Below are 114590 nucleotides of genomic sequence, written 5' to 3'. Positions count from 1 at the left end.
TGCTATTTTAACCGATTCCCTGCCTAATTAATAAGCACTATTTTTTTTGGCTCAGTGCGTCATAGTGACGATGGGGCCGCTTATACGGCTTAGCCCAGCTCGTCCATCGCCGGCGCGCTCAGGTGTTCGATATTTCCCCAGTGCACCAAATGCAGCTTGCCGTCCGCGTAAGAAAAACGGTTGACGCTGGCATTTTTGACCTGGAAGTCGCGCGGACTGTCGAGCGTCATGCCGACCGCCTCGCGGTAGGCGCACTCGAGCACGCCGCCGTGGGCCACGATGGCGATCGTCTGGCCGTCGTACTGCCGGGCCCAGCGGGCGATGGCGCCATTCGCGCGCGCATAAAACTGGCGGAAACTTTCGGCCTGGCGCTCGCCCGACGGCATCACGGCGTCGATCTGGCGCGATTGCCATTGCGCATACTCGTGCGGATAGCGCGCGGCAATGTCCGCATACAGCAAGCCTTCGAAAACGCCGTAGCAGCGCTCGCGCAGCAAGGGGTCCGTCTGCACGGGCAAGTCTTTCACATCGGCCACGGCTTGCGCCGTCTGCCGCGCGCGCTGCAAATCGCTGGCGAGGATGGCGGCCAGCGGTTCGTCCGCCAGCGCCTGCCCCAGCGCGCAAGCTTGCGCCAGGCCAGCCTCGTTCAAGGCGATGTCGATATGGCCCTGCAGGCGGCGGCCCGCATTCCAGGCCGTTTCGCCATGGCGTATCAATAAAATCGTGGTGCTCATGCTTTATTTCTTCAGGGTAATTGCCAACTCGGGATTGAGCGAATAGGCGACGACGAGCTGGGCTTCGTCGAGGATGTGGCCGTACAGGGCGGCATGCGCTTGCTGCCCTGTAAAACGCTCGGGCAAGGCCAACTGTGGCACGTCGAGCGCATACAGGCGGAAGATATAGTGGTGGATGCGCTCGTCATTCCACGGCGGGCACGGGCCATCATAGCCGTAATAATCGCCAGCCATGGCGGCATCGCCGGCAAACCAGCCCGTGTAATCGTTGAGGCCCTGGCGCAGGCCAGAACTCGCAGCCTTGCCGCGCGGCGTGATGCCACTGGAAAACTCTCCGGCGGCAATCGCGCGCATGGCCAGGGGAATATCGAGCAAGCTCCAATGATAAAAATCGCCGCGCAGCGCCGTCAGCGACAGGGCCTGGCCTTCAACATTGGCCAGGCTGGCGTCTTGCGGCGCATCAGGGTCGATGCAAAAGAGGGCCAGAGACTCGGTGCCGTTGGGCACCTCGTCCCAGGCCAGATGGGGATTGCGGTTGCCGGCGAGGCGCACGCGGCTGGCCGGATCGATCTCGGCAAAAGCATAGTCGGCCGGCATCAGGCCGCCATCACGAAACGTCTCGCTCCACAATTTCATCGCTTGCTCCTCTTTATAGTTATTGCTTTGCGTTCACTTGCAGCCAGAAGGTCACCGGACCGTCGTTCGTCAGCGACACTTGCATGTCGGCGCCGAACTGCCCCGTTTGCACGGTCGCATGGCGGCTGCGCGCCTGGTCCACGAAATGCGTGAACAGGCGCAAGCCGTCCTGCGGCGCGGCCGCCGGCGTAAACGAAGGGCGCGTGCCGGACTTGGTGTCGGCCGCCAGTGTGAACTGGGGCACCAGCAGCAGGCCGCCGGCCACGTCCGTCACGCTGCGGTTCATCTTGCCCGCCTCGTCGGCAAACACGCGGTAACCGAGCAGCTTGGCCAGCAGGGCGTCCGCTTCCTTCTCCGTATCGCCCCGCTCCGCGCACACGAGCACCATCAGGCCGGCGTCGATGGCGCCGATGGTGGCGCCGGTAACATCGACCTTCGCCTGGGTCACGCGCTGCAGCAGCGCGATCATGCCGTCAAGGTGACGCGCGCGAAACTGCGCTTGCCAACTTGCAACACGAACTGGCCGGCGGCCACTTGCAAGCCCTTGTCGCTGATGACGGTGCCATCGATGCGCACGCCGCCCTGGTCGATCTTGCGCATGGCTTCCGACGTGGACGGGCACAGGCCAGCCTGTTTCAGCAGTTGCGGGATGCCCAGCGGCGCGCCAGCCAGGCTCACTTCCGGAATATCGTCGGGGATGCCGCCCTTCGAGCGGTTGACGAAGTCGGCCAGCGCATCTTCGGCCGCCTGCTGCGAGTGGAAGCGGGCGACGATCTCTTGCGCCAGCGCAACCTTGGCATCGCGCGGATTGCGGCCTTCCTCGACTTCGCGCTTCAGCTGCGCCAGTTCGGCGATCGAGCGCCACGACAGCAGCTCGTAGTAGCGCCACATCATGACGTCGGAAATGCTCATCAGCTTGGCGAACATGGTGTTGCCCGGTTCCGTGATGCCGATGTAGTTATTCTTCGACTTGGACATTTTTTCCACGCCGTCCAAACCTTCCAGCAGCGGCATGGTCAAAATACACTGCTGCTCCTGTCCATACTGCTTTTGCAGTTCGCGGCCTACCAGCAGGTTGAACTTCTGGTCCGTGCCGCCCAGTTCCAGGTCCGATTTCAGGGCCACCGAGTCGTAACCTTGCATCAGCGGGTACAGGAATTCATGGACGGAAATAGGAATGCCGCCCTGGAAGCGCTTGGTGAAGTCGTCGCGCTCGATCATGCGCGCCACCGTGTAGTGGGAAGCGAGCTGGATGATGCCGCGCGCGCCCAGCGGATCGCACCACTCGGAGTTATAGCGAATTTCCGTCTTGCTGGCGTCCAGCACTAAAGATGCTTGCGCGAAATACGTCATCGCGTTAATCTCGATCTGTTCCTTGGTCAACGGCGGGCGCGTGACGTTGCGGCCCGAAGGGTCGCCGATCATGGACGTGAAGTCGCCGATGAGGAAAATGACTTGATGGCCGAGGTTTTGCAGCTGGCGCATCTTGTTCAGCACGACAGTGTGACCCAGATGCAAGTCGGGTGCAGTCGGGTCCAGGCCCAGTTTGATGCGCAGTGGAACACCGGTTTTCTCGGAGCGGGCTAATTTTTGCGCAAATTCGCTTTCGATCAAGAGTTCGTCGACGCCACGCTTGGTAATCGCGAGGGCTTCTTGTACTCTGTCCGACAGCACAAGCGCGGTCTGAGCGGCGTTAGCCTTTGTAGGCGATGCGGTGGTGTTGATTTCCATAAAATTTGACTGTAGATCTCAAAATGGTAGTAGGTTTGCGGAGTTTGCTATAATGCTCGATCCCATCAATCTTGCCGTATGAAAACGAACCAAAATAACAATAACAAAGAGCACTAGTTCACGAATCGTTCAAGGGCAAATTTTAACTGATTGCATGAACCCTATACATAAAATCACAGGCTCACGCTTGTACACACAGCTGACGACGACCCGCAAGGCACGCATTATTGGTGCTTCCGCGGTGCTGCTCGCCGTGGCCGCCTTCGGCGCGGTCGCTGTGTCGCCCATGGCGCCCGACGCATCCGACTTGCCGGTCACGTCCATCGCCCAGAACCTGGAAATGCCTGATCTCGCTTCGCAAATTTCCGCGATGGAACAGGTCGACCAGAATTTCACCCACGAAGAAAAAGTCCGCGCTGGCGATACCCTCGCCACCTTGCTGACCCGTCTCGGCGTGGATGATCCGGCGGCTGCCAATTTCATCAAAACCGACAAGATCGCGCGCGGCGTGATGTTGCTGAAATCGGGCAAGCGCGTGCAAGCGCAAACGTCCGAAAACGGCGACCTCAACTGGATGCGCGCCACCCTCGTCGACGGCACGGACAAATCGGTCAAGAACATCCTGATCACCCGCAAGGGCGACAAGTTCGTGGCCACGGAAGTGGCAGCCCAGCTGGAACGCCGCGTTGAAATGCACGCGCGCAAGATTACTTCCACCCTGTTCGCCGCCACCGACTCCAGCCTGGACGGCACCCGCCTGCCAGACTCGATTTCCGCGCAAATCGTGGAAATGTTCTCCACCAATATCGATTTCCGCTCCGACCTGAAACGCGGCGACTCGTTCAATGTTGTCTACGAAACATTCTGGCAAGATGGCGAATTCGTCCGAGCGGGCCGCATCCTGGCCGGTGAATTCACCAACCGCGGCACGACTTACCAGTCCGTTTGGTTCGAAGACCCAGCCAGCAAGCAAGGCGGCGGTTACTACAGTTTCGACGGCAAGTCCCTCAAAAAAGCCTTCCTGAAATCCCCCCTCGAATTCTCCCGCATCTCGTCCGGCTTCTCCATGCGCGTGCACCCGATTTCCGGCAACTGGAAAGCGCACAAGGGTATCGATTTCGCTGCAGCAACGGGCACCCCTATCCGCGCTTCGGGCGACGGCGTGGTCGATTCCGTCGGCAGCCAAAACGGCTATGGCAATGTTGTTGTCCTGAAACACTGGGCCAACTACACCACCGCCTACGCACACATGAGCCGCTTCGCTTCGGGCCTGAAAAAAGGTCAAAAAGTCAGCCAGGGCGATGTGATTGGCTACGTCGGCACCACCGGCTGGTCGACGGGCGCCCATTTGCACTATGAATTCCGCGTTGGTGGCGTGGCACAAGACCCAAGCAAGCTGAACGTACAAGCCCAGGCGCCATTGACGGCCGCTGAGCTGAGCCGCTTCCGCATGGTGTCGGCTGACATGATGCACCGCTTCACCCTGCTGCGTCCGAACGACACGGCACTGGCTTCGCGCTAAGCAACACCGCCTTCGGGCAATAAGCAAAGGCACCGCCCATGCAAATGGCCGGTGCCTTTGTTTTATGTGTGCAGGAAAATCCGGCACAATGTATCCATCACTGACGCACTCAAGGAACACTCCATGCTGTATATCGGTTTAATGTCGGGCACCAGCCTCGATGGCGTCGACGGCGCGCTGGTCGACTTTGCCGACGATGGCGGCACGCGCAGCCTGGGCGACGCGTATATTCCCTTCCCCGCCAGCCTGCGCGCCGACCTGATGGCGTTGCAAAGTGCCGGCCAGAATGAAATCGAACGCGAAGCGCTGGCCGCAAATCAACTCGTGCGCCATTACGCGGATTGCGTCGCCATGCTCCTGAGCAACGCGGGGATCGGCCCGGACGCCGTTGCCGCCATCGGCGCGCATGGCCAGACCATCCGCCACCGCCCCGAGCTGGGCTTTACGCGCCAGCTGAACAACCCAGCCCTGCTGGCTGAACTGACGGGCATCGACGTCATCGCCGACTTGCGCAGCCGCGACGTGGCGGCCGGCGGCCAGGGCGCGCCGCTGGTCCCCGCTTTTCACCAGGCCATTTTCAATGTACCAGGCCACACGCGCGTGCTGGCCAATATCGGCGGCATCAGCAATATCAGCGTGCTGCACGCGGACGGCACGGTGACGGGCTACGACACGGGGCCCGGCAATGCGCTGATGGATGGATGGGTTTTGCAACACCTGGGCCAGCCTTACGACGCCGATGGCGCCTGGGCAGCGACAGGCCAGGTCATCCCCGCCCTGCTGGCGGAACTGCTCAACGATCCGTATTTTGAACTGCCGGCGCCAAAAAGCACGGGCCGCGACCTGTTCCATGCCGAGTGGCTGAATAGCAAGCTGAGCAAGTATCCGCAGGCCAAGCCTGCCGACGTGCAGGCGACCCTGACGCAGCTGACGGCCGCCAGCCTGGCGCACGCCATCCTGCGCGACGGTGCGCAGGCGGAAACGCTCTATGTATGTGGCGGCGGCGCGCAAAACGCCAGCCTGATGGCGGCGCTGGCCCTTGCATTGCCGGGCATGGCGGTGAAGTCGACCGAAGCGCTGGGCGTGGCACCGAGCCAGGTCGAGGCGCTGGCCTTTGCGTGGCTGGCCTGGCGTTTTATGCAGCGCAAGCCGGGCAATTTGCCGGCAGTGACGGGAGCGGCGGGCTTACGCGTGCTGGGTGCGCTGTATCCGCGTTGAGCCGATGTAGAAACACAAATAGCGGATCGATGATCCGCTATTTTCTTGCTTGCCCCGTTTAGTACTTAAACGGAGAAGGACGAACCGCAACCGCAGGTGGACGTCGCGGTAGGATTCTTGATCACGAACTGCGCACCTTCCAGGTCATCCTTGTAGTCGATTTCCGCGCCGACCAGGTACTGGTAGCTCATGGAATCGATCAACAGCTGGACGCCGTTCTTGACCATGGTGGTGTCATCTTCGTTGACGATTTCATCGAAGGTGAAGCCATACTGGAAGCCGGAGCAGCCGCCGCCCTGCACGAATACGCGCAATTTCAGGTCGGGATTGCCTTCTTCTTCGATCAGCTGCGCGACTTTTTCAGCGGCGCTATCGGTAAAGATAATAGGGGAAGGGATCACATCTTGCATTTCAGCGACGGCATTCATATCAGGCACTCCTACTAGAAAACATTAAGTCATTATAGACTGTTGGCGCAACTCGCGCTGCGGCCGCCGCTGATGCGGCTGGACGGTGTTGTTCCTGCTCACATTTCCGATACGGCCAGGTGCAGCACGGGGTCGGCGCTGTCGTGCCGGCTGAGCTTGCCCTGCACCAGGGCGCCGCTGTGCATTTCCAGCACCTTGTAATAGACCTCTCCTACAATGCGGGCTTTTGGCTGGATTTCAAGCATTTCGGACACATACACGGGACCATTGATCTCGCCGCTGACGACCAGGCTCGAGCAGCGCACTTCGCCATCGATGCGACCCGCCTCGCCCAGCACCACGTACGTGGGCTCGCCCGGCTCGCCCGTGACATTGCCGCGCACATGGCCGTCGATGCGCAAGCCGCCGCAAAACAGCAAGTCGCCCTCGATCCGCGTGGCAGCGCCGATCAAGGTGTCGATGGGGTTTTTCGCGTTGCGCTCGAACATGAACGTCATCCTGTCGGGGTACGTGGCAGTCCAATTTATCACAGGTCCGGCAAAAAGGCGCCGGACCCGCGCAAGCACCGTCGCCTATCGTTACGGCATCACGGCGATGTGTTGCAAACCGGCCGTTTCTTTCAAGCCAAACATCAAGTTCATGCATTGCACGGCCTGGCCCGACGCGCCCTTGACCAGATTGTCCTGCACCACCAGCACGATGACGGTATTGCCGCCTTCAGGACGGTGCAAGGCCAGGCGCAGCATGTTCGAGCCGCGCGTGGAGCGGGTTTCCGGGTGCGAGCCGAAAGGCATCACGTCGACGAAAGGCTCGTCCTTGTATTGCGCTTCGAACAAGGCTTGCAATTCTTCATTGCTGACATCCTTGTTCAGCTGCGCATACAAGGTCGAATGCATGCCGCGTATCATCGGCACCAGGTGCGGCGTGAAGGTCAGCGCCACTTTCTCATCCGTGAAACGCTGCAATTGCGCCGTCGTTTCCGGCAGGTGGCGGTGGCCAGCCACCCCGTAGGCCTTGAAACTGTCGCTGCTTTCCGAGAACAGGATGCCGATTTCCGCCTTGCGGCCGGCGCCGGACACGCCCGACTTGCAGTCGGCGATCAGGCTGCCCGCGTTGACCAGGCCAGCCTTGAGCAGCGGATAAAAGCCCAGCTGCATGGTGGTCGGGTAGCAACCGGGGTTGGCGATCAGCGTGGCTTGCTTGATGTCTTCACGGTTCAGTTCCGGCAAGCCGTACACGGCTTGCTCGATCAATTCAGGCGCCGTATGGGGAATCTTGTACCACTGCTCGAACTTGGCCTGGTCTTTCAGGCGGAAGTCGGCGGCCAGGTCGATGACTTTCGCGCCGGCGGCCAGCAGGGCTGGCGCTTGCGCCATGGCAACACCATGCGGGGTGGCAAAGAAGACCACGTCGCACCGCTCCAGATTCGCCTTGTCCGGCGAGGAAAACGCCAGTTTCACATGGCCACGCAGGGAAGGATACATGTCAGCAACGGGCAAGCCATCTTCCTTGCGCGAGGTAATCGCCGTCAACTCGACATCTGGATGGGTAGCGAGCAAGCGCAGCAATTCCACGCCCGTGTATCCAGTGCCGCCGACGATGCCAACTTTGATCATGTTCTTTCCTTGTGTATAGATTGCATAAGATTGCATAAAGATGAGGGGAAACGCTGCCCCTGCGGGTTTTCGCGTATTTTACAGCGCAACGGCGCATCCCGCTGAAATGCAAAAAAGCCGCGGGACCGAAGTCCAGCGGCTTTTCGACCAGCACCCCGGAAGGTGCTGTAGCGTAGAAATTAACGCTTCGAGAATTGCTTTGCGCGACGTGCTTTGCGCAGACCAACTTTTTTACGCTCGACTTCACGTGCATCGCGGGTCACGAAGCCGGCTTTCGCCAGTTCCGGTTTCAACGCTGCATCGTAGTCGATCAGAGCGCGGGTGATGCCGTGACGAACTGCACCAGCCTGGCCCGACTCACCGCCGCCATGGACGTTGACTTTGATGTCGAAACGCTCGACATTGCCGGTCAGTTCCAGTGGTTGACGGATGACCATCAGACCCGTTTCGCGCGAAAAGTATTCGTTTGCTGGTTTGCCGTTAACAACGATCAAGCCTGTGCCAACTTTGATAAAAACCCGAGCCACTGCACTTTTGCGACGGCCGGTTCCATAATTGTAATTACCGATCATGTCAGTTCCTTAGAGAACAAGTGCTTTAGGTTGCTGAGCAGCGTGCGGATGGGAACCTTCCGCGTACACTTTCAGCTTCTTGATCATTGCGTAGCCGAGTGGGCCTTTAGGCAGCATGCCCTTGACCGCTTTCTCAAGCGCGCGACCTGGAAAACGCTGTTGCATTTTCTGGAAGTTGGTTTCGTAGATGCCGCCTGGATAGCCAGAGTGACGGTAGTAAATTTTCTCAGTAGCTTTGGTACCGGTCACACGCAGTTTGCCTGCGTTGATGACGACGATAAAGTCGCCGGTATCGACGTGAGGAGTAAATTCTGGTTTGTGTTTGCCGCGCAGTCGGAGTGCCACTTCGCTGGCAACACGTCCGAGGACTTTGTCCGTCGCGTCAACCACGAACCAATCGCGCTGGACTTCATGTCCTTTAGCGGAAAATGTTTTCATGTTGACTTCCTAATAGATTACACGCTCAAATGGTGGTTCCGCCGATGCTGCTATGCGGACTCTGCCTTATTTACTTTTCCTGAGCGAACGGAAAGCCGACAAGTATAAGCGGCTTTGCCTTGCCGCGTCAAGCCGCAATCGAGGCCGGCTGCGGGCCGGCGGCCGGCACATGGATGAGCATTCCTCTATTACAATACAAAACGCTTACAATTTTCGGAGAGTACGATGGAATGCAAAGTCAGCTGGAATGGCCCGTCGGGCATGAGTTTTCGGGCAGAAACGGGTTCCGGCCACCTGGTGACCATGGATGGCGCGCCCGATGGCGGCGGCCACAACCTGGCGCCACGCCCCATGGAAATGGTCTTGCTGGGCACGGGCGGCTGCACCGCCTATGACGTGGTGCTGATCCTGAAACGCGGACGCGAAGACATCAAAGGCTGCGAAGTGACCCTGAAGGCCGAGCGCGCCGACACCGATCCGAAAGTGTTTACCAAGATCCACTTCCATTTCACCGTGCGGGGCAAGGCCCTGAAACCGACGGCCGTGGAACGGGCCGTGGCCTTGTCGCATGACAAATATTGCTCGGCGTCGATCATGCTGGCCAAGACGGCGGAAATCACCCACTCCTTCGAAATCATCGAGGAGTAGGTCGGATTAGCGCGCAAGCGCGTAATCCGACGATACCGGTAGCGCCAACAATGTTGTCGGATTACGGCCTGCGGCCTAATCCGACCTACCCGACCTGTCAAATGTAATACGCGGTTTTCGTCATCACTTTCCCCATGATGCCCATCAGCGCCTTCACCGGTGCCGGGGTATCGATGGCGCCCAGGCGCTGGGCGGCGGCGCCGTGTTCCACTTCGTCGATGGCCATCTGTTTCACAATGGCGCGCGACTTGGCGTCCTGCGGCGGCAATTCCTGCAAGTGGCTGGCCAGGTGCGCTTCCACCTGGCGTTCCGTTTCCACCACAAAACCCAGGCTGCGGCCGTCGCCCATGCGCGCGGCGATGGTGCCCAGCGCAAACGAACCCGCATACCACAGGGGATTGAGCAGGCTCAGACGCGAGCCCAGCTCCGTCAGGCGCTGCGCCGTCCAGGCCAGATGATCTTCCTCTTCGCGTCCCGCTTCGTCGAACTGGGCGCGGATGGCCGGGCTGTGCGCATAGCGCGCCTGCGAGTTGTACAGGGCTTGCGCGCACACTTCGCCCACATGATTGACGCGCATCAAGCCGGCGCTGTGGCGCTGTTCGGCCGGGCTCAGTTCCGCATCGGGCGCATGCGCGGCCGGCGTGGGGCGCGAGGCCGAGGCCACGCCCGCCATGACGCGCAGGGCCTTGTCGGCGCCAACAATCAAACGATCCAGGGGGTCAAAATGGCGGTTCGCGGTCATCGTGGCTATGCTCATGAGTAGTAAAGCATGAATTATAGGACGATCAGGGCCGGCAGTCCCCACGCCGCGCGCAGGGTGAACGGGGCTTTATTGACTTGTGCGCGCTTTTTCCTGCTCGATCCAGTCCACCACGGGGCCGACGGCGTCCAGGCCGGACAGGCTTTTCGCCACGCCCAGGTTCAGTGAAATCAGGAAAGAAATGCTGTCGACGGGGATGTCCGGGCAGAACTCGGCAAACGCGGCGCGAAAACGCTCCGATTGCAGCACGCGCAAGACTTTCTCGCCGCTCATGAATTGCAGCACGCTGGCGATGCTGTGCCCGCCACCGAGCGAGTGGTAAATGAAACGGTTGTATTTCGCGTCTATCTCTTTGAAGTCGAGCGCTTCCTCCGTCATCAGGCCGGCCAGGTAATACAGCCCCAGGCTGACGCGGAAGAAACCGATGGCTTCGGCACTGGTCATACCGGCGCGGGCCACGGCCAGTACCTTGTCCTGCATCGCCTGATCGATCGTTCGCATTGCGCTCTCCCGCGCCGTCCGCCGGCGCCCACCGGGCCAGCTTGCATGAAGATGCTGTTTTTTTCAATAGACCAAACGATATTTCCACCTTGCAAGTTACATTTTTTGCATGCTACTCTCGTTCTTCACCGTTAAATGGATGAAGCACATGATTGAGGTCAAGCACCTGGCAAAACGTTTCCGCATGCCGCCCCACAAAGGCAAGGCCATGCACGTCAGCGATCCGCGCGAACATGAGGGCTGGTTTCACGCCGTGCGCGACGTCAGTTTCAGCTGCGCCCCCGGCGAAGTGCTGGGACTGCTGGGGCCGAATGGCGCCGGCAAGACCACCACCCTGCGCCTGCTGTCGACGGCCTTGCAAGCGGACGCGGGCAGCGCCCTCGTCAATGGCGTCGATGTCCTGCAGCAACCGCTGGTGGCGCGCCAGAGCATCGGTTTCCTGTCCGGCTCGACGGGACTGTACGGCCGCCTGACGGCGCGCGAGAACGTGGAATACTTTGGCCGCCTGCACGGCATGCCGGCCGACAAGCTGAAACGCCGCTGCGACGAACTGTTCTCCCTGCTGCAGATGGAGGAATACGGCGCCAAGCGGGCCGATCAATTATCGACGGGCATGAAGCAGAAGTGCGCAATCGCCCGCACCGTCGTGCACGAGCCGCAAGTGGTGATCCTCGACGAGCCGACCACCGGGCTGGACGTGATGTCGGCCAAGATCCTGCTCGACTTCATCGCCAGCTACAAGGCGCTGCGCGTGCCGCTGATCTTTTCCACGCACCACCTGCACGAAGTGGAAAAGCTGTGCGACCGCGTCTGCATCATCAACCGCGGCACCACCGCCTTCAATGGCACGGTCGACGAACTGCGCCACCTGGGCGGCAGCGCGGACTTGTACGACGCCTTTGTCAGCGTCATCAACCAGGGAGCCTGATCCATGTGGACCATTTATCTGAAAGAGTTGCTGGAACTCACGCGCGACCGCAAGACGCTGATTTTCACCATCCTCATCCCCATCTTTGCCATGCCGCTGATCTTTGGCGGCTTCGCTTATGTTTCCAGCAATATGTTCAAGAACGCCAAGACGGCGGAAATGCGCTATGCGCTGTTCGGCAAGGACCATTCGCCGGGCCTGAGCGCGCGTTTTGCCCAGCAGCACAACTTGCGCGAAGTGCCGCTGGCCAGCGAGGGCGACATCCGCCGCGCCATCGGCGACGACACGATCAAGTTCGCCGTCGTCATTCCGCCCCGGTTTGAAGAGGCGCTGCAGCAACAGCAGCAAGCCAAGGTGGTGTTGCACTACAACAGCGCCAGCACGGTCGACGTGACCCAGCAGCGGGTACGCGAGATCGTCGAGGCGTATAACGCCAGCCTGCGCGAAAGCGCGCTGTCGGCCCTGAACCTGAGCCCGGCCCAGCTGGCCTTTGCCCTCAATCCCATCGTGCTCGACAAGCAATCGACGGCCAACGAACGCGAGCAGATGGGCGCCATCGTCGGCGGCATGCTGCCGTATCTGCTGCTGATGGTGTGCCTGACGGCGGCCATGTATCCGGCCATCGACCTGGGCGCCGGCGAAAAGGAACGGGGCACCCTGGAAACCCTGCTGCTGGCGCCCGTGCCGCGCAGCGCCATCGTGCTGGCCAAGTTCCTCGTGCTGTTTACGGTGGGCATGACCTCGGCCGTGCTGATGGTGGGTAGCATGGGCGCCCTGCTGGCCATCTTCGGCAGTTCGCTCGAAGGCAACATGGCCGTCATGGTGCGCAGCATCGGCTTGCCCGACCTGGCAATGGTGACCCTGATGCTGGTGCCGACGGCCGCCATCTTCGCCTCGCTGCTGTTGTCGATTTCGATCTACGCAAAAAGCTACAAGGAAGCGGCCGGCATGATCACGCCATTGATGCTGTTCGTCATCCTGCCCACGGTGGCGGCCATGCTGCCCGGCGTCGAGCTGAACTGGATGTGGGCCATGGTACCGCTGACCAACGTGTCGCTGGCCATGAAGGAACTGGTCAAGGGCACTATGGATTACCGCATGTTCGGCGTGATCCTGGCCTCGACCACGGTGATCGCGGGCGCCCTGCTGATGCTGTGCCGCTGGTGGTTTAACCGCGAATCGGTACTTTTCCGAAATTAAACCTGCAAATGGCTTGCGGCGGGGTGCCGTCCACCCCGCCCATCCGCACTCTGGGCACGTGAAAATGCCGTGTATCGCATGCAACTGCCCAGCACGTCTTAAATTCAATACAATGCCAGCATAGATAAGCTCCGCAGCATGGGGCCGCAACAGCATGAGCAAGGAGTTGTATGGAATTGCAGATTCGCAAATTGTCGAAGACCTACGCGAATGGCGTGGTGGCGCTGGATAACGTGTCGCTGACGATACCGCCCGGAATGTTTGGCTTGCTGGGCCCGAATGGCGCCGGCAAGTCGACCCTGATGCGCACCCTGGCCACCTTGCAGGAATGCGATTCCGGCTCCATCTTCTTCGGCGACTACGACGTGCTCGACGACAAGGACGAGATCCGCCGCATGCTGGGCTACCTGCCGCAAGACTTCGGCCTGTACCCGAAAGTGACGGCCTACGAGCTGCTCGACCACTTCGCCACGTTAAAAGGGCTGTCGCAGCGGGCGCGCCGGCGCGAGGTCGTCGATGGCCTGTTGCAGCAAACCAATTTGTTCGACGTGCGCCACCAGCGCCTGGGCAGCTTTTCCGGCGGCATGCGCCAGCGCTTCGGCATCGCGCAAGCGCTGCTGGGCGACCCGAAACTGATCATCGTCGACGAGCCGACCGCCGGCCTCGACCCGCAGGAGCGCGTGCGCTTCCACAATCTGCTGTCCGACATCGGCGAAGACAAGACGGTGATCCTGTCGACCCACATCGTGTCCGACGTGGCCGACCTGTGCGCCAACATGGCCATCATCAACAAGGGCCATTTGTTGCTATGCGGCAAGACTCAGGAACTGATCGACGAAGTCAGCTGCAAGATCTGGGCGCGTTTTGTCGAAAAGAAAGAACTGGCCAGCTTCCAGCAGCGCCACGCCGTCATTTCCACGCGCTTGCTGTCGGGCCGCACCCTGATCCACGTCTACAGCGACGACGACCCGGGCGACGGCTTCGAGGAAGCCATCGGCGACCTGGAAGACCTGTATTTCGCCACCATTGCCGGGCGCCACCGCGTCGCCCCGCAGTGCGACTGAGGGGACGGCCATGTTTGCCATCGCCCGCTTTGAAGCGCGACAGCGGCTCAAGCTGCTGTCCACCTGGGTGTATTTCATCATGTTTTTGGCGCTGGCCATGCTGTGGATGGCTGCCGCCGGCGGCGTCTTCAAGGAAGCGAGCATCAGTTTCGGCGGCAAGTTCCTGATCAACGCACCGCGCTCGCTGGCATTTACGTGCAGCGTGCTGGGCTGCTTCGGCGCCGTGGTCGTGGCCGCCATGATGGGCCGCTCGGTGCAGCAGGATTTCGAATACGGCATGCAGCATTTCTTCTTCAGCGCGCCGATCAAAAAATACCAGTACGTGTTTGGCCGCTTCCTCGGCGCCTGGCTGGTGCTGGCGGTGGTGTTTTCCAGCATCGTCATCGGCGCCTGGCTGGGCGCCTGGCTGCCCGGCATCGACCCGGAACGGCTGGGGCCGCAACGGGCGCTGGCCTACCTGATGCCGTATGTGTTTACCCTGCTGCCGAATCTATTCATCTTCGGCGCTATCTTCTTCGTCATCGCGGCCCTGACGCGGCGCATGCTGCCCGTGTACATCAGCTCGGTAGTCATGCTGATCGGCTATCTGGTGGCGCCGTCGCTGGCGCGCGACCTCGACTACAAGACCCTGGCCGCCCTGATCGACCCCTTCGGCACCACGGCGCTGATACGCCTGACGGAATACTGGCCGAATGCGGAGCGCAACACGCGCCTCGTCACCCTGGAAGGCGTGTACCTGCTGAATCGCGCCATCTGGTCCGGCTTCGCCCTCGTGGCCTTGCTGCTCGGCTACTGGCGCTTCCAGTTCCACGCCACGACGGACGCGGGCGCCGGCAAGCGCCGCAGCGAAGGCGAGGCGCCGCAGCGCCTGTCGAACGCCTCGCTGTCGACGCAAGAAACACCGGACTTCGCGCAGCGCAATCTGGCCGCCCTGCTCGTCAAGATGAGCTGGCTGAACCTGCGCGAAACCATCAAGAACATCTATTTTGTCGTCATCGTGCTGGCCGGCGTGCTGACCATGTATGCGGGCGCGCTCGACATGGGCTCCATTTACGGCACGAATACCTATCCCGTGACGGAAAAGGTGCTGGACATGGTCAACGCCTCGTTCGCCCTGTTCATGCTGGTCATTACCACTTTCTATGCGGGCGAGCTGGTGTGGCGCGAACGCGAGGCGGGCACGTATCTGATGCTCGACGCCCTGCCCGTGCCGAACTGGCTGCCCCTGCTGTCGAAACTGTTTGCGCTGATCAGCCTGCAAGCCTTGCTGAGCCTGGTCATCATGCTGTGCGGCATGTCGATCCAGGTCTTCAAGGGCTATTACCGCCTCGACCCCGGCCTGTACCTGGAATCGCTGTTCCTGTCGCACCTGCCCTACTATGCGCTGATCGCCGTGCTGGCCATCTTTTTGCAGGTGTTGATCAATCACAAGTACCTGGCGTATTTCGCCATGATCCTGTACCACATCGCCAGCATCAGCTTTTCCTCGCTGGGCCTGGGCGACCCGCTGCTGCTGTACGCCAGCACGCCGGACTTCGTGTATTCGGCCATGAACGGCGCCGGCCACTATCTGTTGCGCGAACGCTGGTACTTGCTGTACTGGAGCGGCGCGGCCGTCATGCTGACGGTGCTGTCGCTGCTGTTCTGGCCCCGCGGCGCGCAGGACAGCTGGCGCATCCGCCTGCGCCTGGCGCGCCACGGCCTGACGCACGGCGTGCTGGCCAGCTTTGCCGGCGGCGCCCTGATCTTCGTCAGCGCCGGCGGCGTGCTGTTCTACGTTTTCCACGTGGCCAACGATTACCAGTCCGAATTTTCCCGCGATGCGGACCGCGCCAGCATCGAGCGCCAGTACCGCAAGTTTGCCGCCACGCCGCAGCCGAGAATCACCGACGTGAAACTCGACGTGGCGATCTACCCGGCGCAGCGCACCCTCACCGTCACGGGCCGCTATGTGCTGCAAAACAAGACCAGCCTGCCGATCAGCCACATTTTTGTGCAGCAAGACCCGACCTCCAGCATGCGCCTGCGTTTCGATGCCCGCGTGCATCCCGGCCTCGATGACGGCAAGCTGGGCTTTTACAGCTACCGCCTGGCCGCGCCGCTGGCGCCGGGCGCCAGCCTGGGCCTCGATTTCGACATTCGCTACGCGCCGCGCGGCATCTTTGGCCTGGGCCAGGACACGCCCGTGGTGGCCAACGGCACCTTCTTCACGAATGCCGTGCTGCCGCACATCGGTTACCAGCCGCAGCAGGAGTTGACGGATCCGCGCGACCGCAAGAAACACGGCTTGCCCGCGCGCGAACGGGCCTTGCCGCGCGACGATGCGAAGGGACTGGCCGACAATTACGTCAGCAACGACGCCGACCGCATCAACTTTGACGCCACCGTCAGCACCGTCGACGGCCAGACGGCCATCGCGCCGGGCATGCTGGACAACGACTGGATCGCCAAGGGTCGCCATTACTTCCACTACACGATGGAGCAGCCGATCCTGAATTTCTACGCCTTCCAGTCGGCCCGCTACGCCGTCAGGCACGAGCGCTGGCAAGACGTGGCCATCGACGTGTACTACCATCCTGGCCATGAGTACAACCTCGATCGCTTCGTGCGCGGCAGCAAGGAAGCGCTCGAGTACTACACGAAGAACTTCGGCCCCTACCAGCACAAGATCCTGCGCATCGTCGAATTCCCCCGCTACGCCACGTTCGCGCAATCGTTCCCGAACACGATACCGTACTCGGAAGGGCTGGGCTTCATCGCCAGGGTGGACGACAAGAACCCCAAGGACCTCGACTATCCGTTCTACGTCACGGCGCATGAAGTGGCGCACCAGTGGTGGGCACATCAATTGGTGGGTGGCAATACGCGGGGTGCTACCGTGCTCAGCGAAACCCTGGCCGAATATTCGGCCCTGATGGTGGTGAAAAAAAGCGTGGGGCCAGCCAAGATGCGCCGCTTCCTGCGCTATGACCTGAATCAATACCTGATGGGGCGCAGCGAAGAGCGCAAGAAGGAATTGCCGCTGGCCGAGAATGAAAACCAGGCCTACATCCACTACCACAAGGGCAGCCTGGCCATGTACTTGCTGCAAGATATCATCGGCGAAGACAAGGTCAACGGCGTGCTGCGCGACTTGCTCAAGACCCATGGCCAGAAAGGCCCGCCGTATGCCAGCGTGACCGCCGTGATTGCCGGCTTGCGCCTGGTCACGCCGCCCGAGCAGGCTTACCTGATCGACGATCTGTTCGAGAAAATCGTGCTGTTCGACAATCGCGCCCTGTCGGCCACGGCCACCAAACGCAGCGATGGCAAGTACGCCGTCACCGTCAAGGTGCAGGCCAGCAAATTGACGGCGGGCGAACAGGGAGAGGAACACGATGCGCCCCTGCACGACTGGATCGAGATCGGCGTCGACGACGCGAACGACCATCCGCTGCTGCGCGAACGCCTGCGCATGACGGCGCGCGAGGCGAGCTATACCGTCATCGTCGGCAGCCGGCCCGGCAAGGCGGGCATCGATCCCGACAACAAGCTGATCGACCGCAAGCCGGACGACAATATGGTCACCGTCGAGCTCGAAGAACCATGACGAAAAATGGCCACCCTGAACAGGTGGCCATTTTTTTGAATATCAGGCGTTCATCAGACTGCGGCGCGGCGCGTCACCAGGCTCAGGCTGATGCCCATTTCCGTCAGATGCTGCATGTCGGCCAGGCTTAGGTCCAGCGGCGAGTCGAGCGTATCGTCGCCGTTCAGTTCCAGTTGCAGCTCGGCCACGATGCGCGGCATCGTGAAGCTGACGCCGCGCGAACGGCATTCAGCCAGATAGCTGCGTATGCGCGAGGGCAACACTTGCGATTTGGGCGCCTGCGCGATCAGCACGTCAAAGCCGGAATCGAGATGCACGCGATTCGCGCCCTTCGCCTCGCCCTTGCGCCATTGCCGCTCCGGATCCGTGGGCAAGACTTCGAGGATGGATTTGAGCGTGGGGTCGTCCCCATGCACCGACAGCTTCGCCATATTCATATTGCAAGACTCTCTAGTCAGGACGCCGCCAGGAAGGCGGCGCGATCATCAGACCAACAAGTCTACGCATGGAAGGCAAATATGTCCATACGGCAATATTTGATATCCCATTCTAATTTGTGCTGCATCAACAACAGGCAGAACACACTTGTTCCGCCTGCCACATCCACATCCGCTTACACGGTCACGCCGCGTGCCTGCAAGGCGGCGCGCACGCCGGCGCCGTAGGCCGCATCGGCCCGGTCGAAGTGGCCGAGTTGACGCTGCAAGGTTTCCGGGCGCACCTGGCTCAGGGGACCGGCCAGATTGTCGAACAGGTTTTGCTTCGCCTGGTCAGACATCAAGCGGAACAGATTGCCAGCCTGCGTAAAGTCGTCTTCCACACCGCGCCCATCGTAGCGCGCCGCGCCGCCATCGAGCGCCAGCGCCGGTTCACCATGGCCCAGCCCTTGCGGCTGCGTGCCCGCCGCCGCCACGTTGGCGTAATTGCGCGCCGCGCCGCCATTGTGAATCGCCATGCCGCCGTCGCGCTGCTGGTTGTGGAAGGGGCAGCGGGCCGCATTCACGGGCAGATGCTGGTGGTTCGTGCCGACGCGGTACAGCTGGGCGTCATGGTAGGCGAACAAGCGGCCTTGCAGCATCTTGTCGGGCGAGTAACCCATGCCCGGCACGGCGTTGGCCGGCGAAAAGGCTGCTTGCTCGACTTCCGCGTGGTAATTGTCCGGGTTGCGGTTCAGCTCGAAAATACCCACGGGCAGCAGCGGGAAGTCCGCGTGCGGCCACACTTTCGTCAAGTCGAACGGGTTCCAGCCCGTGCGCTGCTCCCATGCATCAAGTTGTTCCTGCGTCGCCACCTGCAGCTTGACTTCCCACTGGGGGAAATCGCCGCGTTCGATGGCGCCGAACAGGTCGCGCTGGGCGTAATCGGGATCGGCGCCGGCCAGGCGGCCCGCTTCCGCCGCAGGCAAATTCTTGATGCCCTGGCGCGTCTTGAAGTGCCATTTCACGTACACGCGCTGGCCGTCGGCATTGATCAGGCTATACGTGTGGCTGCCGAAGCCATCCATATGACGGTAGCCGTCCGGCGTGCCGCGGTCCGAGAACAGCATGGTGACCTGGTGCAGGCTTTCCGGCGCATGGCTCCAGAAATCGAACATCATTTCGGCCGATTTCAAATTGCTTTGCGGATCGCGCTTTTGCGTGTGGACGAAATCGGGGAACTTGATCGGGTCCTTGATGAAGAACATCGGCGTGTTGTTGCCAACCAAGTCCCAATTGCCCTCTTCCGTGTAGAAACGCACGGCGAAACCGCGCGGGTCGCGTTCCGTGTCTGCACTGCCGCGTTCGCCACCGACGGTGGAAAAGCGCGCGAAGGTGGACGTCTGCTTGCCCACTTCAGCAAACAATTTGGCCTTGGTGTAGCGCGAAATGTCGTGCGTGACGGTAAAGGTGCCGTAGGCGCCCGAACCTTTCGCGTGCACGACGCGCTCAGGGATGCGCTCGCGGTTGAAATGCTGGAGTTTTTCGATCAGGTGGAAGTCTTGCAGCAGCAGCGGGCCGCGAGGACCGGCGCTGAGGGAATTCTGGTTGTCGGCGACGGGAATGCCCGAGGCGGTACTGAATGGCGGCTGTTGGCTCATGGCTGCTTTTCCTTCGTTGTTGACTAATGGATGCAGTGTAACGAGGTCAACAACAAAGGAAAAGCTAATTGATTTTATCGATCCGATAGATATTTACAATGCACAACCTTGTGCATCGCACACGCCACCGAGCTGCGCCTGCAACTTCGCCGGCTGGCCCAAAAAGCCGCCGATATCGATCACGGACAATTTTCCGCCGCCATCGTCGAGCACGAAGGTGGGAAAGCCCTGTCCGCCCACCTGCGCCAGCAAGGCGCGGCTGGCGTCGATATGCCGCTGCGTGGCGGCGCCCGCCTGGCGCGCATACTCGGCCTGGAAGGCGGCGCCATCCATGTCCAGCTCTTGCGCCAGGGTCACCAGCACAGGCAGGTCGGCGATGCGCAAGCCGTCCACGTAATGGGCGCGCTGCACGCGCTGCAGCATGTCCAGGCCCTTGCCAGCCAGGACTTCCGCCGCCAGGATGGCCGTGATCGGCGGTTCGGAATCCATCATGGCCGTCGTGTCGTTCAGCAAGCCATTCATATAAGCATCGCCGAATGGCTGGCCTGACAATTGCTCGATGCGCCGGTCATGCGGCAGCACATAGCCGCGCCACTCGGGCGTGATCTGGCGGCGATTGCTGCCCGTCATCATGCCGCCGCCGTGGAAGGCCACTGTCAGGCCAGGCACGGCGCGCGCCGCCTCGACCAGCGGCGCGGCGCCGTAGCACCAGCCGCACAGAGGATCGAAAATGTAGTGCAGTGTGGGCATGCCGGCCTCCGGCTTGCCGCTTACCATTTCATCTCACCCTTCGCCACTTTCGCGCTGGTTTCCAGGGCGCCATCGAGGCCCAGCTTCGGATAGCGCATTTTCATCGCCTCGATCAGGGCGGCCGAATTGGCGGCCTTGGCCGTTTCCGCTTCAAACGTCACCAGGTAGTCGCGCGTAAAACCAATGCTGTCCGGCGTCAGGGGCGAACCGACCTTGAAGTGGCCAGGCACGACGGTGACGGGCTTCAGGGCGGCGATGCCGTCCAGGGTCTTGAGCCAGTCCTGGCGCGATTGCAGGCTTTGCGTATCGGCCGTCCACACGTGCAAGTTGCCAAACAGCACCACGCCACCGACGACGGCCTTGATCGATGGTATCCACACATAGGTGCGCGCTGGGGTCGGGCCGGCGATGTCCAGCGACCGGCCTTCCAGGCTGATGCGCTTGCCCGTCAACGCTTCCGGAATGACGATGCCGTGCGGCGCATTGTCCTTCAAAATCGGGCCCCAGTAGGCGACCTTGGCGTCGGCCTTGCGGCGAATTTCCGCGACCGTTTCCGGCGTGGCAACGATCTTTGCCTGCGGGAAAGCCGCCTTGATCACGTCGAGGCCAAAGTAAAAATCGGGATCGCTGTGGCTGATGTACACCGTCGTCAGTTTCTTGCCGCTGGCGCGAATCTTTTCCACCAGCTTTTGCGCTTCGGCGCGCGAAAACTGCGCATCGATCAGCACGGCGTCATGCTTGCCCGCAACCAATACAGAAGCGACGGGAAAGATGGCCGCTTCGCCCGGGTTGAAGACTTCCAGGGTCAGGGGGGCACTGGCGGCGGCCGAGGCGGCGCCGGCGGCAAACACGGTGGAAACGAGAACGCTGCTGATGGTTTTGGTGAACATGATCTGCCTTCACAAGATGATTAGGATGACTGCATCTTACGTTGCTCGGTTCGGTAGAAAAACCCGTTAAAGCGCAATAGTTTATTGCTTAATTCGGATGAATGAAAACTGCCGTGCCACTGCATGCCGCCATTACTCCGCCAGTTCGCCATGCCACATCAGCAGCACCTGCTCGTTGCACTCGACGGCGTCAGCAAGATTGTCCGGCGTGCGCGGCGTCTGATCAATTAATCAATGCGTACATGTGACGGTTTAAAAACTTCATAGTAACTTTCGGGTCAAAGCATCCTGATGTTTTGGAGCGATTGACGATGTGGACGCAAGAGAATCGAAGCCGGCATCAGCAGGTGAGGACGGCACTCAAACGTGGCTATCCCACGGATGTGAAAGATGAAGAGTGGCGCCTGATCGCGCCGCTGTTGCCAAAGCAAGCGAAGACGGGAAGGCCTCGCAAGACGGATTTGCGCGCAGTGATCAATGCGCTGCGTTACATGTTGCGATCCGGGTGCGAGTGGCGCATGCTGCCTAATGATTTCCCGCCGTATCAGACAGTTTATTACTGGTTTCGGCGGCTGATGCGACGCATGCTGTTTCGTACCATTCATGACTTGGCGCTGATGCGGGATCGCTTGTGCAATGAGCGGGAGGTGCTGCCAAGTGCTGGCATTATCGATAGCCAGAGCGTGAAGGCCCCCGGCGCGCGAACGAGGTTATGACGCCAACAAGAAACTCAGCGGGCGCAAACGTCATATTGCAGTCACACTGCAGTCACACAGATGGCCGCTTGCTGGCGATCAACTTGACGCCAGCCGACATTGCCGACTCCACTGGTGCACAGATGGTGCTTGATGGTTTGATCAAACGCTGGCCATGGGTAAATCATCTGTTTGGGGATGCAGCATACGATCGCAGACAGTTGATGGACAAGGCCGCGTTTCTCGACTTTACTGTCGAAGTCGTGCGCCGCCTGCAGGGGCAGCAAGGTTTCACTGTTCAGCCAACGCGCTGGGTGGTCGAGCGAACGTTCGCGTGGCTGATGCGTTACCGGCGCCTGGTGCACGACTACGAACAGCGCATTGACGTGTCGGAAACATGATTTACCTGGCCATGGGATGGTTGCTGCTGCATCCGCTAACTTTCCGTCAAGTTATTAAACCCGCTGTTAGAAAATTATAACTATCTAATTAAATGTAAGTGCAAATTTATATATGAATATCGCCAAAATAGAAAGGAATGCAGAGATCGATAAATTTATAAAAAAAATCTTGCCAAAAATTAATGCTTCATCATCCACTTTTTTATTTTTTGGCTTTATGTAATGTGGCAAGCTGCTAAGAATCACCATTACAAATATCAACATCGGAGATACCGTGACTGCTTTCCCAAATATAGCGGGAAGACTAGCAGATGAAAATACAATGATTAAAATGAATATAACGAATCCTGAAATGTTATGTTTTTTTAAATCATTGTCAATCATTTATTTCTCCTAAAATGAGCATGCCCTGCAGCATGCTCACCGTGCAACTTCGTTAATTATATTAGTTTGCTATACGATAAGCGATGTAACCAATTCCACCACCAATGACAGCACCACCAATCATACCTAACGCGCCCAAACCAAGTCCGGCCCGCATACCATAACCAGCACCACGTGCGATAGCATAACTGGCGCCAGCACCAGCCGCAGCACCATTAACAGCGCCTCCAGCAGTTGCATCGCCACGATCACCGCCAGACACCATCATTACTTCATCCATAGTCAATACTTGCATCTTTAATCCTTTTTTAACACCTTCACTTGAAGGAGTAATCCCATAAAATTAACGAAAATTTAAATCAGACTTAAACCATTAAAATATAATTACATCTGATGCACTGATCAATTTATTTAAAATGGTCGACCTACAAAGAATGATTTAAGCGCCCACTTTTGCATGAAGCATGAAAATCACTTACTTTCATGCCACTCTTCGGATGTTAAAACGGCATTACAAGAAAAAAGCACTTGCAGTTCTATCTTGCCTCACATCCCCTATATTGAAAATAAGACTAGTCCTAAATTTCTTCAAAATACTGTGTTGTTACGGAATATAGATATCGACTGCCCACCACCACCTCGCGGCCAGCCCTGCGCTCACAGGCGGGCAGCGGCGGCCTTACGCGGTACGATGTACTTTTCTATCGAGGACGTGCGCTAAAACAACACGACCGGGGGACGCGCACCGGCGTGGCCAAATGTGTCACAGCGTCATGATGGCGTCACATTGGATTGTTATCTTGCCAGCTCTTTCCAACCTAGCCGGATGAACCACATGACACGCAGAAAAATTTCCGTCGCTGGCTGCAGCGTCGCCATCACCCTGATGCTGGCCGCCTGCGGCAGCGATGCAAAAAAAGAAGAGGCAGTGGTCGAAGCGCCACCGAAAAACGTCATTTTCTTCCTCGGCGATGGCATGGGCCTGACCACCATGACGGCCGCGCGCATCTATTCGGTGGGCGAAGAAGGTGCGCTGACCATGGATACCCTGCCGGAAACGGCCTTCGTGAAAACCTTCTCGAACGACGCGCAAGTGACGGACAGCGCGCCATCGATGGCCGCCTACATGACCGGCGTCAAGATGAACAATGAAGTCATCTCGATGTCGGCCAATACGGTCGCCATCGATCCGGGCACGGATGCGAACGGCAACAAGCTGGTCAACAAATGCGGCACCGGCAACGGCACGCCCGCCACCACGCTGCTGGAACTGGCCAAGGCCAAGGGCTTTGCCGCCGGCGTCGTCAGCACGGCGCGCGTGACGCACGCCACGCCGGCCGCCACCTACTCGCACATCTGCCACCGCGACCTGGAAAACGATATCGCCGCGGCCCTGGTACCGGGCGGCACGGGCTACAACAGCGCGCTGGGCACCGCTGGCCTGGACGTGATCCTCGGCGGCGGCGCGCAATTCTTCAAGCCGTTCAAGGATGGCGGCAAGCGTTCCGACGGGCGCGACCTGGTCGCCGAACTGAAGGCCAAAAGCTACACGGTCGCCAACAACGCCACCGACTTCAAGGCCGTCGATGCGGCCAAGACGGAGCGTTTGTTCGGCGTGTTCACGTCCAGCCACATGAGCTACGACCTGGACCGCGATGCAGCCAAGGAACCTAGCCTGGCGGAAATGACCACCAAGGCCATGGACGTATTGGCCAAGAACAAGAAGGGTTACTTCCTGATGGTCGAAGGCGGCCGCATCGACCATGCACTGCACGAAACGACGGCCAAGAAAGCGCTGCAAGACACCGTTGCGTTCGACAACGCCATCAAGGCCGCCATCGAGAAAGCCAAGCTCACCGACCCGAACCTGGCCAATACCCTGATCGTCGTCACGGCCGACCATGACCACACCCTGGTACTGAACGGCTACGCCAAGCGCACGGGCAAGACGGCGGCCGGCAACCCTGGCGTGCTGGGCGTGGTGAAGAACTACGTCACCGGCGCGGTCGAAAAAGACCTGGACGGCGCACCGTATTCAATCATCGGCTTCGGCAATGGCGAAAACCGCACCCAATCGAGCCGCGCCGCCATGGCCAGCCTCGATGAAACCGTCACCAGCGCCAATAATTACCATCAGGAAGCGGTGATCCGCACGGCCATCGGCAATGAAACCCACGGCGGCACCGACGTCTTCCTGGGCGCCATCGGCAAGGGTTCGGAAACCTTCCTGGGCACCATCGACAACACCAAAGTATTCGGCCTGGTCAAGACGGCCGGCGGTCTGTAATCCCCAAGACATCAACATTGGACAAGCATATGAAATTCACCTTGAAACCCGTTGCATTGAAACTGTCGCTGCTGACCACGCTCGTGGCCGCCAGCGTTGCCAGCGCCTACGCCGCCGACGCCAAGAACGTCATCTTCTTCCTCGGCGACGGCATGGGCCCGTCCGTCGTGACGGCGTCGCGCATCTACCAATACGGCGAAAACGGCAGCCTGACGATGGACACGCTGGAGCGCACGGCGCGCATCAAGACGTTCTCGAACGATGCGCAAACGACGGACAGCGCGCCATCGATGGCCGCCTACATGACCGGCGTCAAGATGAACAATGAAGTCATCTCGATGGCGCAGGAGACGATCGCCAAAGAGCCCGGCCGCGACGCCAACGGCAACCTGGGCGTGGACAATTGCCCGACCGGCGGCAAGAGCGCGCCGACCATCCTGGAACTGGCGAAAGCCAAGGGCAAGGCCGTGGGCGCCATCACCACCACGGAACTGACGCATGCCACGCCGGCGACGACGTTCTCGCACATCTGCAACCGCAATGCGCAATACGCGATCGCCGCGCAAGCGACGCCAGGCGGCGCGGGCTACAACACGGCGCTGGGCGACGGCGTCGACGTGCTGATGGGCGGCGGCCGCAACCACTTCACGCCTTGGTCGGCAAGCAACAAGTATGGCCGCGCCGATGGCCGCAACCTGTTGACGGAATTTGCCGCCAAGGGCTACACCGTGGCCGCGACGAAAGCGGAAATGGCGGCGGCGCCTGGCGGGAAAAAATTCATCGGCCTGTACAGCACCCGCAGCCACCTGGAGTATGAACTGGACCGTACGGCCACGCCACCGCTGGGCGAAGGCGCGACCCAGCCTAGCCTGTCGGAAATGACCCTCAAGGCCATCGACTTGCTGTCGAAAAACGCGAACGGCTATTTCCTGATGGTTGAAGGCGGCCGCATCGACCACGCCTTGCACGGCATCAACGCCAAGCGCGCGCTGACGGACACCATCGCCTTCGACGACGCCATCAAGGCCGCCATCGCCAAGATCAAGGAAACCGATCCGACCCTGGCCAATACCCTGATCGTCGTCACGGCCGACCATGACCACACCCTGGCCTTCAACGGCTATGGCAAGCGCGGCAACAATATCCTCGACATCAACCGCGGCTACAAGGATAACCAGCCGAGCAAGGATGCCGATGGCAATACCTACACCACCCTGGTGTTCGGCAATGGCCCGAACCGCCCTGCCCTGCGCAGCAACGTCGACAGCGCCACGGCCCTGAAAGACAACTACCTGCAAGAAACAGGCGTGCGTCTGGCCAGCGAAACCCACGGCGGCGGCGACGTCAAGCTGCTGGCCACGGGCGCCGGCGCAAAACCCTTCAAGGGCACCCTGGACAACACCAAGGTGTTTGACTTGCTGAAGGCGGCGTTCGGCTTCTGATCCACATCAACACGGCAACCCCACCGGGGCGGATGGCGCAAGCCCTCCGCCCCTCTGCACGTAAAGGCAACACCATGAAATCGTCCCTGATCGCCGTCCTCCTCGCCGCCGGCTTTGCCGCCAGCGCGCAAGCCGCCCCCGCCACGCCATCCGCTCCTGCCGACCTGGACCTGGGTATCACCTATTACAGCCGCGTCCTGACGCCGGAAGGCGTGACGCGCGAGAGCCGCTACGAAGAAAAGATGCTGCGCCGCCCCGGCCACGTGTGGGTCGAGCGCGTACTGGCGCCGTCGACCGATGCGCATGCGGGCCACAACCACGGCGACAACAGGAAAGTGGCGCTGAAGGCCACGCAGCATGAACACAAGCACTTCAATCCCGTGCTGATCCCGCGCCACGTGATGCTGGAAAAGAATACCGTGCGCGTGGAATACATCGATGCGCATGACAAGATCGTCGTCGCCATCCCCAAGGCCGAGTACGAAAACGTCAATTTTGACGGTTCCTGGGAAAACAGTTTTTATCTGCTGGACCCGAAACTGGTCACCGCCATGCCACTGTCGAAACAGGCATCGACCGTGACGGGCGCGCGCTGGCGCGAAGTGGAAAAGAATGGCGTGTTCCAGCGCATCCTGTGGGATGAGCAAAAGCAGATTCCCCTGGTCATCGAAAGCGGCGACCGCGCGAATACCTTCTATCGCCGGGTCGACGTCAAGCTGCAGCCGACCGTCAGCAAGGCGCAGCCGTGGGCGAATTTGCAGAACTACGCGCAGCGCGAGTATTCCGACTACCTGGACTAAGCGCCAACTAAAATCGGGACGTAAAAAAAGCCAGGGACATCCCTGGCTTTTGTCTGGCTGAGGCTAGATTACTCCGCCGCTGCCGCTTTCTTCGCCGGCGCCTTCTTGGCGGCCGGCTTTTTCACGGCCGCAGCTTTCTTCGCTGGCGCTTTCTTCACGGCAGCCTTTTTGACCGCCGTTTTCTTCGCTGGCGCCGCGCCTTCTTCGCCTTCGGCCTCAACGGCTGCCGCCTTCGTCTTCGCGCCCGGCTTGGCCTTGCGCTCTTCAAACTCGAAGCTCACCTTGCCATCCTTGCCGCGCACGAGGAAGGCCTTGAACGGACGACGGGTACGCTGGGATACGAACCCAGGCAACAAATCCGTCTTGCCATCGTTGAGCAGTTTTGCCATTTGTTCTGGCAAGATTTCCTGCTGCAAGATGATGCGGCCGCTGCGGAAGTCGCACGTCTTCGGCTTGGCCATGCTGTGTTCGCATACATAGGCCAGGCCCATTTCGTACACGCCGGCATTGCACTTGGGGCAAGGTCCCACGGGCGTCTGGCCCGTGAAATCGACGCCTTCGCCATCTTCGCTCTCGTCGTTCTGGCCGAAATCGAATTCCAGCTTGAAGTTCTTGATCTCTTCATCGCGCACGATGCGCAGGATGGCGGCGAACGGACGGCCCATCTTCGAGCGGAAGCCTTGCAGCGGGCCGATGGTACGGTCCTTCAGCAACTGCTCCACTTCGGCGATTTCGAACTGGCGCGAACCCGGCGTCTTGCTCATCGAAAATTCGCACTTGGTGCAGGCGAAACGGCGGTAGTTTTCCTTCACCACGCCGCTGCAATTCGGGCATGGCGTTTCCAGGGTCGCATAGTCGCCGGGAATCGTGTCGTTGTCGTATTCCTTGGCGCGCTTGACGATGATTTGCGTCATCTGCGCGATTTCGCGCATGAATTCTTCGCGCGAAATCTTGCCTTTTTCCATCTGCGACAGCTTGTATTCCCACTCGCCCGTCAGCTCCGGCGCCGTCAATTCATTGACGCCCAGGCCTTTCAACAAGGTCATCAGCTGCGACGCCTTGGCCGTCGGGATCAGCTCGCGGCCTTCGCGGATCAGATAGCGTTCCGTCAGCAAGCCCTCGATGGTGGCCGCGCGCGTCGCTGGCGTGCCGAGGCCCTTGCCAGCCATCGCATCGCGCAGCTCGTCGTCGTCGATCAATTTACCGGCGCCTTCCATGGCCGACAGCAAGGTCGCTTCCGTGAAGCGCGCAGGCGGTTTCGTCACCAGGCCATTCGCGTTGACGCTTTCCGTCTGTACTTTCTCGCCCTTGGCCACTGGCACCAGATTGCCGTTGCCATTGCTTTCCTTGTCGGCGTCCGTCGAGGCTTCCTTGCCGTAGATGGCCAGCCAGCCCGGATTGGTCATGACCTTGCCTTCAGTCTTGAACTGATGGCCGGACACTTCCGTGTAGCGCGTGGTGACCTGGAATTCCGCAGGCGGGAAGAACACGGCCATGAAGCGGCGCGTGACCAGGTCGTACAACTTCTGTTCCGGCTCGGACAAATTCTTTGGCGCGATCGTCGTCGGAATGATCGCGAAGTGATCCGAGATCTTCGTGTTGTCGAAGATGCGCTTGTTCGGCTTGACCCAGCCCTTGTCGATGATCTGCTTGGCGAACTGGTGGTAGTTGCTGTTTTCCTTCACCGTTTCCAGCGCCTGCAGCACGGTCGGCATGTAGTCTTCCGGCAGGTGGCGCGAATCGGTACGCGGATACGTCAGCACCTTGTGCTTTTCGTACAGCGCCTGGGCCAGGCCCAGGGTATTTTTAGCGGAGAAACCGAAACGCGAGTTCGCTTCGCGCTGCAGGCTGGTCAGGTCGAACAGGCCCGGCGCCATCGAGGTGGTCGGTTTCGATTCTTCCGTGACGATGCCTTGGCGGCCGCGGCAGGCGGTGGCGATCGAGTCGGCAGCCGTCTTGCTCCACAGGCGCTCGGCGCGCTTCTCGGGATCGTTCTCGTCCTTCTTGAACTTCGTGTCGAGCCAGCGGCCTTCATAGATACCGGCCGCGCAGACGAATTCGGCGCGCACTTCCCAGAAGTCGCGCGGCACGAATTTCTTAATTTTATCTTCGCGTTCGACCACGATGGACAGGGTCGGCGTTTGCACGCGGCCCACGGTCGTCAGGTAAAAGCCGCCTTCTTTCGAATTAAACGCCGTCATGGCGCGCGTGCCATTGATACCGATCAACCAATCGGCTTCCGAACGGCAGCGGGCCGCGTCCGCCAGCGGCAGCATTTCTTCGTCGCTGCGCAGGTGCGAGAAACCGTCGCGGATGGCGCCCGGCGTCATCGACTGCAGCCACAGGCGCTTGACCGGTTGCTTGGCTTTCGCGTTTTGCGCAATCAGGCGGAAAATCAGCTCGCCTTCGCGCCCCGCATCGCATGCGTTGATGAGGGTGGTAACGTCTTTGCGTTTGATCAGCTTGTTTAATACTTTGAGACGCGCTTCCGTCTTGGCGATCGGGTTCAGCGCGAAATACGGTGGAATCATCGGCAAGTGCGCGAAACTCCATTTGCCGCGCTTCACGTCGAATTCTTCCGGTACGGCGATCTCCAGCAAGTGGCCGACCGCCGAGGACAGGACGTATTCATCCGATTCAAAGTACTCATCGTGCTTGGTGAAGCCGCCAAGCGTCTTCGCGATATCGTTCGCGACAGAAGGCTTCTCGGCGATGATGAGGGTTTTTGTCATATTTTGTGGTCTCGAAAAATGCTCTAGGATAGTTTCAGCATGCGCATCATACAGTGCATTGCCAGGCGCCGACGCTTTTGTCTGCGCAAGGCCTTGTGACTTGTGGTCTTGTCAAGCGGCCAATGATAAGCGCCTATTGAAGAATTCGGCAAGTTATCTGCAAGCAAGAATGCGCAGGCGCAAACAGAATGGTCTGGCGTGCGCGGTGCCGCAGCATATAGTAAGGGAGATGGCGCGGCAGCGGCGCCAGGTGCGGCCGGGGGGGTGTAGAGACTAGTGCAGCAGGCGCGGCGGCAGATCTTCGTCGTCGACAAACAGGTCGTCGAACATCAGGGCGTCCGGTTCCTTGCCCTGGCTCCACAGCAGCATCAGCACGATGACTTTCAGCTTGCCCAGCGACACGGGTGCCTCGTCGAGCGCCAGCGCCCGTTCGATGACGATTTCGCGCTGCAGCGGCGAGAGTACCTTGGCGCTTTCGAGGAACTGGATGAAGCCGATGGCGGCCGTGCCCAGCACGTCGCTTTCCTGCTGCACATAGAAGCGCGTGCCCGTGGAACTGGCCGTCAGGGTCTGTTCGACGCCGGCCATGGCGTTCAAGTCCGTCAGCCAGACGAGCGCCTCGGAAATCTCCACGTCGTCAAAACCGACGGCCGACAGTTTGCGCGCCAGGACCGCCGGCTCGGGGCAGGCATCGGGGCGATAGTAAGTCTCGTAGAGGTACACCAGGATATCGAACATGGCTCTACTCTAGCAGCTAAGTTCGCTAAGACACAAGGGTGTGCACAGACAAAGCGCGCCCGTGCGGCAAGGCCGCCACACAAGTGCCTAGCTGTCATTTGCAGCGTTGAAACAGTCCTCCCGGCAAGCGTTCCACGCGGCCCGCCAGCTCCAGCGCCAGCAATTCGCCCATCAGCGCGCCCATGGCCAGACCGCTGCGCGCGGCCAAGGTGTCGGCATCGAGCGGATCGTGGCCCAGCGCGGCCAGCAGCGGCGGTTCGTCTTCCACCGCTGGCGGCACGTGGGGAGCGCCGCCCAGCCATTGCAGTTCCTGCAGCACATCGTCCGCCGACTCGACCAGCTTGGCGCCCTGCTTGATGAGTGCATGGCAACCCTTGGCCAACGTCGCATGGATGGAACCGGGCAAGGCATATACGTCGCGCCCCTGCTCGCCGGCCAGGCGCGCCGTGATCAATGAACCCGATTGCGCGGCCGCCTCGATCACCAGCACGCCGCGCGCCAGGCCGCTGATCAGGCGATTGCGGCGCGGAAAGTTACCTGGCATGGCCGGCAAACCCAGCGCATACTCGCTGACGATGCAGCCTTGTTCGGCGATTCTTTGCGCCAGATCAAGGTTACGTCGCGGATACACCAGATCGGCGCCCGTGCCGATCACGGCCACCGTGCCGCCCGCGCCGCGCAAACCGCCCTCGTGCGCGTGCGTGTCGATGCCCAGCGCCAGCCCGGAAATAATGGTCAAGCCTGCCGCGCTGAGGGCTTGCGCAAAGGCTGCCGCATTCTGCATGCCTTGCGCGCTGGCATTGCGGCTGCCGATGATGGCCACACCGGGACGCGACAGCAGTTCGGCCCGCCCCCGCACATATAACAAGAGCGGCGGATCGGCGATTTCCAGCAGCAGGGGCGGATACGCGGCATCGGCCAGGGTCAGCACGGCGTTGCCGGGGCGCTGCAGCCACTGCAGGGTGAGCTCGAGCTGGCTGTTGGCCACCGGCTTGGGCGGCTGCGCGATGGCGCGCGCCACGCTGGCCGGCACCACTTCGCGCAAGGCCTCGAAGGAGGCGGCGAAGATGGCCGGCGGCAAGCCGAAGCGGGCCAGCAAGGCGCGCGCCGCCACGGGACCCACGCCGGGCAGGTGCTGCAGGCGCAGCCAGCCCGCCAGTTCCGTGGCCGTGTCTGCCGTCGTTGCAATTGCATGCATGACAACCTCGCTGTGTACGGTGCCATCCCATGCTAGCGCCATGGCGCGCACGCGATACCGACACGCGCAACAATGCGTGCAATGGCCGTGCAAAACGGCCCGCCGTCCACAGGGAAAGGGGCGTCTGTGATAAAATTTCCCTTTGCAGCAAACGAATAGCGCACTGGCAAACGCATCTGCCGCGCCGTTGCGCCACACGCGCCCAACCGTAGCGTACTCAAAAATAAAATAGCCCTGCCATCGTTCGCATGGCCCAGGCATGAATAATCCGGCGCACCGGCGCCCACCTTAACCAGTCGAATCCGTATGTCCATATTAAATATCCTGCGTTACCCCGATCCGCGCCTGCACACGGTCGCCAAGCCCGTCACCGAATTTGACGCGCGCCTGCAAACCCTGATCGATGACATGGCTGAAACCATGTACGACGCCCCTGGCGTTGGTCTGGCCGCGTCGCAAGTGGACGAACACATCCAGATGATGGTGATCGACACCACCGAAGAGAAAAAACAGCTGCAAGTGTTCGTCAACCCGGAAATCACCTGGGCCAGCGAAGAAAAGCAGGTCTACGACGAAGGCTGTCTGTCCGTGCCTGGCGTCTACGACGGCGTCGAGCGCCCGGCCCGCATCAAGGTGCGCGCCCAGGACCGCCACGGCAAGCAGTTCGAACTGGAAGCCGATGGCTTGCTGGCCGTCTGCATCCAGCATGAGATGGATCACTTGCTGGGCAAGGTATTCGTCGAATACCTGTCGCCGCTCAAGCGCAACCGCATCAAGACCAAGATGATCAAGGAAATCCGTGGTCTCGAGCGCGAAGCCAGCTTGCGTGCACAGAACCGCCGCTTCTAAGCTACTGCTGATAGACTAAGCAGCAACAGTAATCGTCTTACCACGCCAGCCTGGCGCCCTCGGGCGCGGGCCTGCGCACCTCACGTCAAGGAACCATATGAAAGTGATCTTCGCAGGCACGCCTGAATTCGCCGCCACGGCCCTGAAAGACTTGCACGAAGCGGGATTCGAGATTCCGCTGGTGCTGACCCAGCCCGACCGCCCTGCCGGACGCGGCATGCAATTGCACGCCTCGGCCGTCAAGCAGTATGCACAGCAGCACGGCATCGAAGTGCTGCAGCCCTTGTCCCTGCGCATGGACAGCAAGGACCCGCAGCGCGCCGCCGAAGCGAAGGCGGCCCACGAGCGCCTGCTGGCCACCGATTACGATGTGATGGTGGTGGCGGCCTATGGCTTGATCTTGCCGCGCAGCACGCTCGACATCAAACCCTGCATCAATATCCACGGTTCCTTGCTGCCGCGCTGGCGCGGCGCTGCACCGATCCACCGCGCCATCGAAGCGGGTGACGATGAAACGGGCGTGACCATCATGCAGATGGAAGAAGGCCTCGATACGGGGCCCATGCTGGCCATCGAGCGCACGCCCATCGAAGCGGGCGACTCCACCGCCAGCCTGCACGACAAGCTGGCCACCCTGGGCGGCAAGATGATCGTCGAAACCCTGCGCAAGATGCAGCAGCAACCGCTCGAAGCCGTGCCGCAGCCGGAAGCGGGCGTCACGTACGCGGCGAAAATCGCCAAGGAAGAAGCGGCGCTCGATTTCAGCTTGCCGGCGCTGGAACTGGGCCTAAAAATCCGCGCCTTCAATCCGTTTCCCGGCGCCTGCGGCCAGGTCGATGGCGTCACCATCAAGATCTGGGCCGCCGAGGTAATCGAAGCGGACAGCAAGGAAGCGCCCGGCCAGGTACTGGCGGCCGACGCCCAGCACGGCATCGTCGTCGCTTGCGGCAATGGCTCCCTGCGCCTGACGGAACTGCAAAAACCGGGCGGCAAGCGCCTGCCTGCGGCCGAATTCATCAAGGGCTTCCCACTCGAAGGCAAGCGCTTCGTTTAAACCGGCACGTGCCCATGGACCAGCTGACCGCCCTGCGCGCCCTGCGCCGCGTCGTGGAACTGGGCAGCTTCACGGCCGCAGGCAACGCGCTGGGCATATCCCACTCCATCGTCTCGCGCCAGATCCGCCAGCTGGAAAGCCAGCTGGGCGCACAGTTGCTCAACCGCACCACGCGCCGCTTCGCCCTGACGGCGGCCGGCCAGGAATACTATCTGGCCAGCCGCGACATCCTCGACGCCCTCGACGCGGCCGACCGCGCCGTCGCCATGCACCAGGCGCAACCGTCCGGCAGCCTGCGCATCAATGCGCCGATGGCTTTCGGCACTCTGGAACTGGCCGCCTGGCTGCCCGATTTTTCCCGCCTATACCCGCACATCCACATCGACCTGGTCTGCAATGACCGCATCGTCGACCTGATCGACGATGGCTTCGACGTGGCGCTGCGCCTGGCGCGCGGCTTGCCCGATTCCACCCTGGTGGCGCGCCAGCTGGCCAGCAGCCGCACGGTGGCCGTCGCCGCGCCGGCCTACCTGGCGCGCCATGGCCATCCGGCTACGCCGCAAGACCTGGTCCAGCACAATTGCCTGATGTACACCTCCGGCGACAAGCCGGCGGAGTGGTCGTTCACGGATAACGACGGCGCCGCGCACAAGGTGGCCGTGCGCGGCAGCCTGCAAGCCAATACCAGTGTTGCCCTGCGCGAAGCGGCCGTGGGCGGCATGGGAATTGCCGGCGCGGCCGCCTTCATCGTGCGCGACGCGCTGCGCAGCGGCCAGCTGGTGGAAGTGCTACCCGGCTACACCTTGCACCCACGCACCCTGTACGCGCTGTATCCGCACAGCCGCCAGCTGTCGCCCAAGGTCAGGGCCTTCATCGATTTTGCCGTGCAACACTATCAAGATCGCCGCTGGGATTGATCACGGCTGCTGCAGCGCCTTGCGCACGGCGCGGAACTGCTGCGTCAAGCCGCCGTAGCCCCAGGCCGCCTGGCGCGCGTCATGCACGTGGATGTAGCTGACGTCATGCAAGACGCCGAGATACTCCTCCATGGCGGCGAACACGGCGGCGATATACGCGGCCTTTTCGGCGGCCGTATTCGTTTCATCGCTGATCAGGATATCGAGGAAAAAACTGGCCTTGCCTTGCGCTTGCAAGGATGGCCCGCCGACAAACCAGTGCGGCGCGTCAAGATGGCTGATCGCCACCGACGTCAGTTCGGGCGCCTTGTGCAGCAGCTGCGCCGTCAATTGGCTCAGGGTGGCGGCGATGGCGGCCGACTGGCGCGCATCGGGCGCGGTGGACAAACGCAGGTTCAGGATGGGCATGGGATGCTCCGCAAGTGGATGAAGCCCCATTCTAGGCAGGCGGGATGAGAAATGGCAGCCTGCGCCCGGCACAGGATCTGTGCGGTTTGCGCACGAATGCTGCGCACATAAAAAAAGGGCTTGCCGCGGCAAGCCCTTGTTGCATCCGGCCCGCTGGCTTAGCGGCGCTGCACCTTCATCAGGCGTGCGCCCACGGACGACGACAGGCTGACCTCGAAACGGCCGCCGGCCGGCAAGGCGCTCACGTCGACGCTGGCTTTGCCACCCGTCAAGTCAGTGGCGACCACCGTCTTGCGGCCATCGGCGGCCACGTGCAGCACGGCGGCATACGGTTCCGACTGGGCATTCCAGACCAGCGCCAGCTTGCCGCCGCTTTGTGTCGCATCGAACGTGGCATCGTTGGCGGCGACCTTGCTGCGGCGCGCCGGGCGCTCCAGCTTGGCTAAAGCCTTGCCGTTTTGCAGCACTTGCACGTCGCTGATATCGCCCGGGTTGGCGAAGCTGACGCGGAAATGGCTCATGGCGTTACCGCCATGGTCGGCCACGGAGACGGCATCGAAGGGCAAGTCGATAGTCTGCCCCGACGCCGTCAGCACGCGCAAGGTATAAGCATGGCCGCTGCCACTGGCAGCGACGCCGATGCGCACCGACGAAGCAACGGCGGGACGCAGACCCACGCCCGATGGCGTGATGCGGCCGGAAATCGTCAGATAGCCATTCTCGGCCACGGACATGCTGGCGGCCAGCACATTGCTGCCCGTAATCTGCGTGCTGCGTTTTTCCAGGAATTGCTGCACCCGCGCATAGCTGTAGTCGGAGAACCAGGCGCCGCTGCAATAGCTCATCACGTCCTTCATCGGCGTGTTGCCATAGACTGCCTTGCTCAGCTGGCCGATGCTGCCCGCGTAGTTGCTGTTGTACAGCGCTTGCGGACCCAGATCGCCATTGGCATACGGGTAGTCGGGAGCCGCATTGGCTGGACCGCCGCAGGCTACGTGCTGCAGCGAGTGGTTGTGGCCCAGCTCATGCACGAGCGTGGTCAGCCATAGAGGCCATTGATTGCCGAAGGGGTCGACCGCTGCGATGCGGTTGGAACGGGCATCGAGGCCGATGGCCGACGTGAAGTCGCTGCCGCTGCTGCGCTGGTTGATGTAGGCCAGGCCGGCGGCGTTGTTGACGGACATCTTCGGCACGAAACCATAATAATAGGCGCCGCTGTCTTCCAGCGCGCGCTGGTTTTCCAGCTTGCCCAAGGCATCGCTCCACCAGCTGTCGGCCGTGCTGCTGCCTGGCATGCTCAGCGCAGTGCGCGTGGTGATGCTGATATTTTCCGTCGCATACGGATACACGCGCAGCAACGCGGCACGGATTACCTCGGCGTCAGGCAGTTGCGCCACGCCATCATCGGTGCTCAAGGGCACGAGCACCAGACGAATTTTGGCCAGGCTGGCCACCGCAGGCGCCGCTTCCTGGCTCACTTGCACGCCATCATTGCCGACGGCCGTCACGCGCACGCGCACGCCGGGCAAGATCCAGCCGGAAGGCAGGACGGCACTGAAGTTGCCATTGAAACTGTCATCGTTCTTCGTCACCGGCAAGAGCGCCGGCCCCGTCATCGCGATGCTGCCCAGATTGCTGCCATTGGCGGCCGTCGCATTCAAGGTGACAGCCGGGCTGGTCTGGCCCATTTGCGCGCCCAGCACGGACACGCGCACGGCGGCCGGCTTGCCGCGCGTCAGGCGCAAGGCCGTATTGCTGGCGTTCAAATTCAGTACTTGCGCGAAATCAATACTGCCCAAGGTAAAGGCCGACACCGTGCCCGCATTCACGGCGATGCGCGACGCGGCCGACAACATCACGTTGCCCGTTGCCGAGGCTGGCGCGGACAACAGCAGCTGGCTGGCGCTGGCGCTGACGATGACGGCAGGCGTATTGCCCACCGAAGCCGAGCTGACCTGATCGAGATTGCTGCCCTGCAGCGTCACCGACAAGGTCGTGCCGTTGACAACCGACGAGATCGACGTCACCGCCACGCTGGCCAGGACCGTGTACGCGTCGCCGCTGGCGACATCGTTGTAGGGACCGCGCACCGTCAGTGCGCCAGTCGCGGCGCCCGCAGGCACTACCACCGTCACGCTGCTGGCCGTCTGGCTTTGCGGCGTTGCCGCCGCGCCATTGCCAAACTGTACCGCCGTCACGGCGCCCATGCCGGCGCCCGTGATCGTCACGCTGGAACCGACACCGCCCGTCGCCGGTGCGACGCTGCCCACGCTCAATGGCAGGTACACAGTGACGTTATAGCTGGTGGCCGCCGTGCCGCTGGCGCTGACCAGGCTCAAGGCGCCCGTGACGGGCACGCCCGGCATGGCCAGAGTCACGCTGGTGTCGCTGCTGGCACTGGCGGCAACGTTCACGCCACCCACCTGGAAAGCCGTCACACGGCTCAGATTCGTGCCCGTCACCACCAGGCTGCCACCGATGGCGACATTCGCCGCCGAGACGGCCGTCACGGCGGGAATCAGGACGGGCGTACCCGAGGTGGTCGCCACCACCGTGTCGCCACCACCACCGCCCCCGCCGCCGCAGGCGGACAGGCCCAGCATGACAAACAATGCTACAAGCAAATGGTTTTTCATGGCTGGCAACCATGTTGATGCAGCGCGATGCCGGGGAGGACACGAGATAAATGTGACATATTGGTGACTTTTGGTGAGAATTTAATTTCGAAGAACCAATATTATGGGTTAATTCGATTCCTAAAGACAACTATTAATGCTTTTGATTCAATTGGTTTTGATAATAATTAAAATATCTTCTTGGCAAATTTTATTTTGAGCATTATTGGCTTCACTCTGTATTGACTTAAATCGAAATTACTTTCCTTTGCAGCTATTGCTATTCGGTTCATTAAAAATATGCGGATATGGCGCAAATAATGTGGAAATTTTTCCACAGCCTATAGAGCAGTATCTCCCTGCCAACTTTGGCGGAAAAATTAACGTTTTGAGTAAGATTTTCAGGAATGTAATTTTCAGAAGCTGGCGTGGCGGAGGGCGATGTGTTGCAATGTGTTGCAACCAGGCCTGCCGTGGGGTGAACAGCCGCTTTTGCTTAAAACCAAAGCAGCCTGATGCCGTATAATTTTAGACCCGGTGAAATCAGGCGATTGCCACCTTCTGCCTGCCCTACCCGGCCGGCACTCTCCGTCAGCTGATCCTGCTGGCCGCATCCGCCTCGTACCTGTCTTGTCGCCGCGCCGCCGCCCGTTTGCCTATTGAAAGCATGAAATGAACGATACCGTGATCCCCGCCATGTCCCCGACCGAAGCCACCTTGCGCGCCATTCTTGCGCGACGGATCATGATTCTCGACGGCGCGATGGGCACGATCATCCAGCAATACAAGCTCGACGAAGAAGCGTACCGTGGCGGCCCCGCTGGCCGCTTCATCGATTTCACCGCGCCGGCCGACAGTGGCGCGCGCGAACTGTTCGTCAAGGGCAATAATGAATTGCTGACCCTGACGCAGCCGCACATCATCCAGGAAATCCACGAGCGCTACCTGGCGGCCGGCGCCGACCTGATCGAAACGAATACCTTCGGCGCCACGACGATCGCGCAAGACGACTACCACATGGCCCACCTGGCCTATGAAATGAACGTGCAGGCGGCAAAACTGGCGCGTGCCGCCTGCGACAAATATTCCACGCCGGACAAGCCGCGCTTCGTCGCCGGCGCCCTCGGGCCCACGCCGAAGACGGCGTCGATCTCGCCCGACGTCAACGACCCGGCCGCGCGCAACGTCAGTTTCGACCAGCTGGTGGCCGCCTACCTGCAGCAGACGCAGGGCCTGGTGGAAGGCGGCGCCGACGTGCTGCTGGTGGAAACCATTTTCGATACCCTCAACTGCAAGGCGGCCCTGTTCGCCATCGACCTGTTCTACGAGCAAAACCCGACCGTCGTGCGCCTGCCCTTGATGATTTCCGGCACCGTCACGGATGCGTCGGGACGCATCCTGTCGGGCCAGACCGTGCCTGCCTTCTGGAATTCCGTGCGCCACGCGAAACCGCTGACCATCGGCCTGAACTGCGCGCTGGGCGCCGCCCTGATGCGTCCGTACGCGGAAGAGCTGGCCAAGATCGCCGACACTTTCGTCTGCATCTACCCGAACGCGGGCTTGCCCAACCCCATGAGCGACACGGGCTTTGACGAGTTGCCAGCCGACACGTCCGCCCTGCTGCGCGAATTTGCCGACGCGGGCTTTTTGAACATGGCGGGCGGCTGCTGCGGCACCACGCCCGAACACATCGCCGCCATCGGGCAATTGCTGTCGAAAAACACGCCGCGCACCGTGCCGGCGCCATCGCACGACTTGCGCCTGGCGGGCCTGGAACCGTTCGTCGTCAATGACGAGTCGCTGTTCGTCAACGTGGGCGAGCGCACCAACGTCACGGGTTCGAAAGCGTTCGCGCGCATGATTCTCAACGAGCAATACGACGAAGCCCTGTCCGTGGCGCGCCAGCAAGTGGAAAACGGCGCGCAAGTGATCGACATCAACATGGATGAAGCGATGCTCGATTCGCTGGCCGCCATGACGCGCTTTTTGAACCTGATCGCCTCGGAACCCGATATTTCGCGCGTGCCCATCATGGTCGACTCGTCGAAATGGTCGGTCATCGAAGCGGGCCTGAAATGCGTGCAGGGCAAGGCCATCGTCAACTCGATTTCCATGAAGGAAGGCGAAGAGGAATTCCTGCGCCAGGCGAAACTGTGCCGCCGCTACGGCGCGGCCGTCATCGTCATGGCCTTCGATGAGAAGGGCCAGGCCGATACCTTCGAGCGCAAGATCGAGATTTGCGCGCGCGCGTATCACCTGCTGATCGACGCGCTGGACTTCCCGCCGGAAGACATCATTTTCGACCCGAACATCTTTGCCGTCGCCACCGGCATCGAAGAGCACAACAACTACGCCGTCGACTTCATCAATGCCACGCGCTGGATCAAGGAAAACTTGCCGTACGCGAAGATCTCGGGCGGCGTGTCGAACGTGTCCTTCAGTTTCCGCGGCAACGATCCCGCCCGCGAAGCCATCCACACGGTCTTCCTGTATCACGCCATCAAGGCCGGCATGACCATGGGCATCGTCAACGCCGGCATGGTGGGCGTGTACGACAACCTGGACCCGGAATTGCGCGAGCGCGTGGAAGACGTGGTGCTGAACCGCCGCGAAGACTCGACCGAACGCATGATCGAGTTTGCCGGCACCCTGAAGGCGGGCGGCAAGGCCGAGGCGCAAACCCTGGCCTGGCGCGAAGGCACCGTGCAGGCGCGCCTGTCGCACGCGCTGGTGCATGGCATCACGCAATTCATCGTGGAAGACACGGAAGAAGCGCGCCAGGAGCTGCTGCACAATGGCGGGCGCCCGATCCACGTGATCGAGGGGCCGTTGATGGCGGGCATGGACGTGGTCGGCGACCTGTTTGGGCAGGGCAAGATGTTCCTGCCGCAAGTGGTGAAATCGGCGCGCGTGATGAAACAGGCCGTGGCCCACTTGATTCCGTTCATCGAGGAAGAAAAGCTGCTGGAAGAAAAGCGCACGGGCATCGTCGCCAAGCCGAAAGGCAAGATCATCATGGCGACCGTGAAAGGCGACGTGCATGACATCGGCAAGAACATCGTCACGGTAGTCTTGCAATGCAATAACTTCGAAGTGGTGAACATGGGCGTGATGGTGCCGTGCTCGGAAATCCTCGCGCGCGCCAAGGTGGAAAACGCGGACATCATTGGTCTGTCCGGCCTGATCACGCCGTCCCTGGAAGAAATGGCGTATGTCGCCAAGGAAATGCAGCGCGACGAACACTTCCGCATGCTCAAGATTCCCCTGCTGATCGGCGGCGCCACCACCAGCCGCGCCCACACGGCCGTGAAAATCGCGCACAACTATGAAGGCCCCGTCATCTACGTGCCGGACGCCTCGCGTTCCGTGTCCGTGGCGCAGTCGCTGTTGACACCCGAGCAGCGCGACAAGTACGTGGAAGACATCGAGCTCGACTACGCGCGCATCCGCGAACAGCACGCCAACAAGAAGGCGCTGCCCATCCTGCCGCTGGCGCAAGCGCGTGCCAACAAGATGGTCGTGCCTTTCGACGGCGCCTGCACGCCCGTGAAACCAAAGTTCATCGGCCGCCGCCTGTTTAAAAATGTCGACCTGGCCACCCTGGCCAACTATATCGACTGGGGTCCGTTCTTCCAGACCTGGGACCTGGCCGGCCCCTTCCCCGCCATTTTGACGGATGAAGTGGTGGGCGACGCGGCCACCAAGGTGTACGCGGAAGGCCAGGCCTTGCTGAAAAAGCTCATCGACGGACGCTGGCTGACGGCCAATGGCGTCGTGTCCTTGCTGCCAGCGAACAGCGTCAATGACGACGATATCGAGGTGTACACGGACGATACGCGCAGTACCGTGGCGTTCACCTACTACGGCATGCGCCAGCAGGGCGTCAAACCCGTGGTCGACGGCGTGCAGCGTCCAAACCAGTGCCTGGCCGATTTCATCGCGCCGAAGGCATCGGGCGTGAAAGATTACATCGGCATGTTCGCCGTCACGTCCGGCCTGGGCATCGAGAAATACGAAAAACGCTTCGAGGATGCGCACGACGATTACTCGTCCATCATGCTCAAATCGCTGGCCGACCGCCTGGCCGAAGCATTCGCCGAATACCTGCACGAGCGCGTGCGCAAGGATTTGTGGGGCTATGTGCCGGATGAACACCTGGGCAACGACGACATGATCGCCGAGAAATATGTCGGCATCCGCCCCGCGCCCGGCTACCCCGCGTGCCCCGAGCACACGGTCAAGAAACAGATGTTCGAGGTCATGCAGGCCGAGGAAATCGGCATGCAGCTGACGGAATCGTACGCCATGTTCCCCGGCGCGGCCGTGTCCGGCTTCTATTTTGCCCACCCGGAGTCGAAATACTTCGTCGTCGGCAAGATCGGCATGGACCAGGTGGAAGACATGGCCAAGCGCCGTGGCGCCAGCATCGAGGACGTGGAACGCTGGCTGTCGCCGAACCTGTCATAAGCGGTGAGAAGGCGCGCGGAACTTTTCGCGCGCCGCAGCGCACTAACGCAGTATGCCGGCCGGCATGCTGCATGCCCGCTCCGGCCCGTTCTCAATTGGCAAGGAGGTAATATGGCAAGCAACTTCAAACTGAAACGCTGGCAGGATCAGGTGATCCTGTTGCTGGGCCTGTGGCTCGTCGTCTCGCCTTGGGCCTTTTCCTACCCCGAGGGGTCACCGCAGATGATCAACGCCTTTGTCTCGGGCCTGGTGATCGCCGGTCTGGCCGCCTTCGACCTGTACAAGACCTATTTCTGGGCCGTCGTCGTCAACCTGCTGGTGGGCGTGTGGGTGGCGGCCTCGCCGTGGGTGCTGCGGCTGGCCGATCAGCCCGTCGTCATGTGGAACGAGATGATCGTCGGTATCGCCGTCGTCGTGCTGGCCCTGTGGGAACTGCGCACCGACCCCGAGCTGCACAAGCACTGGCCCGGTGCGGCGGCGTAGCGGCGTAAAAAAGCCCTGTCACGGCGACGCCGTGCAGGGCTGTTTTTTTGGACGGGTCGCGTAGGTCGGATTAGCGCTTGCGCGTAATCCGACACCACAGTCATCGCCAACAATGTTGTCGGATTACGCGTGGCCTGGCGGCCGCGCTAATCCGACCTACAAAGCGTAGCGGACGACGTTATCGCTCCATTCATAGGCGGCCATTTCCAGCTCCACCAGGTCGTCCGGCGACATGGCCAGGTCGCGCAGGGTTGGCACGATCTCGCCTTCCATGTCTTCGATGCGCTCGATGCATTCGGCCAGGCGCAGCAGGTCGCCATAGAAACCTTCGCGCGACAGCAGCGCTTCGGCCACTTCGTCGATGACTTCGATCTGGCTGAGGATTTCCGACATCGGCACGCCGAACAGGGTATCCATCAGGGACATGATGCCGACCGTAAAGGCGATATCGGCCGAATGGGCGTGGTTGGGGCGCAGTTTATGCGCAAGCAATTCCAGCAAACGGCCGCGCGTGGTGGCCAGCATCAGCAGCGGCGTCATGCTATGGCCGCGCTTGCTTGGTTCCGCATACAGCATGATTTGCAGCCAGCGCTGCAATTGGCGGCGGCCCAGCACGGTCACGGCCTGGCTCAGCGAATCGATGCGCTGGCGCGCGCCCACGGCCGGCGTATTGACCAGGCGCAGCAGATTCAGGGCCAGCGACACGTCGCGCTTGATGGCGCGCTCGATATCCATATTGTCGGCGTCGGACGTCACCAGCGTCATCAGTTCCATGACTGCCAGTTGCGACGGCGACAGCTTCTTGCCCGTCATGATGGCGGGCTTGGCAAAGTAGTAACCTTGGAAGTAATCGAAGCCCAGGTCCAGGCCCGATTTGAATTCTTCGCGCGTCTCGACCTTTTCCGCCACCAGTTTCTTGTTTTCCTGCTTGAAACGGGGCGCCAGGGCCGCCAGCACTTTCGGATCGACCGTGCTCATGTCCATCTTGACGTATTGCACCAGCGGCAGCAGTTCCTGCACTTGCGCCGTGTCGGAAACGACGTTTTCCAGCGCGAAGGTGAAGCCATGGCCCACCAGTTCGCTGATGCGCGCGCGCACTTCCGGCGTGACGGGCATCGATTCGACGATTTCCAGCACCACTTTTTCACGCGGCAGGAACACGAAGATGTCACTCATGATCACGTCGGCATCGACGTTGACGAAACCGAGCGCGTCGCCGATGACCTTTTCCATGCCCAGCTGGGAAGCGTGGGCGATGACGGACGCCGTAGCGGACAGGTCGCTGGTAATGTTGGCGGGACCGACCGGAGCGTTGCGGAATAGCAACTCATAGCCAAACAAGGCTTGATTGCGGTCAAGAATAGGTTGTCGCCCCAGATAAAACTCGCGCACGCGCAAGGGTTTCGGGGTGATGTCGTTGCTGGAAATATCGATCATTAACTCTTCATCAATCACGTCGAGTGACACCGGCCGCGCCGCGCCCGCATCAAGGTTCACTATTGACAATACTTTAGCTGAATTCCGCCCGCGCTGTGGGTATTTTGGCAGCAATCCAGTTTATTGTCGTCAACAAATTAGGGCACTGGCGTGTCTTGCACCATCCCGTCGACAAATAATTTCAATTCGCCCGGCGCAAACGCCGTCCATTGCTCATTTGTCGTCAGCGGCTGGGTAACGATCACGGCCACTCTGTCCTGCGGTGTCGTCACCTGGGAAAAGTCCACGCTCAGGTCTTCATCGGAGAGTTTAGCAGTTGGGAACGGATGTTGTCGCACCAGATAGTGCAAGCTGGTCGAGCAATGGGCAAACAGCGCCTCGCCGCTCGACAGCATCATGTTAAACGTGCCGTGGGCAGCGATGCTGGGCAACAACTCCCCCAGGGCCGCATGCAGTTGCGGCAAGGCTGGCGGAGCGTCGCCAAAGCGCGCGTGCAGTTCCTGCAGCAGGTAGCAGAAAGCCAGTTCGCTGTCGGTGCAGCCGACGGGACGGTAACTGCCCGTCAGCACAGGATGAAATTCCTTCAAATCGCCATTGTGGGCAAAGACCCAGTAGCGGCCCCACAGTTCGCGCACGAAGGGGTGGCAGTTTTCCAGCGCGACCTGGCCTTGCGTGGCCTTGCGGATATGCGCGATGACGTTGCGCGACTTGATCGGGTAGCGTTTGATCAGTTCGGCCACGGGCGAGGCGATGGCCGCCTGGTGGTCGACGAAATGGCGCACGCCGGCGCCCTCGAAAAAGGCGATGCCCCAGCCGTCATGGTGGGTATCGGTATGGCCGCCGCGCATGGCGAAGCCGGTAAAACTAAAGACAATGTCCGTGGGGACATTGCAATTCATTCCGAGAAGTTGGCACATGGTCTGTTTGCAGCGGGATAACACGGCCACCATACCACGCCGCCTGGCGGATTGGTATGGCGGCGATGGCCATCCGATCAGTGCAACAGCACGGGCTGGCTCATGAGGGAATCGTAGCTGCCCAGGAATTCATCGATCTCTTCCATGCTCGGTTCGCTGGCGATCAGCTCCGTGACGTCGCGGCGGAAGTTTTGCGCCAGGATGCCGGCGATAAACGTCTCGCGTTTGCCCCCCTTGTCGACGATTTCATAGCCGCCAAAGCGCAGGGCTTCCAGGTCGCCGTCGATGCCGAATTCCACGACGCTGTATTGTTCGCTGTTATAGATCAGGTTCATTTTGCATCCTTCGCTCAAGCAGGAGAAGCTCCTGCGGTTTCAGGACAGAGGTGGGGTTCACACGCCGCCATTTCAAGCGGCCAGGCCACCCTGCGGGCTACAGAGTTGTAACGAGATGCAAACTGCGACTGCGGTAAGTCGATCGAAAAATCGTCAGGCAACGACGATGTCCGCTTGCAGCGCCAGCAAGGCATCGTAGGGACTGGCGGTGAGCCAGGTGCGCAATTGTTCGATGTGCGTGGCGTCAGCCAGGCTGATGAACAAGTGCGCGGGTGGATGGCGCAGCAGACGATTCAATGTTACACGCAATACGAGATTGCCGCTGCAGCACAGGCAACCGGGTGCGATGCGCAACAGTTGCAAGGGAAATGATGGAGAAGGGGAAACTTGCTCGGCCAGGTCGGCCAGGATGGCGTTGCCATCGGCAAGGCCTTCGAGGATCACGGCGGCCGGCTGGTTCGGCGGCAAGGCTTGCGCGATGGCAGCCTCGCGCCCGGCGGCGCGTCCACCGCTGACCAGGGTCAGCGGCGTCGGACGCCGCACGGCTGCCGTCACAGGCTTTTCTTGGCCAGCTTGCCCGGTTCGACGCCCAGCTGTTTCAGCTTGCGGTACAAATGGGTGCGCTCCAGGCCCGTTTTTTCCGCCACGCGGGTCATGCTGCCGCCTTCGCGACCCAGGTGGTGTTCGAAATACATGCGCTCGAACGCGTCGCGCGCCTCGCGCAGGGGCAAGTCGAACGACAGGTTGTAGCCATGGCCTTCGGCCACCGCCGGGACGGCGATGCCTGGGCGTACCATCAGCTGTTGCGGCGCGCTGCCGCCAAAGCTGGGCACGGGATGGCTGCTTTCCTCGGCCACCACGGGCGCCACGGGACGCGCTGCCACGCTCGGCGCGCGCACGGTTTCCTGGGCCCGCGTCAAGCCTTGCTGGACCGCCTTCAGCAGTTTTTGCAGGGCAATCGGTTTTTCCAGGAAGTTCATGGCGCCGATGCGCGTCGCCTCGACCGCCGTATCGATGGTGGCGTGGCCCGACATCATGATCACCGGCATGGTCAGCAAACCGTCGCGCTGCCATTCCTTGAGCAAGGTGACGCCATCGGTGTCGGGCATCCAGATATCCAGCAATACCAGATCCGGCGCACCGGCGGCACGCGCTTCGCGTGCCTGCTGCGCATTTTCGGCCAGCTGGATAGCATGTCCTTCGTCGCCCAAAATTTCCGAGAGCAACTCACGGATACCCATTTCATCATCCACTACGAGTATGTTTGCCATTCGTGTCTTGCCTTCCTCATTTCGCCGGCCGTCGCGCACAAGATGCACACGGCGGACAACTATGATTTTATTAGTGTTTTAAATACTAAACCAGACCCTCACGCCAGGAATTCCTGGGCAGGAGTGTCGGGAGCTAACTTTAACAGCAAAATGACCACCGAAGCGCCATTGCCGTCGACCCGGTTCTCGATATCGATGCGTCCGCCGTGTTCATCGATAATTTTCTTGACCATCGCCAGGCCCAATCCCGTGCCGCGCGCCTTCGAGGTCACGTAGGGCTCGAAAGCCCGTGCCAGGATTTTTGGCGCGAAACCAGGGCCATTGTCGCTGATGGCCAGCCGCACGGCGATATTCACGCCGCCGTCCGCACTGCGATAATGAATTGCTTCCGTCCTTACGTCAATCCGCGGATGCGGCGAGTCCGGCGGCAGGTCGGCCATCGCGTCCTGCGCATTCTGCAGCAGGTTATGGATCACCTGGCGCAACTGGGTCGGATCGCCCATCACCATCGGCAGATTCGGCGCCAGCAGCGGGTGGATGATGTCGCCATCGTCGCCGCGCAGGTACAGGTTCAGGATTTCCTCGATCAGCTCGTTCAGGCGCAGCGGCGTGAGCACGGCCGGCGGCGTGCGCGCATAGTCGCGGAAGTCGTCGACCATACGCTTCATCGCATCGACCTGCTTGACGATGGTGGTGGTGGCGCGGTTGAGCAGGTCGGCATCGAGCTGCTCCAGCTTGCCTTCGAGCTTCATCTGCAGGCGCTCGGCCGACAGCTGGATCGGCGTAAGCGGATTCTTGATTTCATGCGCCAGACGGCGCGCCACCTCGCCCCAGGCGATCGAGCGCTGCGCGGAAATGACGTCGGAAATATCATCGAAGACGACGATGTAGCCGCTGCCGGACTCCAGCGGCAGGCGCGAGCCGCGCGCCAGCAAGGTAATGTCATGCTCGTCGGCACTACTGCCCAGGCGGCGCGGAATCTCGATCTGCCGCTGCCAGTGCAATCGCTGCTGGTTGCGGCCCGACGCCGATTGCGCGCTTTGCGCCGTGAAGGCGCTGATGATGGCGCCGCCAAATTCTTCCATTCCAGCAATATTCGCCAGTGGCTGGCCCACCATGCTCATGCCCGAATGCTGCAGGATGCGCTCGACCGACTCGTTGCAGGTCACCAGTTTGAAGTCGCCGTCGAGCACCATCACGCCGGCCGACATGTTCGCCAGCACCGATTCCAGGTGGGCCTTGGCGTTTTGCAGGGCGGCGCGGTTGCTTTCCACAGCCGTGCGCGCATCGAGCAACTGGCGCGTCATGATATTGAACGACTGCGTCAAGGTGCCCAGTTCATCCTTGGTGGCAACGATGGGACGCGGCGACAGGTCGCCCTCGGCCACGGCGCGCGTGCCTTCGGCCAGCAGCAGCAGGGGCTGGGCCAGGTTGCCGGCGATCAGGAAAGCGCTGCCGATGGCGCCAAAGATGGCCAGCAGCAAGGTCAGGGTGAGAATTTCCATATACATCTTGCGCAAGCCCACGCGCGCGACGAAACGTTCCTTGTATTCGCTGTAGGCGGCGCGCAGCACTTCGCCATTCGTCGCCAGCTTGGGCGGCACCGATTGCAGCAATTGCAAATAGCGGGGCGAGACGGACGGTCCCGGCACGGCTACCAGCACGCGCAGGCGCAGGCTGGCCGCCGTTTCCAGCGACGCTGGCAGGCCCGAGCGGAAACCACCGCCACCCGATTCCGCGCCATCATCGTGCAACTCCAGACCACCTTCGGCCGAGGCATAGCCGGCCGGCAAGGCCGCCTGCACCAGCATGGCCGGCGTCGGCAAGTCGGCCGCGCTGTGCGGCCCGGCGCTGGCCAGCAGCACGCCGTCGCCGCTGACGAGCATGGCATTTTGCATGCCCTCTTCGCGCAGCAGACTGGTCAGCACGGCCGGGCCGGCCACCGGGTCGGCGCCCATTTCTTCGACGGCCTTGCGGCCCCGGTGGTCGAGCTCGACCAAGGCCGCGTCGAGGCCGGCACGGCCCAGCTCAATGCCCGATTCCAGCGCCGCTTCGATCTTGACGTTGAACCAGGATTCGATCGAGTGGGAAACAAATTGCACTGACACAAGGAAAATCACCAGGCCCGGCAGGATGCCGACGGCGGCGAACAGCATCACCAAACGTGTCATCAGCTTGGAGCCGAACTTGCCGCTCTTGTAGCGCGCGTACAGGCGGGCCAGGGAAATGCCCACCAGCGCCAGCAGCGACACGGCGACGGCCGCGTTCAGGCCCAGCAGCCAAGTGTAGTAACGGTCGAAAAAGCCGGAATTATCGGAAGCCGACGCCAGCAGGAACAGCAGGATACTGACAATGCCGCCGCCCACCACCAGCAGATAGCGCAATGCTTGACTCACTACTCCGCCGTATACAAGAAGGTTTTTTTATTCGAAGCCAGGCGCCAGTCGCTGTTATTGAAGGCATTGACCTGTATCGGCTTGGGCAGGTAGTCGCGGTCCATGCCCATGCGCAAGGTGACGTTATACGTCTGCCCCACTTTCAGCTCGCCGCGCCGCGCCACCAGCCAGCGGCTGGGACGGCGGATCAGGAACAGCGCATCGTCAAGCGTGGGGAAGCTTTGCTGCAAACCGACGCCCGACACATGATACTGGCGCGTGAGCACGTTGTAGGACAGCTTGCTGGTCTGGCGCGCCACGATGGCTTTTTCATCGAACCAGTACCAGCGGGGCCGGGTCAGTTCGATTTCTGTCGTGAAATACAGCGGTACGCCATGCTGTACCGCGTCATCGAGATCGTGATTGAGCTCGAAGGAATACGTGGCGGCCAGCTTGTAGCCCTCTTCGCCCGACTCGATGTAGGCACGGGTGATGTCGACCATGTCGGCGGCATGCGCGCGTGGCATGGTACATGCCAGCATCAGCAGCAGGGCCAGGAGTCGGAAGAGTCGTGTTGTCACAAGTGTGCCGGTGTAGTCCGTAGGATAAGGTTCGACGAATCGCTCAAGCCGCATTTTTTTGGAAGAGCGCATAGAACAAACCGTCGTGGTCCTGCTCCGCGCTGCCAGTCGGCAACAGCTGGCCAGGCGCTGTCAATCGGGTTGCATTATTGCGTACCGCAAATGCCGCCGCCTGTGCCTCGGATTCTTGCGGCCACAATGAACATGTCACGAACAGCAATTTACCATCGGGGCGCAGCATCTGCCACAGGTTGTCCAGAATTTTGGATGAAAGTGTTGCAAGTTGGAACGCATCGCCCTTGCGGCGCAACCAGCGAATGTCCGGATGGCGGCGCACGATGCCCGAGGCCGTGCACGGCACGTCGGCCAGGATGCGGTCGTACTGCTGGCCGTCCCACCACGCGCTCGATTGCGCATCCTGCGCCTTCAGGGTGGCGTCCAGGCCCAGGCGCTCGAGGTTTTCCGCGATGCGCGGCAGGCGCTTGGCGTCCGCGTCGATGGCCGTCACCTGCACGTCGGCCAGTTCCAGGATGTGGCACGTCTTGCCGCCGGGCGCCGCGCAGGCGTCCAGCACGCGCATGCCATCATGCAAGTCCAGCAGCGGCGCGGCCAGTTGCGCGCCAGCATCTTGTACGGAAACGACGCCCTGCTCGAAGCCGGGGATCAGGGCCACGCCGATCGGCTTGTCCAGGCGCACGGCGAACGGTCCCACCTGGCGCGCGGCAATGCCCGCCTCGGCCAGCACGGCCAGATACGCTTCGACCGTGCTCTTGCGGCGGTTCACGCGCAAGGTCAAGGGCGGCACGGCATTGCCGGCCGTCAAAATAGCTTGCCAGTCGCGGGGATAAGCCAGGCGCAGCGAGTCGATCCACCACTGCGGATAATTCCATTGCGCCAACGGTTGCTGCAGGGCCGCTTCCAGCAAGGATTTGCGCTCGCGCAAGAAACGGCGCAAGACGGCATTCACCATGCCCTTGGCGTGCGCCAGGTCAGGGTGCGAGGTGGCGACCGTGACGGCCTGGTCGACCACCGTGAATTCTTCGTACGGCTGTTCGCCCGGCTCGGCCGACATCAGGGACAGCGCACAGCACAGCAGCGCGGCCAGCATCGGCGGCTCGGGCGCCTTCGACGTCATCAGGCCGACCAGGGTTTCGCTGCGGCCCAGCTGGCGCATGGTGCGGTAGGAAATATCCTGGATCGCGCCGCGCGCCTGCGGACTGGCGTTCGATTGCACAAACACCTTGGCCAGCGCCTGCGGCAGGGCCGTGCCCGTACGCACTTGCGCCACGGCATTGGCCGCGCCCAACAGGCAAAACGCCAGCGAGTCGGCACGCAAATCGGGTTGGAAGCCTGGCTGCAAGACCGGTTTCAGGTCGGGATGGTAGCTGGGACGCAGTTTTGGTGCGGCAGGCGCCTGGCCTGGCGCCGGCTTGGTTTTCAATTTCAGCGTGGGGCGCTTGTTCATAGTTATCCGGTGTGGCTGCGCGCGGCGGGCTGCATGGTGGCAAAGTCGCGGCCGCGCGTCATCAATAAAGGGTCGATTGTAGCGTTTGTGGCGCCCTCTGGCCCAAGCGATTGCAGCGATACCTGTAAATTGCGGCAAAAAACTGCATATATACAAGCAGAATGCCCCATGCTGATGTTTTCGTGCACCAACATGGGCATGCTGTCCTGATAATATCGTGAAATGCGCCGGCACGGGCACACTGCCTGCCGGCGTATTGTTCCCGGCAGCAAACCAGTATAATTAACGCAGTCTGGGCGGCTTGGGTACTGGCCGTCCGTTTTGCTTTTTGATTCATTCTATTCATTCTTAACGCGGTTCCGCCGCCATCCTGCTCATGCTCGCCCAACAGAAACAAGAAATCATCGCCCTGTTCCAGGCCGCCCTCGCTCCCGTCCTGGCCGGCACTACGCTAGCGCCTGCCGTGGTGCTCGAGCGACCACGCGATGCATCGCATGGCGACGTCGCCTGCAATATCGCCATGCAACTGGCCAAGCAGCTGAAACAGAATCCCCGTGAACTGGCGCAAACCATCGTTGCGGCCGTGCTGGCCAATCCGGCCGGCAAGGGCCTGATCGAGGCAGTGGAAATTGCCGGTCCCGGCTTCATCAACGTGCGCGTGTCAAACGCCGCCAAGCAGGCCGTGGTGAAAACCATCCTGAGCGAAGCCGACGGCTATGGCCGCAGCACGGCAGGCGCCGGCAAGCAGGTCATCCTGGAATTCGTCTCGGCCAACCCGACCGGTCCGCTGCACGTGGGCCACGGCCGCCAGGCGGCCCTGGGCGACGCCCTGTCCTCGCTGTTCGACGCGCAAGGCTACCAAGTGACGCGCGAGTTTTACTATAACGACGCGGGCGTGCAGATCCAGACCCTGGCCAATTCCGTGCAGGCGCGCGCGCGCGGCTTCAAGCCGGGCGACGCCGAATGGCCAGAGTCCGCCTACAACGGCGACTACATCGCCGATATCGCCAACGACTTCAAGGCCGGCAAGACCGTCTCGGCCAGCGATGGCCAGCCGGCTTCGGCCAACGGCAACGTGGAAGACATCGATTCGATCCGCCCGTTCGCCGTGACTTACCTGCGCAACGAGCAGGACATCGACTTGCAGGCGTTTGGCGTGAAGTTCGACAATTACTACCTGGAATCGTCGCTGTACGCGGACGGCAAGGTCAATAGCGCCGTCGAAACCCTGATCAAGGCGGGCCACACCTACGAGCAGGATGGCGCGCTGTGGCTGCGCACTACCGACTTCGGCGACGACAAGGACCGCGTGATGCGCAAGACGGACGGCACCTACACGTATTTCGTGCCGGACGTGGCGTATCACCTGGTGAAATGGCAGCGCGGCTTCGTGCAAGCCATCAATATCCAGGGCAGCGACCACCACGGCACCATCGCGCGCGTGCGCGCCGGCCTGCAGGCCGTCGACATGGGCATCCCGCAAGGCTACCCCGACTACGTGCTGCACAAGATGGTCACCGTCATGAAGGACGGCGAAGAAGTCAAGATTTCGAAGCGCGCCGGCTCCTACGTGACCGTGCGCGACCTGATCGAATGGTCGGGCGGCGGCGACATCGCCAAGGGCCGCGACGCCGTGCGCTTCTTCCTGATCTCGCGCAAGGCCGACACGGAATTCGTCTTCGACGTCGATGTGGCGCTGAAAACCACCGATGAAAACCCCGTCTATTACGTGCAGTACGCGCATGCGCGCATCTGCCGCATCCTGGAAAACTGGGGCGGCGATGCCAGCACGGTCGCCAACGTCGACCTTTCCCCGTTGACGGCACCGACCGAAGCGACCCTGCTGGCGACCCTGGCCGCCTACCCGGAAATGCTGGCGCGCGCGCAAGCGGAACTGGGACCGCATCAGGTGGCCTTCTACCTGCGCGACCTGGCCGCCAACCTGCACAGCTTCTACTTCGCCGAAAAAGTGCTGGTCGAGGACGAAGCCGTCAAGATGGCCCGCCTGGCCCTCGTCATCGCCGCGCGCCAGGTACTGCGCAACGGCCTGGCACTGATCGGCGTATCCGCGCCAAACAAAATGTAATCGCGAAGGTCAAACCGTCAATGAATCACGCTTCCCGTTTCTCTTCGACCCGGCGCCAGCAGGGCAATACCCTGGTCGGCATCATCATCGGCCTGGTCATCGGCCTGGGTATCGCCGTGGTGGTCGCCCTGGTGATCACCAAGGGCGCCTCGCCCTTCACCGACAAGTCGGGCAAGGCCGGCAAATCGACCGAACCGACGGCCGGCCAGATCGCCGATCCGAACAAGCCGATGTACGGCAACAAGGAAGCGGCCAAGGAAGCGGCGCGCGACTTCTCCAAGGAGCCGCGCGAGATCGTCACGCCGACGCAGCCGACTGCCCCTGCACCGGCGCCAGCGCAGCAGCCGAAGGCGCCGCCGCCGGACGCGCTGCAGGAATTGATCGGTACATTGAAGGACAAGCCGGCGCCGAAAACGCCGGCGGCAGCACCAGCAGCACCGCAAGCCAAGGCCGACGTGAAAGAGGCCAAGGCCGATGCAGCCAACGACAAATGGATTTATTATCTGCAGGCCGGCGCCTTCCATGACATGTCGGACGCCGAAAGCACGCGCGGCAAACTGGCGCTGCTCGGCTTCGAAGCGGCCATCAGCGACCGCAGCACCGACGCCGGCGTGCTGCACCGCGTGCGCGTCGGGCCGTTCAACCAGCTCGAAGCGATGAACCGCGCGCGCACGAAACTGTCTGAAAACGGCATCGACGTCGCCGTCGTCCGCAACCAAAAATAAGGAACCAGCATGCGTTTTCTGAAGAACATCCTGATCGCCGCCGCACTGTGCACGGCCGCCATGGGCGCATCGGCCTCGCCGGCAGACCCGAAAAACGGCGTCGAGTACGAAACCCTGCCCACGCCGCAGGTGACGGATGCGGGCAAGAAAATCGAAGTGACGGAATTCTTCGCCTATTACTGCCCGCATTGCAACGTGCTCGAACCGCAGCTGGCCGCCTGGGTCAAGAAACAGGGCGACAACATCGTCTTCAAGCGCGTGCACGTGTCGCGCGATGACAGCGTGGCGCCGCAGCAGCGGCTGTTCTTCACCCTGCAAGCCATGGGCCTGGTCGACAAGCTGCACACCAGCGTCTTCCACGCCATGCACGTGGAACGCAACCGCCTGAACACCGACGACGCCGTTTTCGATTTCGTCGCCAAACAGGGCGTGGACCGCCAGAAATTCATCGACACCTACCGTTCCATGGGTGTCTCGGCCCGCGTGCGCCGCGCGGACGCCATGATGCAGGGTTATAACGTGACGTTCTGGCCCATGATCGCCATCGATGGCCGCTACATCACCTCGCCGTCGCAAGCCGATCAGGGCAGCAAGTCGGCCAAGAACGAAGAGCAGCTGAACGCCCAGGCGCTCAGCGTGATGGACGTGCTGGTCGCGAAAGCCAAAGCGGAAAAGAAATAAGCATGGCCACTTCCCTGGCGCGCCCGGGCATCGCCTGATGCAACGCGTGCTTTACAGCGTATTCATCACGGGCGCGTCGAGCGGCTTGGGCGCCGCCCTGGCGCTGCAGTACGCGCGCCAGGGCGCCCATCTGGGCTTGCTGGCCCGCCGCGGCGACACGCTGCAGCAACTGATCGCCTCCCTGCCCCACCCTGAACGCCACCGCGCCTACGCCGTCGATGTGTGCGACCACGCCGCCCTGAAAAACGCGGCCGCCGACTTCATCGCCCATGCCGGCGGCATCGACGTCGTCATCGCCAGCGCCGGCGTGTCCTACGGCACCCTGAGCGAGCACGCGGAAGACCTGGACGCCTTCGCGCGCCTGATCGCCATCAACGTCACGGCCACCGTCGCCACCTTCGCGCCCTTCATCGCCGCCATGAAAAGCCAGGGCAGCGGACGCCTGGTGGGCATCGGCAGCGTGGCCGGCATTCGCGGCCTGCCTGGCGCCGAAGCCTACAGCGCCTCGAAGGCGGCCGTCATCAGCTACTGCGAATCGCTGCGCCTGGAACTGAAACCGGCTGGTATCAAGGTCGTCACCATCACGCCCGGCTACATCGACACGCCGATGACGCGCCACAATGCCTACCGCATGCCCTTCCTGATGCCGGCCGAAAAATTCGCCGTGCGCGCCGCGCGCGCCATCGCCGACGGCGACAGCTATCGCGTGATCCCGTGGCAGATGGGCGTCGTCGCCAAGCTGCTGCGCGCGCTGCCCAATGCCGTCTACGACCGGGCCTTCGCGAATGCGCCGCACAAGGCGCGCAACTGAACCGACCACCATGACGAAGCACTCAGACTTGAACAGCGCGGCCATCGCCGCCCATTGCGCCACGGGCGCCTCCCACGTGGCCATCGAAGTGATCGATGAAACTGGATCGACCAATGCCGACCTGCTGGCGCGCTGCGCCACCCTGGCCGGCCCCACCCTGCGCATCGCCGGCCAGCAGACGGCCGGACGGGGGCGCGCCGGGCGGCCGTGGGTATCGCAGCCGGACGCCAGCCTGATGTTCTCGCTGGCCTGGCGCTTCAAGGGACCGCTGCATCAGCTGGTGGGATTGCCGCTGGCCGTCGGCGTGGCGCTGGCCGAGACCATGACGGCGCTGGGCGTGCCGGTGCAGCTGAAGTGGCCGAACGATATGCTCAAGGATGGCCATAAACTGGCCGGCATCCTCGTCGAGACGCAGCAGGCAGCGGACGGCGGCGTGTGGGCCGTGATCGGCTGCGGCATCAATCTGCTGATGCCCGATGCACTGGAACGGCAGATCGGCCGCAGCGTCTCGGCCGTGCCCTGGCTGGCACAGATGGAGCGCAATACCCTGGTGGCGGCCCTGCTCAGCCGCCTGGCCGGCGTGCTGGCCGAATTCGACGACACGGGCTTTGCGCCGTTTGCCGAACGCTGGAACGCACTGCACGCCTGGCAGGGCCAGCACGTGAAAATCCTCGACAACGGCCAGCTGCTGCAGCAAGGTGTGGCGGCCGGCGTGGACCACCTGGGCCGCCTGCTGCTGCGCAGCGATGACGGGCTGCAGGAAGTCATGTCCGGCGACGTGTCCTTGCGCCTGATTGGGGAGTAAGCGCATGCTGCTGCTGATCGACGCCGGCAATACGCGCATCAAATGGGCACTCGTGGCTGCCGACAGTGCCGCCGGCGGCTGGCTGGCCAGCGGCGCCGTCGCGCATGCGCAGATCGACACCCTGGCCGCGCAGTGGGCGACACTCGCCATCCATGAGGTGCTGCTGTCGAACGTGGCCGGCACCGTCATCGGCACGCGCCTGCGCGCCATGCTGCCGGTCGTGGCCCGCGACTTTGTCTCGCTGCCGCAGCTGGCAGGACTGACGAACGGCTACCGCACGCCATCGCAGCTGGGCTGCGACCGCTTTGCCGCCGCCATCGGCGCGCACGCGCTGGCACCCGGCCAGGCCGTCATCGTCGCCAATTGCGGCACGGCCACCACCATCGACGCCATCACGGCCGACGGCGTTTTCCTTGGCGGGATGATCTTGCCGGGACTGGGATTGATGGCCAGCTCGCTGGCGCGCAATACGGCGCAACTGCCGCAAATCGCCAGCGACGCCGCGCTGCCGGCCGGCTTTGCCGACAACACGGACGACGCCATCCTCTCCGGCTGCCTGGCGGCCCAGGCGGGCGCCATCGAACGGGCCGTGCGCATGCACGGCGCCAGCGCCTGTCTGTTGTCGGGCGGCGCCGCAGCACGCATCGCGCCGGCCCTGGCGCTGGCGGTACCGCTGCACCTGGTCGATAATATCGTCATGCTCGGCCTGCAGGCGGCCGCGCGCGCCGGGGCCGCAGGAACACAAGGAAACCACGTATGCTGAAATTCGTCTTCTGGCTGCTGGCCGGAGTCAACCTGCTGGTGCTGGCCATCGGCCAGGGCTATCTGGGCAGTTTTCGCACGGAGACGCGCGAACCGGCGCGCCTGAAAAACCAGCTGCAGGCGAATAAACTCACCTTGCTGACGCAGGCGCAGGCCACGGCGCCCGCGGCGCCGCCAGCCTCCGAAGAAGCCGCGACGCCGGCGGCAGCGGCAGCGGCACCGGCGCCACCGACATCGTATGCCTGTACGGAAGTGGGCAATTTCCTGCTGGCGGACGGGCGCCGCTTCGAGGCGCAAGTGGCGGCGCTGGACCTGGGCGACCGCCAGTCGCGCCGCAACGTGGCCGGCCAGGACATTTCCAGCTATATGGTGTACATCCCGCCACAGGGCAGCAAGGAAGGCGCCGACCGCAAGGCCGGCGAATTGAAGCAGCTGGGCGTGACGAATTACTTCATCATGAATGAAAGCAGCCCGCTGCGCTGGGGCATTTCGCTGGGCGTGTTCAAGTCGGAAACCAGCGCGCAAAGCCAGCTGGCTTCACTCAACAAACAGGGCGTGCACAGCGCCCGCGTCGCACCGCGCTACAGCGCCAGCAAGCAGTTCGCCTACCAGTTCCGCGACCTCGACGCCGCCACGCGCGCGCGGCTGGAGAAAATCAAAACGCAATTCCCGGAGCAGGAATTGCGCAGTTGTAAGTAGCTAGCGTTGGATGACGATAGGCTTGATGCCTGTCGATTCCGGTAAATTCGCCGCCGCCCGTGCCGCTTCGGCGCGGCTGGAGAACGGTCCGCCGTACAGGCGGAACAGGTTACCAGCCTGCACCACGCCCAAGGTACCGAGGCCCGCCGCATACGGCGCCAGGCGCGAACGTCCCGATTCCGCATTGTCGGCGCGCGAGTAGGCGCCCAACTGCAGATAAAAGCCGCTGGCCAGCGCCGCCGGTGCCGGCATGGCCACCGTCGCATCGACGGGCAGCATCTGCGACGACACTTCCGGCTGCACCACGGCGCCCGTTTCCACGGGCGTGTCGATGGAGATGGCCACCACGGAAGGTACAGGCTTCGGCGCCGCACGGGCCGCCAGGATGGCGTCGATATCGGCTGGCAGCAGGCGTTCGACGACCACCTGGTGGCTGCCCTTGCCAAGGAAGCCCAGTTTCAGCGCCGCCGTGTAGGACACGTCGATGACGCGCGTGGCGTGGAACGGGCCGCGGTCGTTGATGCGCACGATCACCTGCTCGCCGCTGTCGATGCTCGTCACGCGCGCATACGATGGAATCGGCAAGGTCGGATGGGCCGCCGTCATCTTGTACATATCGTAGATTTCGCCCGACGAAGTGCGCTGACCATGGAATTTCTTGCCATACCAGGTACCCGTGCCCTTCTGCTTGAACGGTTCGTTGTCGGTGATCGGCGTGTACGTCTTGCCGAAGACGACATAGGGGCGGTTCGAGCGCGTCGAATACGGCTCGTTGCGCACTTCCGCGTCGGGCACGTCGCGCAGGTTGGCGGGCGGATTGTCGCCCGGGCCATCATCCTTGTAGTAGCCGCCGCGCCCGGAGCCGGCCGCCGGCAATACCGGCAGGGTGGGATCCTGGCGCACGGGCACCTTGACCTTGCCGCCGGATGGCAGCGGCACGTTATTCGATGCGGGCTTTTGCGGCGTGGTGCCACAGGCGGCCAGGGTCAGCAAAGCGGCCAGGCTCAATCCGCGCATGGCGAAGGTATCGAAAGGCGCGCGCATCAGGTCTGCACCAGCTTGCGGTGGCGCTGAATGCTCATCAGGATACCGGTGGCCACGCCCAGGGTCAGCAGCGCGGTGCCGCCATAACTGAGGAATGGAAGGGGTACGCCGACCACCGGCACGATGCCGCTGACCATACCCATATTAACGAAGGCGTAAGTAAAGAAAATCATGGTGATCGCTCCTGCCAGCAGGCGAGTGAAAAAACTGGGGGCGTTGGCGGCGATCATCAGCCCCCGTCCCACCAGCAGCAAATACATCAGCATCAGGATCAAGTTACCAACCAGGCCGAATTCCTCGGAATACACGGCAAAAATAAAATCGGTCGTGCGTTCCGGAACAAACTCCAGGTGGGCTTGCGTGCCGTGCGTCCAGCCCTTGCCCGTCATGCCGCCGGAACCGATGGCGATGATGGACTGGATGATATGGAAGCCCTTGCCCAGCGGGTCCTTGGTCGGGTCGATCAGCATCATCACGCGGTCGCGCTGGTAATCATGCAGGTGCGACCAGGCAATCGGCAGGCAGGAAACAAAGGTGATCAGCAAGCCGGCCAGCACCTTCCAGGACAGGCCGGCCAGGAAGATGACGGTAAAGCCGGCCGCCACCACCAGCAGCGCCGTGCCCAGGTCGGGCTGGCGCGCGATCAGATAGACGGGCACCAGCAACAGTATCGCCGCCATCAGGAACGATTTCCAGCGCAGGGCGCCCGCATTGTGCTGGAAGAACCAGGCCAGCATCAGCGGCGTGGCGATCTTCAGGAATTCGGACGGCTGGATGTCGATCACGCCGATATGCAGCCAGCGCCGCGCACCGAGCTTGATGGTGCCGAACAGCGCCACGGCCACCAGCAAGATCACCGATACCGTGTACGCCGGCACGGCGATGCGCATCATCATCTGCGGCGTGACGTTGGCCGCCACCCACATGACGAAAAAGCACAGCAGGATGTTGCGCAGGTGATCCTCGATCTTGCCGGGAATGCCGATGCTGGCCGAATACAGTGTCAGCAGGCTGGTACTGAGCAGCATCAGGATGATGATCATCAGCGGCGGATCGAACACCGCCAGATAGGGTTTGGCGCGCCGCCACAGCGAGCGCCTCTCGTTAATGGGCATGTGCTTCCTTATTGCCTGGCAGGAGTCGCCGGGGCGGCCTGCTCGTCAGTGATTTCTTCCAGGGTGCGCACTTCGTCGACATCTTCCTTGGGCACCTTGGTGGTGTCTTTTTCCTTGTCGCTCGGACGCTTGCCCAGCAGGTAGTAGTCGAGCGCCTTGCGCGCGATCGGGGCGGCCACGCCGGCGCCGAAGCCCGCGTTTTCCACCACGATGGCAATCGCGATACGCGGCTTGTCGGCCGGCGCGAAGGCCGTAAACAAGGCGTTGTCGCGCAGGCGCTCGGCCAGCAGCTTGGCATTGTACTTCTCGTTTTTCTTGATGCCCACCACCTGCGCCGTCCCCGTCTTGCCGCCCACCGTGTACTGCACGCCGGTGAAGATGCGCGCGGCCGTGCCGCCCTGCTCGCTGGTCACGCCGACCATGGCGCGCTTGATGGTGTCGATGTTTTCCTGCTTGAGCGGAATGCGGTAGCTTTCCTTGGGTACCGTCAGGGTGCGCGCGCGCGTGGCCGCGTCTTCGATGATTTTCACCAGATGCGGCTTCATCACCACGCCGTTATTAGCCAGGTTGGCCGTCGCGTGGGCGATCTGCAGCGGCGTATACGAGTTGTAGCCGGAACCGTTACTCACCGAAATCGTGTCGCCGCCCACCCATTTTTTCTGCTGCGGCGTCTTGAAACGGTTGCGCTTCCATTCCGTCGACGGCAGCACGCCCGTCTTTTCGTTATTCAGGTCGATGCCCGTCAGCTGGCCGAAACCGAACGGCTTCATGAAGTCGTGGATGGCGTCGATGCCCATGTCGCGGCCCAGCTGATAGTAATAGGTGTTGCACGAGACGACGATGGACTTGTGCATGTCCACCGTGCCGTGGCCTCCCACCTTGTCGTCGCGGAAGGTATGGCCGCCGAGGATGAAGAAACCGGGATCGGAAATCGACTGGCTCGGCGTGCGCTTGCCCAATTCGAGTGCGGCCAGCGCCATGAAGGGCTTGAAGGTCGAGCCGGGCGCGTAGGTGCCGGACAGGGGCCGGTTGACCATCGGCCGGTCCAGCGAGGTATTGAGTTCATTCCAGCTTTGCTGGTCGATGCCGTCGACGAACAGGTTGGGATCGTAGCCAGGCTTGGAGACGTAGGCGAGAATGTCGCCCGTGGCCGGGTCGATGGCCACGGCCGCGCCGCGCCATTCGCCGAACGCTTCCTCGACCACTTTTTGCAGTTCGATGTCGATCGACAGGATCAGGTTATTGCCGGGGGTGGCCGCCGTGCGCGACAGGGTGCGCATGGCGCGCCCGCCGGCCGACACTTCCACTTCTTCATAGCCGGTGGTGCCATGCAGCTGCTTCTCGTAGCTTTTTTCCAGGCCTTCCTTGCCGATATGGTCGGTGCCATTGTAGTTGGCCGCGTCCTCGCCCTCTTCCAGCGCCTTGGCTTCGTTGCGGTTGATGCGGCCGATGAAGCCCACCACGTGCGAGGCCACCTCGCCCATCGGATACTGGCGGAACAAGCGCGCCTGTACCTCGACGCCGGGGAAGCGGAAACGCTGCGCCGTGAAGCGCGCCACTTCCTCGTCCGTCAATCGCGTGCGCAGCGGCACGCTGACGAAGTTCTTCGATTCTTCCAGCAGCTTCTTGAAACGGCGGCGGTCCTTGATGTCGATCTGCACCAGGGTCGACAGCTCGTCGATCACGGAATCGAGGCTGGCGCTCAGTTTCGATGGCGTGATTTCCAGCGTATAGGCCGAGTAATTGCGCGCCAGGACCACGCCGTTGCGGTCGAGGATCAGGCCGCGCGTGGGCACGATCGGCACCACGGCGATGCGGTTGTCCTCGGCCTTGGTCGCATAGTCCTCGTGCTTGATCACCTGCAGCCAGATGAAGCGCGCCAGCAGCAGCGAAAAGCAGACGAAGACGAGCGCGCCCAGGATGGTCAGGCGCATGCGGAAGAAATGCAGTTCGCGCTCGGTGTTCTTGAGTTCAGTCATGGCAGGCGCTCGTCAGATCGGACGGTTATGGTCGCGGTCCACGGCGCGACGCTGCGGTGCCAGCAAGATCCACGTCACAAAAGGCCACAGGGCCACGGCGACGAAGCTCTCGATGAAATTGAGCCAGCCGGGGAAGCGGCCCGAAACGATCAGCCGCGTCAGCAATTGCAGCGCCTGCGTCAGCAGCAGCAGCGGCAGCACGTGCAGCGCCTGCGTCAGGATGGGGAACCACAGCACGCGGCGGTGCATCATGATGGCGAAGTACGACAGCAAGGTGTAGGCCAGCGCATTCTCGCCCAGCAGGGTCGAGTCGTGCACGTCCATCATGAGGCCCATGAAGAACGCCACGCCGATGCCGACCTTGCGCGGCTGGTGGATGCCCCAGAAGACCAGCACCAGCGCGACGAAATCAGGCACGCCGACGAACTGCCCCCACGGCAGCAGATTCAGCAAAAAAGCGCACAGCAGGGAAAACCCGATGAACAGGGGGCTGACCGGCAGCAGGATGTAATGCGGGCGGTTCATCGTGTCGCTTCCTTCGGTGGCACGGCGGCGGGTGCGGGCGCTGGCGTCGCAGGTTTTGCGGGCGCGGGCGCAGCCGCGTTGGCGGCAGGCGGCTTGGCGGCAGGCGCGGCGGCAGGCACCGCAGCGGCGGCATCCTTGGCCGGATCCTTGATCGGCGCCATCTTGCCGGCGATCTTGCGGCCCGTCTTGATATCTTCAGCGGGCGGACGCGGTGGAATCTCGGGCGACGTCATCAGGATGAGCAGCTGGGTGTTGCGTTCGATGCCGGCCAGCGGCTGGCACACGACGCGGCCGAACGGGCCATGCGCATTGCGCTCGACCAAGGTCACGCGCGCCACGGCCAGGCCGGCAGGATACAGGCCGTCGAGGCCCGAGGTAATGACGATGTCGCCGATCTGGATGTCGGCGCTGGGGGCCGTGAAGCGCAGCTCCATGGTGCCGGACTTGCCGCGCCCGATGGCCACGCTGCGCACGCCATTGCGCAGCAGCTGCACGGGAATGGCCTGCTCTTCATCCGTCAGCAAGGTCACTTCGGAGGTGAACGGGAACACGCGCGTGACCTGCCCCACCACACCGAGGTTGTCGATCACCGGGCGGCCCAGTTCCACGCCATGCTGGATGCCCCGGTCCAGCACGATCTTGCGCGTGGCCGAATCGCGCGTGTCATACAGCACTTCAGCCATCATGGTCTTGACGGGGACGCGCTCGCGCGCTTCCATCAATTTGCGCAGGTGGTTGTTTTCAACGATGTTGAGCTGCGCCTGCTGCAGGATCTGCGCCGAGGCGATTTGCTCATGCTTTAGGTCGCGCACCTGTTTTTCCAGGGCGGACAGCGAAGAAAAGTAATTGCCGACGCCAAGTGCCACGTCGCGCGGCACCAGCGCCGCCATCTGCACCGGATACAGCACGGTGCCGACTGCCTGGCGCACGGCCGTCAGCGCGTGCATGCGCGAATCGACCAGCAGCAGGGCGATAGAAATGCCGGCGAACACCATCATCTTGACGCGGGCGGAGGCGCCTTGTTTGAAAAGTGGCGGAGGACTGTATTCCATGACTTCCAATGATCAGGCCAGGCGCAGTGCGCCAACGTGCAGGCCCCGGTCAAACGCCGGCGCCAAAACCAAAAAAAGGCCGGATTGGTTTCCGGCCCTTCTGTCAGATTATTCGTAGGAGAAGATCGAGCCGAGCTTGTCCATACGTTCCAGTGCCATCCCGGAACCGCGCACCACGCAGGTGAGCGGGTCCTCGGCCACCAGCACCGGCAGGCCGGTTTCCTCCATCAGCAGGCGGTCCAGGTCGCGCAGCAGTGCGCCGCCGCCCGTCAGCATCATGCCTTTTTCGGCGATGTCGGCGCCCAGTTCCGGCGGCGTCTGTTCCAGCGCGTTCTTCACGGCCGAGACGATGTTGTTCAACGGGTCGGTCAGCGCTTCGAGGATCTCGTTGCTGGAGATGGTGAACGAACGCGGGATGCCTTCGGACAGATTGCGGCCCTTGACTTCCATTTCCTTCACTTCCGAGCCAGGGAAAGCCGAACCGATGGCCTTCTTGATGGCTTCAGCCGTCTGTTCGCCGATCAGCATGCCGTAGTTGCGGCGGATGTAGTTGACGATGGCTTCATCGAATTTGTCGCCGCCGACGCGCACGGAACCCTTGTAGACCATGCCGCCCAGCGAAATGATGCCCACTTCGGTGGTGCCGCCGCCGATGTCGACCACCATCGAGCCGGTCGCTTCGGACACGGGCAAGCCCGCGCCGATGGCCGCGGCCATCGGTTCTTCGATCAGGTACACCTGCGAGGCGCCAGCGCCGAGGGCCGATTCGCGGATCGCGCGGCGTTCGACCTGGGTCGAACCGCACGGCACGCAAATGATGATGCGCGGCGATGGACGGAAGAATTTCGAGTCGTGCACCATGCGGATGAATTGCTTGAGCATTTGCTCGGTCACGGTGAAGTCGGCGATCACGCCATCTTTCATCGGACGAATCGCTTCGATATTGCCCGGCACTTTGCCCAGCATCTGCTTGGCTTCCTTGCCGACTGCCTGAATGGTCTTCTTGCCATTCGGACCGCCTTCCTGGCGGATGGCGACAACGGATGGCTCGTCCAGGACGATACCGAGGCCGCGTACATAAATAAGGGTGTTGGCCGTGCCCAAGTCAATGGCCAGATCGGTGGAGATATACCTGCGTAAAAAACCAAACATGAGTGTCCTGTAGCGCATCGAGCTGCGCAAAAGCTGTTTATGGGGAGTTTCAAAGCGGGCGCTTTCAGGCACCCTGAAAATCCGTGGAGGCGATTTTTTCGGGTTTCGCTTGGCGCTTGCGCAATCTTTTCTATGCTGCGGCAGCGGTCCATCAGCGCCGGCAACGCATTAACCCGCCATTCTACCTTATAATTTGAATGCGATTTGCTCAAAAACCATGGAAAAGTGCGACTCTTGCAGCCGCGAGTTACGCGGCATTCCTCGATTTTTGTGAGCAAAATAGCAGTAAATACCCGCGTTTTATCAAAACGCCAACTTAATACTAATGCGCGGCACTCCGCGCCATTCGCCATGTCCCTGACACTCTCCGACGTAAAACGCATCGCCCACCTGGCCCAACTTGAAATGGCCGACGACCAGGCCGTCACGTCTTTGGCCCAATTGAACAAGATTTTTGCACTCGCGGAACAAATGCAAGCTGTCAATACCGATGGCGTGGCGCCCCTGAGCCACCCACTGGCCGCGCACATGGACAATATCGCCCTGCGCCTGCGCGAAGACATCGCCACGGAACAAAACCGCCGCGACGCCTACCAGGCCGTGGCGCCGAAGGTACAGGATGGCCTGTATCTCGTGCCAAAAGTGATCGAGTAACTGCGCCGCTCCATGCTGTTGCCTTCCCGTCGAATATCAAAATAGAAACGCCATGCATACAAAATCCATCAAACAGCTGTCCACGCTCTTGCAGAACAAGGAAATTTCCGCCGTTGCGCTGGCGACGCATTTCCTCGACCGCATCGCAGCGGACAACTCGAACGCCTTCTTGCACGTCGACCGTGCCCTGACCCTGGCGCAAGCTGCCGAAGCGGATGCACGCATCGCCGCCGGCACGGCCACGCCGTTGACGGGCGTGCCGATCGCGCACAAGGACTTGTTCGTCACGAAAGGCTGGCGCACGACGGCCGGCTCGAAAATGCTGGCCGACTACGCCAGCCCGTTTGACGCCACCGTGGTGGAGAAATTCCAGGCGGCCGGCATGGTCACCTTGGGCAAGGTCAATTGCGATGAATTCGCCATGGGCTCCGGCAACGAGAATTCGGCCTTCGGCGCCGTGCAAAATCCGTGGGACAAAAACGCCGTACCGGGCGGCTCGTCCGGCGGCTCGGCGGCGGCCGTGGCGGCTGGCCTGACACCGGCGGCCACCGGCACCGACACGGGCGGCTCGATCCGCCAGCCTGCCGCTTTTTGCGGCATCACCGGCATCAAGCCGACGTATGGCCGCGTCTCGCGCTTCGGCATGATCGCCTTTGCCTCGTCGCTGGACCAGGGCGGCCCGATGGCCCGCTCGGCCGAAGACTGCGCCCTGCTGCTCACGGCCATGGCCGGCTTCGATGAGCGCGACTCGACCAGCCTGTCGCCGGAACAGGGCGGCGTGGCGGAAGATTTTTCGCGCGAGCTGGGACAGCCCCTCACGGGCCTGCGCATCGGCGTGCCGCGCGAATACTTCGGCGAGGGCCTGGCCAAGGACGTGGAAGCGGCCGTGCGCGGCGCGCTGGCGCAGTATGAAAAGCTGGGCGCCACCCTGGTCGACATCTCGCTGCCGAACACGGCCCTGTCGATTCCCGCCTACTACATGATCGCCCCGGCCGAAGCGTCGTCGAACCTGTCGCGCTACGACGGCGTGCGCTACGGCCACCGCGCCACCGAGTACAAGGATTTGCAGGACATGTACAAGAAGTCGCGCGCGCAGGGCTTCGGCCCGGAAGTGCAGCGCCGCATCATGGTCGGCACCTATGTGCTGTGCCACGGCTACTACGACGCCTACTACCTGAAGGCGCAAAAGATCCGCCGCCTGATCGCGCAGGATTTCGACGCCGTCCTGAATGGCCCGAACGCCGTCTGCGACGTCATCATGGGACCTGTCGCGCCGACCGTCGCCTGGGACCTGGGCGACAAGACGGACGACCCGGTGGCGAACTACCTGGCCGACATCTACACCCTGTCGACCAGCCTGGCCGGCCTGCCCGGCATGTCGATTCCATGCGGCTTCGGCGTAGGAGACAAGAATGGCAAGCGCCCCGTCGGCCTGCAAATCATCGGCAATTACTTTGGCGAAGCCAGTCTGCTGAACGTGGCCCACCAGTTCCAGCAAGTGACGGACTGGCATACGCGCAGCCCTGCCGGTATTTAATAAGAACAGACGCGCCGCCCAGGCGGCGCCACCAAAAAATAAGCGAGAACACTATGCAATGGGAAGTCGTCATCGGTCTTGAGAACCACGTGCAGCTCACGACCGAATCCAAAATTTTCAGCGGTTCGCCGATCAAGTACGGCGCCGACGCCAACACGCAAGCGAGCCCCGTCGACCTGGCGCTGCCAGGCGTGCTGCCGGTGATGAACAAGCAAGCCGTCGACCGCGCGATCCGTTTTGGTTTGGCCGTGGGCGCCACCGTCGCGCCGCACTCGGTCTTCGCGCGCAAAAACTATTTTTATCCGGATTCGCCCAAGGGTTACCAGATCAGCCAGTTCGAAGACCCCGTCGTCATCGGCGGCGCCCTGACCTTCGGCTACGAGAAGGATGGCGAATTCGTCACCAAGACGGTCAACCTGACGCGTGCCCACCTGGAAGAAGACGCCGGTAAATCCCTGCACGAAGACTACGCGGGCATGAGCGGCATCGACTTGAACCGCGCCGGCACGCCGCTGCTGGAAATCGTCTCGGAACCGGAAATCCGCAGCGCCGCCGAAGCCGTGGCTTACGCCAAGGCGCTGCACTCGCTGGTCATGTGGCTGGGCGTTTGCGACGGCAACATGCAGGAAGGTTCGTTCCGCTGCGACGTCAACGTGTCCGTGCGCCCCGTCGGCCAGAAGGAATTCGGCACCCGCTGCGAAATCAAGAACCTGAACTCCTTCCGTTTCATCGAAGAAGCCGTGCACGTGGAAGTGCGCCGCCAGATCGAACTGATCGAAGACGGCGGCAAGGTCGTGCAGGCGACGCGTTTGTACGATCCGGACCGTAAGGAAACGCGCGAAATGCGCAGCAAGGAAGACGCCCAGGATTACCGCTACTTCCCGGACCCTGACCTGCCGCCGCTGGTCATCTCGCAAGCGTGGATCGATACCGTCAAAGCCTCGATGCCGGAACTGCCGGCCGCCATGCGCGCCCGTTTCATCAGCGAATACGCGCTGCCGGACTACGATGCGCTGGTGCTGACGCAGTCGAAAGCCATGGCGACTTACTTCGTCGCCGTGGTCGACAAGGCCGGCAAGGAAAACGCCAAGGCCGCCGCCAACTGGCTGATGGGCGACGTGTCGTCGACCCTGAACCGCGAAGGCGTGGACCTGGACGACGCCCCCGTCTCCGCCGCGCAGCTGGCCGCCATGCTCAAGCGCATCGCCGATGGCACCATCTCGAACAAGGCGGCAAAGGAAGTCTTCGCCGGCATGTGGGAAGCGAAGTCCAGCGACGAAAACCTGGTCGACGCCATCATCGACGCCAAGGGCCTGAAGCAGATTTCGGATACTGGCGCCCTGGAAGCCATCGTCGATGAAGTACTGGCGGCCAACGCCAAGTCGGTGGAGCAGTACCGCGCCGGCAAGGAAGCGGCCATCAACGCGCTGATCGGCCAGGCCATGAAAGCGTCCAAAGGCAAGGCCAACCCGGCCCAGCTGACGGAACTGCTGAAGGCCAAGCTGGCGGGATAAAAATCTATCGCAATATCAATAACGATCACGCAATGCATAGCGCCTCACAATTCATCTATTGTGAGGCATTTTTTTTGGCGGAAAATGCTGTTTAGGCATCCGATAGCGATATGAAAGAAGCACATCATGGTAAACGATAGGATGTTGGATATTAATTACGATTGTTCAGGCCCCACATTTATATCACTAGCCAAAAAAATTGAAATTTCCAATACAATTTTTTTCGACAAGACTTATGAACTTGAAATAGCCAGACTACAGGATGGAATAAACATACTCTATTCGATGACTTCACGGTTTACTTGGTTACTGGGCAATCCCATTGGCGCCGACCTGAATCAAGCCAATACAGTTATATTTTCAGCCATTCACAAGAACCTGATTGCACTTTATAGCTGCGTTAAATTAACACGCCTTGGCTTATATGGCCCAGCAAGATCAACCCTACGTCATATATTTGAGGCATTGCTAATAGCGAAATTTTTCTCCGTTAGCAACGACATCACGATCTATGAAAAATGGAAGGAGGGTGGAGTGATTTATCTTAAAAATGGAATTCTCAAGAAAATTTCACACCCAAACATAGATGCAATAGACGAATTTTGGGGGTTAATGTCTGAATACTCGCATGCCACAATTTACGCACAACAGGCAGCGCTTAACGTTCAAGTTGAGCCAGACGAGGTGCCATTAAATTTGGTATATTTAAATGTTATGTTGGACTGTCTATATCATTTAGTTAATCGCCATTTTATTACGCCGTCGATGAGCTACTATGCGAATAAATATGTCAAAGGACCGAACACTCTTCCTGCATTAAGGAAGAAAATGCGCCTAATACTTAAAGAAACACGGGCTCCGCTCTTACCTCGACCAAGGCAAATCATTTCATCATACAATGCGACCTGGAAGCTCAATCCGTAGTTGAACCACACTCGCTTTAGCCAGACGGCCAACGAGAAAATCTTACGTCACGTATCCAATGATTGCTACTCCACATTTCACAAACGTTGAACTGGAAAGGCCTTTGGGTGCAGTCGAACGAAACCAGTGTCGTCTTTTGGTCTGATGTAAATGAGAACGGCAAGGTCATATCATCCAGCATGCTCAAAAGCAGCGGCCACCCCGCCCTCGACGAGGCGGCGCGCAGCGGCATTGCCAAGTGCACGTTCAAGCCAGCCCTCGCTGGCGGCAAGCCTGTCAGCGCCAGCGTCAAGGCGCAATACGTCTGGAGTCTGAAGTAATGTCTGGGCGGCGGCAGCGCAGCAACATCGCAGCAGCGCTGCCGCCGCCCGCTTGCGGGTATGATCATGGATTCTTCCACGCACCTGTGAACACGCCATGAACAAGATCAAAACCGGCCTGGTCGGCTACGGCTTTGCCGGCTCCACCTTCCACGCTCCCGTCCTGTCCACCATCGATGCCCTGGAACTGACGGCCGTCGCTTCGAGCAAGCCGGAGCTCGTGCACAAGGATTGGCCGCACGCCACCGTGTATGCGCAGCCCGCGCAGCTGTTTGCCGATCCATCCATCGAACTGGTCGTCATCGCGGCGCCCAACGAGGTGCATTTCAGCCTGGCGCAAGCGGCCCTGCAGGCTGGCAAGCACGTGGTGGTCGACAAGCCATTCACCATTTCCAGTGCCGAGGCGCAGAGCCTGATCGCGCTGGCGAAGGAACGCAAGCTGGTGCTCAGCGTGTACCACAACCGGCGCTGGGATGGCGATTTCCTCACCCTGAAAGCGCTGCTGGCACAGGGTACCCTCGGGCGCATCGCCAGCGTCGAATCGCACTTCGACCGTTTCCGCCCCGAGATCCGCCAGCGCTGGCGCGAGTCCGGCGCACCGGGTGGCGGCTTGCTGTACGACCTGGGTCCGCACATGCTGGACCAGGCCATGCAGCTGTTCGGCATGCCGGAAAAGCTGTACGCCGATATCGCCCTGCAGCGCGAGGGCGCGCAAGCCGTCGACTACATGCACATTGTGTTGCACTACGACCGGCTGCGCGTGGTGCTGCAAGCGGGCTGCCTTGTAAAAGCGCCGACGGCGCGCTTCGCCGTGCATGGCGACAAGGGCAGTTTCGTGAAGTTTGGCCTCGACCCGCAGGAAGACGCCCTGAAGGCGGGCGGCAGGCCGGGGCAGCCCGGCTGGGGCGCGGATCCCGTGCGCGGCGCGCTGCATTTGGACACGCAGCCGGACGGCCAGTTCGAGCACCTGGAGATGCAGGCAGGCCGCTACCAGGACTTTTACCAGGGCATGGCCGACGCCATCCGTCACGGCGCAGCGGCGCCCGTGGCGGCCGTAGATGCGGCGGCAACGATACGCCTGATTGAACTGGCGCTGCAAAGCGCCGCCGAAGGGCGCGTACTCGCGGTCAGCTGATCGGGTTCAGTTGATGACGAAGGCCAGCACCACGGCGCCCAGCGCCAGCAGGGCCAGGCCGCAGATGAACAGCAGCTCGCCCCACCATTCGTAGCGCAAGCGCGACTGGCCGGGGCGCAGCGACATGAACGAGAGCACGGCGCTGACGAGAAAGACGATGGCATCGACAGCCAGCAGCTTGTCGATGGCCACGCGCACCTCGCCGCGTGGCGCCAGGTGGCCGATCGACAGCACCGTCATGCACACGCCCACCATCGTCGCCGAGGTGGGCAGGATATGTGCCGACAAACCCCGCGCCGACAAGCCCTGTTCAGGTGCCTTGCCGTCGCCAGCCATCAGGATTTCCCTTGATTCGTTCCCGCCGGCCAGACCAGTTCCACCCGCGCGGAACTGCCCGCCTTGACCTGCACCTTGCGCTCCAGTGTCTTGCCGGCCAGGGTGGCGCTCAGGCTGTAGCTGCCCGGTGCCAGTTTCGCCAGCAGGAACGGTCCGCTGGCCGTCGTTTCCAGCACTGGCGCGCCCTTGGCGTCGCGTATGGTCAGCTTCACGTCGGAGGCAAATTCCGCCTTGCCCGCCGCCTGCACGGAAAACACGAGGCTCAAGGGCCAGTGCCGGCTGGCGCTCTTGATGGCCGTCGATTCATCGAGGCCGATGCCGCCACTCAGGTATTCCACCGCCCCGCTTTTCTGCACGGGCGGCAGTGCGCTGTCGCTTTGCGCCTGCGCCGCACTTCCCAGCAACAGCCCGGCGGCCAGCATTGCCGCCGCCAGGGTCAGGGTACCGCGTCGGTCTGGTGCCATCTCACTCTCCTCATGTCGGTTGAATCAAGATAGGAAGCGCAGCTTAAACAAGACTTAGCCCCGCATCAGCGCCGGCGCATGGCCTCGGCGATCTTCTGGTCCGTCTTGTACTGGCTCAGCGAATACACGGCCCAGATCGCCGCCGGCAGCCAGCCGATCAGGGTGATTTGCAGGATCAGGCAAATGATGCCGGCGATCGGACGGCCGATCGTGAAAAAGGTCAGCCACGGGAGTATCAGGGCAATCAGCAAGCGCATCGTTCATTCCTTGAGTATTCCCCTGTGCCGCGGGGACCGGGCCGGCATGCGCCGGCGGTCAATTCAGTGAATCCGATTATAACGATACTGGCGCCTCACGGCGCTACGGGTGCCAGCAGTTTCTCCATCCACGCCAGGATGGCGGCAAAGATCACGTCGCGGTTCACTTCATTGAAATTCTCGTGATAATTGGCTGGATAGTAGTGATAGTCGAGCAGGCCATCGGGCACGCTGCGCAGCATGCTTTCCGTGGCGCGGCTGTCGGCCAGCTTGTCGTCGCCGGCCACCACGGCGAACAGGGGGAAGCGCCAGCCGGACAAGCCGCCCGCCAGCTCCTTTTGCGCCGACGTCAAGGCATGGGCAAAGCGCACCGACGCCGCACTGGCGCGGATGCCGTCACGCTCATCCTGGAAATGGCGCGCGGTGATGGTCTGATCGTGCGTCAGCAGCATGGTCAAGTTCCCCAGCGGCACCTTCATCGTCGGGAAGCGCTGCGCCAGCCAGCCGGACAACATCTGCAGCACCTTCGGCACGGGAATCGCATTCACGTAATACGGCGACGAGATGATGAAGCCTTTGATCGCCGCATCGCCCGCAAAGCGCCGCAAGCCCAGGTGCGTGGCGATCAGGCCGCCCATGGAATGCCCCATGACGAAGATAGGCACGCCCGGATACGTGGCCTTGACCCACGCGAGGAACAATTCCTCGTCGTCGAGGAAGGCATCGAACGAAGGGATATCGACCTTGCGCTGGCCATCGTGGCCCACCATGTCGAAGCTGACGGTGGCGACGCCGTGCTGGCGGAAATACAGCGCCGGCGTGACGTAGTCGCCCGCATGCGCCATGCCGCCGTGGATCGCCAGGATCACGGCGCGTGGTGGCGCTGCTGGCTGCCAGATGTGGATCGGCCGCTCAACCTGGTCGCTGCACCGCAGGCTGGCCATCTTGTCTTCTGAAAAACGCATCGCTGCTCCTGTCATGCCCTGTCACGCCTTCAGATGATCGATCAACTGGCGCGCATACAGGGGTAATTCACTGAACTGGCGCACGCAGATCGTGAGATTGCGTACCGACCAGGGATCGGATAATTCCAGGCAGCGCAGCGCCATCGTCTGCTGGCAGCGGCTGGCCGCCGCCAGCGGCACCACGCTGATGCCCACGCCGCTGGCCACCATGCGGCAGACTGCATCGAAGCTGCGCAGGCGCACGCGCACCTTCAATGGGCGCCCCAGGCGCGCCGCATGCATGCCCAGGTACTGCTGCATCGCGCTGTCGTCGGCCAGGCCGATGAAATCGTGATCCAGCACGCTGGCAAAGTCGACGACGCCATCCTGGCCGAGCGCGCGATGGTGCACGCCGTCGGCCGCGGCGATGACCACCAGCCGGTCGGGGCGAAACAAAAACGTCTGCAAGCCGCGCATGTCGACCGAATCGGACACGATGCCCATGTCGGCCAGTCCTTCCGAGACGGCCTTGACGATATCGTAACTGAGGCGCTCTTCCAGGTCGATGGTCAGGTTCGGATGCCGGTCGAGAAAAGCACCGAGCGCCTCGGGCAAAAATTCGCTGAGCGCGGCCGTATTGCACAGCAGTCGCAACTGCCCTTTCAAGCCGCGCGCAAATTCACCGAGCTCGCCGCGCATTTTCTCCATTTGCAGCAGCACCAGGCGCGCGTGATGCAGCAAGGTCTGGCCCACTGGCGTCGGTTCCACGCCGCGCCGGCCGCGCAGCAGCAAGGGCATGCCCAGCATCTCTTCCATGCCGCGCACGCGCCCGCTGCTCGACGCCAATGCGAGATGGCTGCGCGCGGCCCCCGCCGTCAGGCTGCCCGCCTCCACCACGTTGACAAACAGCTGCAAATCGACCAGATCAAAGCGCATGGCGGCCCTCCTTTTCGCCATCTTATCAGCCTTCGCATTTAACTAAGGCTGACTCAAAATAATCCGCCTTGGCGAAAGTGTCTGGCAAGCGCAGAATCCACGCAGTTCACTGTGGATAAAAAAGATGGAGACCTCATTCCTGCTGGCCGTCGGCGCCAGCTTCCTCGTCGCTGGCTTCGTCAAGGGCGTAGTCGGACTGGGCTTGCCGACGGTGGCCATGGGCACGCTCAGCCTCGTCATGCCGCCCGTGCAGGCGGCCGCCCTGCTGATCGTGCCATCGATGGTGACGAACGTCTGGCAGCTGGCGGCCGGCCCCGGCCTGCACGCCCTGCTGCGGCGCCTGTGGCCCATGCTGGCCGCCGTCATGGTGGGTACCCTGGCGGGCGGCGCCCTGCTGCCGAAGGGCAGCGGCGCCTGGGCCGTCGTCGCGCTGGGCGTGGCGCTGATGCTGTATGCGCTGGCGGGATTATTCTCGCTGCAGCTGCGCGTGCCGGCGCGGCACGAAACGTGGCTGGGGCCCGTCGCGGGCGCGGCGACGGGACTGGTGACGGCCGCCACGGGCGTGTTCGTCATCCCCGCCGTGCCGTATCTGCAGGGACTGGGGCTGGCGCGCGATGGGCTGGTGCAGGCGCTGGGCCTGGCGTTTACGGCATCGACCGTGGCGCTGGCGGCCAGCCTGGCCCTGCACGGCGACTTCAGCCTCGGCGCGGCCGGCGCTTCCGCCTATGCGCTGCTGCCAGCGCTGGCCGGCATGCTGGCTGGTCAATGGCTGCGCGGGCGCATCGCGCAGCCAGTATTCAAACGGTGCTTTTTTATCGGGCTGTTTGCTCTGGGCTTGCACGCGGCGGTCAAACCATGGCTGGCGTGATGCGGATAGACTGGCAAGGGGACAGCGCGCTGTGCGCGTGGATCGACGGCCAGCAGGTGGCCATGCTCGACATCAGCAAGTGCGCGAACGGGGTGACGGTGAACATGCTGTTCGTGAAGCCGCCATTCCGCCGGCGCGGCATCGGCGGCGCGCTGCTGCGGCGGCTGTTGCAATGCCATCCGCAAGCTGCCGCCGCCTGCAGCGACGCGCGGCTGCGGGCGCTGCTGGAGAGGACGACTTAAATACCGTAGCGGGTGCGGTAGGCGGAAACAGCCTCTTTGTGCTTCAGCAATTCCGGATCGGCGCCCGCGCCATTCAGGTAGCCGAACAAGTCGTCCAGGTTGCCGATCGAGATGACGGGGATGCCATACTGTTTCGACACTTCCTGCACCGCCGAACTTGGCGACAGCTGGCCGTCCGGGCCGGAACGCTCCATGCGGTCCAGGGCGATCAGCACGGCGCATGGCTCGGCGCCGGCGGCGCGTATCATGTCCACCGATTCGCGCACCGACGTGCCGGCCGAGATCACATCGTCAATGATGACGACTTTGCCATGCAGCTTGGCGCCGACGATGGTGCCGCCTTCGCCATGGTCCTTGGCTTCCTTGCGGTTGAAGGCGAACGAGGTGTTGCGGCCCTTGCCGGCCAGCGCCACGGCGGTGGCCGACGCAAGAGTGATGCCCTTGTAGGCGGGACCGAACAGCATGTCGAATTCCACGCCCGAGTCGAGCAGGGTCTGCGCGTAGAACTGCGCCAGTTCGGCCAGGGTGGCGCCGTCATGGAACAGGCCCGCATTGAAGAAGTACGGCGATTGACGCCCGGCCTTGGTGGTGAACTCGCCAAACCGCAAGACTCCCTTGGATACTGAAAACGCGATAAACTGCTGGCGTAAATTATTCACATTAGCCTCATTTTTTAAAAGTGCCTGTATTTTAATCCGCGCGCACCGGCGAGACAATCGCCATGCCGCGCCCGCCGGCCCCGTACAACGCCCTTTTCACTCTCGACCTATGCCAAAAATTATTTCCGCCAACCTGAACGGTATCCGTTCCGCCGCCAAAAAAGGCTTTTTCAACTGGATGGGCACGCAGACGGCCGATTTCATCTGCGTGCAGGAATTGAAGGCGCAACTGCCCGACATGACGCCGGAATTCCTCAACCCGCACGGCTACCATGGCCATTTCCACTATGCAGAGAAAAAGGGTTACTCCGGCACGGGCGTGTACAGCAAGGTCGAACCGGACGCCGTGCATATCGGTTTCGGCAGCCCTGAATTCGACGCCGAAGGCCGCTACGTGCGCTGTGATTTTGGCAACCTGTCCGTCATTTCCGTGTATTGCCCGTCCGGCTCGTCCGGCCCCGAGCGCCAGGAAGCCAAGTTCCGCTTCATGGAGCTGTTCCTGCCGCATCTACTCGAATTGAAGGCGCTGGGCCGCGAAGTGGTCATCTGCGGCGACTGGAACATCGCCCACCATGAAATCGACCTGAAGAACTGGAAGGGCAACAAGAAAAATTCCGGCTTCCTGCCGGAAGAGCGCGCATGGCTGACGCGCGTCTTCGACGAAGTGGGCTTTGTCGACGTGCACCGCGGCCTGGACAAGCGCGAAGACCAGTACACGTGGTGGAGCAACCGCGGACAAGCCTATGCGAAAAACGTGGGCTGGCGCATCGATTACCACGTCGCCACACCCGGCATCGCAGCCCAGGCGCATACGGTCAGCGTCTACAAGGACGAGCGTTTTTCCGACCATGCGCCCTTGATCATCGATTACACGATCAAGGGCTGATCTTTGACACGTCGCGGGTGGTGTCGGCTTACGCGCTTCGCGCTAAGCCGACCTACGCCTGATCTGCCGACAACATGGTTGACACGCCAATTGGGGTGACGGGTTACGCCAGCGTGCGCCGGCTTTCAAAGTGGCGCGGCTCGCCGCTCAGAGGGTCCGTGAAATCGATGGCCCGCGCCAGCAGCTGCAAGGGCTGCGACATGTCGTCTTCCTTGCACGGCAGGGCCACCGGGTAAAACGCATCGTTGACGATGGGGATGCCCAGCGACGCCAGGTGCACGCGCAGCTGGTGCTTGCGGCCCGTGTGCGGCTGCAGCCGGTACAGGTTGACGTCGCCGCGCTCTTCGATCACCTCGATGATGGTTTCCGAATTCGGCTCGCCCGCTTCCTCGCGCATGAGGAAAAACTGCTCGCCCTCGACCATGCGGCTGCGGTAGGTAATTGGAAAATCGCGCCCCGCCAGCACGGGCGCCAGCGCCTCGTACGTCTTGCGCACTTCGCGGCGCTGGAACAGCGACTGGTAGGCGCCACGGCTGGCCACCTGGCGCGAAAAAATCACCACGCCAGCCGTCTCGCGGTCGAGGCGGTGGATCGGCGTCAGCTCGGCGCAATCCAGGTTTTTCTTCAGCCGCGTCAGCAAAGTCTCCTGCACGAAGCGACCGGCCGGCGTCATGGGCAGAAAGTGCGGCTTGTCGACCACCACCAGGTGTTCATCCTGGAACAGGATAGCTTCCTGGAAGGGGATCGGTGTTTCCCGTTCCAGCTCGCGGTAGTAAAAAATGCGCATGCCGCGCCGGTATGCGCTATCGGGCGCCAGCACGGCGCCGTCCCCGTTGACCACCTCACCGCGCGCCATGCGGTCCAGCCATTGCGCCGCGCTGATCTGCGGATAGCGTTCGAGCAGAAACGACAGCATGTCGGGCCACTGCCCGTCCGGCAGCCACAGGTAGCTGGGCGCCACGCCGTCGCGCATGGGCAAGGGTGCGGCGGTGTGGCGGCTGGACATCCTAGCGCTGCGCGATGGCGTTACTGCGGTATGGCGGCAAGGCGTCCACGCTGACGCCTTTGCTGCGCGCGTACAGGGGCAGCACTTGCGCCATGTGGCTGTTCATCTGCGAAATGCGGTCCTTGCCCGACGGGTGGGTCGAGAGGAATTCCGGCGGCGCACCCGCGCTCACGGCCGCCATCTTCTGCCACAGCACCACGCCGGCGCGCGGATCGAAACCGGCGCGCGCGGCCAGGTCCATGCCGATCAGGTCCGCTTCGCGTTCATCGTCGCGCGAGAACTTCAGCATCACGCCCTTGGCCGCCATGTTCGTGGCGGTGCTGGTCAGGTTCGGGTCGACGCCGAGCCAGGCCGACAGGCCCGCGCCCACCAGCTTCGAGCCGACGGCGGCCAGGTTGCCCTTGCCGGCCTGCGCCTGCGAGTGTTCGCGCAGGGCATGCGAAATTTCATGCCCCATGACGACGGCCACTTCATCGTCGGTCAGGTTCAGTTTGGTGATGATGCCGCTGTAAAAAGCGATCTGCCCGCCCGGCATGCAAAAGGCGTTGACCTCGTCCGAGTTGAGCAGGTTGATCTGCCAGTTCCAGCTGGCCGCCGCCTCATTCCAGCGCGTGGCGAACGGGATGATGCGCTGGGCGATGGCACGCAGGCGTTTCACCTGCGGATCGCTGTCCGGCACCAGCGCATTTTTTTCCTTCGCTTCGTTGACCAGCTGCGTATATTGCTGCTTCGATTCCGCATTGAAATCGGCGCCGCCGGCAAAGATGCGCGTACTCGACAAGGGACGCACCTTGATGCCATCCTGTACCGTCGCCTGCTGGGCGTGGACGGACAGGGGCGCCAGCGCGGTGGCCGCGCACAGGCTGGCCAGGACGGTGTAACGTTTAAGGGATATTGGTGCCATTGGCAGACCTCCATGGAGCGATTTTAGGCAGCATCATCATGGCCGGGAAGGCCAGGAAGAAGCACACGATGAAAAACGAGAACCAGCCCAGCTCGGCGACGAGGAAACCCACCGAGGCGTTGATCAGGGTGCGCGGCACGGCGCTCAGGCTGGAAAACAAGGCATATTGCGTGGCAGTGTAGCGCGGGTCCGTGCTGCGCGACAGGAACGCGACAAAGGCGGCCGCGCCCAGGCCCAGGCTGGCGAAAGCTTCAAAACCGATCACGGCGCTCAATAGCATGGTGTTCGGCCCCACCTGCGCCAGCCAGGCGAAGCCCAGAATCGCGATCGCCTGCAATGCGCCAAACACCCACAGCCCCCGGTTGATGCCCAGCTTGAGCATCCACACACCGCCCACCACGCCACCGGCCAGACTGGCCCAGAAACCCGTGGTATTGGCGGCCAGGCCGATCTGCGTCATGCTAAAACCCAGGTCAAGGTAAAACTTCGTCGCCAGCGCCGTGGCCATGCTGTCGCCGATTTTGTAGAGTAATACGAAGGCGAGGATCCACATTGCGTTACGCCAACCATCGCGCGCGATGAATTCCTGGAACGGCAGAATGATCGCTTCGCGCATGGTCTTCGGCGGCGAGCCGTACACGGTGGGTTCCTTGATCAGCAGGGTGCAGACAAACCCCGGCAGCATGAAGGCGGCCGTGATCCAGAAGACGGGCTGCCACGGCATGCGGTCGGCCAGGATCAGCGACAGCGCGCCCGGCACCATGCCCGCCACTTTATACGCGTTGACGATGGCGGCCGCGCCCAGGCCCTGCTCATTGTCGGAAAGGATTTCGCGCCGGTAGGCGTCGATGACGATGTCCTGGCTGGCCGACAGGAAGGCCACGCCGCCGGCAGCGGCCGCGATCAGGCCGATCTGCGTGAGCGGGTCCAGCATGCCCATGCCGCCGATGGCAAAGAACAGCGCCACTTGCGTGAGCGCCATCCAGCCGCGCCGCCGTCCCAGTCCCAGGATGCGGTAGCGGTCCATCAGGGGCGCCCACAGGAATTTCCAGATGTAGGGGAACTGCACCAGGGCGAACAGCCCCAGCGCCTTGACGTTCAGGCCCGACTTGGCCAGCCATGCCTGCAGCAGATACAGCAGGATGAACAGGGGCAGGCCGGAACTGAAGCCCAGCACCAGCACGGCCAGCATGCGGCCATTGGCATGGGAACGCCATCCTGGCGCCGGGCTTTTGCTCATCAATGCACCGCTTTTTTACGCAGGCGGAAGACGGCCAGGTCGCCGCGCAGATTCGGCAGCACGGAGACCATCTTGCCTTCGGCCAGGGCCACGCATTCGATCACTTCCAGGCCGCATTCCTCGGCCAGTTCGCGGAAGTCGTTGATGGTTGCGCAGCGCACGTTCGGCGTGTCGTACCACTGGTAGGGCAGCGATTTCGACACGGGCATGCGCCCTTTCAGCAGCGCCACGCGGTGCGGCCAGTAGGCGAAATTGGGGAACGAGACGATGGCTTCGGCGCCCACGCGCACGATGTCGCGCAGCAGCGGCTCGACCTGCTTCATCATCTGCAGGGACGACAGGCACAGCACCGTATCAAAACTGTTGTCGCCAAAAATCGACAAACCCTTTTCCATGTCCTGCTGGATCACGTTCACGCCACGGCGGGTGCTGGCCAGCACCTTGTCGTCGGCAATCTCGATGCCATAGCCGCTGCACTCCTTGTCGCTTTGCAGATATTGCAGCATCACGCCTTCGCCGCAGCCCACGTCCAGCACGTGCGCGTTGTTCGGCACCCAGTGGGCGATGAAGGCCAGGTCGGGGCGCAGCGCGCTCAATTCGTCAAAAGTCATGCGGTCTCCTTGGCGCCCTGGCGGACGGCGGTGTGCTGTGCGGGAGCGGGCAAGCCCGCGCCGATGTCGTTCCATACCTGGCCATAATAGGCGCGCACCATGTTCATGTAGCGCGCGTCTTCCAGAAGGAAGGCGTCGTGGCCGTGCGGCGCGTCGATTTCCGCATAGGTCACCTGGCGGCGGTTGCAGACGAGCGCCTCGACGATTTCGCGGCTGCGCTCGGGCGAGAAGCGCCAGTCGGTGGAAAACGAGGCGAGGAAGAACTTGGCCTTCGTGCCGGCCAAGGCCTTGGCCAGGTCGCCGCCATGCGCGCGCGCCGGATCGAAGTAATCGAGCGCCTTGGTAATGAGCAGGTAGGTGTTCGCGTCGAAGTATTCAGAGAACTTGTCGCCCTGGTAGCGCAGATACGATTCGATCTCGAAATCGATACCGAAGCCGAATTTGTAGTCGCCCGTCTGCGCCGCGTCGCGCAGCTTGCGGCCGAATTTTTCCGCCATGTCGTCATTCGACAGATAGGTGATGTGGCCCACCATGCGCGCCACGCGCAAGCCATTCTTCGGCACCACGCCGTGCGCATAGAAGTCGCCGCCATGGTAATCGGGGTCGGACAGGATGGCCTGGCGCGCCACGTCGTTGAAGGCGATGTTTTGCGCGGACAGCTTGGCCGTCGAGGCGATCACCACGCAGTGGCGCAGGCGCTCGGGGAACATGATGCTCCACGCCAGCGCCTGCATGCCGCCCAAAGACCCCCCCATCACGGCGGCGAACTGGGTGATGCCCAGTTCATCGGCCAGACGCGCCTGCGCGCTGACCCAGTCTTCCACCGTGACGACGGGGAAAGCGGCGCCATACGGCTTGCCGGTGGCGGGATTGGTGTGCATGGGGCCCGTCGAGCCGAAGCAGGAACCGAGGTTGTTGACGCCGATGACGAAGAATTTGTCCGTGTCGAGCGGCTTGCCGGGACCGACCATATTGTCCCACCAGCCCGTGCTTTTCGGCTCGTCCGCGTAGACGCCGGCCACGTGGTGCGAGGCGTTCAGGGCGTGGCAGACCAGCACCGCGTTCGATTTGTCGGCGTTCAGGGTGCCGTAGGTTTCATACATCAACATATAGTCTTGCAGCGATGCGCCGCTTTGCAGCTGCAAGGGTTGCGCAAAATACATGGTTTGCGGCGAAACGATTCCAATGGATGACATGTGTGTCGGTTTATAAAAGGGGGGCGGCCCCACGGGCCATGGTCGATGCAGCACCGCGATGATAGGTGCTGCAACTTTAGCACCAGGACACCTCTTGCCGCGCGCGAGGTGTCCTGCTGCTGATAGGTGACAGTTTACATGAGCTGCAACTGTTGTACGGCTTCCGCGATCACATTTGGTTCCATGGAACGCATAATTTTGCGCATTTGTGGCGCAATCAGGCCCAGATCGCTGTTGAGGATCTCTTGTTTGACCGCCAGCAGTTGGGCCGGGTGCATGGAAAACTCGCGCAGCCCCATGCCCAGCAGCAAGCGCGTGAGCTTCACGTCACCCGCCATTTCACCACAGACGGCCACGTCGATGCCCGCCTTGTGGCCGGCGGCGATCGTCATGGAGATCAGTTGCAGCACGGCCGGGTGCAGCGGATTGTACAAATGCGCCACCTCATAGTCGACGCGGTCGATGGCCAGGGTGTACTGGATCAAATCATTCGTGCCGATCGACAGGAAATCCATGCGCTTGACGAACATGGGCAAGGCCAGCGCGGCGGCGGGAATCTCGATCATGGCGCCCACTTCGACCTCGTCGTCGAACTTGACGCCCTCCTCGCGCAGGCTGGCCTTCGCTTGCGCGATCATGGCCAGCGACTGGTCGATTTCGAAGGCATGCGCGAGCATCGGAATCAGGATACGCACCTTGCCGAAGGCGGAGGCGCGCAAAATCGCCCGCAGCTGCGTCAGGAACAATTGCGGCTCGGCCAGGCAGTAACGGATGGCGCGCAGGCCCAGCGCGGGGTTGAGGGCCGTATGATCGGCCTGGTCGAGCGGCTTGTCGGCGCCGATGTCGAGCGTGCGGATGGTCACCACGCGCCCTTTCATCGACTGCACCGTGTTGCGGTAAGCCTCGAATTGCTCGTCCTCGGTGGGAATCTTGTGGGCGCGGCCCATGAACAGGAATTCGGAGCGGAACAGGCCCACGCCGCTGGCGCCCGATTCCAGCGCAAACGCGCAATCCTCGGGCAGTTCGATATTCGCCAGCAGGGTGACGGGCGTGCCGCATTTGGTCACGGCCGGGGTCTTTTTCAGCTTGCCCAGCTTCTTGCGCGCGCGCTGCATGGCCGTCTGACGCTCGCGGTACTGTTCCAGCACCAGGGCGCTGGGGTTGGCGATGACGACGCCGGCGTCGCCATCGATGATCAGCCAGTCGTCCTGGTCGATCAGCATCGATGCCTGCGACATGCCGACGGCGGCCGGGATATCGAGGCTGCGCGCGACGATGGCCGTGTGCGAGTTCTGCCCGCCCACGTCGGTGATGAAGCCGATGAAGGAGCGGTCACGGAACTGCAGCATGTCGGCCGGCGAGATGTCGTGGGCGACGACGATCATCTGCGCCACCAGCTCATCCGCCGTGGCCGCTTTCGGCAGCAGCTGTTCCGTGCCCAGCAAGACCTTCAGCACACGTTCGGCCACTTGCTGGATGTCGGCCTTGCGTTCGCGCAGATACGGGTCTTCGATTTCGTCGAACTGGGCCGACAATTCATCGATTTGCGTCAGCAGCGCCCATTCGGCGTTGTAGTGGCGCGAGCGGATGATGTCGAGCGGCGCTTCGGCGATCAGCGGATCCGACAGGATCAGCGCATGCACGTCGATGAAGGCGCCCAGTTCCGTGGGGGCGTCCTTCGGCAGCTCGTTCCACAGGGTCTGCAGTTCCTTGTGGACGGCGGCGATGGCGTTTTGCAAACGCTGGACTTCGGCTTCGATCTGTTCCTGGGCGACCAGGTAATGTTTGACGTCAAGGGCGGCCGGCGCCAGCAGATGCGCGCGGCCAATGGCGATGCCGCGGGAGACCGGGATGCCGTGGAGCGTGAAAGATGCCATGGGGTGACCTGTCGGAATGCGGCTGCGGCTGCGTTCGGCGAGCATTACTCGCCTTCGCCAAACCTGTCATTAATCAGGGCGGTGAGCGCATCGACACATGCCTGCTCATCATCGCCCTCGGCTTCCAGTGTCACTTTCGCGCCCTTGCCGGCGGCCAGCATCATCACGCCCATGATGGACTTGGCGTTGATGCGGCGCGCGTTGCGGGTCAGCCAGACGTCGCTCTTGAACTTGGCGGCGAGCTGGGTAAATTTGGCGGAGGCGCGTGCGTGCAGTCCCAGCTTGTTGATGATTTCGAGTTCTTTTTGAATCATTTTTGTATGGTCTCTATCCCTGAATGCACTGCATTGTTACCAGCCATTGCCTATAAAATCCGCCGCCTTCAGGGCGGCGGCCATGTCACTCTTTACTCGCCCACGCGAATGCGGTTATCGACGCGCACGGCGCCGCTTTGCGCACCGGCCAGCGCCATCTCCACCACCACGTCGAGCGTGTCTCGGCGATACGTGATGGCGCGCAGCAGCATCGGCAGGCTGATGCCGGCGATGACTTCCACGCGACCCGCATCGGCCAGCTTGTTGCAGCAGTTCGACGGCGTGCCGCCCTTCACGTCGGTAATCACCAGCACGCCGGAGCCGTCGTCGAGGCGGCAGATGGCGTCCGACGCCAGCTTTTGCACTTCCGCCAGATCCTGGTCGGCGACGACGTCGATGGCTTCAAACCGTTCCGTTGGCCCCCGAAACACATGCGCGCAGGCGGCGATGAAGGCCTGTCCCAGCGGTGCATGTGTCATGAGCAAAATCCCTACCATAGTCATTTCACCTTCTAGCGCTGCTGCGCTTGCGCAACACCATGCTCGACGGCGTCGACAAACATGGCCGCCACGTCAAAACCCGTCTGCTGCATGATTTCCTGGAAGCAGGTCGGGCTGGTGACATTGACTTCCGTCAGATAGTCGCCGATCACGTCCAATCCTACCAGCATCAGGCCGCGCGCGGCCAGGATCGGACCAAGCTTTTCTGCGATTTCCAGGTCGCGTGCCGTCAATGGCTGCGCCACGCCCGTGCCGCCGGCGGCCAGGTTGCCGCGTACTTCGCCAGCCTGCGGAATGCGCGCCAGCGAAAACGGTACCGGCTTGCCGCCGATGACGAGAATGCGCTTGTCGCCCTTGTCGATGTCGGCGATAAAGCGCTGCGCCATGATGGTTTGCGCGCCGTTGTCCGTCAGGGTCTCAATGATGGCGCCCAGGTTCAGGCCATCGGCCTTGACGCGGAAGATGCCCGTGCCGCCCATGCCGTCGAGCGGCTTGAAGATGACGTCCTGGTGCTTGACATGGAAGGCGCGCAGGCGCGCTTCGTTCGACGTCACCAGGGTCGGCGAAGTGAATTCGGAAAACTGCGCAATGGCCAGCTTTTCATTGTTGTCGCGGATGGCGGACGGCTTGTTGAAGACGCAAGCGCCCTGCTTTTCCGCCAGTTCCAGCAGATACGTGCCGTACACGTATTCCATGTCGAACGGCGGATCCTTGCGCTCAATGATGGCGTCCAGGGTCGACAGGCGCACTTCCTCGGTGGAGAGCACCTTGTACCAGTCGTGTTCGTCGCCGGTCAGCTCGATGTGTTTTACCAATGCCGTGACGATGCCCTCTTCCAGCGCCATGTCTTTCTGTTCGAATGCATACACGGCGTGGCCGCGTTTGGCCGCCTCGCGCATCATGGCGAAGGTGGAATCTTTGTAAGTCTTGAAGCCTGCCAGCGGGTCGGCAAGGAATGCAATTTTCATGGTGCGTCCAATCGGGGAGCCTGGATAAGGAATGCTTGATTCTAGCCGAGATCGCCAGGCGCGGTAGTCGCCGCGCCTGGCAAGCCTCCGTGATGGATCAATACACCTCGGGATTCGGGTCCGTGCGCTCCATTTCCAGCGATGCGGCCAGCAAGGCCAGGCGCGCCACCACGCCATACACATAGAAGCGGTTCGGTGCGGCCGTACCCGGCTTGGCCTTCAAGTCCGGCACGGCATGCTGCTGGGCAAACGCCAGCGGCACGTACTGCGAGCCGGGCGCGTTCAGGTTCTGGTCCACGCCCCGCTCCGCATGCACGCGGTAAAAGCCGCCCACCACGTAGCGGTCGATCATGTAGACGACGGGCTCGGCCACGGCATCCTTGATGCTTTCAAAGGTCGGCACGCCTTCCTGGATGATCACGTCGGTCACCAGCTGGCCATCCTTGACGATGGACATTTTTTCGCGCTGCTTGCGCGACAGGTCGCGCACTTCGCTGGCGTCGCGCACCGTCATGATGCCGGTGCCATACGTGCCCGCATCGGGCTTGACGATGACGAACGGCTTTTCCTTGATACCGTATTCCTTGTATTTCTTGCGGATCTTGGCCAGCAGCACGTCGACGCTGGCGGCCAGCGCATCTTCGCCCTCGCCTTCCTGGAAATTGACGTCGCTGCACTTGGCGTGGAAGGGATTGAGCATCCACGGGTCGACATCGATCATCTTGCCGAATTTTTTCACCACTTCATCGTAGGCCGTGTAGTGGTTGCTCTTGCGACGCAAGGCCCAGCCCGCGTGCAAGGGCGGCAGCAGGCTTTGCTCATGAATATTTTGCAAGATATCGGGGATGCCGTCCGACAAGTCGTTATTCAGCAAGATCGTGCACGGGTCGAAATCCTTCAAGCCCAGGCGGCGGCCATTGTTCAGGCGCACGAGCGGCTCGATGACGAGCATGTTGCCATCTGGCAACGCCAACGGTGTCGGCTGGGTGATCTCGGGCGACCACGAGCCGAAGCGCACGTGCAGTCCCGTCTGGCGGAAGATCTGCATCAGGCGCGCCACGTTTTGCAGATACTGCGGCGTGGTGTTGTGCAATTCCGGCACGATCAGCAGGTTGCGGGCGTCCGGGCAATACTTGTCGATGGCGGCCATGGCCGCTTGCACGGACAGGGGCAGCATTTCCGTGGCCAGATTATGAAAACCGCCAGGGAACAGATTGGTATCGACGGGCGCCAGCTTGTAGCCGGCGTTGCGCAAGTCTACCGAGCAATAGAAGGGCGGCGTGTGCTCTTGCCACTCCATGCGAAACCAGCGCTCAATGGCCGGCGTCGCGGCCAGAATCTTTTTTTCGAGGTCGAGCAGCGGTCCGGTCAGGGCCGTGACGAGATGGGGAACCATAGTTACATCCTTAAATTATGTGCAGTATTCAAAAAAAGCACACAGAACTGCCGACTATATTACCGTGTAAGTACCCCAAATCGGGGCAAAAGCCTTGTTTTAAAGACCTTTTACATTCCCACAACGAAAAAAAGGCGCCTCAATGAGGCGCCTTTTCCAACCGGACATGCCGCGCCGGGGCGCTGGCATGCCAGATGATTGCTATTTAACCATGATATGCTTGCTCGCCGTGGCTCGTGATATCGAGGCCTTCGCGCTCTTCTTCTTCCGGTACGCGCAGGCCGATGACGATGTCGACCAATTTATAGGCGATGACGGAGACCACGGCCGACCAGAGGATGGTGGTGCCGACCGCTTGCGCCTGCACCCACACCTGGTGGCCGATCGAGTACGGATCGGCCGACATCTTGTTGGTGACGTAGTCGAAAACGCCCTGGCCGCCCAGTTGTGGCGCAGCAAACACACCCGTCAGCAGGGCGCCGAGGATGCCGCCCACGCCATGCACGCCGAACACGTCGAGCGAATCGTCGGCGCCGATCAGGCGTTTCAGGCCATTCACGCCCCACAGGCAGACGACACCAGCCAGCAAGCCGATGACCAGGCCGCCCATCGGGCCGACAAAGCCGGCCGCCGGGGTGATCGCCACCAGGCCGGCCACGGCGCCCGATGCGCCACCGAGCATCGAAGGCTTGCCTTTGCTGATCCATTCGCCAAACACCCACGACAGGGTGGCGGCGGCAGTGGCCAACAGCGTATTGACGAAGGCCAGGGCAGCCACGTCGCCCGCTTCCAGCGAGGAGCCGGCATTGAAACCGAACCAGCCCACCCACAGCAGCGATGCGCCGATCATGGTCATCGTCAGCGAGTGCGGTGCCATCGATTCGCGGCCGTAACCGACGCGCTTGCCGATCATGATGGCGCCCACGAGGCCGGCAACGGCGGCGTTGATGTGCACGACGGTGCCGCCGGCGAAGTCCAGCGCGCCTTTTTGCCAGATCCAGCCAGCCTTCAGGGCTTCGCTGGCCGAGGTGGCGGCGTTGGTGATCAGGTCAGGACCGGTCCAGAACCACACCATGTGGGCCGCTGGCAAGTAGGCGAACGTGAACCACAGCACGACGAAGGCCAGCACGGCGGAAAACTTGGCGCGCTCGGCAAAGGCGCCGACGATCAGTGCGCAGGTGATGGCGGCAAACGTGCCCTGGAAGGCCACGAAGACGAACTCGGGAATGACGACGCCCTTGCTGAAGGTGGCGGCGGCGGCAAACGTGCCCTTGGCCGGATCCCAGATGCCGTTCAGGAACAGGCGGTCAAAGCCACCGAAGAAGGCGGTTTTTTCCGTGAAGGCGATCGAGTAGCCGTAGATACACCACAGCACGATGACCAGCGCGAACACCATGAACACTTGCATCAGCACCGACAACATGTTTTTCGAGCGCACCAGGCCGCCGTAGAACAGGGCCAGACCGGGGATGGTCATCAAGATCACCAGCAAGGTGCTGATCATCATGAAGCTGGTGTCGCCTTTGTTGGCGACGGGCGCGGCGGCTGGCGCGGCAGCGGCCGGGGCCGGCGCGGCGGCGGCAGGCGCTGCATCAGGCACCGGCGTGACGGCAGGGGCGGCGACGGCCGTGGTCGTGGCCGCCTCCGTCTTGGCGGGCGCATCGGCAAAGCTCGGCGTGGCAACTCCAAACGCACACAGACAGGCTATCCCGGCTAGCAATTTTGTTATATTTTTATGCATCAATATTCCCCTTAGAGCGCTTCGTTGCCGGTTTCACCGGTACGGATGCGGATGACCTGTTCCAGGTTGTAGACGAAAATCTTGCCATCACCGATTTTACCGGTACGCGCGGCGCCTTCGATCGCTTCGATGGCCTGGTCGACAATGGCGTCATCGACAGCCGCTTCAATCTTGGTTTTTGGCAAGAAATCAACGACATACTCGGCGCCACGGTAGAGTTCCGTGTGACCTTTCTGGCGGCCGAAACCTTTGACTTCCGTGACGGTAATGCCTTGCACATTGATAGCCGACAAAGCTTCGCGTACTTCGTCCAGTTTGAACGGTTTAATGATTGCGGTAATCATTTTCATGGCAGTCTCGCTTAAAAGGTTTTGGACACGGTCAGCACGAGACCGGATTTCGCCAGATTCTTGCCATTCGGTGCCAGCGACGTGATGTTGGCTTTGACGGCAGCCAGGGAAACGGTCGCCATGCCAAAGTCCTTGGTCACGCCGATCTTGTAATCGCTGTAGCTGAGGGAATCGTTGTGCTCGACTTTCTGACGGCCCACATGCAGGTTCAGCATGTAGCCATCATGCACCTCGACATTGGCGCCCACGTCCAGGTAGCCGCTGTTCTTGCTGTCGGCAACACCGAACAGATTGGTGGTCGAATGCGAGTACTTGATATACATCGGGCCATAGCCGAGCTGGCCGTAGAGCTCAAAGGTATTGGCATTGGTGCTCAGGCCATTCGAGGGATAGAAATAGTACAGGCCGCCCACGTCATAGGTAAAATCCTTGCTGATCTCGCCCCGTTTGCCGCCGTAGATATCCCATTCCAGATCGGTATCGCCGCCGCCATCCTTGATCCATTTGATGCTCGACAACCAGGTGCCCACATACAGGCCCGTCGGGTTATGGGTATAGTCGGCGCCGCCGCTGATGGCCGGGTTCAAGCGGCTTTGCGAAATGCCGCGGTAACGGTAGTCGCTGGTCAGCGCCACGTTGTAGCTCACCACGTTATCAGGCACGGCTTCGGCCGCAGCAGGCGCCGCCACTGCATCCTGGGCCATGGCGCTGCCGCACACGGCGGTCATGGCCAGCGTCAACGCTGCAGCTAAAATCATGTTCTTGGACAGATTCTTCATGGCGATTCCCTTTTATTGAACTTTTAAAGCGGTTGAGGTTTAAAATCTTGGCTGGAGATCACAAAGCGTTCATACCTTCTTTAGCAGAATACGTGCCAGCTCACTTGCCACCTTGACAGGTGCGTTTCCGGCCATACATACCCTGCAAGCCTGTCGGCATGCGGGTACGGGCTGCTGAAGCATGATGAATTTTCCCAGTTTCGCACCAGATTAACGCCGCTGTGCACCGCAATGGTGCGATGCACAGGCCGCACCATAAAAGGACTGACCATGGACATGAATACCTTCTTTAACGACTTGCAAGGCAAGATCCATCAAGCCATCGAAAACTCGCCGGCCAAGGATATCGAGAAAAACGTGAAATCGATGATGACCCAGGGCTTCGCCCGCCTCGATCTGGTGACACGCGAGGAATTCGATATCCAGGCGCAAGTGCTGGCCAAGACGCGCGCCAAGCTGGATGCACTGGAATTACGCCTGATCGAACTGGAAACGCGCCTGAACGATCCAAAAGCCTGAACCGCTGTTGTATGCAGGGCGCCGTAATCGGCGGCCTTGCTGGCATAGCTCAAGCCTGATGCCGTTTCAAGCGCTAGACTGATACTGCCCGCGTCCGCGCTACAGGGGAGTCTGATGAGTCTGGCCGTCCTGAAAAGCCGCGCCCTGTCCGGCATGGAGGCGCCCGAGGTAAGTGTCGAAGTCCACCTTGCCAATGGATTGCCTTCGTTTACGATTGTCGGCCTGCCGGATACGGAAGTAAAGGAATCGCGCGACCGCGTGCGGGCCGCGCTGCAAAACTGCGGCTTTGAGATGCCGGCGCGGCGCATTACGGCCAATCTGGCGCCGGCCGACCTGCCCAAGGAATCGGGCCGCTTCGACCTGCCCATTGCGCTGGGCATCCTGGCCGCCTCCGGCCAGTTGCCGGGCGACCAATTACACCACTATGAATTCGCGGGCGAACTGTCGCTCTCAGGCCAGCTGCGCCCCATCCGCGGCGCCCTGGCCATGACCTTTGCCATGCAGCGCAGCCAGTCGGGCGCACCACGCGCCTTCATCCTGCCGCGGGCGAACGCTGACGAGGCCGCCCTCGTCAGCGATGCCTGCATCTATCCCGCCCACAGCCTGCTCGAGGTCTGCGCGCATTTTGCCGCGCACGCCAGCCACACGGCCTTGCAACGCCACCAGCCCGTGCTGGCGGCACACGCTTTTCCCTATCCCGACTTTGCCGATGTGCAAGGGCAGCAGCAAGCGCGACGGGCGCTGGAAGTGGCGGCAGCAGGCGGCCATAACGTCCTGATGATTGGCCCTCCAGGCGCAGGCAAGACCATGCTGGCCAGCCGCTTCCCCGGCGTGCTGCCGCCCATGAGCGATGAAGAGGCGCTGGAATCGGCTGCCGTGCATTCGCTGGGCGGCCACTTCAAAGTGGAGCACTGGAAACGGCGCCCCTATCGCGCGCCGCACCAGACGGCGTCCGGCGTGGCCCTGGTGGGCGGCGGCAACGTGCCGCGGCCTGGCGAAATCTCGCTGGCCCACTGCGGCGTGCTGTTTCTCGACGAAATTGCCGAATTCCAGCGCCGGGTGCTCGATGTCTTGCGCCAGCCCATGGAATCGGGTGTGATCAGCATTTCACGGGCGGCCCGCCAGGCCGAGTTTCCCGCCCGTTTTCAATTGATCGCCGCCATGAATCCTTGCCCGTGCGGCTATCTGGGCCACGCTTCCGGCCGTTGCCGCTGCACGCCAGACGCCGTGCTCCGTTATCACAATCGCCTGTCCGGCCCGCTGCTCGACCGTATCGACCTGCAAATTGAAGTGGCCGCCATGCCGCCCGCGGCGCTGGGGCGGCGTGCCGGCGCCGGCGAAAGCACGCAAGCCATCGCCACCCGGGTAGCGGCAGCCTATGCCCTGCAACTGGCGCGCCAGGGAAAATCGAACCAGCGGCTGAGCAACACGGAAATCGAACAGCATTGTCAGCTGGAAACGCATGGCGAACAGTTGCTGTATGGCGCCATGACGCGATTGCACTGGTCGGCGCGCACTTACCACCGGGTATTGCGCGTGGCGCGCAGCATCGCGGACCTGGCGGGTAGCCCGGCCATCACACCGCCACATGTCGCCGAAGCGATCCAGTACCGGCGCGTGCTGCGTGAAATATAAGGCGGCCGGTGCCCGCCACACGTGCGCGATTGCGCGTGAGTGGCGGCGCTGCTACCATCTGCTGATGAAAAAAACATCACTTGCCCTCTTCCTGGCGACGCTCGCGGCTGCCAGCGTCCTGTCCGCCTGCAGTCCGAAATTCGACTGGCGCGACTATCGCAGCCCTGACGCCCAGTTCACGGCCTTGTTTCCAGGCAAGCCGGCCGTGCTGACACGCGAGATCGATCTCGATGGCAAGAAAGTCAGCCTGACCATGACGGCCAGCGAAGTCGATGGCAATACCTTCGCCATCGGCAGCGCTGTGCTCGACAGTGCGGAACAGGCACAAGCGGCCCTGCCTGCCATGCAGACTGCCCTATTGAAAAACATCAACGGTACCGTGCGCAGCGAAAAATCGGCCTCGACGGCCAGCAGCACGGCGGCAGGCAGCCGTCAACGCAGCTCGCTGAGCGTCGAAGCGACGGGGATGCAGCAAGGCAAGCCCGTCCTGCTGGTCGGACGTTTTGTGGCGCAGGACAAACGCATCTTCCAGATCATCATTCTCGGCGAAGAAAGCAAGCTGTCGCGTGACACCATCGACACCTTCATGGACTCGGTGAAACTGGATTGAGACTTAACGCTCGCTTAAACGGGTGTGGTCGCGGTAAGCAAGCTCTTGTAAATGCGTGCGTTGTCCAACAGATGGACCTATCCGGCTTGCAAATGTGCAATCCGGGCAATCGGACGGCCTGTGCGACATTTCAAGTCGTGATATTGTTTCGACACTAACAACAAGTTTCAGAAAGCGCTTATGTTGATCTCATTCAAATCCAAATCCTCCCCAGAAGTGCTGATGTACCAGGAACATGCCCAGCGCATCCTCGACATCCTGCACAAAAACCCCACGCGCGGCGTCATCACGCCTGCCGAAGCGGGCGATGCCCTGGCCCTGCTGGAAAAAGAAGTCGCGGAAAGCAAATTGCATCCGGAAAATGACATCGAACACGATGCGCATACCCCGGAAACCCTGGAAGATGGCGAAACAGGCGCCCATGCGCGCGCGCAAAAAGTGCATTTTTCGCAGCGCGCCTATCCGTTGATGGAAATGCTGCGCTCGGCCAAGGCGGAAAATGAAAGCATCACCTGGGGCATCTGATCCGATGAATGCTGCAGACGAAAAAAAACCCCGCACCTAGCGGGGTTTTTTTATATAACAAGCCTGACGATAACCTACTTTCACACTGGTTGCAGCACTATCATCGGCGCAAAGTTGTTTCACGGTCCTGTTCGGGATGGGAAGGGGTGGGACCAACTTGCTATGGTCATCAGGCATAACTTTTTCAACAACCTGCTCCCAACGGGGCAGCAAGTCGTCTGATCTGAGGAGGCGAATTATACCCCAGGTCGGCTTGACGCACAAGCGCGTCAGCCGGCATCACCATGAATGCCAACAATGTTGTCGGATTACGCTACGCTAATCCGACCTACCGGACTTTACATGACCGTAGGTCGGCTTAGCGCGCAGCGCGTAAGCCGACAAGCACCACCAGCGTCAAACAAAACCACCAAACGTAAAAAAACCCCAACCAGATCACCGGAAGGGGTTTTTTCGAATAACAAGCCTGACGATAACCTACTTTCACACTGGTTGCAGCACTATCATCGGCGCAAAGTTGTTTCACGGTCCTGTTCGGGATGGGAAGGGGTGGGACCAACTTGCTATGGTCATCAGGCATAACTTGTACTGGCATTTGTCTCCTGTAGGACGACAAAGCCTGAATCTGGAAGAAGCAAAGATTGGGGTAATGAATAGTAGTATCAACACACACGCAACGTTGTACCGTCTTATCCTCTGTACCTGCTAAGGTTATAGGGACAAGCCGTACGGGCAATTAGTACTGGTTAGCTTAATGCATTACTGCACTTCCACACCCAGCCTATCAACGTCCTGGTCTCGAACGACCCTTCAAAGAGCTCAAGGCTCTGGGAAATCTCATCTCAAGGCAAGTTTCCCGCTTAGATGCTTTCAGCGGTTATCTCTTCCGAACTTAGCTACCCGGCAATGCCACTGGCGTGACAACCGGTACACCAGAGGTTCGTCCACTCCGGTCCTCTCGTACTAGGAGCAGCCCCCTTCAAATTTCCAACGCCCACGGCAGATAGGGACCAAACTGTCTCACGACGTTTTAAACCCAGCTCACGTACCACTTTAAATGGCGAACAGCCATACCCTTGGGACCGGCTACAGCCCCAGGATGTGATGAGCCGACATCGAGGTGCCAAACTCCCCCGTCGATATGAACTCTTGGGAGGAATCAGCCTGTTATCCCCAGAGTACCTTTTATCCGTTGAGCGATGGCCCTTCCATACAGAACCACCGGATCACTATGTCCTACTTTCGTACCTGCTCGACTTGTCAGTCTCGCAGTTAAGCACGCTTATGCCATTGCACTATCAACACGATGTCCGACCGTATCTAGCGTACCTTCGAACTCCTCCGTTACACTTTAGGAGGAGACCGCCCCAGTCAAACTGCCTACCATGCACTGTCCCCGATCCGGATAACGGACCAAGGTTAGAACCTCAAACAAACCAGGGTGGTATTTCAAGGTTGGCTCCACGAGAACTAGCGTCCCCGCTTCAAAGCCTCCCACCTATCCTACACAGATTGGTTCAAAGTCCAATGCAAAGCTACAGTAAAGGTTCATGGGGTCTTTCCGTCTAGCCGCGGGTAGATTGCATCATCACAAACATTTCAACTTCGCTGAGTCTCGGGAGGAGACAGTGTGGCCATCGTTACGCCATTCGTGCAGGTCGGAACTTACCCGACAAGGAATTTCGCTACCTTAGGACCGTTATAGTTACGGCCGCCGTTTACTGGGACTTCAATCAAGAGCTTGCACCCCATCATTTAATCTTCCAGCACCGGGCAGGCGTCACACCCTATACGTCCACTTTCGTGTTTGCAGAGTGCTGTGTTTTTATTAAACAGTCGCAGCCACCAGTTTATTGCAACCCTTTCACCCTCATGGAGTAAACCAATCAAGCTACCGGGGCGTACCTTTTCCCGAAGTTACGGTACCAATTTGCCGAGTTCCTTCTCCCGAGTTCTCTCAAGCGCCTTAGAATACTCATCTCGCCCACCTGTGTCGGTTTGCGGTACGGTCTCGTATGACTGAAGCTTAGAGGCTTTTCTTGGAACCACTTCCGATTGCTTCGTGAACAAGTTCACTCGTCCCATCCCCTTGAATTCCGCGCCCGGATTTGCCTAAGCGCCTTCTATGAGACAGAAACTGACTATTCCAACAGTCAGACAACCTTCCGCGATCCGTCCCCCCATCGCATCATACGACGGTGCAGGAATATTAACCTGCTTCCCATCAGCTACGCATCTCTGCCTCGCCTTAGGGGCCGACTCACCCTGCTCCGATGAACGTTGAACAGGAAACCTTGGGCTTACGGCGTGGAGGCTTTTCACCCCCATTATCGCTACTCATGTCAGCATTCGCACTTCTGATACCTCCAGCATCCTTTACAAGACACCTTCGCAGGCTTACAGAACGCTCTCCTACCATATCCAATAAAGGATATCCGCAGCTTCGGTGACTGGCTTAGCCCCGTTACATCTTCCGCGCAGGACGACTCGATCAGTGAGCTATTACGCTTTCTTTAAATGATGGCTGCTTCTAAGCCAACATCCTGACTGTTTTAGCCTTCCCACTTCGTTTTCCACTTAGCCAATCTTTGGGACCTTAGCTGGCGGTCTGGGTTGTTTCCCTCTTGACGCCGGACGTTAGCACCCGACGTCTGTCTCCCAAGCTCGCACTCATCGGTATTCGGAGTTTGCAATGGTTTGGTAAGTCGCAATGACCCCCTAGCCATAACAGTGCTCTACCCCCGATGGTGATACTTGAGGCACTACCTAAATAGTTTTCGGAGAGAACCAGCTATTTCCAAGTTTGTTTAGCCTTTCACCCCTACCCACAGCTCATCCCCTAATTTTTCAACATTAGTGGGTTCGGACCTCCAGGGCGTGTTACCGCACCTTCATCCTGGCCATGAGTAGATCACTTGGTTTCGGGTCTACACCCAGCGACTGATCGCCCTATTCGGACTCGATTTCTCTACGGCTTCCCTATATGGTTAACCTTGCCACTGAATGTAAGTCGCTGACCCATTATACAAAAGGTACGCAGTCACGGAACAAGTCCGCTCCTACTGTTTGTATGCACACGGTTTCAGGATCTATTTCACTCCCCTTCCGGGGTTCTTTTCGCCTTTCCCTCACGGTACTGGTTCACTATCGGTCGATTACGAGTATTTAGCCTTGGAGGATGGTCCCCCCATATTCAGACAGGATGTCACGTGTCCCGCCCTACTTGTCGTACGCTTAGTATCACCGGTCTGATTTCGAATACGGGACTATCACCCGCTACGGTTCCTATTTCCAGAGGATTCTTCTATCAGTCCGACTATCACGTACAGGCTCTTCCCATTTCGCTCGCCGCTACTTTGGGAATCTCGGTTGATTTCTTTTCCTGCAGCTACTTAGATGTTTCAGTTCGCCGCGTTCGCCTTGCATACCTATGTATTCAGTATGCAATACCCTAAAAGGGTGGGTTGCCCCATTCGGAAATCTGCGGATCAAAGTGTGTTTGCTCACTCCCCGCAGCTTATCGCAAGCTACTACGTCCTTCATCGCCTGTAATCGCCAAGGCATCCACCATGTGCACTTATTCGCTTGTCCCTATAACGTTAGCCTCTGATTACCTAAATAATCAAAGAGCGCTACAGGGATAAGAAAGTACAACGTTGTTGCTTGTTTGTTGATACATACAATCATTACCCATCGATTTGCCTTTTACGGCAAACCGATCAATAAATAATCTTTACTTCTTCCAGATTGTTAAAGAACGAAACAGCTTTGATCGCTAAAAGATCAAATCTAAACCGGGTCTGTTTGACTGGCTTACATTTGTACTTTCGAGTAAAACTTTGGTGGAGGATGACGGGATCGAACCGACGACCCCCTGCTTGCAAAGCAGGTGCTCTCCCAGCTGAGCTAATCCCCCGGGAATTTTTACTGGTAGGGCTGGTTGGACTCGAACCAACGACCCCCGCGTTATCAACACGGTGCTCTAACCAGCTGAGCTACAGCCCCAACGCGGAACTACTACGACTACTGTTTCTTCTTAATTAAACAGCCGATAAGTGTGAACATTTGATGCGTGAATCATTACTGATTCGTGCAAACTCTAGAAAGGAGGTGATCCAGCCGCACCTTCCGATACGGCTACCTTGTTACGACTTCACCCCAGTCACGAATCCTACCGTGGTAAGCGCCCTCCTTGCGGTTAAGCTACCTACTTCTGGTAAAACCCGCTCCCATGGTGTGACGGGCGGTGTGTACAAGACCCGGGAACGTATTCACCGCGACATGCTGATCCGCGATTACTAGCGATTCCAACTTCATGCAGTCGAGTTGCAGACTACAATCCGGACTACGATACACTTTCTGCGATTAGCTCCCCCTCGCGGGTTGGCGGCGCTCTGTATGTACCATTGTATGACGTGTGAAGCCCTACCCATAAGGGCCATGAGGACTTGACGTCATCCCCACCTTCCTCCGGTTTGTCACCGGCAGTCTCATTAGAGTGCCCTTTCGTAGCAACTAATGACAAGGGTTGCGCTCGTTGCGGGACTTAACCCAACATCTCACGACACGAGCTGACGACAGCCATGCAGCACCTGTGTACTGGTTCTCTTTCGAGCACTCCTCAATCTCTCGAGGATTCCAGCCATGTCAAGGGTAGGTAAGGTTTTTCGCGTTGCATCGAATTAATCCACATCATCCACCGCTTGTGCGGGTCCCCGTCAATTCCTTTGAGTTTTAATCTTGCGACCGTACTCCCCAGGCGGTCTACTTCACGCGTTAGCTGCGTTACCAAGTCAATTAAGACCCGACAACTAGTAGACATCGTTTAGGGCGTGGACTACCAGGGTATCTAATCCTGTTTGCTCCCCACGCTTTCGTGCATGAGCGTCAATCTTGACCCAGGGGGCTGCCTTCGCCATCGGTGTTCCTCCACATATCTACGCATTTCACTGCTACACGTGGAATTCTACCCCCCTCTGCCAGATTCTAGCCTTGCAGTCTCCAATGCAATTCCCAGGTTGAGCCCGGGGATTTCACATCAGACTTACAAAACCGCCTGCGCACGCTTTACGCCCAGTAATTCCGATTAACGCTTGCACCCTACGTATTACCGCGGCTGCTGGCACGTAGTTAGCCGGTGCTTATTCTTCAGGTACCGTCATTAGCAAGAGATATTAGCTCTCACCGTTTCTTCCCTGACAAAAGAGCTTTACAACCCGAAGGCCTTCTTCACTCACGCGGCATTGCTGGATCAGGCTTTCGCCCATTGTCCAAAATTCCCCACTGCTGCCTCCCGTAGGAGTCTGGACCGTGTCTCAGTTCCAGTGTGGCTGGTCGTCCTCTCAGACCAGCTACTGATCGATGCCTTGGTAGGCTTTTACCCTACCAACTAGCTAATCAGATATCGGCCGCTCCACGAGCATGAGGTCTTGCGATCCCCCACTTTCATCCTTAGATCGTATGCGGTATTAGCGTAACTTTCGCTACGTTATCCCCCACTCTAGGGTACGTTCCGATATATTACTCACCCGTTCGCCACTCGCCACCAGAGCAAGCTCCGTGCTGCCGTTCGACTTGCATGTGTAAGGCATGCCGCCAGCGTTCAATCTGAGCCAGGATCAAACTCTTCAGTTTAATCTCTGTTACTTTGCCCTTTTACAGGCACCATCATTGCTGATGGGTCGCTCACTCAAAAAACTGACAGGCTACTTCCGAAGAAGTATCCTATTTCATTATTTCTTGTGAACATTTGATATTTTAAGTTAGACGCCAATCCGAAGATTGACGCTGCACTTACATCAAATGCCCACACTTATCGACTGTTAATTGTTAAAGAACTGTATTCGGTACTGCTTTCGCGCTATCGACAAAGCGTTGTGTTTGCCAGCTGCGAAGAAGGAAGAGTATGAAGCGTTTGCAGCATTTCGTCAACCTTCTTTTTCTCCCCGCTTTTACTCTGCAACACCATGTTTTGTGTGCGTCGTTTTGCGAGGAGGCGAATCATATCAAAGACCGTCGAAGTTTGGCAAGCGCTTTTCCAGGAAAGCGTGCATGCCTTCTTTTTGTGCAGGCGTACCGAAGGCGGCCTGGAACAGACGGCGCTCGTAGGCGACGCCATCGGTCAAGGTGGTTTCAAAGGCACGGTTGACGCAATCCTTGATCATCATGGCCACCGAGGTCGGCATGGCGGCAATGGTCCTGGCGGCAGCCAGGGTTTCTTCCAGCAATTTATCGGCCGGCACCACGCGCGACACGAGGCCGATGCGTTCCGCCTCGGCGGCGTCAATGGTGCGCGCCGTCAGCAGCAGATCCATGGCCTTGGCCTTGCCGATGGCGCGCGGCAGACGCTGCGTGCCGCCCGCGCCTGGCGTGACGCCGACCTTGATTTCCGGCTGGCCGAATTTGGCGCTGTCGGCCGCGATCAGGAAATCGCACATCATGGCCAGTTCGCAACCACCCCCGAGCGCATAACCAGCCACCGCGCCCACCACAGGTTTGCGCACGCGCAAGATATGTTCCCAGTTGCGGCTGATGTAACCTTGGGTAAAGGTGTCCGGATAGGTGTAATCGGCCATGGCCGCGATGTCGGCGCCGGCGGCAAATGCTTTTTCGCTGCCCGTGAGCACGATGCAGCCGATATTCTCGTCCGCATCAAACTTCAGCAAGGCGTCGCCCAGCTCATTCATCATGTTGTCGTTCAAGGCATTGAGCGCCTTGGGGCGGTTCAGGCGGATGACCGCCACTTTATCCTGGATGTCGATAATCAGGTCTTCGTATTGCATAGTGTCTCCTCTCGATGAACGGTGCAACGATTGTAGCGGCTAACGGCAGCGGCGCGGCAGGTGCGCTGCTATTATTGTGAGTCCGATCATCTTTATCGAGCAGCGTATTTTCTCTCCCCTCTTCCAGTACTGCGCCCGTTACCTGCGCGGCGACGGCAGCGCCGCCAGCGTCAATTTCCGTCGCCTGTGGTTCAGCAACGGCCTCAATTGCTTCGGCGCCCAGATCACCTCGCTGGCCCTGCCCCTGTGCGCGGTATTATTACTACATGCGACGCCGGAACAGATGGGCGTGCTGGTCGCGCTGCAGGCGCTGCCGTTCGCCCTGTTCGGCTTGCCCGTCGGCGTACTGCTGGACCGACGCAGCAAGCACCCGATCATGCTGTTCAGCGAAAGCATGTCCGGCCTGGCCTTGGCCAGCGTGGCCGTTGCCTATTGGTGCGGCGTGCTGTCGATGCCATGGTTATATATAGTGGGGTTCATCATCGGCACGGGCTTCGTCGTCGGTGGCGGCGCCGAACAGGTGTTTCTGACTTTCCTCGTGGGCCGCGACGGTTTGATCGATGCGCAATCGAAATTTGCCGCCACCGAATCGGCTTCGCGCCTGATCGGCCCCGGCCTGGCCGGCGTGCTGGTGCAAGTGTTGTCGGCGCCTGTCGCCATCCTGTGCACGGCTTGCGGCTATCTGGTTTCCGTCTTCAACTTGCGCGCCATGAGCGTGCGCGATCCACGTCCCGCGCCGTCTGACAAGCACGCCTTGCGCGACATCGCCGATGGCTTGCTGTTTGTCTGGCGCGAGCCGCTGCTGCGCGCGCTGGCCTGGGGTGCCGGCATCTGGCATTTCCTGTTTTACGCCAGTATGGCCTTGACCGTGCTGTTCGCCACGCGCGACCTGGGCATGAGTCCTGGCGTGCTGGGCATGACGCAGATGCTCGGCGGCGCCGGCGTCTTGCTCAGCGCCTTCATCGTCAAGCCGCTGACGCGCCGCTACGGCGCCGGCCGCACCATCCTGATCGGCCTGGCATCAACCTCGCTCTGCTTTGCCCTGACACCAACGATACCCGCCGCGCTGTTTGGCAGCGCGGCCGCCAGCGCCGTGGCCTATGCCATCTTGATGTTCTTTTTCGATTGCGGCGTGATGCTGTTCTTTATTCCCTACCTGGGCTTGCGCCAGAAGGTCACGCCCGACCCCATGCTGGGCCGCATGACGTCGACCATGCGCTTCCTGACGGTGGCGACGGCGCCGCTGGGCGCGCTGGCCGCCGGCTGGGTAGCGGAACACTTTGGCGTGCGCAACGGCCTGGCCTGCATCGCGGCTGGGAGCATTGTGTTGACCGTCGCCATGGTGTGGGGCACGCCGCTGCGTAGCGTGCGCACCTGAAGCGGTGAACGGGCATACACTGGCAAAAGATTGCTTTGGCGACACTATTCACGCCAAAGCCTGTGAGGTTTGATTTATATCAAGGTTTTAATTGATGTAAATCCATAAGCTGTCTTACATCACTTGAGGAGCACGCTATGTTTAACACCATCTTATTTCCCACCGACGGCTCGCCGTTGTCCGACAAAGCCGCCGAGACCGCCCTCGCCTTCGCCCAATTGAACAAAGCCAAGCTGGTCGCCATCAGCGTGGTGCAGCCTTTTCCGTTCTCGCCGATGGCCGATGGCGGCATCGTGCTCGACGCCAGCCTGTATGAACAGCAGATGCAGGAAGCGTCGCAACGCGCCATCGACAAGATCGGCGTAGCGGCAAGCGCCGCCGGCGTGCCTTTCGAAGGCGTGGTGGCCGTGTCGCCGAGCCCGCACGATGAAATCGTCAATGCGGCGCAAACCTACCATTGCGACATCATCCTGATGGCCTCGCATGGCCGCAAGGGCTTGAACAAGTTGTTCGTGGGCAGCGAAACGCAAAAAGTGCTCGCGCATACCCATCTACCTGTCATGGTCTTGCGCTAAGCGACACCACGAACTGCCCGGCGCCGCGAGAAACTCAGCGCGCCGGTGCCTGCTTCGGCAACAACACCCACACGGCGCCGCTCTGCTTCATGCGGCCCGCATTCTCGGCCGCTTCCGCGCCAAAGCCAAAGAAATAATCGACCCGGATCGGCCCGCGAATGGCGCCGCCCGTATCCTGCGCCATCACCAGGCGCTGCATGGGAATCTCGCTATTGGCTTGCGTGGTGGACAGGAACACGGGCGCACCCAGCGGCAGGAAGCGCGAATCGATGGCCACCGAGCGCTGCGGCGTCAGCGGCACGCCCAGCGCGCCCTTCGGCCCCACTTTCGGATCGGGCAGGCGCTCTTCCTTGAAGAAGACATAGCTGGGATTGGCGTTGAACAATTCATCCTTGCGCGTGGGATGGCCGGCGATCCACGCCTTGATGCCCTGCGCGGACGCCTGGCTCAGGGTCAGCTCGCCCTTGTCGACCAGGTAGCGGCCAATCGATTTATACGGGTGGCCGTTTTGATCCGCATAGGCCACGCGCACGGTTTCCTGCGTATCGGTCAGCTGCACGCGCCCCGATCCCTGTACTTGCAGGAAGAAGGCTTCGACTTCGTCATCCACCCACAGCAATTCCTTGCCCGTGACGGACGTGGCGCGCTCGATGTCGGCGCGGGTGGCGTACGGCACCACCTTCTTGCCCACCAGCTTGCCCCGCAAGCGCATATTCTTCAGTTCCGGATACACGCCCGACAAATCCACCGAGACCAGGTCGTCAGGCACCTTGTACAGCGGTGTCTGGTATGGACCACCGCGCTTGCGCGCGCCATGCAGCAAGGGTTCGTAGTAACCGGTCACCAAGCCAGTATTGGCGCCATCGGCGGCCACCACTTGATTTGGCACAAAGAAAGTCTCGAAAAACAGGCGGATGGCCTTGTCGCTGTCCGCATTCACCTGGCGCGCGATCGTGCACGATTCCTTCCAGTCCGGGCGCTTGACCAGCACGCCGCACGACGCCATGAACGCGGGCCAGGCGGCGCGCATGTCGTCGCGGGCCCAGCCAGGCAAGGCGGCAAACTTGGCGGGCACGAAGGTGGGCGCCGCCACATCCGTGGCATCCTTGGCGTCGGCCGGCTTGGCCGGAACCGGCTTGACGACGGTCGGCGCGATGGGTGGCGCCTTGCCGCTGGCAGCGGGCGGCGCGGGCGGCGTGGTGCAGGCGGATAGAGCAAGCGCGACGGCGCCGATTGAAACGGGTAGACTACCGCGTGTCAACAGACGGCGGGTAAATACTAAGCTGCGGGTAAATAACATAGGAGTGCGTATGTGGATCTTGATGATAGAGGCGCTGGTGGCGTTCTTCTTGCTGGCATTTATAGTCTGGTGGACCATGTATTCGGGCAAAAAGCCCGCACCGCCGGCGCGCAAGCAGCTCAGTGAAGAACAGGACGCCACTGAAAAACTGAAGTAAGGGGGCAAGCCCCCGGCGTTTCCTTAATGCAAGGTGCGCGGCACCGACAGCACGAATTCGGGGATCAAAGCTTCGAACTGATGGCCATCTTCGGCCACGCAAAAGTATTCGCCGTGCATCGAGCCTTGCGGTGTGCCCAGCATGGTGCCGCTCGTGTATTCGAACTGCTCGCCCGGCTGCAGCAGCGGCTGGTGACCGACGGCGCCCAGGCCGCGCACCTCTTCCACCTTGTTGTTCGCATCCGTGATGACCCAGTGGCGCGAAATCAGTTGCGCGCCCGCCGTGCCCGTGTTGACGACGCGGATCGTGTAGCTGAACACGTGCCGCCCCTGGTCCGGTGCCGATTGCTCGGGCAGGTATTGCGTCTTGACCGTTACCGTAAATTCATAAGTCGCCATCGTCATTCCTATTCAGACATTGCCAGTCATATTGTGTGTCGCGCGCGACGCATAGGCCATCGCGCGATGCGTATTCTGTGTTTCCCCATGCTTCAATGAGGCATGGTAACGGCGTCAGGCGTAAAATAGCGCATCTTCGCATTTTCTATCCTTTGGCTACTTCACCATGACAACATTCCGTATCGCTCCCAGCATCCTGTCCGCCGACTTTGCCCGCCTGGGCGAGGAAGTGCGCAACGTCGTTACCGCCGGCGCCGACATCATCCACTTCGACGTGATGGACAATCACTACGTGCCGAACCTGACCATCGGCCCGCTGGTATGCGAAGCGATCCGCCCGCACGTGCAAGTACCCATCGACGTGCACCTGATGGTCAAGCCTGTCGATCGCATTATCCCGGATTTCGCCAAGGCTGGCGCGAACATCATCACCTTTCACCCGGAAGCGTCGGATCACGTCGACCGCTCCTTGCAGCTGATCCGCGACAATGGTTGCAAATCGGGCCTGGTATTCAACCCGGGCACGCCGCTGCACTACCTGGAACACGTGATGGACAAGATCGACATCATCCTGATCATGTCCGTCAATCCCGGCTTCGGCGGCCAGTCCTTCATTCCGCAAGCCTTGAAAAAAATCGCCGAAGCGCGCCGCATGATCGACGAATCGGGCCGTGACATCATGCTCGAAGTCGATGGCGGCATCAAGATCGACAACATCGCCGCCGCCGCCGCCGCTGGCGCCGACACCTTCGTCGCCGGCTCGGCCATCTTCGGCAAGCCCGACTACAAAGCCGTCATCGACGCCATGCGCGCCGAACTGGCAGCCGTCAAGGGCGCCTGATGCAAGCGGGCACGGTGAAAGACCACGTACTGGCCGGCGTGCGCGCCGCCATCATCGACCTCGATGGCACGATGCTCGACACCGTGCCCGATTTCCATGTCGCCATCAACGGCATGCGCGCCGAACTGGACCTGGCGCCCATCAGCGCCGACGCCATCAAGCTGATGGTGGGCAAAGGCTCGGAAAACCTGATCCGCACCGTGCTGGCGCTCGACTTCGATGCGGCCGGCGTGGAACAGCATTTCGAGCAGGCGATGGACGGCTACCAGCGCCACTACCTGGCCATCAACGGCCAGTTCAGTACCCTCTACCCGGACGTGGAAGCGGGACTGGCGGCGATGAAGGCGGCGGGCTTGCGCCTGGCCTGCGTCACCAACAAGCCCATCGCCTTCGCCCTGCCCCTGCTGAAACTGAAAAACCTCGACCAGTATTTCGAGATCGTCTATGGCGGCGATTCGCTGCCGCAGAAAAAACCGCACCCCATGCCGCTGCTGCAAGTGTGCGCGGACTTCGACCTGGCGCCATCCAAAGTGGTGGCCATCGGCGACTCCTCGAATGACGCGCAAGCGGCCAGGGCTGCGGCCTGCCCCGTATTGACGGTACCGTATGGCTACAATCACGGACACTCTATACACGATACCGATTCCGATGGTATAGTAAAGACACTGCTCGAAGCAGCCCGTTTTATTAGCATGCAAAACTAACCGGCATACTGACCAAACCCAACACCATATCGTGAACAAGTTTCTCATCAAAAAACACAATGTCACCCAAACCGGCTCGATTGAGGCCTGGCTTTGGCGACGCTGGCAATCCTGGCAGGCCTAAGGGCCGAGCCGTTACGATTGCTGCCGGTTGCACACGCGTCCTTTGCGCATTTTGCGCATGTTGCATGTACCGGCAAGTTTTTTGATAACCCACCGCAGGGTTTGTGCACTATGCACACTCATACCCTGACGGCATGGAGAGAAACATGACCGAACTCGAATTCAAATCGCTGGCCCAGCAAGGCTACAACCGCATCCCCCTGATCGCGGAAGCGTTCGCCGACCTGGAAACGCCGCTCACCCTGTACCTGAAACTGGCACAGGCCCAACAAGGTGGCAAGAACACCTTCCTGCTCGAATCCGTCGTCGGCGGCGAACGCTTCGGCCGCTATTCCTTCATCGGCTTGCCCGCCACGACCGTATTGCGCAGCTATGGCAAGCGCACCGAAATCGTCAAAAACGGCGTCGTGATCGAAGAGCACGAAGGCAATCCGCTCGACTTCATCGAACAATTCCAGTCGCGCTTCAAGGTGGCCCTGCGCCCCGGCATGCCGCGCTTCTGCGGCGGCCTGGCCGGCTACTTCGGCTACGACACGGTGCGCCACATCGAGAAAAAACTGGCCGGCGGCGCGCCGAAAGATGACTTGAAGCTGCCCGACATCCAGCTGATGGTGACGGAAGAACTGGCCGTCATCGACAACCTGTCCGGCAAACTGTATTTGATCGTCTACGCCGACACCACGCAGCCCGAATCGTTTTCGAAAGCGCAGCAGCGCCTGAAGGACTTGCGCATGATGCTGCGCCGCGGTGTCGATGCGCCCGTCACCAGCGCTTCCGTGCGCACGGAAACCATCCGCGACTTTTCCAAGGAAGACTACCTGAAGGCCGTCGCCAAGGCGCATGAATACGTGATGGCGGGCGACCTGATGCAGGTGCAGATCGGCCAGCGCATCCGTAAACCGTATGTCGATTCGCCGCTGACCTTGTACCGCGCCTTGCGTTCGCTCAACCCGTCGCCGTATATGTACTTCTATAATTTCGGCGACATGCAAATCATCGGCGCCTCGCCGGAAATCCTGGTGCGCAACGAGAAGACGGCGGACGGCGGCAAGAAAGTCACCTTGCGCCCCATCGCCGGCACCCGTCCGCGCGGCGCCACGCCGGAGCGCGACGCCGAATTGTCGGCCGAGCTGCTGGCCGACCCGAAAGAGATCGCCGAGCACGTGATGCTGATCGACCTGGCGCGCAACGACATCGGCCGCATTGCCGAGACGGGCAGCGTGCACGTCACCGACCGCATGGTCATCGAAAAATACTCGCATGTGCAGCACATCGTCTCGAACGTGGAAGGCACCCTCAAGAAGGGTCTGTCGAACCTGGACGTGCTGCGCGCGACCTTCCCCGCCGGCACCCTGACGGGTGCGCCGAAAGTGCGCGCCATGGAAGTGATCGACGAGCTGGAAATCACCAAGCGCGGCATCTACGGCGGCGCCTGCGGCTACCTGTCGTTTGGCGGCGAAATGGATGTGGCCATCGCCATCCGTACGGGCGTGGTCAAGGACGGCATGCTGTACGTGCAGGCCGCGGCCGGCATCGTGGCCGACTCCATCCCCGAAATGGAATGGCAGGAAACTGAAAACAAGGCGCGCGCCGTGCTGCGCGCCGCCGAACAAGTGCAAGATGGCCTGGATGGAGGGTTTTAAGATGCTGCTCATGATCGACAATTACGACTCCTTCACCTACAACATCGTGCAGTATTTCGGCGAGCTGGGCGAAGACGTGCGGGTCTACCGCAACGATGAAATCACGATCGAACAGATCGAGGCGCTGAACCCGGACCGCATCTGCATCTCGCCCGGCCCGAAAGCGCCGGCACAGGCGGGCATTTCGGTGGAAGTGCTCAAGCACTTCGCCGGCAAGAAGCCGATACTCGGCGTGTGCCTGGGGCACCAGGCCATCGGCGAAGCGTTTGGCGGCAAGGTCATCCGCGCCAAGCAAGTCATGCATGGCAAAACTTCCCTCATCGCGCATACGGGCGTGGGTGTCTTCAAGGACATCCCCAGCCCCTTCACAGTGATCCGCTACCACTCTTTGGCGATCGAACGCGCCTCGCTGCCTTCCTGCCTGGAAGTGACGGCGTGGACGGACGACGGCGAAATCATGGGCGTGCGCCACCGGGAATACGATATCGAGGGCGTGCAGTTCCACCCCGAATCGATCCTCTCGGAGCACGGCCACGCCCTGCTGAAGAATTTTCTCGAGCGCTGATTTTCCGCGCACGCCACGGCGTGCCATCAGTGTCCTCCTGCGCCATCATTGAAGAAGGAAGCATCATGCCGATCACACCACAAGAAGCCCTGCTGCGCTGCATCGAACACCGCGAAATTTTTCACGACGAAATGCTGTACCTGTTCCGCCAGATCATGTCCGGCGAAATGTCGCCCACCATGATCGCCGCCCTGACCGTGGGCTTGCGCGTGAAAAAGGAAACCATCGGCGAAATCGCCGCCGCCGCGCAAGTGATGCGCGAGTTTTCCACCAAGGTGCCCATGGCCGACACCACCAACCTGCTCGACATCGTCGGCACGGGCGGCGACGGCGCACACACCTTCAACATTTCCACCGCCTCGATGTTCGTGGCGGCCGCGGCCGGCGCGCGCGTGGCCAAGCATGGCGGGCGCAGCGTGTCGTCCTCGTCCGGCAGCGCCGACGTGCTGGACTCGCTGGGCGTCAACATCAACCTGCAGCCCGAGCAGATCGCCCAGTCGATCGCGCAGACGGGCATCGGCTTCATGTATGCACCGAACCACCATGCGGCCATGAAGCATGCGGCGCCCGTGCGCAAGGAGCTGGGCGTACGCACGATTTTCAATATCCTCGGGCCGCTGACGAATCCGGCCGGCGCGCCGAACATTCTGATGGGCGTGTTCCACGCTGACCTGGTCGGCATCCAGGTGCGCGTGCTGCAGCGCCTGGGCGCGCAGCATGCCATCGTCGTGTATGGCCGCGACAATATGGATGAAGTGTCGCTGGGCGCCTCTACCCTCGTGGGCGAGCTGGTCAACGGCGAGATCCGCGAATACGAAATCCACCCGGAAGATTTCGGTTTGCAGATGATCGCCAGCCGCAACCTGAAGGTGGCCGATGCCGTCGAATCGAAAGCCAAAATGATGGAAGCGCTGCGCGGCGAACCCGGCGCGGCCAGCGATATCGTCGCCCTGAACGCGGGCACGGCGCTGTACGCGGCCGGCGTGGCCAGCTCGATCGAAGACGGCCTGGCGCGCGCGCGCACCGCCGTCAGCTCGGGCGCGGCCCTGGCAAAACTCGATCAATTCGTGCAGGTCACGCAGCAGCTGGGCACACCAAAGCAAGCGTAAGCCCTCCGCCCTCCTTATAGAATAGCGACCATCATGTCCGACATACTCGATAAAATCCTGGCAGTGAAAGCCGATGAAGTGGCCAAGGCCAAAGCCCACCGCAGTCTGGCCAGCCTGCGCGGCGACGTGGAAAGCGACAGCGCACTGCGCGCCGGCCTGCGCGGTTTTGAAGCTAGCCTGCGCCAGCACATCGCCGACGGCAAGCCCGGCATCATCGCCGAAGTCAAAAAAGCGTCGCCCTCGAAAGGCGTGATCCGCGCCGACTTTCGCCCTGCCGACATCGCCGCCAGCTATGCCCAACACGGCGCGGCGTGCCTGTCCGTGCTGACGGACGAGCAGTTCTTCCAGGGCTCCGTGGAATACCTGCAGCAGGCGCGCGCCGCCTGCGCCATTCCCGTGCTGCGCAAGGATTTCATGGTCGACATGTACCAGATCTATGAAGCGCGGGCCATGGGCGCCGACTGCATCCTCCTGATCGTCGCGGCGCTCGACCATGGCCTGATGGCCGAGATGGAAGCGTGCGCCCACGAACTGGGCATGGGCGTGCTGATCGAAAGCCACGACGGTGAAGAACTGACGGCGGCCCTGAAACTCAAGAGCGCGCTGATCGGCATCAACAACCGCAACCTGCGCACCTTCGAAACTTCACTGGACACGACCATCAATCTCTTGCCGCGCATCCCGCAAGACAAATTGATCATCACGGAATCGGGCATCCACAGCACGGCCGACGTGCAACGCATGCGCGACGCGCACATCCACAGCTTCCTCGTGGGCGAAGCGTTCATGCGCACGCCAGACCCGGGCGTGGAGCTGGAACGCCTGTTCAGTTAAAGCATGGTAGTCTGGCAGGCATGAAACACGCGATCACCGTCCTTGCCACTGCTACCCTGCTGGCAGCCTGCCAGAGTACGCCGCCACCAGCGGCGAACACGCCCACGTCCACGCCCCCTCGCACGCCAGCCGCGATACAGCTGGCCGCCAGCATCGACGCCTACAAATCGCTGGTGGCGCAGCAGATCATGGCCGCCAACTCAGAATACACGTTCAGCGGGCGCCTGCCGCCCATGCTGCCGGCCATCGTCGTGCTTGACCTGAGCGTGGGGCCGGACGGCGAACTGAAAAACGTGCACGTACACCGTTCGCGCGACGGCGAAGCATCGGCCGCCGCGCTGGCCGCCGTGCGGCGCGTGCAAGACGCGTTTCCTCCGGCCGGGCACCTGATGCGCCGCCACGCCAAAACCTTCGATTTTTCCGAAACCTTTCTGTTCAACGACCAGTACCGGTTCCAGCTGCGGACCTTGTCCGGTCCGCAGTAACCGCGGCGGTATCGAGTTCGATGCGGTCGCGTCCCCGCTCCTTGGCCAGGTACAGGGCCGCATCGGCGCGCGACAGCAGCTGTTCCAGCCCTTCCACCACCGATGCCTGGCAAGCGACGCCGATGCTGACCGTACACGGCGGCAGCCCCGCATGACTGGGTTCGTGCAGCAAGGCGCGGATGCGTTCAGCCACGCCCAGCGCATTATGCGCCGGCATGTCCGGCATCAGCACGACGAATTCCTCGCCGCCGAAACGCGCCACGCAATCCGATTCGCGCAAGGCGCTGCCGATGACGGCGGCCACGTGCGCCAGCACCTGGTCGCCCACCGCGTGACCGTAGCGGTCATTGATCAATTTGAAGTAATCGAGGTCGATGCTGAGCAGTGTCAGCGGCAAACGGCGACGCCGCAGATTGCCCGTCTCGCGCGCATAGGCGTCGCCAAAGCCGCGCCGGTTCAGCACCTGCGTCAGCGGGTCATGGGTCGAGCGGCGCTCGAGTATCTGCTGCAGGCGGCGCGTCGCCACCGTCATGAAGCCCACCGTCAGCAGCAACGCCATGAAATTGGCGACCGCCAGATAGATGCCGGCCGGCGTGCCTGCCACCGTCAGGTTCACGCTGGCGCCGCCATGCAGCAAGGCCGACATGCCCCGCACCAGCACCACCAGGGCTTGCATCAGCATCAGCACGCCAAAGAAAAAACTCGAGAAATGGCGTTCGCCATGACGCCACACCAGTTGCACCTGGCGCGCATAAAACAGGAAGACCAGCAGGGAAAAGACCGCCACGCGCGCCGAGAAATCGGGGCGCGCCAGCAGCCACCAGCTATTGCCGGCGATGGCCAGGGCAAGTATCAGCAGATAGGCGCGGCGGCTGGGCGCCAGGCCAAAGAATTTTTCCGTGCCCAGCATCGACAGGCCGATGCCGGCCACCAGCGCCGCATTAGCCGCGATCATCGACAATGCCGGCGGCAGTACCTCGCGGGTGCCAAACAGCAGGGACGCGCATACCAGCAACAGCAAACCGGCCGCCCAATGCCCCAGGCCATGCACCTCGCGCCGGAAACTGCGATACACCGAGAACATGACAATGCTCATGGCCCCGCACATCAGGGTCGTCATCAGCATGATGGTTCGGGGATCGAGGGTTTCCACGTTGGGCGCGATCTAAAATAAGCAGTTCGGCAATTTTAGTTTAGTTAAAGAAAAATTAGTTCATTTGCAGTAAATATGATGGTTATCCGCGGCTGCCGGCGGATGAGTTGCATTTGAGAAATTGCAGTCTGAAATAGAAAACCGGCCAGTGACGGCCGGTTTTCTGTCTTGCCGCGTGACGAACAGCTTATACAGCGCTAGGGCGCTTCGGCCCCGTGGCTTTCTTTGGCGCCGGCAGCAGGGTCAGGCTGACGCCGGGCACGCGGTCGCCCTGCAGCACGGCCGCAAACGTCATCAGCTCGTCGCGGCGGAAGGCGTGGATGGCGACTCTGGCGCCGACGGCGTAACGGCCCAGCAAGGTGTCCAGGTTGCTGCCCGTCACGCGCAAGCCGTCGACGGCCACCAGCACGTCGCCCGCCGACAGGCCGGCTGTGTGGGCGGCGCCACCCTGGTGTACCTGCGCCAGTTTGGCGTCGTTGCCGTCGCGCCCCAGGTTGACGTCCAGGCTGGCTTTTTCCGCCTTGCGCGCGTCGCTGTATTTCACGCCGAACGGCGCCAGCAGGCGCGCCAGCGGCACGTCGTCCGTGCCGCGGATGTAGCGCTCGAAGAATGGCTTCATGCGCGTGCCGATAATCTCATCGAACAGGGCTTCGACTTCGGCCGGCGTCACGCCACGCGCTTTACCTTTGTAGAAATCGCGGCCATAGCGCTGCCACAATGCCTGCATCACGTCGTCCAGCGATTTGTCGCCATTCGTCTTCGTGCGGATCGTCAGGTCGAAGGCCAGCGCGATCAGCGAACCCTTGGTGTAGTAGCTGACGATGGCGTTCGGCGCGTTTTCATCCTGGCGGTAGTACTTGCCCCAGGCGTCGAAGCTGGAATCGGCCACGCTTTGCTTGCTGCGGCCGCTGCCGCGCAAGACACTGTTGACGGTTTTCCCCAGCAGCTTGAAATAGGCCGCTTCGTCGATCAGGCCAGCGCGCACCAGCATCAGGTCGTCGTAATAGCTGGTGAAGCCTTCGAACAGCCACAACAGCGGCGAGTAGCTTTCCGCCTGCAGGTTGTACGGCGCAAAGGCGGCCGGCTTGATGCGCTTGACGTTCCAGGTGTGGAAGTACTCATGGCTGCACAGGCCGAGGAATTTCAGGTAGCCGTCGCCGATCTCGGTGCTGGTCGAAGCCGTCGTCGGCAAGTCGGCGCGGGCGCAGATCAGCGCCGTCGAGGCGCGGTGTTCAAGGCCGCCGTAACCGTCGCCGACGGCCATGGTCATGAACACGTAACGGTCCATCGGCGCTTTCTTGGTCTTCGGCTCGAAGAAGGCGATCTGCGTTTCGCAGATGGCTTTCAGGTCGCGGCACAGACGGTCCAGGTCCAGGTTCGGCACCTTGCCCGTGACGACGATATCGTGCGGCACGCCATGCGCGGTAAAGGTGGCCAGCGCGAAGTCGCCCATCTCCACCGGGTGGTCGATCAGCTCATCGTAGTTGGCCGCCTGATAGCTGCCGAAGCCATAGCGCTTGGCCTTGAGTTCCGGCAGGGTCGTGGCCACTCGCCAGGTCTTGCAGGCCGCATCCTTCGGCTGCACGATGTGCACTTCATGGGCATCGGATTCCTGGCCCAGTACGCGCAGGAACACGCTGGTGCCGTTGAAGAAGCCGTGATTCTGGTCCAGGTGGGCGGCGCGCACGGACAAATCCCACGCATATACGTCATATTCGACCGTCAACGGACCCTTGCACGGCGCGGCTTGCCACGAGTGCTTGTCCAATTTGGTCAACGCCACGGCCTTGCCCTCGGACTCGGCGCGGATGCTGACGATGTTGCGCGAAAATTCGCGGATCATGTAGCTGCCCGGAATCCAGGCCGGCAAGGCAAATACCTGGCCGATGGCGGCCGGCGACTTGACCGTCAACGTCACCTTGAACATGTGACCGGCCAGATCAAGAGCGGCGATGCTGTAGATGATGCCGGCGGCCGGCGTGGTTTTCACTGCGGTTTTCGCCGCGGCTTTGCTTGTGGCTTTGCCGCTTGCCTTGGCTCCCGCCTTGGCGGTGATTTTTTGAATCGGTGCTTTCTTCATGTTTTCCTCGTGTCTGGCCTGTCTTCCCGGGAACGCCACTGCCCCGCCTTACAAATCGTCAGGTGTATCAATATCGCGCAAGATGCCGCTGTCGTCCACTGTCACTTCGCACACGGCATGTCTGTTGACGATGCTGCGCGCACCCTGGTCGCCATCGAGCGCCAGCAGCAGCGGCAAGTGAACGGCGCTGAACGCGACAGGATTGCCGCGCCGTCCCTGGAACACGGGCACGGCGATGCGCGCGCCATCGCCGATGGCGTGCGACAAGGCGGCGATTGTAGCCGCTTCCACGTAAGGCATGTCGCCCAGGGCGATCAGCCAGCCCGGCGCGCCGCGCACATAGTCGATGGCGCAGGTGAGCGAAGCGGCCATGCCCGTGTCGGCGTCATGGCAGACGCGCACCTCGCAGCCCAGCGCACCGAGCGCGCGCGCCACCTGCGTGTCGTCGGCGCGCACCACGGCCAGCACGCGCGGCAGGGCTGCCAGCATGACTTTTGCAGCCGCCGCGACCACCGGCAAGCCCGCATGCGGGCCTTCTGTCAACGGCTGCAATAATTTGTTCTGCACGCCGGAAGGGTCGAACCTGCGTCCCCTTCCGGCTGCCAGCAAGATGCCGACCGTACTCAAAAAACCGCTGCCGTCATGCGGCCGCCAGGTCGAACGGCAGCTTGCGCAGGCGCTTGCCCGTCAGCGCAAACAGCGCATTGGCGAATGCAGGCGCCAATGGCGGCACGCCCGGTTCGCCCATGCCCGTCGGCGCGTCGCCCGACGGCACCAGGTGCACCTCGATCACCGGCATGTCTTGCATGCGCGGCACCGGGTAATCGCCAAAGTTCTGCTGCTCCACCACACCATCCTTGAGCGTGATGGCCGCGCCGGGGATGGTCATGCCCAGCGCCATCAGCGCGGCGCCCTGCACTTGCGCCTCGATCGTCAAGGGATTGACGGCCAGGTTGCAATGCACGCCCGCCCATACCTGGTGCAGCCTGGGCGCGCCTTCCACCACGGAAGCCGTCACCACGTAGGCGACGACGGAATTGAACGACTCGTGCATGGCCACGCCCCAGGCCTGCCCTTTCGGCAGCTTCTTCTTGCCATAGCCGGACTTGGCCACAGCCAGGTCCAGCGCGGCGATGTGGCGCGTGTGCTTCGCGTCGATCAGCTGCTTGCGGTAGGCGACGGGGTCCATCTTCGCCACGTGCGCCGCCTCGTCGATCAGGGTTTCCATGACAAAGGCCGTATGCGTCGAGCCGACGGAGCGCCACCACAGCACCGGCACGTTCGCCTTGGCCGTATGCACGGACAGCTTCATCGGCAGAGTGTACGGCTCGCCCATGCCTTCGACCATGGTGCCATCGACGCCATTTTTCACCATGAAGGCTTCGAACGGCGTGCCGGCCATGATGGACTGGCCCACGATGGTGTGGTCCCAGGCGAGGATCTTGCCCTTGGCGTCGAGGCCGATCTGCGCGCGGTGCACATGCGACGGCCGGTAGTAGCCACCCTTGATGTCATCCTCGCGGCTCCACATCAGCTTTAACGGACCGCTCTTGCCCGCCGCCCGGTATGCCTTGGCGACGTTGACGGCTTCCACCACATAGTCGGACGAGGGCACGGCGCGCCGGCCAAAGCCGCCGCCCGCCATCATCGTGTGCAGGGTTACTTGTTCCGGTTTCAGGCCGGAGGTGGCCGCGATCGCCGCCTGGTCGCCCGTCTGGAATTGCGAACCGACCCACATCGTGCATTTGTCGGCTTGCAGATCGACGACGCAGTTGAGCGGCTCCATCGGCGCGTGCGCCAGGTAGGGAAACTCGTACACGGCTTCGATCTTTTTCGGCGCCTTGGCCAGCTTGCCCATGTCCGCAGGCCTGGCGATGGTGCCCGGCGTTTTCGCCAGCGCCTTGAAGGCGGCCAGCTGCTTGTCGCTGCTGACCTTTTCCACGGCGCTCGTATCCCATTCGATCGCCAAAGCGTCGCGCCCCTGCTTGGCAGGCCAGTAACCAGTGGCGATCACCGCCACGCCGCTG

Annotated in this window: 107 protein-coding genes, 2 tRNA genes, 4 rRNA genes and 1 pseudogene (1 of these 114 only partly in view); 46 read left to right on the top strand and 68 right to left on the bottom strand. The window is 61.2% G+C overall.

Going from position 1 to position 114590, the window contains the following annotated elements:
- Positions 1-89: 89 nt before the first annotated feature.
- The 4 genes from FG13_RS22805 to tyrS are packed head-to-tail and all read right to left on the bottom strand — an operon-like array spanning position 90 to position 3101.
- Positions 90-734 (bottom strand): histidine phosphatase family protein, encoded by a 645-nt coding sequence (locus tag FG13_RS22805; protein WP_035824585.1) that lies wholly within the window; start codon positions 732-734, stop codon positions 90-92.
- 3 nt (positions 735-737) lie between these two features.
- Positions 738-1370: a YbhB/YbcL family Raf kinase inhibitor-like protein gene (locus tag FG13_RS22800; protein ID WP_035824583.1), complete on the bottom strand. Its 633-nt coding sequence runs from the start codon at positions 1368-1370 to the stop codon at positions 738-740.
- A 19-nt stretch (positions 1371-1389) separates the two neighbouring features.
- Positions 1390-1839, bottom strand: coding sequence for a D-aminoacyl-tRNA deacylase (gene dtd / locus FG13_RS22795; RefSeq protein WP_035824580.1), 450 nt, complete (start codon positions 1837-1839; stop codon positions 1390-1392).
- On the bottom strand, positions 1836-3101 hold the full coding sequence (gene tyrS, locus FG13_RS22790) for a tyrosine--tRNA ligase (RefSeq protein WP_035824578.1): 1266 nt from the start codon (positions 3099-3101) through the stop codon (positions 1836-1838). Before tyrS ends, dtd begins: the two co-directional genes overlap by 4 nt.
- 154 nt (positions 3102-3255) lie before the next feature.
- On the opposite strand from tyrS, the gene FG13_RS22785 reads away from it, so the two are divergent.
- Together FG13_RS22785 and FG13_RS22780 are read left to right on the top strand one after the other, a co-directional pair.
- Positions 3256-4623 (top strand): M23 family metallopeptidase, encoded by a 1368-nt coding sequence (locus FG13_RS22785; RefSeq protein ID WP_035824576.1) that lies wholly within the window; start codon positions 3256-3258, stop codon positions 4621-4623.
- 123 nt (positions 4624-4746) lie between these two features.
- Positions 4747-5841 (top strand): anhydro-N-acetylmuramic acid kinase, encoded by a 1095-nt coding sequence (locus FG13_RS22780; RefSeq protein ID WP_035824574.1) that lies wholly within the window; start codon positions 4747-4749, stop codon positions 5839-5841.
- A 65-nt stretch (positions 5842-5906) separates the two neighbouring features.
- Here the strand turns inward: FG13_RS22780 and erpA are convergent, their stop codons facing one another.
- From erpA to rplM, 5 genes are all read right to left on the bottom strand, one after another.
- Positions 5907-6269, bottom strand: coding sequence for an iron-sulfur cluster insertion protein ErpA (gene erpA / locus FG13_RS22775; protein ID WP_029496047.1), 363 nt, complete (start codon positions 6267-6269; stop codon positions 5907-5909).
- Between the two features lie 98 nt (positions 6270-6367).
- The gene (locus FG13_RS22770) at positions 6368-6757 is read right to left on the bottom strand and encodes a bactofilin family protein (protein ID WP_035828615.1); all 390 of its coding nucleotides are present in this window, start codon (positions 6755-6757) and stop codon (positions 6368-6370) included.
- Positions 6758-6847: 90 nt separating this feature from the next.
- Positions 6848-7885, bottom strand: coding sequence for an N-acetyl-gamma-glutamyl-phosphate reductase (gene argC, locus FG13_RS22765; RefSeq protein ID WP_035824571.1), 1038 nt, complete (start codon positions 7883-7885; stop codon positions 6848-6850).
- 179 nt (positions 7886-8064) lie between these two features.
- A complete protein-coding gene (rpsI, locus tag FG13_RS22760) occupies positions 8065-8457 on the bottom strand; it encodes a 30S ribosomal protein S9 (protein WP_010393285.1) in 393 nt (130 codons plus the stop codon).
- 9 nt (positions 8458-8466) lie between these two features.
- A complete protein-coding gene (gene rplM / locus FG13_RS22755; RefSeq protein ID WP_010393282.1) occupies positions 8467-8895 on the bottom strand; it encodes a 50S ribosomal protein L13 in 429 nt (142 codons plus the stop codon).
- A 225-nt stretch (positions 8896-9120) separates the two neighbouring features.
- Between rplM and FG13_RS22750 the strand changes: the two genes are divergently transcribed.
- On the top strand, positions 9121-9543 hold the full coding sequence (locus tag FG13_RS22750) for an OsmC family protein (protein ID WP_035824569.1): 423 nt from the start codon (positions 9121-9123) through the stop codon (positions 9541-9543).
- A gap of 97 nt (positions 9544-9640) precedes the next feature.
- Here the strand turns inward: FG13_RS22750 and coq7 are convergent, their stop codons facing one another.
- Positions 9641-10285 (bottom strand): 2-polyprenyl-3-methyl-6-methoxy-1,4-benzoquinone monooxygenase, encoded by a 645-nt coding sequence (gene coq7 / locus FG13_RS22745; protein ID WP_035824568.1) that lies wholly within the window; start codon positions 10283-10285, stop codon positions 9641-9643.
- 87 nt (positions 10286-10372) lie between these two features.
- Complete coding sequence (locus FG13_RS22740) at positions 10373-10804, bottom strand: hypothetical protein (protein ID WP_035824565.1); 432 nt, start codon at positions 10802-10804, stop codon at positions 10373-10375.
- A 148-nt stretch (positions 10805-10952) separates the two neighbouring features.
- On the opposite strand from FG13_RS22740, the gene FG13_RS22735 reads away from it, so the two are divergent.
- The 4 genes from FG13_RS22735 to FG13_RS22720 all read left to right on the top strand — a co-directional run bounded on the left by FG13_RS22735 (position 10953) and on the right by FG13_RS22720 (position 17585).
- A complete protein-coding gene (locus FG13_RS22735) occupies positions 10953-11732 on the top strand; it encodes an ABC transporter ATP-binding protein (RefSeq protein WP_035828613.1) in 780 nt (259 codons plus the stop codon).
- Positions 11733-11735: 3 nt separating this feature from the next.
- The gene (locus FG13_RS22730; protein WP_035824561.1) at positions 11736-12932 is read left to right on the top strand and encodes an ABC transporter permease; all 1197 of its coding nucleotides are present in this window, start codon (positions 11736-11738) and stop codon (positions 12930-12932) included.
- Between the two features lie 170 nt (positions 12933-13102).
- Positions 13103-13996 carry an ABC transporter ATP-binding protein gene (locus FG13_RS22725; RefSeq protein WP_035824559.1) on the top strand — a complete coding sequence of 298 codons (894 nt, stop codon included), beginning with the start codon at positions 13103-13105 and terminating at the stop codon, positions 13994-13996.
- 10 nt (positions 13997-14006) lie between these two features.
- Positions 14007-17585: an ABC transporter permease/M1 family aminopeptidase gene (locus FG13_RS22720; protein WP_035828612.1), complete on the top strand. Its 3579-nt coding sequence runs from the start codon at positions 14007-14009 to the stop codon at positions 17583-17585.
- A gap of 53 nt (positions 17586-17638) precedes the next feature.
- Here FG13_RS22720 and FG13_RS22715 read toward each other — a convergent pair whose 3' ends face one another.
- The 4 genes from FG13_RS22715 to FG13_RS22700 form a co-directional block, all read right to left on the bottom strand.
- Positions 17639-18022 (bottom strand): hypothetical protein, encoded by a 384-nt coding sequence (locus FG13_RS22715; protein WP_035824557.1) that lies wholly within the window; start codon positions 18020-18022, stop codon positions 17639-17641.
- 176 nt (positions 18023-18198) lie between these two features.
- The gene (locus FG13_RS22710) at positions 18199-19662 is read right to left on the bottom strand and encodes a catalase (protein ID WP_035824555.1); all 1464 of its coding nucleotides are present in this window, start codon (positions 19660-19662) and stop codon (positions 18199-18201) included.
- A gap of 93 nt (positions 19663-19755) precedes the next feature.
- Complete coding sequence (locus tag FG13_RS22705; RefSeq protein ID WP_035828611.1) at positions 19756-20412, bottom strand: DsbA family protein; 657 nt, start codon at positions 20410-20412, stop codon at positions 19756-19758.
- A 20-nt stretch (positions 20413-20432) separates the two neighbouring features.
- Positions 20433-21302, bottom strand: a complete 870-nt coding sequence (locus FG13_RS22700; RefSeq protein ID WP_035824553.1) for an MBL fold metallo-hydrolase — start codon at positions 21300-21302, stop codon at positions 20433-20435.
- Between the two features lie 311 nt (positions 21303-21613).
- On the opposite strand from FG13_RS22700, the pseudogene FG13_RS22695 reads away from it, so the two are divergent.
- A pseudogene (locus tag FG13_RS22695) lies at positions 21614-22478 on the top strand (IS5 family transposase).
- A 4-nt stretch (positions 22479-22482) separates the two neighbouring features.
- Here the strand turns inward: FG13_RS22695 and FG13_RS30225 are convergent.
- Positions 22483-22782: a hypothetical protein gene (locus FG13_RS30225; RefSeq protein WP_152598842.1), complete on the bottom strand. Its 300-nt coding sequence runs from the start codon at positions 22780-22782 to the stop codon at positions 22483-22485.
- 61 nt (positions 22783-22843) lie between these two features.
- On the bottom strand, positions 22844-23077 hold the full coding sequence (locus FG13_RS30220) for a bacteriocin (RefSeq protein ID WP_152598841.1): 234 nt from the start codon (positions 23075-23077) through the stop codon (positions 22844-22846).
- A gap of 540 nt (positions 23078-23617) precedes the next feature.
- Between FG13_RS30220 and FG13_RS22690 the strand changes: the two genes are divergently transcribed.
- The 3 genes from FG13_RS22690 to FG13_RS22680 all read left to right on the top strand — a co-directional run bounded on the left by FG13_RS22690 (position 23618) and on the right by FG13_RS22680 (position 27311).
- Positions 23618-25069 carry an alkaline phosphatase gene (locus tag FG13_RS22690; RefSeq protein ID WP_035824552.1) on the top strand — a complete coding sequence of 484 codons (1452 nt, stop codon included), beginning with the start codon at positions 23618-23620 and terminating at the stop codon, positions 25067-25069.
- Between the two features lie 29 nt (positions 25070-25098).
- Entirely contained in the window at positions 25099-26511 is a 1413-nt protein-coding gene (locus FG13_RS22685; RefSeq protein WP_152598840.1) for an alkaline phosphatase, read from the top strand.
- Positions 26512-26585: 74 nt separating this feature from the next.
- Positions 26586-27311: a hypothetical protein gene (locus FG13_RS22680; RefSeq protein WP_035824550.1), complete on the top strand. Its 726-nt coding sequence runs from the start codon at positions 26586-26588 to the stop codon at positions 27309-27311.
- 68 nt (positions 27312-27379) lie between these two features.
- Here the strand turns inward: FG13_RS22680 and FG13_RS22675 are convergent, their stop codons facing one another.
- From FG13_RS22675 to dprA, 3 genes are all read right to left on the bottom strand, one after another.
- Positions 27380-30043, bottom strand: coding sequence for a DNA topoisomerase III (locus FG13_RS22675; protein ID WP_035824548.1), 2664 nt, complete (start codon positions 30041-30043; stop codon positions 27380-27382).
- A gap of 273 nt (positions 30044-30316) precedes the next feature.
- Positions 30317-30781 carry a DUF494 family protein gene (locus FG13_RS22670; RefSeq protein WP_034749287.1) on the bottom strand — a complete coding sequence of 155 codons (465 nt, stop codon included), beginning with the start codon at positions 30779-30781 and terminating at the stop codon, positions 30317-30319.
- A 94-nt stretch (positions 30782-30875) separates the two neighbouring features.
- Positions 30876-31979 (bottom strand): DNA-processing protein DprA, encoded by a 1104-nt coding sequence (dprA, locus tag FG13_RS22665; RefSeq protein WP_035824546.1) that lies wholly within the window; start codon positions 31977-31979, stop codon positions 30876-30878.
- A gap of 306 nt (positions 31980-32285) precedes the next feature.
- Between dprA and def the strand changes: the two genes are divergently transcribed.
- From def to FG13_RS22650, 3 genes are all read left to right on the top strand, one after another.
- Positions 32286-32828: a peptide deformylase gene (gene def / locus FG13_RS22660; RefSeq protein ID WP_035824544.1), complete on the top strand. Its 543-nt coding sequence runs from the start codon at positions 32286-32288 to the stop codon at positions 32826-32828.
- A gap of 97 nt (positions 32829-32925) precedes the next feature.
- Positions 32926-33882 (top strand): methionyl-tRNA formyltransferase, encoded by a 957-nt coding sequence (gene fmt, locus FG13_RS22655; protein ID WP_035824543.1) that lies wholly within the window; start codon positions 32926-32928, stop codon positions 33880-33882.
- Positions 33883-33896: 14 nt separating this feature from the next.
- Entirely contained in the window at positions 33897-34799 is a 903-nt protein-coding gene (locus FG13_RS22650; RefSeq protein ID WP_035824541.1) for a LysR family transcriptional regulator, read from the top strand.
- Here FG13_RS22650 and FG13_RS22645 read toward each other — a convergent pair whose 3' ends face one another.
- Together FG13_RS22645 and FG13_RS22640 are read right to left on the bottom strand one after the other, a co-directional pair.
- Complete coding sequence (locus FG13_RS22645; protein WP_035824539.1) at positions 34800-35207, bottom strand: tautomerase family protein; 408 nt, start codon at positions 35205-35207, stop codon at positions 34800-34802. It abuts the gene before it with no gap.
- A gap of 158 nt (positions 35208-35365) precedes the next feature.
- Positions 35366-37843 (bottom strand): IPT/TIG domain-containing protein, encoded by a 2478-nt coding sequence (locus tag FG13_RS22640; protein ID WP_152598839.1) that lies wholly within the window; start codon positions 37841-37843, stop codon positions 35366-35368.
- A gap of 675 nt (positions 37844-38518) precedes the next feature.
- On the opposite strand from FG13_RS22640, the gene metH reads away from it, so the two are divergent.
- Both metH and FG13_RS22630 read left to right on the top strand, forming a co-directional pair.
- Positions 38519-42289 (top strand): methionine synthase, encoded by a 3771-nt coding sequence (gene metH / locus FG13_RS22635; protein ID WP_035828608.1) that lies wholly within the window; start codon positions 38519-38521, stop codon positions 42287-42289.
- A 111-nt stretch (positions 42290-42400) separates the two neighbouring features.
- Complete coding sequence (locus tag FG13_RS22630) at positions 42401-42772, top strand: SPW repeat protein (protein WP_035824535.1); 372 nt, start codon at positions 42401-42403, stop codon at positions 42770-42772.
- A 156-nt stretch (positions 42773-42928) separates the two neighbouring features.
- On the opposite strand, the gene FG13_RS22625 is transcribed toward FG13_RS22630, so the two are convergent.
- From FG13_RS22625 to rsmB, 8 genes are all read right to left on the bottom strand, one after another.
- Positions 42929-44209 carry an EAL and HDOD domain-containing protein gene (locus FG13_RS22625; RefSeq protein WP_035824533.1) on the bottom strand — a complete coding sequence of 427 codons (1281 nt, stop codon included), beginning with the start codon at positions 44207-44209 and terminating at the stop codon, positions 42929-42931.
- Between the two features lie 137 nt (positions 44210-44346).
- Entirely contained in the window at positions 44347-45126 is a 780-nt protein-coding gene (locus tag FG13_RS22620) for a class II glutamine amidotransferase (RefSeq protein WP_081922850.1), read from the bottom strand.
- Between the two features lie 77 nt (positions 45127-45203).
- On the bottom strand, positions 45204-45461 hold the full coding sequence (locus FG13_RS22615; RefSeq protein WP_035824528.1) for a BTH_I0359 family protein: 258 nt from the start codon (positions 45459-45461) through the stop codon (positions 45204-45206).
- 153 nt (positions 45462-45614) lie between these two features.
- Positions 45615-46016, bottom strand: a complete 402-nt coding sequence (locus FG13_RS22610) for a hypothetical protein (RefSeq protein WP_051959367.1) — start codon at positions 46014-46016, stop codon at positions 45615-45617.
- Entirely contained in the window at positions 46013-46732 is a 720-nt protein-coding gene (locus FG13_RS22605) for a response regulator (protein ID WP_035824525.1), read from the bottom strand. The genes FG13_RS22610 and FG13_RS22605 overlap by 4 nt, the downstream gene beginning before the upstream one ends.
- A 98-nt stretch (positions 46733-46830) precedes the next feature.
- On the bottom strand, positions 46831-49128 hold the full coding sequence (locus tag FG13_RS22600) for a sensor histidine kinase (protein WP_035824522.1): 2298 nt from the start codon (positions 49126-49128) through the stop codon (positions 46831-46833).
- Positions 49128-49634: a DUF4390 domain-containing protein gene (locus FG13_RS22595; protein WP_225243733.1), complete on the bottom strand. Its 507-nt coding sequence runs from the start codon at positions 49632-49634 to the stop codon at positions 49128-49130. Before FG13_RS22595 ends, FG13_RS22600 begins: the two co-directional genes overlap by 1 nt.
- A gap of 97 nt (positions 49635-49731) precedes the next feature.
- Complete coding sequence (gene rsmB, locus FG13_RS22590) at positions 49732-51153, bottom strand: 16S rRNA (cytosine(967)-C(5))-methyltransferase RsmB (RefSeq protein WP_035824518.1); 1422 nt, start codon at positions 51151-51153, stop codon at positions 49732-49734.
- 376 nt (positions 51154-51529) lie between these two features.
- On the opposite strand from rsmB, the gene argS reads away from it, so the two are divergent.
- Genes argS through FG13_RS22555 form a run of 7 tightly spaced genes read left to right on the top strand, consistent with a single transcriptional unit; the run spans position 51530 to position 57722 of the window.
- Positions 51530-53239 (top strand): arginine--tRNA ligase, encoded by a 1710-nt coding sequence (gene argS, locus FG13_RS22585; RefSeq protein ID WP_035824516.1) that lies wholly within the window; start codon positions 51530-51532, stop codon positions 53237-53239.
- 20 nt (positions 53240-53259) lie between these two features.
- Positions 53260-53964 (top strand): SPOR domain-containing protein, encoded by a 705-nt coding sequence (locus tag FG13_RS22580; RefSeq protein WP_035824514.1) that lies wholly within the window; start codon positions 53260-53262, stop codon positions 53962-53964.
- 9 nt (positions 53965-53973) lie between these two features.
- Complete coding sequence (locus tag FG13_RS22575) at positions 53974-54645, top strand: thiol:disulfide interchange protein DsbA/DsbL (protein WP_035824513.1); 672 nt, start codon at positions 53974-53976, stop codon at positions 54643-54645.
- A gap of 37 nt (positions 54646-54682) precedes the next feature.
- The gene (locus FG13_RS22570) at positions 54683-55456 is read left to right on the top strand and encodes an SDR family oxidoreductase (protein ID WP_035824511.1); all 774 of its coding nucleotides are present in this window, start codon (positions 54683-54685) and stop codon (positions 55454-55456) included.
- Between the two features lie 10 nt (positions 55457-55466).
- Positions 55467-56261 carry a biotin--[acetyl-CoA-carboxylase] ligase gene (locus FG13_RS22565; protein ID WP_035824509.1) on the top strand — a complete coding sequence of 265 codons (795 nt, stop codon included), beginning with the start codon at positions 55467-55469 and terminating at the stop codon, positions 56259-56261.
- Positions 56262-56265: 4 nt separating this feature from the next.
- Positions 56266-57024 (top strand): type III pantothenate kinase, encoded by a 759-nt coding sequence (locus FG13_RS22560; protein ID WP_035824506.1) that lies wholly within the window; start codon positions 56266-56268, stop codon positions 57022-57024.
- Positions 57018-57722, top strand: coding sequence for an SPOR domain-containing protein (locus FG13_RS22555; protein ID WP_035824502.1), 705 nt, complete (start codon positions 57018-57020; stop codon positions 57720-57722). The genes FG13_RS22560 and FG13_RS22555 overlap by 7 nt, the downstream gene beginning before the upstream one ends.
- On the opposite strand, the gene FG13_RS22550 is transcribed toward FG13_RS22555, so the two are convergent.
- The 6 genes from FG13_RS22550 to FG13_RS22525 form a co-directional block, all read right to left on the bottom strand.
- Positions 57723-58766, bottom strand: a complete 1044-nt coding sequence (locus tag FG13_RS22550) for a septal ring lytic transglycosylase RlpA family protein (RefSeq protein WP_035824500.1) — start codon at positions 58764-58766, stop codon at positions 57723-57725. It abuts the gene before it with no gap.
- Complete coding sequence (rodA, locus tag FG13_RS22545) at positions 58766-59881, bottom strand: rod shape-determining protein RodA (protein ID WP_035824498.1); 1116 nt, start codon at positions 59879-59881, stop codon at positions 58766-58768. The genes FG13_RS22550 and rodA overlap by 1 nt, the downstream gene beginning before the upstream one ends.
- Before the next feature lie 8 nt (positions 59882-59889).
- Entirely contained in the window at positions 59890-61860 is a 1971-nt protein-coding gene (gene mrdA, locus FG13_RS22540) for a penicillin-binding protein 2 (protein WP_035824496.1), read from the bottom strand.
- A gap of 12 nt (positions 61861-61872) precedes the next feature.
- Positions 61873-62385 carry a rod shape-determining protein MreD gene (gene mreD, locus FG13_RS22535; RefSeq protein ID WP_035824494.1) on the bottom strand — a complete coding sequence of 171 codons (513 nt, stop codon included), beginning with the start codon at positions 62383-62385 and terminating at the stop codon, positions 61873-61875.
- Positions 62382-63437, bottom strand: coding sequence for a rod shape-determining protein MreC (gene mreC, locus FG13_RS22530; RefSeq protein ID WP_035824491.1), 1056 nt, complete (start codon positions 63435-63437; stop codon positions 62382-62384). The genes mreD and mreC overlap by 4 nt, the downstream gene beginning before the upstream one ends.
- A 108-nt stretch (positions 63438-63545) precedes the next feature.
- Positions 63546-64589: a rod shape-determining protein gene (locus tag FG13_RS22525; protein WP_010393186.1), complete on the bottom strand. Its 1044-nt coding sequence runs from the start codon at positions 64587-64589 to the stop codon at positions 63546-63548.
- Between the two features lie 351 nt (positions 64590-64940).
- On the opposite strand from FG13_RS22525, the gene gatC reads away from it, so the two are divergent.
- From gatC to FG13_RS22500, 6 genes are all read left to right on the top strand, one after another.
- Complete coding sequence (gatC, locus tag FG13_RS22520) at positions 64941-65243, top strand: Asp-tRNA(Asn)/Glu-tRNA(Gln) amidotransferase subunit GatC (RefSeq protein ID WP_034784699.1); 303 nt, start codon at positions 64941-64943, stop codon at positions 65241-65243.
- A 52-nt stretch (positions 65244-65295) separates the two neighbouring features.
- Positions 65296-66780: an Asp-tRNA(Asn)/Glu-tRNA(Gln) amidotransferase subunit GatA gene (gene gatA, locus FG13_RS22515; RefSeq protein WP_035824489.1), complete on the top strand. Its 1485-nt coding sequence runs from the start codon at positions 65296-65298 to the stop codon at positions 66778-66780.
- Entirely contained in the window at positions 66750-68294 is a 1545-nt protein-coding gene (gene gatB, locus FG13_RS22510) for an Asp-tRNA(Asn)/Glu-tRNA(Gln) amidotransferase subunit GatB (protein WP_268747030.1), read from the top strand. Before gatA ends, gatB begins: the two co-directional genes overlap by 31 nt.
- A gap of 126 nt (positions 68295-68420) precedes the next feature.
- Complete coding sequence (locus tag FG13_RS30215) at positions 68421-69218, top strand: hypothetical protein (RefSeq protein WP_152598838.1); 798 nt, start codon at positions 68421-68423, stop codon at positions 69216-69218.
- Between the two features lie 62 nt (positions 69219-69280).
- Positions 69281-69538, top strand: coding sequence for an energy transducer TonB (locus tag FG13_RS29640; protein WP_081922682.1), 258 nt, complete (start codon positions 69281-69283; stop codon positions 69536-69538).
- 97 nt (positions 69539-69635) lie between these two features.
- The gene (locus FG13_RS22500; protein WP_035824482.1) at positions 69636-70673 is read left to right on the top strand and encodes an oxidoreductase; all 1038 of its coding nucleotides are present in this window, start codon (positions 69636-69638) and stop codon (positions 70671-70673) included.
- Between the two features lie 6 nt (positions 70674-70679).
- On the opposite strand, the gene FG13_RS22495 is transcribed toward FG13_RS22500, so the two are convergent.
- The 5 genes from FG13_RS22495 to FG13_RS22475 form a co-directional block, all read right to left on the bottom strand.
- On the bottom strand, positions 70680-71009 hold the full coding sequence (locus FG13_RS22495) for a hypothetical protein (RefSeq protein ID WP_051959363.1): 330 nt from the start codon (positions 71007-71009) through the stop codon (positions 70680-70682).
- A complete protein-coding gene (locus FG13_RS22490) occupies positions 71009-71473 on the bottom strand; it encodes a carboxypeptidase-like regulatory domain-containing protein (protein ID WP_035824479.1) in 465 nt (154 codons plus the stop codon). The genes FG13_RS22495 and FG13_RS22490 overlap by 1 nt, the downstream gene beginning before the upstream one ends.
- A 65-nt stretch (positions 71474-71538) precedes the next feature.
- Entirely contained in the window at positions 71539-71730 is a 192-nt protein-coding gene (locus FG13_RS22485) for a YqaE/Pmp3 family membrane protein (protein WP_035824477.1), read from the bottom strand.
- Between the two features lie 95 nt (positions 71731-71825).
- Positions 71826-72695 carry an alpha/beta fold hydrolase gene (locus FG13_RS22480; protein WP_035824475.1) on the bottom strand — a complete coding sequence of 290 codons (870 nt, stop codon included), beginning with the start codon at positions 72693-72695 and terminating at the stop codon, positions 71826-71828.
- A 21-nt stretch (positions 72696-72716) separates the two neighbouring features.
- Complete coding sequence (locus tag FG13_RS22475; protein WP_035824473.1) at positions 72717-73610, bottom strand: LysR substrate-binding domain-containing protein; 894 nt, start codon at positions 73608-73610, stop codon at positions 72717-72719.
- 124 nt (positions 73611-73734) lie between these two features.
- Here FG13_RS22475 and FG13_RS22470 point away from each other — a divergent pair, with 124 nt between their 5' ends.
- Both FG13_RS22470 and FG13_RS22465 read left to right on the top strand, forming a co-directional pair.
- The gene (locus FG13_RS22470; protein WP_035824471.1) at positions 73735-74478 is read left to right on the top strand and encodes a sulfite exporter TauE/SafE family protein; all 744 of its coding nucleotides are present in this window, start codon (positions 73735-73737) and stop codon (positions 74476-74478) included.
- On the top strand, positions 74466-74720 hold the full coding sequence (locus FG13_RS22465) for a GNAT family N-acetyltransferase (protein ID WP_035824468.1): 255 nt from the start codon (positions 74466-74468) through the stop codon (positions 74718-74720). Before FG13_RS22470 ends, FG13_RS22465 begins: the two co-directional genes overlap by 13 nt.
- Here the strand turns inward: FG13_RS22465 and pyrE are convergent.
- Entirely contained in the window at positions 74717-75379 is a 663-nt protein-coding gene (gene pyrE, locus FG13_RS22460; RefSeq protein ID WP_035824465.1) for an orotate phosphoribosyltransferase, read from the bottom strand. The two genes, FG13_RS22465 and pyrE, sit on opposite strands and share 4 nt — an antisense overlap.
- 109 nt (positions 75380-75488) lie before the next feature.
- Here pyrE and FG13_RS22455 point away from each other — a divergent pair, with 109 nt between their 5' ends.
- Complete coding sequence (locus tag FG13_RS22455) at positions 75489-76265, top strand: exodeoxyribonuclease III (RefSeq protein WP_034749399.1); 777 nt, start codon at positions 75489-75491, stop codon at positions 76263-76265.
- A gap of 103 nt (positions 76266-76368) precedes the next feature.
- Here the strand turns inward: FG13_RS22455 and FG13_RS22450 are convergent, their stop codons facing one another.
- The 13 genes from FG13_RS22450 to FG13_RS22390 form a co-directional block, all read right to left on the bottom strand.
- A complete protein-coding gene (locus tag FG13_RS22450; protein WP_035824463.1) occupies positions 76369-77271 on the bottom strand; it encodes an RluA family pseudouridine synthase in 903 nt (300 codons plus the stop codon).
- Between the two features lies 1 nt (position 77272).
- Positions 77273-78175 (bottom strand): M48 family metallopeptidase, encoded by a 903-nt coding sequence (locus FG13_RS22445; protein WP_035824460.1) that lies wholly within the window; start codon positions 78173-78175, stop codon positions 77273-77275.
- Positions 78156-79415, bottom strand: a complete 1260-nt coding sequence (locus tag FG13_RS22440) for an AmpG family muropeptide MFS transporter (RefSeq protein WP_035824457.1) — start codon at positions 79413-79415, stop codon at positions 78156-78158. Before FG13_RS22440 ends, FG13_RS22445 begins: the two co-directional genes overlap by 20 nt.
- Entirely contained in the window at positions 79415-80026 is a 612-nt protein-coding gene (metW, locus tag FG13_RS22435; RefSeq protein ID WP_034749410.1) for a methionine biosynthesis protein MetW, read from the bottom strand. Before metW ends, FG13_RS22440 begins: the two co-directional genes overlap by 1 nt.
- Positions 80023-81222 carry a homoserine O-succinyltransferase MetX gene (metX, locus tag FG13_RS22430; protein ID WP_081922681.1) on the bottom strand — a complete coding sequence of 400 codons (1200 nt, stop codon included), beginning with the start codon at positions 81220-81222 and terminating at the stop codon, positions 80023-80025. The genes metW and metX overlap by 4 nt, the downstream gene beginning before the upstream one ends.
- A gap of 134 nt (positions 81223-81356) precedes the next feature.
- On the bottom strand, positions 81357-83099 hold the full coding sequence (gene ptsP, locus FG13_RS22425; RefSeq protein ID WP_035828605.1) for a phosphoenolpyruvate--protein phosphotransferase: 1743 nt from the start codon (positions 83097-83099) through the stop codon (positions 81357-81359).
- Positions 83100-83143: 44 nt separating this feature from the next.
- Positions 83144-83413 (bottom strand): HPr family phosphocarrier protein, encoded by a 270-nt coding sequence (locus tag FG13_RS22420; RefSeq protein ID WP_010393142.1) that lies wholly within the window; start codon positions 83411-83413, stop codon positions 83144-83146.
- Between the two features lie 92 nt (positions 83414-83505).
- A complete protein-coding gene (locus FG13_RS22415; RefSeq protein WP_035824452.1) occupies positions 83506-83910 on the bottom strand; it encodes a PTS sugar transporter subunit IIA in 405 nt (134 codons plus the stop codon).
- Positions 83911-83924: 14 nt separating this feature from the next.
- Positions 83925-84881 carry a glutathione synthase gene (gshB, locus tag FG13_RS22410; protein WP_035824449.1) on the bottom strand — a complete coding sequence of 319 codons (957 nt, stop codon included), beginning with the start codon at positions 84879-84881 and terminating at the stop codon, positions 83925-83927.
- Positions 84882-84978: 97 nt separating this feature from the next.
- Positions 84979-86277 (bottom strand): glutamate--cysteine ligase, encoded by a 1299-nt coding sequence (gshA, locus tag FG13_RS22405; protein WP_034784679.1) that lies wholly within the window; start codon positions 86275-86277, stop codon positions 84979-84981.
- 205 nt (positions 86278-86482) lie between these two features.
- A complete protein-coding gene (locus FG13_RS22400) occupies positions 86483-88018 on the bottom strand; it encodes an ammonium transporter (protein ID WP_035824447.1) in 1536 nt (511 codons plus the stop codon).
- 11 nt (positions 88019-88029) lie between these two features.
- The gene (locus FG13_RS22395; protein WP_010393464.1) at positions 88030-88368 is read right to left on the bottom strand and encodes a P-II family nitrogen regulator; all 339 of its coding nucleotides are present in this window, start codon (positions 88366-88368) and stop codon (positions 88030-88032) included.
- 11 nt (positions 88369-88379) lie between these two features.
- Positions 88380-89147 carry a TorF family putative porin gene (locus FG13_RS22390; RefSeq protein WP_035824445.1) on the bottom strand — a complete coding sequence of 256 codons (768 nt, stop codon included), beginning with the start codon at positions 89145-89147 and terminating at the stop codon, positions 88380-88382.
- A gap of 270 nt (positions 89148-89417) precedes the next feature.
- Between FG13_RS22390 and FG13_RS22385 the strand changes: the two genes are divergently transcribed.
- From FG13_RS22385 to FG13_RS22370, 4 genes are all read left to right on the top strand, one after another.
- Positions 89418-89666: an accessory factor UbiK family protein gene (locus tag FG13_RS22385; protein WP_035824443.1), complete on the top strand. Its 249-nt coding sequence runs from the start codon at positions 89418-89420 to the stop codon at positions 89664-89666.
- A gap of 114 nt (positions 89667-89780) precedes the next feature.
- Complete coding sequence (locus tag FG13_RS22380) at positions 89781-91301, top strand: YifB family Mg chelatase-like AAA ATPase (protein ID WP_035824442.1); 1521 nt, start codon at positions 89781-89783, stop codon at positions 91299-91301.
- A gap of 64 nt (positions 91302-91365) precedes the next feature.
- On the top strand, positions 91366-91911 hold the full coding sequence (locus FG13_RS22375; RefSeq protein ID WP_035824440.1) for a hypothetical protein: 546 nt from the start codon (positions 91366-91368) through the stop codon (positions 91909-91911).
- A gap of 180 nt (positions 91912-92091) precedes the next feature.
- Positions 92092-92436 (top strand): DUF1840 domain-containing protein, encoded by a 345-nt coding sequence (locus FG13_RS22370; RefSeq protein ID WP_034749443.1) that lies wholly within the window; start codon positions 92092-92094, stop codon positions 92434-92436.
- A 61-nt stretch (positions 92437-92497) separates the two neighbouring features.
- Here the strand turns inward: FG13_RS22370 and rrf (FG13_RS22365) are convergent.
- The 7 genes from rrf (FG13_RS22365) to FG13_RS22335 all read right to left on the bottom strand — a co-directional run bounded on the left by rrf (FG13_RS22365) (position 92498) and on the right by FG13_RS22335 (position 99218).
- Positions 92498-92610 (bottom strand): 5S ribosomal RNA (gene rrf, locus FG13_RS22365).
- A gap of 290 nt (positions 92611-92900) precedes the next feature.
- Positions 92901-93013 (bottom strand): 5S ribosomal RNA (rrf, locus tag FG13_RS22360).
- Positions 93014-93151: 138 nt separating this feature from the next.
- Positions 93152-96027: ribosomal RNA gene (locus tag FG13_RS22355) — 23S ribosomal RNA — on the bottom strand.
- A gap of 249 nt (positions 96028-96276) precedes the next feature.
- A tRNA-Ala gene (locus FG13_RS22350) sits at positions 96277-96352 on the bottom strand.
- Between the two features lie 12 nt (positions 96353-96364).
- Positions 96365-96441 (bottom strand) — tRNA-Ile (locus tag FG13_RS22345).
- 98 nt (positions 96442-96539) lie between these two features.
- Positions 96540-98070, bottom strand: a 16S ribosomal RNA gene (locus tag FG13_RS22340).
- Together the 16S, 23S and 5S rRNA genes with 2 tRNA genes alongside form the textbook arrangement of a ribosomal RNA operon.
- A gap of 371 nt (positions 98071-98441) precedes the next feature.
- On the bottom strand, positions 98442-99218 hold the full coding sequence (locus tag FG13_RS22335) for an enoyl-CoA hydratase (protein ID WP_035824438.1): 777 nt from the start codon (positions 99216-99218) through the stop codon (positions 98442-98444).
- Positions 99219-99294: 76 nt separating this feature from the next.
- Here FG13_RS22335 and FG13_RS22330 point away from each other — a divergent pair, with 76 nt between their 5' ends.
- On the top strand, positions 99295-100596 hold the full coding sequence (locus FG13_RS22330; protein WP_051959358.1) for an MFS transporter: 1302 nt from the start codon (positions 99295-99297) through the stop codon (positions 100594-100596).
- 137 nt (positions 100597-100733) lie between these two features.
- Positions 100734-101171, top strand: a complete 438-nt coding sequence (locus tag FG13_RS22325; RefSeq protein ID WP_035824436.1) for a universal stress protein — start codon at positions 100734-100736, stop codon at positions 101169-101171.
- A gap of 34 nt (positions 101172-101205) precedes the next feature.
- Here FG13_RS22325 and mltA read toward each other — a convergent pair whose 3' ends face one another.
- Positions 101206-102405, bottom strand: coding sequence for a murein transglycosylase A (gene mltA / locus FG13_RS22320; RefSeq protein ID WP_035828600.1), 1200 nt, complete (start codon positions 102403-102405; stop codon positions 101206-101208).
- Between the two features lie 76 nt (positions 102406-102481).
- On the opposite strand from mltA, the gene FG13_RS30735 reads away from it, so the two are divergent.
- Positions 102482-102628: a hypothetical protein gene (locus tag FG13_RS30735; RefSeq protein WP_167468630.1), complete on the top strand. Its 147-nt coding sequence runs from the start codon at positions 102482-102484 to the stop codon at positions 102626-102628.
- A gap of 23 nt (positions 102629-102651) precedes the next feature.
- Here FG13_RS30735 and apaG read toward each other — a convergent pair whose 3' ends face one another.
- Positions 102652-103026 carry a Co2+/Mg2+ efflux protein ApaG gene (gene apaG / locus FG13_RS22315; protein WP_035828598.1) on the bottom strand — a complete coding sequence of 125 codons (375 nt, stop codon included), beginning with the start codon at positions 103024-103026 and terminating at the stop codon, positions 102652-102654.
- Between the two features lie 166 nt (positions 103027-103192).
- Here apaG and rpe point away from each other — a divergent pair, with 166 nt between their 5' ends.
- The 7 genes from rpe to FG13_RS22280 all read left to right on the top strand — a co-directional run bounded on the left by rpe (position 103193) and on the right by FG13_RS22280 (position 109330).
- On the top strand, positions 103193-103867 hold the full coding sequence (gene rpe, locus FG13_RS22310; protein WP_034753544.1) for a ribulose-phosphate 3-epimerase: 675 nt from the start codon (positions 103193-103195) through the stop codon (positions 103865-103867).
- On the top strand, positions 103867-104571 hold the full coding sequence (locus FG13_RS22305) for a phosphoglycolate phosphatase (protein WP_035824434.1): 705 nt from the start codon (positions 103867-103869) through the stop codon (positions 104569-104571). Before rpe ends, FG13_RS22305 begins: the two co-directional genes overlap by 1 nt.
- Before the next feature lie 269 nt (positions 104572-104840).
- Positions 104841-106337, top strand: coding sequence for an anthranilate synthase component I (gene trpE / locus FG13_RS22300; protein WP_035824432.1), 1497 nt, complete (start codon positions 104841-104843; stop codon positions 106335-106337).
- 1 nt (position 106338) lies between these two features.
- Positions 106339-106902 carry an aminodeoxychorismate/anthranilate synthase component II gene (locus tag FG13_RS22295; protein WP_035824429.1) on the top strand — a complete coding sequence of 188 codons (564 nt, stop codon included), beginning with the start codon at positions 106339-106341 and terminating at the stop codon, positions 106900-106902.
- A 65-nt stretch (positions 106903-106967) separates the two neighbouring features.
- Complete coding sequence (gene trpD / locus FG13_RS22290) at positions 106968-108011, top strand: anthranilate phosphoribosyltransferase (protein WP_035824426.1); 1044 nt, start codon at positions 106968-106970, stop codon at positions 108009-108011.
- A 33-nt stretch (positions 108012-108044) separates the two neighbouring features.
- Positions 108045-108845: an indole-3-glycerol phosphate synthase TrpC gene (gene trpC / locus FG13_RS22285; protein WP_035824423.1), complete on the top strand. Its 801-nt coding sequence runs from the start codon at positions 108045-108047 to the stop codon at positions 108843-108845.
- 20 nt (positions 108846-108865) lie between these two features.
- Complete coding sequence (locus FG13_RS22280; protein WP_035824420.1) at positions 108866-109330, top strand: hypothetical protein; 465 nt, start codon at positions 108866-108868, stop codon at positions 109328-109330.
- Here FG13_RS22280 and FG13_RS22275 read toward each other — a convergent pair.
- The 4 genes from FG13_RS22275 to FG13_RS22260 form a co-directional block, all read right to left on the bottom strand.
- A complete protein-coding gene (locus FG13_RS22275; protein WP_235211790.1) occupies positions 109281-110483 on the bottom strand; it encodes a GGDEF domain-containing protein in 1203 nt (400 codons plus the stop codon). The two genes, FG13_RS22280 and FG13_RS22275, sit on opposite strands and share 50 nt — an antisense overlap.
- Before the next feature lie 187 nt (positions 110484-110670).
- Positions 110671-112563 carry a M61 family metallopeptidase gene (locus FG13_RS22270; protein ID WP_257626518.1) on the bottom strand — a complete coding sequence of 631 codons (1893 nt, stop codon included), beginning with the start codon at positions 112561-112563 and terminating at the stop codon, positions 110671-110673.
- Positions 112564-112611: 48 nt separating this feature from the next.
- Positions 112612-113190 carry a nucleotidyltransferase family protein gene (locus FG13_RS22265; protein ID WP_035824416.1) on the bottom strand — a complete coding sequence of 193 codons (579 nt, stop codon included), beginning with the start codon at positions 113188-113190 and terminating at the stop codon, positions 112612-112614.
- Positions 113191-113203: 13 nt separating this feature from the next.
- A protein-coding gene (locus FG13_RS22260; protein ID WP_035824413.1) for a xanthine dehydrogenase family protein molybdopterin-binding subunit crosses the window boundary here: on the bottom strand, positions 113204-114590 show its 3' portion. It continues 887 nt past the right edge of the window; the window shows 1387 of its 2274 coding nt (coding positions 888-2274); its start codon lies off the right edge, out of view — the gene reads right to left on this strand; it ends in the stop codon at positions 113204-113206.

The organism is Janthinobacterium sp. RA13 (genome assembly GCF_000745325.1).
Classification (GTDB): domain Bacteria; phylum Pseudomonadota; class Gammaproteobacteria; order Burkholderiales; family Burkholderiaceae_D; genus Janthinobacterium; species Janthinobacterium rivuli.
Note: the sequence above shows the minus strand (reverse complement) of the source record. Positions and strands in the feature narration are given on the sequence as shown.

Bases quoted from the DNA above. Each gene is read 5' to 3' on its own strand.
- FG13_RS22380 (WP_035824442.1), top strand. From the start codon at position 89,781: ATGAGTCTGGCCGTCCTGAAAAGCCGCGCCCTGTCCGGCATGGAGGCG.
- FG13_RS22700 (WP_035824553.1), bottom strand. From the start codon at position 21,302: ATGTTCACCAAAACCATCAGCAGCGTTCTCGTTTCCACCGTGTTTGCC.
- FG13_RS22735 (WP_035828613.1), top strand. From the start codon at position 10,953: ATGATTGAGGTCAAGCACCTGGCAAAACGTTTCCGCATGCCGCCCCAC.
- FG13_RS22445 (WP_035824460.1), bottom strand. From the start codon at position 78,175: ATGGCACCAATATCCCTTAAACGTTACACCGTCCTGGCCAGCCTGTGC.
- FG13_RS22465 (WP_035824468.1), top strand. From the start codon at position 74,466: ATGGCTGGCGTGATGCGGATAGACTGGCAAGGGGACAGCGCGCTGTGC.
- FG13_RS22550 (WP_035824500.1), bottom strand. From the start codon at position 58,766: ATGCGCGCGCCTTTCGATACCTTCGCCATGCGCGGATTGAGCCTGGCC.
- FG13_RS22335 (WP_035824438.1), bottom strand. From the start codon at position 99,218: ATGCAATACGAAGACCTGATTATCGACATCCAGGATAAAGTGGCGGTC.
- gatA (WP_035824489.1), top strand. From the start codon at position 65,296: ATGCATACAAAATCCATCAAACAGCTGTCCACGCTCTTGCAGAACAAG.
- FG13_RS22475 (WP_035824473.1), bottom strand. From the start codon at position 73,610: ATGCGCTTTGATCTGGTCGATTTGCAGCTGTTTGTCAACGTGGTGGAG.
- FG13_RS22450 (WP_035824463.1), bottom strand. From the start codon at position 77,271: ATGTCCAGCCGCCACACCGCCGCACCCTTGCCCATGCGCGACGGCGTG.
- FG13_RS22730 (WP_035824561.1), top strand. From the start codon at position 11,736: ATGTGGACCATTTATCTGAAAGAGTTGCTGGAACTCACGCGCGACCGC.
- rsmB (WP_035824518.1), bottom strand. From the start codon at position 51,153: ATGAACAAGCGCCCCACGCTGAAATTGAAAACCAAGCCGGCGCCAGGC.
- FG13_RS22750 (WP_035824569.1), top strand. From the start codon at position 9,121: ATGGAATGCAAAGTCAGCTGGAATGGCCCGTCGGGCATGAGTTTTCGG.
- FG13_RS30220 (WP_152598841.1), bottom strand. From the start codon at position 23,077: ATGCAAGTATTGACTATGGATGAAGTAATGATGGTGTCTGGCGGTGAT.
- FG13_RS22500 (WP_035824482.1), top strand. From the start codon at position 69,636: ATGAACAAGATCAAAACCGGCCTGGTCGGCTACGGCTTTGCCGGCTCC.
- mreD (WP_035824494.1), bottom strand. From the start codon at position 62,385: ATGAACCGCCCGCATTACATCCTGCTGCCGGTCAGCCCCCTGTTCATC.
- FG13_RS22470 (WP_035824471.1), top strand. From the start codon at position 73,735: ATGGAGACCTCATTCCTGCTGGCCGTCGGCGCCAGCTTCCTCGTCGCT.
- FG13_RS22800 (WP_035824583.1), bottom strand. From the start codon at position 1,370: ATGAAATTGTGGAGCGAGACGTTTCGTGATGGCGGCCTGATGCCGGCC.
- FG13_RS22420 (WP_010393142.1), bottom strand. From the start codon at position 83,413: ATGATTCAAAAAGAACTCGAAATCATCAACAAGCTGGGACTGCACGCA.
- argS (WP_035824516.1), top strand. From the start codon at position 51,530: ATGCTCGCCCAACAGAAACAAGAAATCATCGCCCTGTTCCAGGCCGCC.
- FG13_RS22455 (WP_034749399.1), top strand. From the start codon at position 75,489: ATGCCAAAAATTATTTCCGCCAACCTGAACGGTATCCGTTCCGCCGCC.
- coq7 (WP_035824568.1), bottom strand. From the start codon at position 10,285: ATGACCGCGAACCGCCATTTTGACCCCCTGGATCGTTTGATTGTTGGC.
- FG13_RS22715 (WP_035824557.1), bottom strand. From the start codon at position 18,022: ATGAATATGGCGAAGCTGTCGGTGCATGGGGACGACCCCACGCTCAAA.
- FG13_RS22690 (WP_035824552.1), top strand. From the start codon at position 23,618: ATGACACGCAGAAAAATTTCCGTCGCTGGCTGCAGCGTCGCCATCACC.
- FG13_RS22680 (WP_035824550.1), top strand. From the start codon at position 26,586: ATGAAATCGTCCCTGATCGCCGTCCTCCTCGCCGCCGGCTTTGCCGCC.
- FG13_RS22640 (WP_152598839.1), bottom strand. From the start codon at position 37,843: ATGAAAAACCATTTGCTTGTAGCATTGTTTGTCATGCTGGGCCTGTCC.
- FG13_RS22270 (WP_257626518.1), bottom strand. From the start codon at position 112,563: ATGAAGAAAGCACCGATTCAAAAAATCACCGCCAAGGCGGGAGCCAAG.
- FG13_RS22560 (WP_035824506.1), top strand. From the start codon at position 56,266: ATGCTGCTGCTGATCGACGCCGGCAATACGCGCATCAAATGGGCACTC.
- FG13_RS22685 (WP_152598840.1), top strand. From the start codon at position 25,099: ATGAAATTCACCTTGAAACCCGTTGCATTGAAACTGTCGCTGCTGACC.
- fmt (WP_035824543.1), top strand. From the start codon at position 32,926: ATGAAAGTGATCTTCGCAGGCACGCCTGAATTCGCCGCCACGGCCCTG.
- FG13_RS30225 (WP_152598842.1), bottom strand. From the start codon at position 22,782: ATGATTGACAATGATTTAAAAAAACATAACATTTCAGGATTCGTTATA.
- FG13_RS22295 (WP_035824429.1), top strand. From the start codon at position 106,339: ATGCTGCTCATGATCGACAATTACGACTCCTTCACCTACAACATCGTG.
- dtd (WP_035824580.1), bottom strand. From the start codon at position 1,839: ATGATCGCGCTGCTGCAGCGCGTGACCCAGGCGAAGGTCGATGTTACC.
- FG13_RS22740 (WP_035824565.1), bottom strand. From the start codon at position 10,804: ATGCGAACGATCGATCAGGCGATGCAGGACAAGGTACTGGCCGTGGCC.
- FG13_RS30215 (WP_152598838.1), top strand. From the start codon at position 68,421: ATGGTAAACGATAGGATGTTGGATATTAATTACGATTGTTCAGGCCCC.
- ptsP (WP_035828605.1), bottom strand. From the start codon at position 83,099: ATGGCATCTTTCACGCTCCACGGCATCCCGGTCTCCCGCGGCATCGCC.
- FG13_RS22650 (WP_035824541.1), top strand. From the start codon at position 33,897: ATGGACCAGCTGACCGCCCTGCGCGCCCTGCGCCGCGTCGTGGAACTG.
- FG13_RS22620 (WP_081922850.1), bottom strand. From the start codon at position 45,126: ATGTGCCAACTTCTCGGAATGAATTGCAATGTCCCCACGGACATTGTC.
- FG13_RS22305 (WP_035824434.1), top strand. From the start codon at position 103,867: ATGCAAGCGGGCACGGTGAAAGACCACGTACTGGCCGGCGTGCGCGCC.
- gshA (WP_034784679.1), bottom strand. From the start codon at position 86,277: ATGGTTCCCCATCTCGTCACGGCCCTGACCGGACCGCTGCTCGACCTC.
- gshB (WP_035824449.1), bottom strand. From the start codon at position 84,881: ATGAAAATTGCATTCCTTGCCGACCCGCTGGCAGGCTTCAAGACTTAC.
- FG13_RS22385 (WP_035824443.1), top strand. From the start codon at position 89,418: ATGGACATGAATACCTTCTTTAACGACTTGCAAGGCAAGATCCATCAA.
- rplM (WP_010393282.1), bottom strand. From the start codon at position 8,895: ATGAAAACATTTTCCGCTAAAGGACATGAAGTCCAGCGCGATTGGTTC.
- FG13_RS22645 (WP_035824539.1), bottom strand. From the start codon at position 35,207: ATGCCCATCCTGAACCTGCGTTTGTCCACCGCGCCCGATGCGCGCCAG.
- FG13_RS22575 (WP_035824513.1), top strand. From the start codon at position 53,974: ATGCGTTTTCTGAAGAACATCCTGATCGCCGCCGCACTGTGCACGGCC.
- argC (WP_035824571.1), bottom strand. From the start codon at position 7,885: ATGATCAAAGTTGGCATCGTCGGCGGCACTGGATACACGGGCGTGGAA.
- trpE (WP_035824432.1), top strand. From the start codon at position 104,841: ATGACCGAACTCGAATTCAAATCGCTGGCCCAGCAAGGCTACAACCGC.
- FG13_RS22595 (WP_225243733.1), bottom strand. From the start codon at position 49,634: ATGCCACGCGCGCATGCCGCCGACATGGTCGACATCACCCGTGCCTAC.
- FG13_RS22395 (WP_010393464.1), bottom strand. From the start codon at position 88,368: ATGAAAATGATTACCGCAATCATTAAACCGTTCAAACTGGACGAAGTA.
- FG13_RS22485 (WP_035824477.1), bottom strand. From the start codon at position 71,730: ATGCGCTTGCTGATTGCCCTGATACTCCCGTGGCTGACCTTTTTCACG.
- FG13_RS22415 (WP_035824452.1), bottom strand. From the start codon at position 83,910: ATGGTAGGGATTTTGCTCATGACACATGCACCGCTGGGACAGGCCTTC.
- rodA (WP_035824498.1), bottom strand. From the start codon at position 59,881: ATGCCCATTAACGAGAGGCGCTCGCTGTGGCGGCGCGCCAAACCCTAT.
- FG13_RS22720 (WP_035828612.1), top strand. From the start codon at position 14,007: ATGTTTGCCATCGCCCGCTTTGAAGCGCGACAGCGGCTCAAGCTGCTG.
- FG13_RS22400 (WP_035824447.1), bottom strand. From the start codon at position 88,018: ATGCATAAAAATATAACAAAATTGCTAGCCGGGATAGCCTGTCTGTGT.
- mrdA (WP_035824496.1), bottom strand. From the start codon at position 61,860: ATGACTGAACTCAAGAACACCGAGCGCGAACTGCATTTCTTCCGCATG.
- def (WP_035824544.1), top strand. From the start codon at position 32,286: ATGTCCATATTAAATATCCTGCGTTACCCCGATCCGCGCCTGCACACG.
- FG13_RS22565 (WP_035824509.1), top strand. From the start codon at position 55,467: ATGACGAAGCACTCAGACTTGAACAGCGCGGCCATCGCCGCCCATTGC.
- erpA (WP_029496047.1), bottom strand. From the start codon at position 6,269: ATGAATGCCGTCGCTGAAATGCAAGATGTGATCCCTTCCCCTATTATC.
- FG13_RS22280 (WP_035824420.1), top strand. From the start codon at position 108,866: ATGAAACACGCGATCACCGTCCTTGCCACTGCTACCCTGCTGGCAGCC.
- FG13_RS22605 (WP_035824525.1), bottom strand. From the start codon at position 46,732: ATGGCAAACATACTCGTAGTGGATGATGAAATGGGTATCCGTGAGTTG.
- tyrS (WP_035824578.1), bottom strand. From the start codon at position 3,101: ATGGAAATCAACACCACCGCATCGCCTACAAAGGCTAACGCCGCTCAG.
- FG13_RS22785 (WP_035824576.1), top strand. From the start codon at position 3,256: ATGAACCCTATACATAAAATCACAGGCTCACGCTTGTACACACAGCTG.
- FG13_RS22725 (WP_035824559.1), top strand. From the start codon at position 13,103: ATGGAATTGCAGATTCGCAAATTGTCGAAGACCTACGCGAATGGCGTG.
- metW (WP_034749410.1), bottom strand. From the start codon at position 80,026: ATGACTTTTGACGAATTGAGCGCGCTGCGCCCCGACCTGGCCTTCATC.
- dprA (WP_035824546.1), bottom strand. From the start codon at position 31,979: ATGCATGCAATTGCAACGACGGCAGACACGGCCACGGAACTGGCGGGC.
- FG13_RS22710 (WP_035824555.1), bottom strand. From the start codon at position 19,662: ATGAGCCAACAGCCGCCATTCAGTACCGCCTCGGGCATTCCCGTCGCC.
- FG13_RS22705 (WP_035828611.1), bottom strand. From the start codon at position 20,412: ATGCCCACACTGCACTACATTTTCGATCCTCTGTGCGGCTGGTGCTAC.
- rpsI (WP_010393285.1), bottom strand. From the start codon at position 8,457: ATGATCGGTAATTACAATTATGGAACCGGCCGTCGCAAAAGTGCAGTG.
- FG13_RS22805 (WP_035824585.1), bottom strand. From the start codon at position 734: ATGAGCACCACGATTTTATTGATACGCCATGGCGAAACGGCCTGGAAT.
- FG13_RS22325 (WP_035824436.1), top strand. From the start codon at position 100,734: ATGTTTAACACCATCTTATTTCCCACCGACGGCTCGCCGTTGTCCGAC.
- FG13_RS22525 (WP_010393186.1), bottom strand. From the start codon at position 64,589: ATGTTTGGTTTTTTACGCAGGTATATCTCCACCGATCTGGCCATTGAC.
- FG13_RS22390 (WP_035824445.1), bottom strand. From the start codon at position 89,147: ATGAAGAATCTGTCCAAGAACATGATTTTAGCTGCAGCGTTGACGCTG.
- FG13_RS22555 (WP_035824502.1), top strand. From the start codon at position 57,018: ATGCTGAAATTCGTCTTCTGGCTGCTGGCCGGAGTCAACCTGCTGGTG.
- trpC (WP_035824423.1), top strand. From the start codon at position 108,045: ATGTCCGACATACTCGATAAAATCCTGGCAGTGAAAGCCGATGAAGTG.
- FG13_RS22615 (WP_035824528.1), bottom strand. From the start codon at position 45,461: ATGAACCTGATCTATAACAGCGAACAATACAGCGTCGTGGAATTCGGC.
- FG13_RS22580 (WP_035824514.1), top strand. From the start codon at position 53,260: ATGAATCACGCTTCCCGTTTCTCTTCGACCCGGCGCCAGCAGGGCAAT.
- FG13_RS22630 (WP_035824535.1), top strand. From the start codon at position 42,401: ATGGCAAGCAACTTCAAACTGAAACGCTGGCAGGATCAGGTGATCCTG.
- trpD (WP_035824426.1), top strand. From the start codon at position 106,968: ATGCCGATCACACCACAAGAAGCCCTGCTGCGCTGCATCGAACACCGC.
- FG13_RS22440 (WP_035824457.1), bottom strand. From the start codon at position 79,415: ATGAGCAAAAGCCCGGCGCCAGGATGGCGTTCCCATGCCAATGGCCGC.
- rpe (WP_034753544.1), top strand. From the start codon at position 103,193: ATGACAACATTCCGTATCGCTCCCAGCATCCTGTCCGCCGACTTTGCC.
- apaG (WP_035828598.1), bottom strand. From the start codon at position 103,026: ATGGCGACTTATGAATTTACGGTAACGGTCAAGACGCAATACCTGCCC.
- FG13_RS30735 (WP_167468630.1), top strand. From the start codon at position 102,482: ATGTGGATCTTGATGATAGAGGCGCTGGTGGCGTTCTTCTTGCTGGCA.
- gatC (WP_034784699.1), top strand. From the start codon at position 64,941: ATGTCCCTGACACTCTCCGACGTAAAACGCATCGCCCACCTGGCCCAA.
- FG13_RS22370 (WP_034749443.1), top strand. From the start codon at position 92,092: ATGTTGATCTCATTCAAATCCAAATCCTCCCCAGAAGTGCTGATGTAC.
- metH (WP_035828608.1), top strand. From the start codon at position 38,519: ATGTCCCCGACCGAAGCCACCTTGCGCGCCATTCTTGCGCGACGGATC.
- FG13_RS22490 (WP_035824479.1), bottom strand. From the start codon at position 71,473: ATGGCACCAGACCGACGCGGTACCCTGACCCTGGCGGCGGCAATGCTG.
- FG13_RS22675 (WP_035824548.1), bottom strand. From the start codon at position 30,043: ATGACAAAAACCCTCATCATCGCCGAGAAGCCTTCTGTCGCGAACGAT.
- FG13_RS22480 (WP_035824475.1), bottom strand. From the start codon at position 72,695: ATGCGTTTTTCAGAAGACAAGATGGCCAGCCTGCGGTGCAGCGACCAG.
- FG13_RS22780 (WP_035824574.1), top strand. From the start codon at position 4,747: ATGCTGTATATCGGTTTAATGTCGGGCACCAGCCTCGATGGCGTCGAC.
- FG13_RS22670 (WP_034749287.1), bottom strand. From the start codon at position 30,781: ATGTTCGATATCCTGGTGTACCTCTACGAGACTTACTATCGCCCCGAT.
- FG13_RS22570 (WP_035824511.1), top strand. From the start codon at position 54,683: ATGCAACGCGTGCTTTACAGCGTATTCATCACGGGCGCGTCGAGCGGC.
- metX (WP_081922681.1), bottom strand. From the start codon at position 81,222: ATGTCATCCATTGGAATCGTTTCGCCGCAAACCATGTATTTTGCGCAA.
- mreC (WP_035824491.1), bottom strand. From the start codon at position 63,437: ATGGAATACAGTCCTCCGCCACTTTTCAAACAAGGCGCCTCCGCCCGC.
- FG13_RS22625 (WP_035824533.1), bottom strand. From the start codon at position 44,209: ATGATCGATATTTCCAGCAACGACATCACCCCGAAACCCTTGCGCGTG.
- FG13_RS22770 (WP_035828615.1), bottom strand. From the start codon at position 6,757: ATGTTCGAGCGCAACGCGAAAAACCCCATCGACACCTTGATCGGCGCT.
- FG13_RS22495 (WP_051959363.1), bottom strand. From the start codon at position 71,009: ATGGCTGGCGACGGCAAGGCACCTGAACAGGGCTTGTCGGCGCGGGGT.
- FG13_RS22375 (WP_035824440.1), top strand. From the start codon at position 91,366: ATGAAAAAAACATCACTTGCCCTCTTCCTGGCGACGCTCGCGGCTGCC.